At 63.2% G+C, this 114,203-nt stretch carries 101 protein-coding genes, 4 tRNA genes and 1 pseudogene (2 of these 106 cut by a window edge); 45 read left to right on the forward strand and 61 right to left on the reverse strand.

Annotated features, from left to right (window positions below; all coding sequences use genetic code 11):
- The 6 genes from JHX87_RS06190 to JHX87_RS06215 all read left to right on the forward strand — a co-directional run.
- Window positions 1–327 carry the final stretch of a hypothetical protein gene (locus JHX87_RS06190; protein ID WP_271883255.1) on the forward strand. It extends 348 nt beyond the left edge of the window, so only the last 327 of its 675 coding nucleotides appear in the window; its start codon lies beyond the left edge, outside the window; its stop codon occupies window positions 325–327.
- Window positions 324–1,190 (forward strand): glycosyltransferase family 2 protein, encoded by an 867-nt coding sequence (locus JHX87_RS06195; protein WP_271883257.1) that lies wholly within the window; start codon window positions 324–326, stop codon window positions 1,188–1,190. The genes JHX87_RS06190 and JHX87_RS06195 overlap by 4 nt, the downstream gene beginning before the upstream one ends.
- A gap of 124 nt (window positions 1,191–1,314) precedes the next feature.
- A complete protein-coding gene (gene fabA / locus JHX87_RS06200; protein ID WP_271883258.1) occupies window positions 1,315–1,824 on the forward strand; it encodes a bifunctional 3-hydroxydecanoyl-ACP dehydratase/trans-2-decenoyl-ACP isomerase in 510 nt (169 codons plus the stop codon).
- Window positions 1,825–1,846: 22 nt separating this feature from the next.
- Window positions 1,847–3,076, forward strand: a complete 1,230-nt coding sequence (fabB, locus tag JHX87_RS06205; protein ID WP_271883259.1) for a beta-ketoacyl-ACP synthase I — start codon at window positions 1,847–1,849, stop codon at window positions 3,074–3,076.
- A gap of 20 nt (window positions 3,077–3,096) precedes the next feature.
- Window positions 3,097–3,885: an enoyl-ACP reductase FabI gene (locus JHX87_RS06210; protein ID WP_271883260.1), complete on the forward strand. Its 789-nt coding sequence runs from the start codon at window positions 3,097–3,099 to the stop codon at window positions 3,883–3,885.
- A gap of 71 nt (window positions 3,886–3,956) precedes the next feature.
- The gene (locus tag JHX87_RS06215; RefSeq protein WP_271883261.1) at window positions 3,957–4,790 is read left to right on the forward strand and encodes an alpha/beta fold hydrolase; all 834 of its coding nucleotides are present in this window, start codon (window positions 3,957–3,959) and stop codon (window positions 4,788–4,790) included.
- Here the strand turns inward: JHX87_RS06215 and JHX87_RS06220 are convergent.
- Window positions 4,787–5,263, reverse strand: a complete 477-nt coding sequence (locus JHX87_RS06220) for a dihydrofolate reductase (protein ID WP_271883262.1) — start codon at window positions 5,261–5,263, stop codon at window positions 4,787–4,789. The genes JHX87_RS06215 and JHX87_RS06220 overlap by 4 nt on opposite strands.
- Window positions 5,264–5,267: 4 nt before the next feature.
- Entirely contained in the window at window positions 5,268–6,086 is an 819-nt protein-coding gene (locus tag JHX87_RS06225; protein ID WP_271883264.1) for a thymidylate synthase, read from the reverse strand.
- A 177-nt stretch (window positions 6,087–6,263) separates the two neighbouring features.
- On the opposite strand from JHX87_RS06225, the gene JHX87_RS06230 reads away from it, so the two are divergent.
- A complete protein-coding gene (locus JHX87_RS06230; protein WP_271883266.1) occupies window positions 6,264–6,692 on the forward strand; it encodes a VOC family protein in 429 nt (142 codons plus the stop codon).
- 40 nt (window positions 6,693–6,732) lie between these two features.
- Here JHX87_RS06230 and JHX87_RS06235 read toward each other — a convergent pair whose 3' ends face one another.
- The 3 genes from JHX87_RS06235 to JHX87_RS06245 form a co-directional block, all read right to left on the reverse strand.
- Window positions 6,733–7,146: a MarR family winged helix-turn-helix transcriptional regulator gene (locus tag JHX87_RS06235; RefSeq protein ID WP_271883473.1), complete on the reverse strand. Its 414-nt coding sequence runs from the start codon at window positions 7,144–7,146 to the stop codon at window positions 6,733–6,735.
- A gap of 213 nt (window positions 7,147–7,359) precedes the next feature.
- Complete coding sequence (locus tag JHX87_RS06240) at window positions 7,360–7,659, reverse strand: succinate dehydrogenase assembly factor 2 (RefSeq protein WP_271883267.1); 300 nt, start codon at window positions 7,657–7,659, stop codon at window positions 7,360–7,362.
- On the reverse strand, window positions 7,652–8,002 hold the full coding sequence (locus tag JHX87_RS06245; RefSeq protein WP_271883269.1) for a helix-turn-helix domain-containing protein: 351 nt from the start codon (window positions 8,000–8,002) through the stop codon (window positions 7,652–7,654). Before JHX87_RS06245 ends, JHX87_RS06240 begins: the two co-directional genes overlap by 8 nt.
- Window positions 8,003–8,077: 75 nt before the next feature.
- Here JHX87_RS06245 and JHX87_RS06250 point away from each other — a divergent pair, with 75 nt between their 5' ends.
- Window positions 8,078–9,280, forward strand: a complete 1,203-nt coding sequence (locus JHX87_RS06250) for a pyridoxal phosphate-dependent aminotransferase (protein ID WP_271883271.1) — start codon at window positions 8,078–8,080, stop codon at window positions 9,278–9,280.
- Window positions 9,281–9,395: 115 nt separating this feature from the next.
- Here JHX87_RS06250 and JHX87_RS06255 read toward each other — a convergent pair whose 3' ends face one another.
- Entirely contained in the window at window positions 9,396–10,178 is a 783-nt protein-coding gene (locus JHX87_RS06255) for a 3-hydroxybutyrate dehydrogenase (protein WP_271883273.1), read from the reverse strand.
- Window positions 10,179–10,527: 349 nt separating this feature from the next.
- Here JHX87_RS06255 and JHX87_RS06260 point away from each other — a divergent pair, with 349 nt between their 5' ends.
- From JHX87_RS06260 to JHX87_RS06270, 3 genes are all read left to right on the forward strand, one after another.
- Window positions 10,528–12,387: an extracellular solute-binding protein gene (locus tag JHX87_RS06260; RefSeq protein WP_377776014.1), complete on the forward strand. Its 1,860-nt coding sequence runs from the start codon at window positions 10,528–10,530 to the stop codon at window positions 12,385–12,387.
- A gap of 130 nt (window positions 12,388–12,517) precedes the next feature.
- Window positions 12,518–12,856 (forward strand): hypothetical protein, encoded by a 339-nt coding sequence (locus JHX87_RS06265; protein WP_271883275.1) that lies wholly within the window; start codon window positions 12,518–12,520, stop codon window positions 12,854–12,856.
- 333 nt (window positions 12,857–13,189) lie between these two features.
- Complete coding sequence (locus tag JHX87_RS06270; protein WP_271883277.1) at window positions 13,190–14,080, forward strand: cation diffusion facilitator family transporter; 891 nt, start codon at window positions 13,190–13,192, stop codon at window positions 14,078–14,080.
- 9 nt (window positions 14,081–14,089) lie between these two features.
- Here the strand turns inward: JHX87_RS06270 and xth are convergent, their stop codons facing one another.
- Entirely contained in the window at window positions 14,090–14,875 is a 786-nt protein-coding gene (gene xth / locus JHX87_RS06275; RefSeq protein WP_271883278.1) for an exodeoxyribonuclease III, read from the reverse strand.
- A 96-nt stretch (window positions 14,876–14,971) separates the two neighbouring features.
- Between xth and JHX87_RS06280 the strand changes: the two genes are divergently transcribed.
- Window positions 14,972–15,568, forward strand: a complete 597-nt coding sequence (locus JHX87_RS06280; protein WP_271883279.1) for a hypothetical protein — start codon at window positions 14,972–14,974, stop codon at window positions 15,566–15,568.
- A gap of 4 nt (window positions 15,569–15,572) precedes the next feature.
- Here JHX87_RS06280 and JHX87_RS06285 read toward each other — a convergent pair whose 3' ends face one another.
- A complete protein-coding gene (locus JHX87_RS06285) occupies window positions 15,573–15,896 on the reverse strand; it encodes a HesB/IscA family protein (protein ID WP_271883281.1) in 324 nt (107 codons plus the stop codon).
- 78 nt (window positions 15,897–15,974) lie between these two features.
- On the opposite strand from JHX87_RS06285, the gene JHX87_RS06290 reads away from it, so the two are divergent.
- Both JHX87_RS06290 and JHX87_RS06295 read left to right on the forward strand, forming a co-directional pair.
- Window positions 15,975–17,135 carry a deoxyguanosinetriphosphate triphosphohydrolase gene (locus tag JHX87_RS06290; RefSeq protein WP_271883282.1) on the forward strand — a complete coding sequence of 387 codons (1,161 nt, stop codon included), beginning with the start codon at window positions 15,975–15,977 and terminating at the stop codon, window positions 17,133–17,135.
- A 100-nt stretch (window positions 17,136–17,235) separates the two neighbouring features.
- Window positions 17,236–17,664, forward strand: coding sequence for an OsmC family protein (locus JHX87_RS06295; RefSeq protein WP_271883283.1), 429 nt, complete (start codon window positions 17,236–17,238; stop codon window positions 17,662–17,664).
- A gap of 162 nt (window positions 17,665–17,826) precedes the next feature.
- On the opposite strand, the gene JHX87_RS06300 is transcribed toward JHX87_RS06295, so the two are convergent.
- Together JHX87_RS06300 and JHX87_RS06305 are read right to left on the reverse strand one after the other, a co-directional pair.
- Window positions 17,827–19,422, reverse strand: coding sequence for a peptide chain release factor 3 (locus JHX87_RS06300; protein WP_271883285.1), 1,596 nt, complete (start codon window positions 19,420–19,422; stop codon window positions 17,827–17,829).
- Window positions 19,423–19,464: 42 nt separating this feature from the next.
- Window positions 19,465–20,040 (reverse strand): uracil-DNA glycosylase family protein, encoded by a 576-nt coding sequence (locus JHX87_RS06305; RefSeq protein WP_271883286.1) that lies wholly within the window; start codon window positions 20,038–20,040, stop codon window positions 19,465–19,467.
- Window positions 20,041–20,208: 168 nt separating this feature from the next.
- Here JHX87_RS06305 and JHX87_RS06310 point away from each other — a divergent pair, with 168 nt between their 5' ends.
- From JHX87_RS06310 to JHX87_RS06325, 4 genes are read left to right on the forward strand one after another with little or no spacing between them, the layout of a single operon-like run.
- Window positions 20,209–20,862: an ABC transporter ATP-binding protein gene (locus JHX87_RS06310; protein WP_271883288.1), complete on the forward strand. Its 654-nt coding sequence runs from the start codon at window positions 20,209–20,211 to the stop codon at window positions 20,860–20,862.
- Window positions 20,846–22,639 (forward strand): KpsE/RkpR family capsule polysaccharide export protein, encoded by a 1,794-nt coding sequence (locus tag JHX87_RS06315; protein WP_271883290.1) that lies wholly within the window; start codon window positions 20,846–20,848, stop codon window positions 22,637–22,639. Before JHX87_RS06310 ends, JHX87_RS06315 begins: the two co-directional genes overlap by 17 nt.
- Window positions 22,636–23,478 (forward strand): 3-deoxy-8-phosphooctulonate synthase, encoded by an 843-nt coding sequence (gene kdsA, locus JHX87_RS06320; RefSeq protein WP_271883292.1) that lies wholly within the window; start codon window positions 22,636–22,638, stop codon window positions 23,476–23,478. The genes JHX87_RS06315 and kdsA overlap by 4 nt, the downstream gene beginning before the upstream one ends.
- A complete protein-coding gene (locus JHX87_RS06325; RefSeq protein WP_271883294.1) occupies window positions 23,475–24,830 on the forward strand; it encodes a mechanosensitive ion channel domain-containing protein in 1,356 nt (451 codons plus the stop codon). Before kdsA ends, JHX87_RS06325 begins: the two co-directional genes overlap by 4 nt.
- Here the strand turns inward: JHX87_RS06325 and JHX87_RS06330 are convergent.
- A complete protein-coding gene (locus JHX87_RS06330) occupies window positions 24,827–26,002 on the reverse strand; it encodes a BaiN/RdsA family NAD(P)/FAD-dependent oxidoreductase (protein WP_271883295.1) in 1,176 nt (391 codons plus the stop codon). The two genes, JHX87_RS06325 and JHX87_RS06330, sit on opposite strands and share 4 nt — an antisense overlap.
- A gap of 94 nt (window positions 26,003–26,096) precedes the next feature.
- On the opposite strand from JHX87_RS06330, the gene JHX87_RS06335 reads away from it, so the two are divergent.
- Window positions 26,097–26,171: transfer RNA gene (locus JHX87_RS06335), tRNA-Gln, on the forward strand.
- Between the two features lie 72 nt (window positions 26,172–26,243).
- Here the strand turns inward: JHX87_RS06335 and JHX87_RS06340 are convergent.
- The 4 genes from JHX87_RS06340 to JHX87_RS06355 all read right to left on the reverse strand — a co-directional run bounded on the left by JHX87_RS06340 (window position 26,244) and on the right by JHX87_RS06355 (window position 30,558).
- Window positions 26,244–28,508: an adenosylcobalamin-dependent ribonucleoside-diphosphate reductase gene (locus JHX87_RS06340; protein ID WP_271883297.1), complete on the reverse strand. Its 2,265-nt coding sequence runs from the start codon at window positions 28,506–28,508 to the stop codon at window positions 26,244–26,246.
- 72 nt (window positions 28,509–28,580) lie between these two features.
- Window positions 28,581–29,447: a lyso-ornithine lipid O-acyltransferase gene (olsA, locus tag JHX87_RS06345; protein ID WP_271883300.1), complete on the reverse strand. Its 867-nt coding sequence runs from the start codon at window positions 29,445–29,447 to the stop codon at window positions 28,581–28,583.
- The gene (olsB, locus tag JHX87_RS06350) at window positions 29,444–30,226 is read right to left on the reverse strand and encodes an L-ornithine N(alpha)-acyltransferase (RefSeq protein WP_271883302.1); all 783 of its coding nucleotides are present in this window, start codon (window positions 30,224–30,226) and stop codon (window positions 29,444–29,446) included. The genes olsA and olsB overlap by 4 nt, the downstream gene beginning before the upstream one ends.
- Window positions 30,227–30,387: 161 nt before the next feature.
- Entirely contained in the window at window positions 30,388–30,558 is a 171-nt protein-coding gene (locus JHX87_RS06355) for a DUF3553 domain-containing protein (RefSeq protein ID WP_271883304.1), read from the reverse strand.
- A gap of 37 nt (window positions 30,559–30,595) precedes the next feature.
- On the opposite strand from JHX87_RS06355, the gene JHX87_RS06360 reads away from it, so the two are divergent.
- Window positions 30,596–31,240: a histidine phosphotransferase family protein gene (locus JHX87_RS06360; RefSeq protein ID WP_271883306.1), complete on the forward strand. Its 645-nt coding sequence runs from the start codon at window positions 30,596–30,598 to the stop codon at window positions 31,238–31,240.
- A gap of 18 nt (window positions 31,241–31,258) precedes the next feature.
- Here JHX87_RS06360 and JHX87_RS06365 read toward each other — a convergent pair whose 3' ends face one another.
- The 4 genes from JHX87_RS06365 to JHX87_RS06380 all read right to left on the reverse strand — a co-directional run bounded on the left by JHX87_RS06365 (window position 31,259) and on the right by JHX87_RS06380 (window position 38,616).
- Window positions 31,259–32,590 (reverse strand): HlyD family type I secretion periplasmic adaptor subunit, encoded by a 1,332-nt coding sequence (locus JHX87_RS06365; protein ID WP_271883308.1) that lies wholly within the window; start codon window positions 32,588–32,590, stop codon window positions 31,259–31,261.
- Window positions 32,574–34,511, reverse strand: a complete 1,938-nt coding sequence (locus JHX87_RS06370) for a type I secretion system permease/ATPase (RefSeq protein WP_271883310.1) — start codon at window positions 34,509–34,511, stop codon at window positions 32,574–32,576. Before JHX87_RS06370 ends, JHX87_RS06365 begins: the two co-directional genes overlap by 17 nt.
- Window positions 34,508–36,592 carry a hypothetical protein gene (locus JHX87_RS06375; RefSeq protein ID WP_271883312.1) on the reverse strand — a complete coding sequence of 695 codons (2,085 nt, stop codon included), beginning with the start codon at window positions 36,590–36,592 and terminating at the stop codon, window positions 34,508–34,510. The genes JHX87_RS06370 and JHX87_RS06375 overlap by 4 nt, the downstream gene beginning before the upstream one ends.
- A gap of 107 nt (window positions 36,593–36,699) precedes the next feature.
- Window positions 36,700–38,616: a hypothetical protein gene (locus JHX87_RS06380; RefSeq protein WP_271883314.1), complete on the reverse strand. Its 1,917-nt coding sequence runs from the start codon at window positions 38,614–38,616 to the stop codon at window positions 36,700–36,702.
- A gap of 768 nt (window positions 38,617–39,384) precedes the next feature.
- Here JHX87_RS06380 and JHX87_RS06385 point away from each other — a divergent pair.
- Window positions 39,385–39,897, forward strand: a complete 513-nt coding sequence (locus JHX87_RS06385) for a helix-turn-helix transcriptional regulator (protein ID WP_271883316.1) — start codon at window positions 39,385–39,387, stop codon at window positions 39,895–39,897.
- Window positions 39,894–40,415, forward strand: a complete 522-nt coding sequence (locus tag JHX87_RS06390) for a hypothetical protein (protein WP_271883318.1) — start codon at window positions 39,894–39,896, stop codon at window positions 40,413–40,415. The genes JHX87_RS06385 and JHX87_RS06390 overlap by 4 nt, the downstream gene beginning before the upstream one ends.
- 10 nt (window positions 40,416–40,425) lie before the next feature.
- Here the strand turns inward: JHX87_RS06390 and JHX87_RS06395 are convergent, their stop codons facing one another.
- The 6 genes from JHX87_RS06395 to rsmI all read right to left on the reverse strand — a co-directional run bounded on the left by JHX87_RS06395 (window position 40,426) and on the right by rsmI (window position 46,124).
- The gene (locus tag JHX87_RS06395; protein ID WP_271883319.1) at window positions 40,426–41,499 is read right to left on the reverse strand and encodes a quaternary amine ABC transporter ATP-binding protein; all 1,074 of its coding nucleotides are present in this window, start codon (window positions 41,497–41,499) and stop codon (window positions 40,426–40,428) included.
- On the reverse strand, window positions 41,492–42,376 hold the full coding sequence (locus tag JHX87_RS06400; protein ID WP_271883320.1) for an ABC transporter permease: 885 nt from the start codon (window positions 42,374–42,376) through the stop codon (window positions 41,492–41,494). The genes JHX87_RS06395 and JHX87_RS06400 overlap by 8 nt, the downstream gene beginning before the upstream one ends.
- An 80-nt stretch (window positions 42,377–42,456) precedes the next feature.
- Window positions 42,457–43,452, reverse strand: a complete 996-nt coding sequence (locus JHX87_RS06405) for an ABC transporter substrate-binding protein (RefSeq protein ID WP_271883323.1) — start codon at window positions 43,450–43,452, stop codon at window positions 42,457–42,459.
- A gap of 307 nt (window positions 43,453–43,759) precedes the next feature.
- A complete protein-coding gene (gene gshB, locus JHX87_RS06410; RefSeq protein WP_271883325.1) occupies window positions 43,760–44,707 on the reverse strand; it encodes a glutathione synthase in 948 nt (315 codons plus the stop codon).
- Window positions 44,708–44,765: 58 nt separating this feature from the next.
- Entirely contained in the window at window positions 44,766–45,116 is a 351-nt protein-coding gene (locus JHX87_RS06415) for a YraN family protein (RefSeq protein ID WP_271883474.1), read from the reverse strand.
- A gap of 111 nt (window positions 45,117–45,227) precedes the next feature.
- Window positions 45,228–46,124, reverse strand: a complete 897-nt coding sequence (gene rsmI, locus JHX87_RS06420) for a 16S rRNA (cytidine(1402)-2'-O)-methyltransferase (protein ID WP_377776024.1) — start codon at window positions 46,122–46,124, stop codon at window positions 45,228–45,230.
- Between the two features lie 116 nt (window positions 46,125–46,240).
- Here rsmI and JHX87_RS06425 point away from each other — a divergent pair, with 116 nt between their 5' ends.
- The 3 genes from JHX87_RS06425 to murJ are packed head-to-tail and all read left to right on the forward strand — an operon-like array spanning window position 46,241 to window position 51,769.
- Window positions 46,241–47,449 (forward strand): penicillin-binding protein activator, encoded by a 1,209-nt coding sequence (locus JHX87_RS06425; RefSeq protein WP_271883329.1) that lies wholly within the window; start codon window positions 46,241–46,243, stop codon window positions 47,447–47,449.
- A gap of 2 nt (window positions 47,450–47,451) precedes the next feature.
- Window positions 47,452–50,238, forward strand: coding sequence for a [protein-PII] uridylyltransferase (locus JHX87_RS06430; protein WP_271883331.1), 2,787 nt, complete (start codon window positions 47,452–47,454; stop codon window positions 50,236–50,238).
- A 1-nt stretch (window position 50,239) separates the two neighbouring features.
- Window positions 50,240–51,769, forward strand: coding sequence for a murein biosynthesis integral membrane protein MurJ (murJ, locus tag JHX87_RS06435; protein ID WP_271883334.1), 1,530 nt, complete (start codon window positions 50,240–50,242; stop codon window positions 51,767–51,769).
- Window positions 51,770–51,783: 14 nt separating this feature from the next.
- Here murJ and JHX87_RS06440 read toward each other — a convergent pair whose 3' ends face one another.
- Window positions 51,784–52,485, reverse strand: a complete 702-nt coding sequence (locus JHX87_RS06440; RefSeq protein WP_271883336.1) for a rhomboid family intramembrane serine protease — start codon at window positions 52,483–52,485, stop codon at window positions 51,784–51,786.
- Window positions 52,486–52,560: 75 nt separating this feature from the next.
- Here JHX87_RS06440 and trpS point away from each other — a divergent pair, with 75 nt between their 5' ends.
- On the forward strand, window positions 52,561–53,595 hold the full coding sequence (gene trpS / locus JHX87_RS06445) for a tryptophan--tRNA ligase (protein ID WP_271883337.1): 1,035 nt from the start codon (window positions 52,561–52,563) through the stop codon (window positions 53,593–53,595).
- Window positions 53,596–53,764: 169 nt separating this feature from the next.
- Window positions 53,765–54,286 carry a cell wall hydrolase gene (locus JHX87_RS06450; protein WP_377776015.1) on the forward strand — a complete coding sequence of 174 codons (522 nt, stop codon included), beginning with the start codon at window positions 53,765–53,767 and terminating at the stop codon, window positions 54,284–54,286.
- A gap of 106 nt (window positions 54,287–54,392) precedes the next feature.
- On the opposite strand, the gene JHX87_RS06455 is transcribed toward JHX87_RS06450, so the two are convergent.
- The 6 genes from JHX87_RS06455 to JHX87_RS06480 all read right to left on the reverse strand — a co-directional run bounded on the left by JHX87_RS06455 (window position 54,393) and on the right by JHX87_RS06480 (window position 59,703).
- Window positions 54,393–54,468, reverse strand: a tRNA-Val gene (locus JHX87_RS06455).
- A gap of 58 nt (window positions 54,469–54,526) precedes the next feature.
- Window positions 54,527–55,096 (reverse strand): histidine phosphatase family protein, encoded by a 570-nt coding sequence (locus tag JHX87_RS06460; RefSeq protein ID WP_271883338.1) that lies wholly within the window; start codon window positions 55,094–55,096, stop codon window positions 54,527–54,529.
- A 66-nt stretch (window positions 55,097–55,162) separates the two neighbouring features.
- Window positions 55,163–55,237: transfer RNA gene (locus JHX87_RS06465), tRNA-Val, on the reverse strand.
- A gap of 65 nt (window positions 55,238–55,302) precedes the next feature.
- Window positions 55,303–55,611 carry an HU family DNA-binding protein gene (locus JHX87_RS06470; RefSeq protein WP_271883339.1) on the reverse strand — a complete coding sequence of 103 codons (309 nt, stop codon included), beginning with the start codon at window positions 55,609–55,611 and terminating at the stop codon, window positions 55,303–55,305.
- Window positions 55,612–55,753: 142 nt separating this feature from the next.
- Window positions 55,754–58,168 (reverse strand): endopeptidase La, encoded by a 2,415-nt coding sequence (gene lon / locus JHX87_RS06475; RefSeq protein WP_271883340.1) that lies wholly within the window; start codon window positions 58,166–58,168, stop codon window positions 55,754–55,756.
- Window positions 58,169–58,341: 173 nt separating this feature from the next.
- On the reverse strand, window positions 58,342–59,703 hold the full coding sequence (locus tag JHX87_RS06480) for an ATP-binding protein (protein WP_271883341.1): 1,362 nt from the start codon (window positions 59,701–59,703) through the stop codon (window positions 58,342–58,344).
- 33 nt (window positions 59,704–59,736) lie between these two features.
- Between JHX87_RS06480 and JHX87_RS06485 the strand changes: the two genes are divergently transcribed.
- The 7 genes and pseudogenes from JHX87_RS06485 to JHX87_RS06515 all read left to right on the forward strand — a co-directional run bounded on the left by JHX87_RS06485 (window position 59,737) and on the right by JHX87_RS06515 (window position 68,597).
- Window positions 59,737–60,600 (forward strand): MBL fold metallo-hydrolase, encoded by an 864-nt coding sequence (locus tag JHX87_RS06485; protein WP_271883342.1) that lies wholly within the window; start codon window positions 59,737–59,739, stop codon window positions 60,598–60,600.
- Window positions 60,601–60,659: 59 nt separating this feature from the next.
- Window positions 60,660–60,734, forward strand: a tRNA-Asn gene (locus JHX87_RS06490).
- A 426-nt stretch (window positions 60,735–61,160) separates the two neighbouring features.
- Complete coding sequence (locus tag JHX87_RS06495; RefSeq protein ID WP_271883343.1) at window positions 61,161–63,245, forward strand: TonB-dependent siderophore receptor; 2,085 nt, start codon at window positions 61,161–61,163, stop codon at window positions 63,243–63,245.
- Window positions 63,239–64,150, forward strand: coding sequence for an iron-siderophore ABC transporter substrate-binding protein (locus JHX87_RS06500; RefSeq protein ID WP_271883344.1), 912 nt, complete (start codon window positions 63,239–63,241; stop codon window positions 64,148–64,150). Before JHX87_RS06495 ends, JHX87_RS06500 begins: the two co-directional genes overlap by 7 nt.
- Window positions 64,147–66,124, forward strand: a pseudogene (gene fhuB / locus JHX87_RS06505) (Fe(3+)-hydroxamate ABC transporter permease FhuB). The gene JHX87_RS06500 and the pseudogene fhuB overlap by 4 nt, the downstream one beginning before the upstream one ends.
- A complete protein-coding gene (locus tag JHX87_RS06510; protein ID WP_271883345.1) occupies window positions 66,121–66,888 on the forward strand; it encodes an ABC transporter ATP-binding protein in 768 nt (255 codons plus the stop codon). The pseudogene fhuB and the gene JHX87_RS06510 overlap by 4 nt, the downstream one beginning before the upstream one ends.
- An 8-nt stretch (window positions 66,889–66,896) precedes the next feature.
- The gene (locus JHX87_RS06515; RefSeq protein ID WP_271883346.1) at window positions 66,897–68,597 is read left to right on the forward strand and encodes an ABC transporter ATP-binding protein; all 1,701 of its coding nucleotides are present in this window, start codon (window positions 66,897–66,899) and stop codon (window positions 68,595–68,597) included.
- Between the two features lie 48 nt (window positions 68,598–68,645).
- Here JHX87_RS06515 and JHX87_RS06520 read toward each other — a convergent pair whose 3' ends face one another.
- The 3 genes from JHX87_RS06520 to JHX87_RS06530 are packed head-to-tail and all read right to left on the reverse strand — an operon-like array spanning window position 68,646 to window position 71,741.
- A complete protein-coding gene (locus JHX87_RS06520) occupies window positions 68,646–69,773 on the reverse strand; it encodes an acyl-CoA dehydrogenase family protein (protein WP_271883347.1) in 1,128 nt (375 codons plus the stop codon).
- Window positions 69,773–70,963, reverse strand: coding sequence for an acetyl-CoA C-acyltransferase (locus JHX87_RS06525; protein WP_271883348.1), 1,191 nt, complete (start codon window positions 70,961–70,963; stop codon window positions 69,773–69,775). The genes JHX87_RS06520 and JHX87_RS06525 overlap by 1 nt, the downstream gene beginning before the upstream one ends.
- A 10-nt stretch (window positions 70,964–70,973) precedes the next feature.
- Entirely contained in the window at window positions 70,974–71,741 is a 768-nt protein-coding gene (locus JHX87_RS06530; protein ID WP_271883349.1) for a 3-hydroxyacyl-CoA dehydrogenase, read from the reverse strand.
- Between the two features lie 157 nt (window positions 71,742–71,898).
- On the opposite strand from JHX87_RS06530, the gene JHX87_RS06535 reads away from it, so the two are divergent.
- Window positions 71,899–72,936: an AraC family transcriptional regulator gene (locus JHX87_RS06535; RefSeq protein WP_271883350.1), complete on the forward strand. Its 1,038-nt coding sequence runs from the start codon at window positions 71,899–71,901 to the stop codon at window positions 72,934–72,936.
- On the opposite strand, the gene JHX87_RS06540 is transcribed toward JHX87_RS06535, so the two are convergent.
- Window positions 72,889–73,350 (reverse strand): Lrp/AsnC family transcriptional regulator, encoded by a 462-nt coding sequence (locus tag JHX87_RS06540; RefSeq protein ID WP_271883351.1) that lies wholly within the window; start codon window positions 73,348–73,350, stop codon window positions 72,889–72,891. The genes JHX87_RS06535 and JHX87_RS06540 overlap by 48 nt on opposite strands.
- A 125-nt stretch (window positions 73,351–73,475) precedes the next feature.
- Between JHX87_RS06540 and JHX87_RS06545 the strand changes: the two genes are divergently transcribed.
- From JHX87_RS06545 to lpdA, 5 genes are read left to right on the forward strand one after another with little or no spacing between them, the layout of a single operon-like run.
- Entirely contained in the window at window positions 73,476–74,537 is a 1,062-nt protein-coding gene (locus JHX87_RS06545; protein WP_271883352.1) for a Leu/Phe/Val dehydrogenase, read from the forward strand.
- Complete coding sequence (locus JHX87_RS06550; RefSeq protein ID WP_271883353.1) at window positions 74,534–75,766, forward strand: 3-methyl-2-oxobutanoate dehydrogenase (2-methylpropanoyl-transferring) subunit alpha; 1,233 nt, start codon at window positions 74,534–74,536, stop codon at window positions 75,764–75,766. The genes JHX87_RS06545 and JHX87_RS06550 overlap by 4 nt, the downstream gene beginning before the upstream one ends.
- Window position 75,767: 1 nt before the next feature.
- Window positions 75,768–76,781 carry an alpha-ketoacid dehydrogenase subunit beta gene (locus tag JHX87_RS06555; RefSeq protein WP_271883354.1) on the forward strand — a complete coding sequence of 338 codons (1,014 nt, stop codon included), beginning with the start codon at window positions 75,768–75,770 and terminating at the stop codon, window positions 76,779–76,781.
- A gap of 1 nt (window position 76,782) precedes the next feature.
- Entirely contained in the window at window positions 76,783–78,063 is a 1,281-nt protein-coding gene (locus tag JHX87_RS06560; RefSeq protein ID WP_271883355.1) for a dihydrolipoamide acetyltransferase family protein, read from the forward strand.
- Between the two features lies 1 nt (window position 78,064).
- Window positions 78,065–79,420, forward strand: coding sequence for a dihydrolipoyl dehydrogenase (gene lpdA / locus JHX87_RS06565; protein ID WP_271883356.1), 1,356 nt, complete (start codon window positions 78,065–78,067; stop codon window positions 79,418–79,420).
- 56 nt (window positions 79,421–79,476) lie between these two features.
- On the opposite strand, the gene JHX87_RS06570 is transcribed toward lpdA, so the two are convergent.
- From JHX87_RS06570 to JHX87_RS06605, 8 genes are all read right to left on the reverse strand, one after another.
- The gene (locus JHX87_RS06570) at window positions 79,477–79,890 is read right to left on the reverse strand and encodes a PaaI family thioesterase (RefSeq protein ID WP_271883357.1); all 414 of its coding nucleotides are present in this window, start codon (window positions 79,888–79,890) and stop codon (window positions 79,477–79,479) included.
- Window positions 79,890–80,966: an acyl-CoA dehydrogenase family protein gene (locus JHX87_RS06575; protein ID WP_271883358.1), complete on the reverse strand. Its 1,077-nt coding sequence runs from the start codon at window positions 80,964–80,966 to the stop codon at window positions 79,890–79,892. Before JHX87_RS06575 ends, JHX87_RS06570 begins: the two co-directional genes overlap by 1 nt.
- Window positions 80,967–80,970: 4 nt before the next feature.
- A complete protein-coding gene (locus JHX87_RS06580; protein WP_271883359.1) occupies window positions 80,971–82,155 on the reverse strand; it encodes an acyl-CoA dehydrogenase family protein in 1,185 nt (394 codons plus the stop codon).
- Between the two features lie 4 nt (window positions 82,156–82,159).
- A complete protein-coding gene (locus JHX87_RS06585; RefSeq protein WP_271883360.1) occupies window positions 82,160–84,241 on the reverse strand; it encodes a 3-hydroxyacyl-CoA dehydrogenase NAD-binding domain-containing protein in 2,082 nt (693 codons plus the stop codon).
- A 9-nt stretch (window positions 84,242–84,250) separates the two neighbouring features.
- Window positions 84,251–85,441: an acetyl-CoA C-acyltransferase gene (locus JHX87_RS06590; RefSeq protein ID WP_271883361.1), complete on the reverse strand. Its 1,191-nt coding sequence runs from the start codon at window positions 85,439–85,441 to the stop codon at window positions 84,251–84,253.
- Window positions 85,441–86,973, reverse strand: a complete 1,533-nt coding sequence (locus tag JHX87_RS06595) for a class I adenylate-forming enzyme family protein (RefSeq protein ID WP_271883362.1) — start codon at window positions 86,971–86,973, stop codon at window positions 85,441–85,443. Before JHX87_RS06595 ends, JHX87_RS06590 begins: the two co-directional genes overlap by 1 nt.
- Complete coding sequence (locus tag JHX87_RS06600) at window positions 86,970–88,943, reverse strand: TRAP transporter permease (RefSeq protein WP_271883363.1); 1,974 nt, start codon at window positions 88,941–88,943, stop codon at window positions 86,970–86,972. The genes JHX87_RS06595 and JHX87_RS06600 overlap by 4 nt, the downstream gene beginning before the upstream one ends.
- A gap of 135 nt (window positions 88,944–89,078) precedes the next feature.
- Window positions 89,079–90,218 carry a TAXI family TRAP transporter solute-binding subunit gene (locus JHX87_RS06605; RefSeq protein WP_271883364.1) on the reverse strand — a complete coding sequence of 380 codons (1,140 nt, stop codon included), beginning with the start codon at window positions 90,216–90,218 and terminating at the stop codon, window positions 89,079–89,081.
- A gap of 299 nt (window positions 90,219–90,517) precedes the next feature.
- Here JHX87_RS06605 and JHX87_RS06610 point away from each other — a divergent pair, with 299 nt between their 5' ends.
- Complete coding sequence (locus JHX87_RS06610) at window positions 90,518–91,309, forward strand: IclR family transcriptional regulator (protein ID WP_271883365.1); 792 nt, start codon at window positions 90,518–90,520, stop codon at window positions 91,307–91,309.
- On the opposite strand, the gene JHX87_RS06615 is transcribed toward JHX87_RS06610, so the two are convergent.
- The 6 genes from JHX87_RS06615 to JHX87_RS06640 form a co-directional block, all read right to left on the reverse strand.
- Window positions 91,306–93,033 carry an acyl-CoA dehydrogenase family protein gene (locus JHX87_RS06615; RefSeq protein WP_271883366.1) on the reverse strand — a complete coding sequence of 576 codons (1,728 nt, stop codon included), beginning with the start codon at window positions 93,031–93,033 and terminating at the stop codon, window positions 91,306–91,308. The two genes, JHX87_RS06610 and JHX87_RS06615, sit on opposite strands and share 4 nt — an antisense overlap.
- Window positions 93,030–93,821 (reverse strand): citryl-CoA lyase, encoded by a 792-nt coding sequence (locus tag JHX87_RS06620; RefSeq protein WP_271883367.1) that lies wholly within the window; start codon window positions 93,819–93,821, stop codon window positions 93,030–93,032. The genes JHX87_RS06615 and JHX87_RS06620 overlap by 4 nt, the downstream gene beginning before the upstream one ends.
- 16 nt (window positions 93,822–93,837) lie before the next feature.
- On the reverse strand, window positions 93,838–94,473 hold the full coding sequence (locus JHX87_RS06625) for a 3-oxoacid CoA-transferase subunit B (RefSeq protein ID WP_271883368.1): 636 nt from the start codon (window positions 94,471–94,473) through the stop codon (window positions 93,838–93,840).
- Complete coding sequence (locus JHX87_RS06630) at window positions 94,470–95,135, reverse strand: CoA transferase subunit A (protein ID WP_271883369.1); 666 nt, start codon at window positions 95,133–95,135, stop codon at window positions 94,470–94,472. Before JHX87_RS06630 ends, JHX87_RS06625 begins: the two co-directional genes overlap by 4 nt.
- Window positions 95,136–95,155: 20 nt before the next feature.
- Window positions 95,156–97,102 (reverse strand): TRAP transporter permease, encoded by a 1,947-nt coding sequence (locus JHX87_RS06635; RefSeq protein WP_271883370.1) that lies wholly within the window; start codon window positions 97,100–97,102, stop codon window positions 95,156–95,158.
- 67 nt (window positions 97,103–97,169) lie between these two features.
- Window positions 97,170–98,291 (reverse strand): TAXI family TRAP transporter solute-binding subunit, encoded by a 1,122-nt coding sequence (locus JHX87_RS06640; RefSeq protein ID WP_271883371.1) that lies wholly within the window; start codon window positions 98,289–98,291, stop codon window positions 97,170–97,172.
- Window positions 98,292–98,448: 157 nt separating this feature from the next.
- Between JHX87_RS06640 and JHX87_RS06645 the strand changes: the two genes are divergently transcribed.
- Window positions 98,449–99,375, forward strand: a complete 927-nt coding sequence (locus tag JHX87_RS06645) for a LysR family transcriptional regulator (protein WP_271883372.1) — start codon at window positions 98,449–98,451, stop codon at window positions 99,373–99,375.
- A 3-nt stretch (window positions 99,376–99,378) separates the two neighbouring features.
- On the opposite strand, the gene JHX87_RS06650 is transcribed toward JHX87_RS06645, so the two are convergent.
- The 4 genes from JHX87_RS06650 to JHX87_RS06665 are packed head-to-tail and all read right to left on the reverse strand — an operon-like array spanning window position 99,379 to window position 103,639.
- The gene (locus JHX87_RS06650) at window positions 99,379–100,824 is read right to left on the reverse strand and encodes a hypothetical protein (protein WP_271883373.1); all 1,446 of its coding nucleotides are present in this window, start codon (window positions 100,822–100,824) and stop codon (window positions 99,379–99,381) included.
- Entirely contained in the window at window positions 100,818–101,579 is a 762-nt protein-coding gene (locus tag JHX87_RS06655) for an enoyl-CoA hydratase/isomerase family protein (RefSeq protein ID WP_271883374.1), read from the reverse strand. The genes JHX87_RS06650 and JHX87_RS06655 overlap by 7 nt, the downstream gene beginning before the upstream one ends.
- Window positions 101,576–102,439 (reverse strand): MaoC/PaaZ C-terminal domain-containing protein, encoded by an 864-nt coding sequence (locus JHX87_RS06660; protein WP_271883375.1) that lies wholly within the window; start codon window positions 102,437–102,439, stop codon window positions 101,576–101,578. Before JHX87_RS06660 ends, JHX87_RS06655 begins: the two co-directional genes overlap by 4 nt.
- Window positions 102,440–102,472: 33 nt before the next feature.
- Window positions 102,473–103,639, reverse strand: a complete 1,167-nt coding sequence (locus JHX87_RS06665; RefSeq protein WP_271883376.1) for an acyl-CoA dehydrogenase family protein — start codon at window positions 103,637–103,639, stop codon at window positions 102,473–102,475.
- A gap of 72 nt (window positions 103,640–103,711) precedes the next feature.
- On the opposite strand from JHX87_RS06665, the gene JHX87_RS06670 reads away from it, so the two are divergent.
- Window positions 103,712–104,488 (forward strand): IclR family transcriptional regulator, encoded by a 777-nt coding sequence (locus JHX87_RS06670; RefSeq protein ID WP_271883377.1) that lies wholly within the window; start codon window positions 103,712–103,714, stop codon window positions 104,486–104,488.
- Between the two features lie 27 nt (window positions 104,489–104,515).
- Window positions 104,516–105,436 carry an SDR family NAD(P)-dependent oxidoreductase gene (locus JHX87_RS06675; protein ID WP_271883378.1) on the forward strand — a complete coding sequence of 307 codons (921 nt, stop codon included), beginning with the start codon at window positions 104,516–104,518 and terminating at the stop codon, window positions 105,434–105,436.
- 12 nt (window positions 105,437–105,448) lie between these two features.
- Here the strand turns inward: JHX87_RS06675 and JHX87_RS06680 are convergent, their stop codons facing one another.
- The 4 genes from JHX87_RS06680 to epmA all read right to left on the reverse strand — a co-directional run bounded on the left by JHX87_RS06680 (window position 105,449) and on the right by epmA (window position 111,011).
- Entirely contained in the window at window positions 105,449–106,837 is a 1,389-nt protein-coding gene (locus JHX87_RS06680) for a S8 family serine peptidase (protein WP_271883379.1), read from the reverse strand.
- 3 nt (window positions 106,838–106,840) lie between these two features.
- Entirely contained in the window at window positions 106,841–107,707 is an 867-nt protein-coding gene (locus JHX87_RS06685; RefSeq protein WP_271883380.1) for a phosphatase PAP2 family protein, read from the reverse strand.
- A gap of 5 nt (window positions 107,708–107,712) precedes the next feature.
- Window positions 107,713–109,413, reverse strand: a complete 1,701-nt coding sequence (locus JHX87_RS06690; protein ID WP_271883381.1) for a tetratricopeptide repeat protein — start codon at window positions 109,411–109,413, stop codon at window positions 107,713–107,715.
- 536 nt (window positions 109,414–109,949) lie between these two features.
- Window positions 109,950–111,011: an EF-P lysine aminoacylase EpmA gene (gene epmA, locus JHX87_RS06695; RefSeq protein ID WP_271883382.1), complete on the reverse strand. Its 1,062-nt coding sequence runs from the start codon at window positions 111,009–111,011 to the stop codon at window positions 109,950–109,952.
- Window positions 111,012–111,126: 115 nt separating this feature from the next.
- Between epmA and efp the strand changes: the two genes are divergently transcribed.
- Window positions 111,127–111,693: an elongation factor P gene (gene efp, locus JHX87_RS06700; RefSeq protein WP_271883383.1), complete on the forward strand. Its 567-nt coding sequence runs from the start codon at window positions 111,127–111,129 to the stop codon at window positions 111,691–111,693.
- Between the two features lie 63 nt (window positions 111,694–111,756).
- Here efp and JHX87_RS06705 read toward each other — a convergent pair whose 3' ends face one another.
- The 3 genes in view from JHX87_RS06705 to JHX87_RS06715 are tightly spaced (each overlapping or abutting the next) and all read right to left on the reverse strand, a layout consistent with a single transcriptional unit that may run on beyond the window.
- On the reverse strand, window positions 111,757–112,389 hold the full coding sequence (locus tag JHX87_RS06705) for a 2-dehydro-3-deoxy-6-phosphogalactonate aldolase (RefSeq protein WP_271883384.1): 633 nt from the start codon (window positions 112,387–112,389) through the stop codon (window positions 111,757–111,759).
- On the reverse strand, window positions 112,389–113,291 hold the full coding sequence (locus JHX87_RS06710; protein WP_271883385.1) for a 2-dehydro-3-deoxygalactonokinase: 903 nt from the start codon (window positions 113,289–113,291) through the stop codon (window positions 112,389–112,391). Before JHX87_RS06710 ends, JHX87_RS06705 begins: the two co-directional genes overlap by 1 nt.
- A protein-coding gene (locus JHX87_RS06715; protein ID WP_271883386.1) for an aldose epimerase family protein crosses the window boundary here: on the reverse strand, window positions 113,288–114,203 show its 3' portion. The gene runs 65 nt beyond the window's last position; the window shows 916 of its 981 coding nt (coding positions 66–981); the start codon falls outside the window, past its right edge; the stop codon is at window positions 113,288–113,290. Before JHX87_RS06715 ends, JHX87_RS06710 begins: the two co-directional genes overlap by 4 nt.

Genomic DNA, 114,203 nt, shown 5'->3' on the forward strand with positions numbered 1-114,203 from the left:
GCGAGCCGCGCGGCCGAGGCCGCCGTCGACGCCAACAGCCCCGACGACGCCGTGCCCGCATCCGAAGCCGCCGCAGATGCCGAACAGGCCGCCGCAGAAGCCAGCCAGGCGACCGAGCAGGCCACCGATGCCGCCGCCACCGCCGCGCAGATCGAAGCGCTGCTGACACCGGAAGGCTTTGATGCGGAACGGGCGAAGGAGCTGATTGCAGGGGCCGCGATCTCTGATCAGCAAAAGGCCACGCTGACGCGCCTGATCGACACGGCAGGCAATAATCCCGAACTGCTGCGCGCCGCGCTTGATCAGGTCAAGGCCATGATGCCGTGACGCCCGTTCCCCTAGAGGAATATCTGCGCAGTCGTCCCCAAGCCCTGCGGCGCGGTCCCCTGGCGATCATTCTGGTCGAAGATCAGGCGGCGCTGCGCGAGACGCTGCGCCACCATGTCGATGCGGGCTTTCACCATGTCTTTGCCCTCTCTCCCGAGCCGATCGCGGTCGAGGAGCAGCTGTCGGACCGCGTCACCAACCTGATCTGGAACACCCGCCAGCCCGACGCCCATACCGGCGCGGTGAATGCCTTTATCCGCAGCGTTCCGGCGGGCACCTGGCTGTATTACTGTTTCAACGCGGAATTCCTGTTCTTCCCCTTCTCTGAAACCCGCACCGTGGGCGAATTGCTGGCCTTTCATGCCGAGGAACGCCGCAGCGCCATGCTGAGCTATGTGGTCGATCTTTACGCGCCCGATCTTTCGACCGCACCGGATGCGGTCAGCATCGATTCGGCCATGTTCGACAGCGCCGGCTATTTCGCGCTGGCCCGTGCGAATGGGCAGGGGCGGCATCTTGAGCGGCAGCTGAATTTCCACGGCGGTCTGCGCTGGCGCTATGAAGAGCACCTGCCAGAGGTGCGGCGCCGGATCGACAGGATCTCGCTGTTTCGCACGACGCCCGATCTGCAGCTTCTGCCCGAGCACCGCTTCAACATCGAGGAATACAACACCTATGCCTGCCCGTGGCATCACAATCTGACGGCGGCCATCGCCTCGTTCCGGGTGGCCAAGGCGCTTGTCTCGAACCCCGGCTCTCGCGATTCGATCCATGGCTTCGTCTGGCGCCACTCTCGGCCCTTCACCTGGCAGGCGCAGCAATTGATGGATCTGGGGCTGATGGAGCCCGGCCAGTGGTTCTGACGGATCCGCACTAACGGCTAGACTTGCACGCGGTTTGCCGTGAATGATAGACGAAACGTCAACTTGAGCATGATCAGACCCACTACCACCGGCCATCGAGGCCGAGACGAAAGGCAAGACCCGCATGGCGATGACGCAAACCAGCTTTGACCGCGACGACCTTCTGGCCTGTGCGCGGGGCGAGCTGTTCGGCCCCGGCAATCCGCAATTGCCCGAACCGCCCATGCTGATGATGGACCGGATTACCGATATTTCGGAAGATCGCGGCGACCATGGCAAGGGCCATGTGATCGCCGAATTCGACATCACGCCAGAGCTTTGGTTCTTCGACTGCCACTTTCCCGGCAACCCGATCATGCCCGGCTGTCTGGGCCTTGACGGCCTGTGGCAGCTGACCGGTTTCAACCTGGGCTGGCGCGGCTGGCAGGGGCGCGGCTATGCGCTTGGCGTGGGTGAGGTGAAGCTGACCGGCATGGTGCGTCCCGACCGAAAGCTGCTGCGCTATCACGTGAATTTCACGAAAGCCGTGCAGACCCGCAGATTGACGATGGGCGTGGCCGATGGTCGCGTCGAGGCGGATGGCGAGATCATCTATCAAGTCAAGGATATGAAGGTCGCCCTGTCGGCCAGCTAACAGAATATTGGAGGAGGCGCCCATGAGACGCGTCGTCATCACCGGCCTTGGTATCGTATCGCCCATCGGCAATAACGCGGACGAGGTCACCGACAGCCTGAAGTCGGGCCGTTCGGGCATCGTTTTCGCGCCGGAATATGCGGAACACGGCTTCCGCAGCCAGATCCACGGCATGCCGCAGATCGTGCTGGAAGATTACATCGACAAGCGCAATCTGCGCTTCATGGGTCCGGGGGCCGCCTATAATTTCATCGCCATGGAACAGGCCATCGCCGATAGCGGTCTGGAAGACAGCGATGTGTCGAACCCGCGCACCGGGCTGATCATGGGATCGGGCGGGCCGTCGACCTCTAACTTCTTCGACGCCCACCAGATCGTCATTGAAAAGGGCAGCCCGAAGCGAATGGGCCCGTTCATGGTGACGCGCTGCATGTCCTCGACCAATTCGGCCTGCCTGGCCACGCCCTTCAAGATCAAGGGCGTCAACTACTCGATCACCTCGGCCTGCTCGACCAGCGCGCATTGCATCGGCAATGGCGTCGAACAGATCCAGATGGGCAAGCAGGATATCGTCTTTGCCGGCGGCGGCGAAGAGCTGGACTGGACCCTGTCCTGCCTCTTCGACGCAATGGGTGCGATGTCGTCGAAATATAACGACACCCCGCAGACCGCATCCCGCCCCTATGATGCGAGCCGCGATGGCTTTGTCATCGCGGGCGGCGGCGGCGTCGTGGTGCTGGAAGAGCTGGAGCACGCGCTGGCGCGCGGGGCCAAAATCTATGCCGAAGTTACAGGCTATGGTGCGACCAGCGACGGCTATGACATGGTTGCGCCCTCTGGCGAAGGCGGCGAGCGTTCGATGCGCGTGGCGCTGGCAACCCTGCCCGAAGGCCGCAAGGTCAGCTATGTCAACGCGCACGGCACCTCGACCCCCGTGGGCGATGTCGGAGAGATCGAGGCCCTGCGCCGCGTCTTTGGCGAGGGGAATACGCCGCCGGTCAGTTCCACCAAGTCGCTGACGGGCCACAGCCTCGGCGCGACCGGCGTTCACGAGGCCATCTATTGTCTGCTGATGTTGCAAAATGACTTCATCACCGCATCCGCCAATGTGCAGGAACTGGACCCCAGACTGAAACCGTCCGAGATTGCGACCAGCCGTGTGGACAATGCCGGACTTGATTCCGTGCTGTCCAACAGCTTCGGCTTCGGGGGGACCAATGCGTCGCTTCTGATGTCGAGATATCAGGACTGATCAAGGCTGGAGAGCAGGATATGGGCGATCTTCTGAAGGGCAAACGTGGCCTTGTGATGGGGGTCGCCAACCATCACTCGATCGCCTGGGGCATCGCCAGGGCGGCCGCCGATCAAGGCGCCGAACTGGCCTTTTCCTATCAAGGCGAGGCCTTTGGAAAACGGGTCGAGCCGCTGGCCGAAACTGTCGGTTCGGATTTCCTGCTGGATGTCGATGTGACCGATGACGCATCGCTGGACCGCGCCTTCGGCGAGATCGAAAGCCGGTGGGGCAGACTGGATTTCGTGATCCACGCCATCGCCTTTTCCAACAAGGACGAGTTGACCGGCCGGTTCATGAATACCAGCCGGGCCAATTTCAAGCATAGCCTTGAAATCTCGTGCTATTCGCTGATCGAAGTCGCGCGGCGGGCGCATCCGTTGATGGCGGAGGGCGGATCGCTGATCACGCTGACCTATGGCGGATCGAACCGGGTGACGCCGTTTTATAACGTGATGGGTGTGGCCAAGGCGGCGCTGGAATCCAGCGTGCGCTATCTGGCCAATGATCTTGGTCCGGATGGCATTCGCGTGAATGCGATCAGCCCGGGGCCGATGAAGACGCTGGCCGGGGCTGCGATCGGCGGGGCGCGCAAGACTTTCCGCCATACCGAGGCCAATGCGCCGCTGCGCGCCAATGCGACGCTGGAGGCGATTGGCGGAACGGCGGTTTATCTGCTGTCGGATTGGGGTGCCTGCACCACCGGCGAGGTGATCATGGTCGATGGCGGCTATCACGTGCTGGGTATGCCTCAGAACGAAAACCTCTAGGGCATGCGTCCTGGGGACTTCGCGTCCCCAGACCCCTGCGGGATATTTTTTCACAAAAGATGGTGGCCGGGATGGGTTTCTTTACGACAAGCGACGGAGCCAGGATCGCCTATCAGGATGACGGCGCGGGACTGCCCGTGCTGTGTCTGGCCGGATTGACGCGGAATATGGCGGATTTCGATTATGTAGCGCCTTACCTGTCGGATATTCGCATGATCCGGATGGATTATCGCGGGCGCGGGCAATCGGATCATACCGGTGCCGAGAGCTATACCGTGCCGCAAGAGGGCAAGGACGCGCTGGAATTGCTGGATCATCTGGGGATCGGGCAGGCAGCGGTTCTGGGCACCTCTCGCGGGGGGCTGATCGGGTTGCTGCTGGCTGCGGTGGCGCGTGATCGCTTGCTGGGGCTGTGTCTGAACGATGTCGGGCCAGAGCTTGAGACTGCGGGGCTGGAGCGGATTTTCGACTATGTCGGGCGCAACCCCTCTGCCAGGACGTATGAAGAATTGGCCGCACGGCTGCCTGCGGCGAGTCCGGGCTTTGCCAATGTGCCCGACGGTCGCTGGCTGGCGGATGCGCGCAAGCATTACGAAGAGGTGGATGGGCGGTTGCAGATCCGCTATGACCCCGCGCTGCGGGAGGCGTTTCTGGCGGCGTTCGAGGGGGATGCGCCGGATCTGTGGCCGCTTTGGGCGGCGACGGCGGGGATGCCGGTTGCGGCGATCCGGGGGGCGAATTCGGATCTGCTGTCCCGCGCATCGTTCCTGAAGATGCAAGAGCAGCGGCCGGACGGGATCTATGCCGAAGTGCCGGATCGCGCGCATATTCCCTGGCTGGATGAGGTCGAATCGGTCGAGGTGATCCGGCTTTGGCTGGAACGGCTGCAGGCCGGATTGGCTTAGCGGCGGATCAGCTCTCGCAATGTGCAGCGCGGGTCGGTGTCGGGGATCGGGACGCGGGTGATCTCGGTCCAGTCGGATTCGTCGAAATCGGGGAAGAAGGCGTCGGCATCGGGGATCTCGATATCGACCTCAGTCAGCATGAGGCGGTCTGCCTTGGGCAAAAGCTCTTGATAGACCGCCTGCCCGCCGATTCCGTAGATCCGGTGATATCCCTGGCTGCGGCAGAAGCCGATGGCGTCACTGGCGGTCGTGAAGACGTGATCGGTCAGGTCGGCCTGTCGCGAGAGGACGATGTTCAGCCGATTTTTCAGCGGCTTGACGGGAAGGCTGTGCCAGGTCCGGCGTCCCATGATCAGTGCACCGCCCAGCGTTTCGCGCTGAAACATCTTCAGATCTGCGGGGATATGCCAGGGGATCCGGTTGGCTTTGCCGATGGCCCCGTTGCGGGCGCGGGCGACGATCAGGGTCAACATGGGCCTAGACCGCGACCGGAGCCTTGATGCCAGGCGCAGGGTCGTAATCCAGCACGCGGAAATCGTCGAATTTGAAGTCGAAGATTGAATCGACCTTGCGGGTCAGTTCCAGCCGGGGCAGCGGGCGCGGGTCGCGCTGCAATTGCGTGTGAACCTGGTCCATGTGGTTCAGATAGATATGTGCATCGCCCATCGTATGGATGAAATCGCCGGGCTCATAGCCGGTGACATGGGCCAGCATCGTCTGCAGCAATGCATAGGAGGCGATGTTGAAGGGCACGCCCAGAAACATATCGGCCGAGCGCTGATACAGCTGCAGATGCAGTTTCCGTCCGGCAATGCGGACCTGCCACAGCGTGTGACAGGGCGGCAGGGCCATGCGGTCGATATCGCCGGGATTCCAGGCCGTCACGATCAGCCGACGGCTGTCGGGCGTCTTGCGGATCGCCTCGACCAGATTGGCGATCTGGTCGATCTCGCCGATCCGGGGCGCCTCGTCCTGGACGCGCTGGATCGTCGGGAAATGGCGCCATTGATGGCCGTAGACCGGGCCCAGATCACCCGTCTCATCGGCCCATTCATCCCAGATCGAGACGCCATTCTGCTTCAGGTAGCCGATATTCGTATCGCCCGAGAGAAACCACAGAAGTTCGTGAATGATCGAGCGCAGATGCAGTTTCTTGGTCGTCACCAGCGGAAAACCATCGGCCAGAGGATAGCGGCACTGCATCCCGAAATGCGAGACGGTGCCCGTACCCGTGCGATCGGTCGATTCGACGCCCTCATCCAGCACCATGCGCAAGGCATCCAGATATTGCTTCATGCGGGAATCCCTTTCGTGACGCGTTCCGTTACTCATATAAGTCCGTCGCCGCGAAGGAAACCTGCCGCGTCAGCCTGCAACCAAAGCGCATCGCAAGCGTTTCCTTACTCGCAGCCTGGCCCCTGAACACGGCCGGAAAACACCACCCCGATACGATACCAAGATGAGGTTAATCCGATGAAGGTCCGCTATTTGCACACGATGGTCCGCGTGAAGGATCTGGACAAGACGATGGAGTTCTTTCGCCTGCTGGGCCTGGAGGAAACGCGCCGCTCGGAAAATGAGAAGGGCCGCTTCACGCTGGTCTTCATGGCCCCGCCCGGCCAGCCGGAATGTCCGGTCGAACTGACCTATAACTGGGATGGCGATGAGGGCCTGCCCTCGGATAGTCGGCATTTCGGCCATCTGGCCTATCGCGTCGGGAACATCTACGAGATGTGCCAGCGGCTGATGGATGCGGGCGTGACGATCAACCGTCCGCCCCGCGACGGCCATATGGCCTTTGTGCGCAGCCCCGACAATGTCTCGGTCGAGTTGCTGCAAGAGGGGGACCACCTTCCCCCGCAAGAGCCCTGGGCCAGCATGGAAAATACCGGCCACTGGTAACCGCGTGCCGGACGGGCTGAATCCCGTTCGGCATCCACCCTTAATAGATATAACGAATCTGTTCGCCCCAGAACCGCTCGATCCGGCGGGACTGCATATTGACCAGTTCCAGCGGAGGATCCTCCAACACGCCGGACATGGCCAGCCCCTCGGCATGACGCAGAAACAGGTCATGGATCGTCTGCCGCACCTCGATCCCCCGATCTGACAGGCGCACCCGGACGGAACGGCGGTCCTGATCGCAGCGCTCGTGATGCACATAGCCCATCGCGACCAGCTTTTTCAGGTTATAGCTGACATTCGACCCCTGATACATCCCGCGAGAGCGCAACTCACCTGCCGAGACCTCTGCCTCACCCAGATTATAAAGGATCATTGCCTGAACCGGCGTCAGATCATTGCGATTGAGGCGTTCAAATTCATCCTTGACCAGATCCAGCATCAGCCGGTGCATCCGTTCAAGCAATTGCAGGGATTCCAGATAGGCTTCGGTGGTTTCCGAAAGATCGGGAATCAGCGGTATTTCGTTGTCAGAGCGCGTTTCGCGCGGCGCAGGTGAAAGCATGGCGTCTGCGATCCTGTCTTTTTGCTACTGAGACAGGTTTGGCGGAAAGAAGCGAATCTTCAGTTAATTCGACAGAAGTTTCCGAAGCGAATGCCGAAAATTTTACCCGGCATCCCGCAGACGCTGCGCCGCATGTTCGGCAACCAGATCCAGAATCGACGAGATCCCGGCAGGACCGCGGTTCGGGCCGCCATTCACGCGGGCCGTGATCCACAGATACAGATCCTGATCGTTCTCATTCATCATCGCCTCAAAGGCGTCCAACTGGGGCGCGGACAGATCCGCCAGCGGGCCATCCGCAAAATGTCCCAGCAGCAGGTCCATTTCCTTCATCCCCCGCCGCCAGCTGCGCAGCTTCAGCCGCCGCATCCGCGTCTCATGGCTTTCCGTGGCCTTATCCATCACCCAACTTCCCTTCCAGCCGCGACAGGCGATGCAGCGCATCCTGCAGTACGCGGCGCAATTCCTGCAACTCGGCCGCAGCAGTGCTTGCATCGCTGTCCGAGGTCAAGCCCGCCCCTTCCCCGTTCAGCAGCCAGCCGACCGAGACATCCAGCATCTTCGCAACCCGGCCCAGCCCGTCATCTGTCGGGGCGGATTGATCGGCCTCCCATTCCTCGATCGTGACGCCGCCCAGGTCCAGCCGCTCTGCCAGCTGCTCCACGGTGAAACCGGCGGCCTCCCGTGCTGCGGTCAGCCGGTCGCCCAGCGTCGCCTCTGCCGGGCCGTAACCGTAATCGGACATCGTTGCCTCGCTTGTGGGTTCTGTCGCGCAAGCGTAAGCCATAGTCGTCCACAGTTCAAACCGACGAGGCCGATCATGGCGTTTCTGTCTGACCGCATGGCACGGATAAAACCGTCCCCCACCATCGCAATGACCACTCGCGCCGCCGAACTGCGCGCCGAGGGCCGCGATATCATCAGCCTCTCTGCCGGAGAGCCGGATTTCGACACCCCAGCCAATATTCGCGAGGCGGCAAAATCTGCCATCGATGCAGGCCAGACCCGCTATACCGCCGTCGATGGCACCGCCTCGCTGAAACAGGCGATCTGCGCCAAATTCCAGCGTGAAAACGGTCTTGATTACGATCCCGCCCAAATCACCGTCGGCACGGGCGGCAAACAGATCCTGTTCAATGCCCTGATGGCCACGCTGGACGAAGGCGACGAGGTGATCATCCCCGCCCCTTATTGGGTCAGCTACCCCGATATGGTCCTGCTGGCCGGCGGCACGCCGGTCATCGTCGAATGCAGCCTGGAACAGGGCTTCCGCCTGACGCCAGAGGCGCTGGAGGCGGCGATCACCCCGCGCACCAAATGGCTGATCCTGAATTCACCCTCGAACCCGTCAGGGGCGGCCTATGACCGCGATCAGATGAAGGCGCTGACCGATATCCTGATGCGGCATCCGGATATATGGATCCTGTCGGACGATATCTACGAACATCTGGTCTTCGACGATTTCCGATTCGTCACCCCGGCACAGGTCGAACCGGCGCTGAAGGACCGCGTGCTGACCATGAATGGCGTCAGCAAGGCCTATGCCATGACAGGCTGGCGCATCGGCTATGGCGCCGCGCCCACGCCGCTGATCAAGGCCATGGCAAAGCTGCAATCGCAATCGACCTCGAACCCCTGCTCGATCAGCCAATACGCGGCCGAGGCCGCGCTGACCGGTCCCCAGGACTACATCCATGACAGCCGCGCGGTCTTCCAGCGCCGCCGGGATCTGGTCGTGGCCGGGCTGAACGACTGCCGCGGTATCGACTGCCCGACACCGCAGGGCGCCTTCTATGTCTACCCCTCGATCAAAGATCTGATCGGCAAAACCTCCGCTGGCGGCACGACCATCACGGATGATGAGGCCTTCGCCAATGCCTTGCTGACAGAAACCGGCGTCGCGGTGGTCTTCGGCGCGGCCTTCGGCCTCAGCCCGCATTTCCGCATCAGTTATGCCACCAGCGATGCCCAGCTCTCCGACGCCATCGCGCGCATCCAAAGCTTCTGCAAAGGCTGCAGCTGACGGAAATCCGCCCCGAAAAATGACAAGGGCGCGGCCCCGCAAGACCACGCCCTTTCTTCTTTGCCGAAATATCCCCGCCGGAGGCACCCGCCCCCGCCAAAAGCGCCGAGGGCAGTTACAGCGCGGTCCAGCCGCCATCCACGCTGATCGAGGTGCCGGTGATCTGCGCCGCCGCATCGCTGCACAGAAACACGACCGTATCGCCCAATTGCTCGACCGTGACGAATTCCTTCGAGGGCTGGCGTTCAAGCATGACCTTCTCGATCACCTCATCGCGCTCCATCCCGTATTCCTTCATCGTGTCGGGGATCTGCGCCTCAACCAGCGGCGTCAGCACATAGCCCGGGCAGACCGCATTGCAGGTGATCGGCTCTTTCGCGGTTTCCAGACCCGTCACCTTGCTCAGCCCGACAATCCCGTGCTTGGCCGAGACATAGGCCGATTTGAACGGGCTCGCTGTCAGACCATGGGCCGAGGCGACATTGACGATCCGCCCCCAGCCTGCTGCACGCATCTTGGGCAGCGCGGCGGCCGTCGTGTGAAAGGCCGAACTCAGATTGATTGCAATGATCGCGTCCCATTTCTCGACCGGGAAATCGGGGATCGGGGCGACATGCTGGATGCCCGCGTTATTGACCAGAATATCGCATTTCCCGGCCTTATCGATCAGGGCGCGGCATTCCTCGGGCTTGGACATATCGGCCTTGATATAGCGGGCGGTGACGCCGTGTTTCCGGCCCAGCTCTTCCGCCAGATCGTGGTCTTCCTTGTTGTCGGTAAAGCTGTTCAGCACCACATCCGCACCGGCGGCGGCAAGCTGATGGGCGATGCCCAGTCCGATTCCCGAATTGGAACCCGTCACAACCGCGGTTTTGCCGCGCAGAAATGTCTCGAACATGAATCCTCCAGAAGTTCAGGCTTGGTGGCAGACTAGCCCCGCCTGACGCGGTGTGAAGCCCGAATATGTCACGGCAGGCCGCATCGCCCGCATCCCGCCTAACGCACCTGCCCCGGAAATGTTGCAACACGAATTTTTTACGCGCGACAGGCGACCAAAAAAAGCGCCCGCACAAGGCGGGCGCAAGTCATGAGGCAGGTTTCATACAGGCAAGAAACCTATCGAGCAGTGAGTTATTTATACGCGAAGCGCCGCCCGAGTCCAACATCGATTTCCCCGGCGGCATTGACGCTCGCAGAGTCTGATTGTTGATATCGGGTCGACAACAAGAATAGCTGGGCGGCGGGCAATGCGAATCTTCAAAATCCTTAACAAATGCGCGACCGGACGTGTTTTTACATATCTGGCGCTGGCGCTGGCGGGTGTTGCATCAATGCCGCTGACAACCCTTGCCGATCCCGCGCATGGCATTGCAATGTATGGAAAACCTGCTCTGGAATCGGGCTTCGAATCCCTGCCCTACGCGAATCCCGATGCCCCGAAAGGCGGCACGATTCGCCTGGCTGAACCCGGCAGCTTCGATTCCCTCAAACCATGGGTGTTAAAGGGCAACGCGGCCTGGGGCGTCGGCGTGCATGTGGCCGAGTCGCTGATGTATCGCTCTATTGATGAGCCTTTTACGCTTTACGGTCTTCTGGCCGAATCCGTCGAGACGGATGAGAATCGCCAGTGGGTTGAATTCACCCTCCGCCCCGAGGCGCGGTTTTCCGATGGCAGCCCGGTCACGGTCGAGGACGTGATGTGGTCCTATGAAACCCTGGGGACGCAGGGGCATCCGCGCTATCACGGTGTCTGGTCCAAGGTCGAGACGATGGAACAGACCGGCCCGCGCAGCCTCCGGTTCACCTTCAACACCGATGACCGCGAACTGGCCATGCTGCTGGGCATGCGCCCGATTCTGAAAAAGGCGCAATGGCAGGGCAAGGATTTCGCGCAATCGGGGCTGGAAGTGCCCATCGGCTCGGGCGCCTATGTGATCGATCAGGTCGATCCCGGCCGCTCGATCACCTTCCGGCGCAATCCCGATTACTGGGGCAAGGATCTGCCGGTGAATCGCGGGCAGCATAATTTCGACGCCATCCGCTACGACTATTACGGCGATGCCAATGCCATGTTCGAGGCCTTCAAGGCAGGCGAGGCCGATATCTGGCGCGAATTGTCCCCGCAGAAATGGGAGACGCAATATGACTTTCCCCGCGCGAAGCAGGGCGAGGTCGTCAAGACCGAGATCCCGAACCAGCGCCCCTCGGGCATCATCGGTCTGGTGATGAACACCCGCCACCCGCTTTTTGCCGACTGGCGCGTGCGCGAAGCGATGATCGAGGCGTTCAATTTCCAGTTCATCAACGCCACGCTGAATGCCGGGAAAGAACCGCGGATCACCTCTTATTTCTCGAATTCGGATCTGGCGATGCAGCCCGGCCCTGCCGAAGGCCGCGTGGCCGACCTGTTGCGCCCCTTTGCCGATGACCTGCTGCCAGGCACGATCGAAGGTTACAGCCTGCCCAGGGGTGCCGAGGGTCCGATTGACCGCAAGGGCATGCGCCGCGCCATGGAACTGCTGGAACAGGCGGGCTGGACCATTCAGGACGGCAGGCTGCGCGATGCCGCAGGCAATCCCTTCCGCTTCGAGATCCTGCTGAACCAGTCGGGCACCGCCATGCGGACCTCATCCGAGACGCAGCAGATCGCCGATCTGTTCATCGATGGCCTGCGGCGTCTGGGCATCGAGGCCCGCGTCTCGCTGCTGGATTCCGCGCAATATATCGAACGCACCCGGAATTTTCAGTTCGACATGGCCTGGTATGAACGCGCCCTGTCGCTGTCGCCCGGCAATGAACAGATGCTCTATTGGGGCAGCGCGGCCGCAGATCAGCCGGGCAGCCGCAACTGGATGGGGATGAAAAGCCACGCCGCCGAAACGATCATCACCGAGATCGTGAATTCCAAAACTCCCGAAGATTTTACTTCTGCCGTCAGGGCCCTGGATCGTGTGCTGACAGCGGGTCGGTATGTGATCCCGATCAGTTTCTCGCCGACGTCACGTCTGGCCCATTCGTCAAAGCTGCTCTATCCTGTTGGCCGCACACCCTTATACGGAGATTGGCCGGGCTTCATGCCCGAGCTGTGGTGGCAGGAGGCAGAGTGATGAAAATAGTGATCGGCGCAATCATTGCCTGCGCCCTTTTGGCCGGATGCAATACGGTCGCTGGCGTAGGTGAAGACATTACCGGGATGGCCACATGGGCCCAGACCGGATTGGGAGGGAGAACCTACTGATGAAGTGGCACCACGTCGAAGAAAACTGGCCCGCCTTTTACGAGGCGATCCAGGAAAAATGGCCTGATGTCGATGAAACCGAACTGGATGACATCGGCGGCGACCAGCGTGCCTTTATCAAGTATCTTGTTGACGTGACCGGGCAGGACAATGCCGAAGTCAAGGAAGAGCTGCGCGAATGGCTGCGCGGCGAAATCCCGTCGGATGTCGTGATGGATCCCATTCACGACAATCATTCCATCGCGCTCAGTTCGAAATATGTCGGCGAGGGCGAAGACGAATATGACGACGACGCCCGTTTCGGTCAGGATGACGACGTTCGCAATGACGGCGACTGATCCGGTGTGATACCGGCGGGACAGACCGGACCTGTCCCGCCCCCACTGCATGATCCCCGCCCTGATCAGCCAGATCGCTTTCTCAATCGTGCGCGGCCGATTGGGCCGTTTTCCCTTGCCTGCAGATGGCCATCGCATCCGGGTCTGTCAGGCCGCAATCTCGCGCCCGTGAGAATGGCTCGCAAGATCCTTGCGAACCCGTCTCAACTGGCGGAAAAACCTGCGCATTTCCGCCGAATCCTGCCCAAAACACGTCGCGCGGCGGTTGAGATTCACATCCCGATCTGCCAGATCGTGGCCTCTTGCAGCGCCACGTGCCAAAGGCCCACGCCCATGTCAGTCACGATCAGGATCGCAATCGGAAGCATCTTTGTCGGACTGATCGTGCTGGCGCTGAAGACGCTGGCATGGTGGCTGACGGGTTCTGTCGCGCTGCTGTCGGATGCGATGGAAAGCACGGTGAATGTGGCGACGGCCATTGCCGCGCTGATTGCAATCCGGGTGGCCGCCAAGCCCGCAGATCACGGCCATCCCTATGGGCATCACAAGGCCGAATTCTTCAGTGCCGTGCTGGAAGGGGTGATGATCATCATCGCCGCGCTGCTGATCCTGCGCGAATCCTATCACGGCTTCATGGAGCCGCAATTGCCCGACGCGCCCCTGCCCGGCCTGTTGATCAATGCGGCGGCGGGCGGGCTGAACGCACTGTGGTGCGGGCTGCTGCTGCGGCAGGGACGGCGGCTGAAATCCCCGGCTCTTGTCGCGGATGGGCGGCACCTGCTGGCCGATGTGATCACCTCGGGCGGGGTGCTGCTGGGCCTTGTCCTGGCGATTGCGACGGGATGGGCGATCCTTGATCCGCTGCTGGCCGCCATCGTGGCGCTGAATATCCTGTGGTCGGGATGGAAGCTGATGGTCGCATCGCTGTCGGGCCTGATGGACGAGGCCGTGCCCGAATCCAGCCTGACCGCGATCCGCGACACCATCTCCGATCACGCCACCGGCGCCATCGAGGTGCATGACCTGCGCACCCGCCACGCGGGCAGCGTCACCTTTATTGATTTCCACCTGGTCGTGGACGGACAGACGACGGTCGAGCATGCCCATCAGATCTGCGACCGGATCGAGGCGGCGCTGAAATCCCGCCTGCCCGAAGCGCAGATCACCATCCATGTCGAGCCCGAGGATATGGCCAAGCACAGCGGCGTGCTGGTACTGGACTAAGACCCGCGATCAGGCGGCCAGGCGGATCCAGACAGGCACGTGGTCGCTGGGCTTTTCCCCGGCCCTCGCGTCCTTGTCGACGCCCACATCGACCATCAGATCGGCGGCCTGTGGCGACAGCAGCAGATGGTCGATACGAATGCCGTCATCCTTGTTCCACGCGCCTGCCTGATAATCCCAGAAGGTAAAGGGTCCGCGCATAGCCCACGGATCGCGCAGGCGCACGGCATCGATCCAGCCCGCCCATTCGATCCGGCGCAGGGCCGCGCGGCTTTTGGGACGGAACAGCGCGTCATCGGTCCAGTTCTGCGGATTGGCGGCATCGCGCGGCTCGGGGATGACATTGTAATCGCCCAGCATCACCACCGGCATCTCACTGGCCCGCAGTTCTGCGGCGCGGGCGGCCAGACGCTCCATCCAGGCCAGCTTGTAGTCGTATTTCGGCCCCGGCGCGGGATTGCCATTGGGCAGATACAGCCCCGCTATCCTGACGGCCTGATCGCCGATCACCGTCGCCTCGATATAGCGGGCCTGCTCATCGCTGTCGTCGCCGGGCAGGCCGCGCATGATATCCTCGAGCGGCAGCCGGGACAGGATCGCGACGCCGTTGAAACCCTTCTGGCCATGCGTCTCGACCGTCCAGCCCAGATCCTCGAAATGCGCGCGCGGGAAATTCTCATCGACCGACTTGATTTCCTGCAGCACGACGACATCGGCATCCGATCCCGCCAGCCAGTCGGTCAGCGCCTGAATCCGGGCCTTGATGCCGTTGATATTGAATGTCGCGATTTTCATGACGGTATCTTTATCAGCGCAAGGCGGATTGGCAACCGATGCCGGGCTGACCTTTGGCGCAATTCGTCCTATTCTGACAGTGGATAGGATAGGCTGATGTATCGATTTCTTCTTGCCCTGCTATTGTCGCTGGCCGTCGCCCCGCCCGGGCTGGCGCAAGAGCGTCCGCGTGCCGGTCTGATGTGGAACCGCAGCGGCCTGCCCGCGACGCTGCCGCTGGTGGTCAAGACCTTTCCCGGCAAGGATTACCTGATCCAGATCGCCGATACGGACAGCGATCAGGCGGTGATGACGGGCTATATCCACGGCGGCAAGACCTTTCGCCTGCTGGTCCCGCCGGGCCGCTGGGCGATCCGCTTTGCCCATGGCCGCGACTGGCAGGGCGAAGACCAGCTGTTCGGGGATGCGACCGAATGGACCTATATGCCAGAGCCGCTGGAATTTGGCGCGGGCATGACCCGGCGGCGCGGCCATGTGATCACCCTGATCGAGCGGAACGGCAAGATGCGCGTGGCCCAGATCCGGCGGCAGGATCAGTGTCAGATGGCAAGCCTGAACAGGATCCTGCGCGGGTGGGAGGGCGCAAACCGGGAAATCGCCTCGTTGCTTGCGGGCAATGGTCAGGGCGAGTTCTGGGGCGAATTGCGCTATCTGGAACCCGACCGGGCGCTGCGCGAAATCGTCTGCGGCTAAGGGATCAGATCGAAAAGGAGGTCCCGCAGCCGCAGCTTGATGAGGCATTGGGATTGTCGATCACGAAACGCGCGCCGATCAGCTCATCGGAAAAATCGATCACCGCGCCCGCCAGATAGGGCAGCGAGACCGGATCGACCACCACCCGCTGACCGCCACCTTCCAGCACCAGATCGTCGGATTCGGGGTCGTCGAAACGGATATCGTATTGGAACCCCGAACAGCCACCGCCCGCGACCGCGACCCGCAGGGGGCGCGTTTCGCCGTTTTCGCTGATCTCCGCCAGCCGGGCAAAGGCTCGTTCGGTTACTTTCGGAGGCAAGTTCATGGGGCGTTCCCGTTTTCGTCTGTGGATAAGGAATATAGGTTCCACCGGCATGTCCCGCAAGGAAGGCTTTGCCCGCCCGTGTCCTCATTCGCCCCCTATGCCTGCCATCCCGATGACAGCCGCGGTCGGCTGCATGCCGAACAACTGTCGACCTTCCGCTCTCCGTGGCAGCGCGACCGGGACAGGATCATCCATTCCAGCGCCTTTCGGCGGCTGAAGCACAAGACGCAGGTCTTTGTCGAGCAAGAGGGCGACGCCTATCGCGGCGATTACTTTCGCACCCGCCTGACACATACGGTCGAGGTCGCGCAGGTCGCCCGCACCATTGCCGGGGCGCTGAACCTGAATACCGATCTGGCCGAGTCGGTGGCGCTGGCCCATGATCTGGGCCACCCTCCCTTTGGCCATACCGGCGAGGACGCCCTTGCGGCGCTGATGGCCCCCTATGGCGGCTTTGACCATAACGCCCAGGCGCTGCGCATCGTCACCCGGCTGGAACGGCATTACGCCGATTTCGACGGGCTGAACCTGACATGGGAAAGCCTTGAGGGCATCGCCAAGCATAATGGCCCGGTTCTGGGTCCCCTACCCTATGCGCTGGCCGAGGTGAATGCCGAATGGGATCTGGAGCTGCACACCAATGCCAGCGCCGAGGCGCAGGTCGCCGCCGTGGCCGATGACGTCGCCTATAACCATCACGATCTGCATGACGGGTTGCGCGCGGGCCTGTTTACCGAAGACGATCTGGCCGAGCTGCCCGTCGTCGGCCCCGCCTTTGCCGAGGTCGATGACCGCCACCCCGGGCTGGACCCCGACCGCCGCCGGCACGAGGCGCTGCGCCGCGTCTTTGGCGTCATGGTCGAGGATGTCATCGCCGTCGCCCAGAACCGCCTGCTGAGCCTGCAACCGGCCTCGGCCCAGGATATCCGCGATATGGACGGCCCGATCATCCGGTTTTCCAAGCCGCTTTATCAGAATATCAAGGCCATCAAGTCGTTCCTCTTTGCGCGCATGTACCGCGCGCCCTCGGTCGTGGATGAGCGGGTTCGCGTCACGGCGATGTTGAATGACCTGTTCCCGCTGTTCCTGAACGATCCGGCGCAGATGCCCGGTGACTGGGGCGCAGAGGCCACGGACGCCCCCGATAAAACCCGCCGGGCGCGGATCGTGCTGGACTATGTCGCGGGCATGACCGACCGCTATGCCATCGCGGAACATCAGCGCCTGCTGGGACTTTGACCGCCTGACAGCGCGATCCGATTTTTTCGCGGATGGCGAAACCGCGGCAAGCGGGCCGCGTTGTACCTGCTGACAATCTCATCTGACAGGAGGTACGATTATGGCAGGTATCACGCGCAAGGGTTCAGCCAAGTGGCATGGCAGCATCAAAGAGGGCACGGCCAGCGTGTCAACGCAGTCGGGCGCCCTGTCGGATCAACCCTACGGGTTCAATACCCGCTTTGAAGACAAGCCCGGCACCAATCCCGAAGAGCTGATCGGGGCTGCACATGCTTCGTGCTTTTCGATGGCACTGTCGCTGATGATGACCGAAGCCGGGATCGGCGGGATCGAGATCGAGACGACCTCGGCCGTCACGCTGGAACAGGATGGTGAGGGCTTCACCGTGACCAAGGTGCATCTGACCACCAAGGTGTCCGGCGATGGCGACAAGGCCAAGATCGAGGAGCTGACCCAGCAAGCCAAGGCAGGCTGCCCGATCTCGAAGCTGATGAAGGCCGAAATCACGATGGATGCCACCGTCGCCTGACCACGCCCCCCCATACCAGATCGGACCAACACCCCCAGAGGTTTCCCCGCAAGGCCCCTGTGGTCGTGAAACCCTCTGATACGGTTTCGATCTGGTGTATTAACCCGCCATGACACGCGTCGTGGCGGGTTCTTTCTTGCGCGCGGCAGGGATCGCGGCGCGTTAGACCATCATTTCCTTGGTCGCGGTCAGGGTGACGTCGGGATAGTCACGCTCGACCCGGTCGATATCCCATTGCAGACGCGTCAGGTACACCAGATCGCCGTCGTGATCATGTGCCAGATGTCCTTTATTGGCATTGGCAAAGGCATCGACCTTGTCCTTGGGGCCATTGACCCAACGGGCGCTGGTGAACTGGCTGGGTTCGAAGCGGACGGGGATGCCGTATTCCAGCTCGATCCGGCTGGCCAGAACCTCGAATTGCAGGGCGCCGACAACGCCGACGATGAAGCCGGACCCGATCGAGGGCTTGAACACCTTGGCCGCGCCCTCTTCGGCGAATTGCATCAGCGCCTTTTCCAGATGCTTGGCCTTCATCGGGTCGGTCGCGCGCACCGATTGCAGCAATTCCGGCGCGAAAGAGGGGATGCCGGTAAAGCGCAGCGCCTCGCCCTCGGTCAGCGCGTCGCCGATGCGCAGCTGCCCGTGGTTCGGGATCCCGATGATATCGCCGGCCCAGGCCTCTTCGGCCAGTTCACGGTCGGCGGCCAGAAACAGCACCGGGTTCGACACCGCCATCGGCTTTTTCGACCGCACATGCAGCAGCTTCATCCCACGCTCGAAATGGCCCGAGGCCAGACGCACGAAGGCGACCCGGTCGCGATGCTTGGGGTCCATATTCGCCTGAACCTTGAAAACGAAGCCGGTGACGTTCTTTTCCTCGGGCGCGATTTCGCGGTCGGCGCTGTTTTGCGGCTGCGGCTCGGGGCCGAATGTCGCAATGCCCTTCATCAGCTCGCGCACGCCGAAACTGTTGATGGCGCTGCCGAACCAGATCGGGGTCATATGCCCCTCAAGCACCGATTTCCGGTCAAAGGCGGGCAGCAATTCCCGCGCCATCTCGACCTCTTCACGCAGCTTTTCCAGCAGATCGGCGGGGATGTGCTGGTCAAGTTGCGGATCGTCCAGCCCCTCGATCTTGATCGACTCGGCCACCTTGTTGCGGTCGGCGCGATCCATCAGTTCCAGACGGTCGTTCAGCATGTCATAGCAGCCGATGAAGTCGCGCCCCACCCCGATCGGCCAGCTCGCCGGCGTCACGTCGATGGCAAGGTTTTCCTGAATCTCGTCGATGATCTCGAACGTATCGCGGCTTTCGCGATCCATCTTGTTACAGAAGGTCAGGATCGGCAGATCGCGCAGACGGCAGACCTCGAACAGCTTGCGGGTCTGGCTTTCCACGCCCTTGGCGCCGTCGATGACCATGACCGCGGCATCCACCGCCGTCAGCGTTCGATAGGTGTCTTCGGAAAAATCGCTGTGGCCGGGCGTATCGACAAGGTTGAAGCGGTAGCTGTCGAAGTCGAAGGACATGGCCGAGGCCGAGACCGAAATCCCGCGATCCTGTTCCATCTTCATGAAGTCCGAACGGGTCCGGCGTGCCTCGCCCTTGGCGCGGACCTGACCGGCCATCTGGATGGCACCACCGTAAAGCAGGAACTTTTCGGTCAGCGTGGTCTTACCGGCGTCGGGATGCGAGATGATCGCAAAGGTCCGGCGGCGGGCGATTTCGGGTGGCAATTCGGGGCGGTTATCCATGCCCGCGCATGTAGCGCCGAACGCGGGCTTGTGCAATCGCGCTTACAGATGTGCCGCCACCGCCGCCCGCAATTCAGGCAGCAGATCGGCCTGAAACCACGGATTGCGTTTCAGCCAGCCGGTATTGCGCCATGACGGATGCGGCAGGGGAAAAACCGCCGGGGCATGATCGCGCCAGCCTGCCACGGTCTCGGTGACATTGCGTGCACCCAGATGCCAGCGCATCGCGTGGCCGCCCACCAGCAATGTCAGATCGGGCTTCAGCAGATCCATGACCTGCCGACGCCATGTCGCGGCACAGATCGGCGGCGGCGGCAGATCCGCGCCCTTGCCATCATAGCCCGGAAAGCAGAAGGCCATTGGCACGATGGCGATGCGGTCGCGGTCATAGAAACTGGCCTCATCCACCGCCATCCACTCGCGCAGCCTGTCGCCAGATCGGTCGGTGAACGGCCTGCCGCTTTCATGCACGCGCAGGCCCGGCGCCTGCCCCACGATCAAAATCCGCGCGCCCGGGCGGAACCAGACGACGGGCCTTGGACGGTGCCGCGTGGCGGTCGCGGCAAAGCGCGTTTCACAAAGGTGACAGTCGCGGATGCGGTGCTGAAGGTCGGACATCTCTCTCATCTAGTGAAAATGCTGTGCGAAAGAAGGGTGACACACCCATCTGTCATCTGGCATCACTGGCGTAATTCTGGACAGAAGCTGGCCACATACATATGGGTAAGGCCATCACATGGCGGCTTTCTGCCTGCCCCGGGAATGAACAGGACGGTATCGGCACCCATGCTGGAGTTTGACAATGTCTCCAAGTCCTTCTGGACCGGCACGCGGCGCAAGGTGATCCTTGACCGCGCTTCCTTCCGTGTCGAACCCGGCAATTCCATCGGCATCCTTGCGCCCAATGGCACGGGCAAGACAACGCTGATGAACATGATGTGCGGGCTGGAAAAACCCGATGAGGGCAAAATCCGGCGCACCAGCCGCATTTCCTTTCCTCTGGGCTTCATGGGTGGGCTGGTCGCGCGCCTGTCGGCCAATGAAAACGCGCGCTATATCGCCCGGCTCTATGGGCTGGACCCCGATTACGTGGCCGCCTTCGCGCGCTGGCTGACCGATATTGACGAATATTTCGACCGGCCCGTGGGCACCTATTCGGCGGGGATGCGGCAGCGCTTCAACTTTTCGCTGATGCTGTCGCTGGAATTCGACATCTATCTGATCGATGAGGGCATGCCGCAGACCACCGATGTGGAATTCAACCGCAAGGCAGGCTCGGTCCTGTACGAACGGCTGAGCAAATCCACCGTGGTGATCGTCTCGCACCAGCCGACCACGATCGAAAAATTCTGCGATTCGGCCGCGATCCTGCGGGATGGGCGGCTGTATCACTTCGAATCCCTGGAAGAAGCAAAGCAATATTATGACTTCTCTGCCTAAGGCCCGCCGCTTTCACATCTCGGCTGACGAGGCCGTGCAGCCCGGCCAGCAGGCACCGGCATCAGCCCCGCCCGCGGCCGATCCGCGCATCCGGGTCGAGGTGCAGAAGAAAGCCGCAGAGCCGCCTGCCGCGCCGCCCGCAGCGGGCAAATCGCCATCAGAAGGTGCACGGGCCAACGATGAAGAGGCCCGGCGCGCGCGTTTCATGCGCACCGATCCGGTGGATGACGGTCTGGGCGGCCTGCGCGCGGCGGCGGATGCAGCGGAAAAGAAGGCATCCGATCAGGCCCCGCCCGCGCAGACCGGCCCGGATGAAGAGGATCTGGACGCGAAGCTGGCCGCGATCCGCGACGAAAAGCTGTCGCAGCGGCAATTGCGCATCGCCCGGCGCATCGCGGCGCTGAACCATATTCAGGTCGAGTCCGATGAAGAGGCCGTTCTGCGCCTGCGAGAGCGGGGCATAGACCCCTCGCATCGCGCAGCCCTGGGCCAGATCCTGTCGTCCGAGGGCAGCAAATCGCAGGCCCGCCCCTCGCAGCAGGCACCCGCGCTGCGCCCCGGGCCGGCGGCGCCCATGCCTTTGCCGACGGCTGCCAATGTCGGCCTGCCCTCTCGCGATACGCTGGACGAGGAACGCCGGGCCGCCGAGATCTACCGGATCCAGCGCGATATCGCGCGGCGCCGCCGGCGGCGGATGATGTTCCTGACGATGCGGCTTCTGCTGCTGGTGCTGCTGCCAACGATCATCGCAGGCTATTATTATTTCCGCATCGCTACGCCGCTTTACGCCACGCATTCGCAGTTCCAGATCCAGTTCGCCAGCGTCAGCGGTCTGGGCGGCGAAGGGAATGCGATTGCCGGGTTGCAGGCCAATACCGATGCCGTCAGCGTCCAGAACTACCTGTCATCGCGCGACGCCATGCTGCGGCTGGACGCCGATATGGGCTTTCGCACCGCCTTCCAGGGGCCGGAGATCGACCCGCTGAAGCGGCTTCCCATGGATGCCACGAATGAGGAGACATACCGCCTTTACCAGAAATCGGTGAAAATCGGCTATGACCCGACCGAAGGCATGATCGATATGGAGGTGATCGCGCCCACCCCGGAACTGAGCGAGGAGTTCTCGGGCGCGCTGATCCGCTATGCCGAGGCGCGGGTGGACCAGATGACCGCCCGCCTGCGCGAAGATCAGATGCAGGGCGCCGTGCAAGTCTATCAGGATGCCGAGGACAAGGTGATCGCGGCGCAGGAACGCGTGCAGGAATTGCAGCAATCGCTGGGCGTTCTGGATCCGGTCGCGGAGGGCACGGTGGTGATGAACCAGATCGCCACGCTGGAGGGTCAGCTGGCCGAAAAGCGGCTGGAACTTGGACAGCTTCAGGCCAATTCGCGACCGCTGCAAAGCCGTGTCACCGCCGTGCAGGGCGATATCACCCGGCTGGAAACCATGATCGCGAATACGCGGCAGCAACTGACGCAGGATGATGACAGCCGCAACTCTCTGGCCAAGATCAGCGGCGAATTGCGGATCGCGGAAAGCGAATTGACCACACGTCAGGAATTGCTGGCCGCCGCCGCCGCCCAGATGGAAGCCGCCCGGATCGAGGCGAATAAGCAGGTGCGCTACCTGTCGCTTTCGATTACGCCTGTCCCGCCGGATGAGGCCACCTATCCCAAGGCGTTTCAGAATACGCTGGTGGCCTTCCTTATATTTTCCGGAATTTATCTTATGTTGTCTCTGACAGCATCCATTCTTCGCGAACAGGTTTCGACATGACAGCGCAAAAACACGTGCCAATCGGCAATATCACCTGTGGCAATGACCTGCCGCTGACCGTCATCGCCGGTCCCTGCCAGTTGGAAACGCTGGATCATGCGCTGATGATCGGGGAAACCATGGCAGAAATCTGCGCCCGCGAAGGCGCCAGCTATGTGTTCAAGGCCAGCTATGACAAGGCCAACCGCACCTCGTTGGGCGGCAAGCGCGGCATCGGGATCGAAGAAGGGCTGCATATGATGGCCACTGTCCGCGAACGGCTTGGCTGTCCGGTGCTGACCGATGTGCATGATCTTGAACAGGCCACCCGCGCGGCGGAATTTGTCGATGCGATCCAGATCCCGGCTTTCCTGTCGCGTCAGACGGACCTGCTGCTGGCCGCCGGCCGCAGCGGCGCCGTGGTCAATATCAAGAAGGGCCAGTTCCTGGCCCCCTGGGACATGCCCAATGTCGCCGACAAGGTCGCCTCGACCGGCAATGACAAGATCCTGCTGACCGAACGCGGCGCCAGCTTTGGCTATAACACGCTGGTCGCGGATATGCGCTCGCTGCCGATCATGGCCCGCACCGGCTATCCGGTGATCATGGACGCCACCCACTCGGTGCAGCAGCCGGGCGGACAGGGCGGATCCTCGGGCGGACAGCGGGAATTCGCGCCGGTCATGGCCCGCGCGGCGGTGTCGATCGGCGTCGCCGGCGTCTTTATCGAAACGCATCAGGATCCGGATAACGCGCCCTCGGACGGGCCGAACATGATCTATCTGGACAAGATGCCGGGGCTTGTCGCCTCGCTGATGAAATTCGACCGGATCGCCAAAGAAAACCCCGTCATGGCATGATTGTCTGGCGGCTTCTTCGGACCACCCTGCTGATCACCCTGCTGTCGCTGGCCACAATGGCCAGCGCAGAGGCGCGCGACGATGCTGGAACCTCGGAAGCGCCCGGGTCCACGATCTCGGTCAGCAACAGTCCGGCGACGGATTTCGCCATCCGCTCTCGCATCAACGGGATCCTTAATCAGGTCCCGACCTTTTCGGCCATTGATGCGCGCGTGCGGGCTGGCGTGGTAACGCTGACCGGCGAGGTGACCGAACAATCGACCATTTCCCGGCTGGAAGACCTGATCTACCGCGTGGACGGGGTCGTCGCGGTGGAAAACAAGGTCGTGCTCTCCACCGATATCGGCGCCCGGCTGGAAAATGTGCGCGAACGCTTTGAGCAGCGTCTGAACACGATTGTCGCCGGCTTGCCCTTTGTGGCACTGGGACTTGCCGTCGGCGCGGTCATTGTGCTGCTGGGGGGCTGGATCTCGCGGCGGCGCAAGACGATCGAGCATCTGACCCCGAACCCCTTCATCGCGGATTTTCTGGCCCAGACCATCCGCCTGACCTCATGGGTGGTGGCGCTGGTCGTGGCGCTGGACCTGATGGAGGCGGGCGCGCTGCTGGGCACCCTTCTGGGTGCGGCAGGTATCTTTGGCCTCTCGCTCAGCTTCGCCTCGCGCGACACGATCGAGAATTTCGTCGCAACGCTGATCCTGTCCCTGCGTCAGCCCTTCAATCCCAACGATCTGATCGAGGTGAACACCCTGCGCGGCCGCGTCATTCGCATGACCAGCCGGGGCACCTCTTTGCTGACGCTGGACGGCAATCACATCCGCATCCCGAACCAGATCATCTACAAGGCGGTCATCATCAACTACACCCGCAACCCCGAGCGGCGGTTTCTGGTGGATCTGGCCGTGGACCCGGCCGCCGACCTGTGGCAGGCGCGCGATCTGGCCGTCAAGACGATGGCGGCCATGGATTTCGTGCTGAAACGGCCCGAACCCGTCGCCTGGCTGGAACCGGCGGGCGCCAATCACGATATGATCCTGGTCCGCGCCGGTGGCTGGGTGTCGCAAGAGGGCACCGATTTCGACCTGGCACGGGGCGAGGCGTTTCGCAGGCTGCACCGCGCGATGGAGGATGCGGGCTTTGCCGTGCCCGAGATCGTGCACCGCGTCCAGCTTGAGGGCAGCGACAGCGCAGCGGCAGATGCCGACAAGCCGCAGACGAAACCGCAGCGCCGCGAACGGGCCTTTGATCTTTCCCCGGATGAGGCCTTCGAGCAGATGGTCGACCGCGAACGCGTCGATGATGGCCGCAACCTGCTGACCCCTGCCCCGACCCGCAATCCGCAGGGCGGTTAATCCGCGCGCCCCGCCGCATCCGCCGATGCCCAGGCCCATTGGAAATTATAGCCGCCAAGCCAGCCCGTCACATCGACGCATTCGCCGATGAAATACAGCCCCGGCACCTGACGCGCCTGCATGGTTTTTGCGTCCAGATCGCGGGTGTCGATGCCGCCCAGCGTGACCTCTGCCGTGCGATAGCCTTCGGTGCCGACCGGCCGGATCTGCCAGCGGTTGATCCGCGCGCCCAGTTCGTCTAGCCGCGTGTTGGGCTGATCGGCCAGCCGCGCCTCGGTCAGCCCCTGCTCGGCCGCGATTGCCGCCGCCAGCCGGTCGGGCAGCAGATGCGACAGCGCCGTTGCCACCGCCATCCGTCCGCCCTGCCCACGCTGCTGCTTCAGCGCCTCGGCGATATTCCGGCCCGGCGCCAGATCGATGGTCAAAAACTCTCCGGCCCGCCAGAAGCTGGAGATCTGCAGGATCACCGGTCCGCTCAGCCCGCGATGCGTGAACAGCAGCGCATCACGGAACCGACCGCCCTGATGGGTGATCTGCGCCTCGACCGAGATCCCGGCCAGCGGGCGGCACAGCGCCAGATCCTGCTCGGCGAATGTCAGCGGCACCAGCCCGGCCCGCGTCTCGACCAGACGCAGGCCGAATTGCTGCGCCAGATCATAGGCCAGCCCCGTCGCCCCCATCTTGGGAATCGACTTGCCGCCCGTGGCAACGATCACGCGATCCGCCGTCATCATCTGACCATCCACGCCCAGTTCAAAGCGATCACCACTGTGGCGCAGCGCCCCGATCTGCGCGCCAAGACGCAGATCCGCGCCGCGCATGCGGTTCAGCAGCATGTCGATGATCTGCGTGGCCTTGCCGTCGCAAAACAGCTGCCCCTGCGTTTTTTCGTGCCAGGCGATCCCGGCCCGATCCACCAGATCGACGAAATCCTGCGGGCGATAGCGTGACAGCGCGCTGGCGGCAAATCGCGGGTTCTGCGACAGGAACCGATCCCGCGCGGTGGCCATATTCGTGAAGTTGCACCGCCCCCCGCCCGAGATCCTGATCTTCTCTCCGGGCCGGGTCGCGTGGTCCAGAACGACGACCCGCCGCCCCGGCCTCAGCGCCGAACCTGCGCAGAACAATCCGGCCGCTCCGGCCCCCAGAATGACGATATCAGCATGCTCCATCAGCGCCGCATATCGGGGTGGCGCAGGTCACGCAAGTTTTCGCATTTTTCGACTTGCACCCTCTGATCGTGTTGGCTAGACACCCTCCCACAGTTGGGGCGTAGCCAAGTGGTAAGGCAACGGTTTTTGGTACCGTGTACCGTAGGTTCGAATCCTACCGCCCCAGCCAAAATCATCTTCATATTTTACATATGGCAAAGTTGCGACCCTCACATGTCGCGATGTTGCCGAAGCATTTGCATCACCCGCATTTCGAATAGCCGCAGCTTGGGCAGGTCATACAGCCTTCGGCCATCTGCATGCCATATTGGCCGCAATTCGGGCAGGCCGGGCCTCGGGGGCGCTCGCCGACCGCGACGGCATCCGCAGTCGGATCGGATTTCAGGCCCATCCCCTCGCCGCTGAGGAAACCGGTCTCGATCATATGCCGCTCGATCACGCCGCCGATGGCCGCGAGGATCGAGGGGACGTAGCGCCCCTGCATCCACGCCCCGCCACGCGGATCGAAAACGGCCTTCAACTCTTCAACGACAAAGCTGACATTCCCGCCGCGCCGGAACACGGCCGAGATCATGCGCGTCAGCGCCACGGTCCAGGCGAAATGCTCCATATTCTTGGAATTGATGAAGATTTCGAAGGGGCGGCGGTGGCCCGACTGCACGATATCGTTGATGGTGATGTAGATCGCGTGCTCGCTGCCCGGCCATTTCAGCTTGTAGGTCGCGCCGTCCAGCGTGCCGGGACGGTCCAGCGGTTCCGTCAGGTAGACAACATCGGCCCCCTGATCGGCCTCGGGCGTGGCATCGGCCTGTTCGCTGACCGACAGCACGCTGCCGGTCACATCATTCGGCCGATAGGTGGTGCAGCCCTTGCAGCCCTGATCCCAGGCCGCCAGATACACATCCTTGAACTCCTCGAAGCCAATATCCTCGGGACAGTTGATGGTCTTCGAGATAGAACTGTCCACCCAGTCCTGCGCGGCAGCCTGCATCGCGACATGGTCCAGCGGCGCCAGGGTCTGGGCGTTCACGAAATAATCCGGCAAGGGCGCGTCGCCATAGAGGTCACGCCACATCTGGACGGCATAATCCACAACCTCTTCCTCGGTCCGGCTGCCGTCCTTTTGCAGCACTTTCCGGGTATAGGCGAAGGCAAAAACCGGCTCGATCCCGGACGAGACATTCCCGGCATAAAGGCTGATCGTGCCGGTGGGCGCGATGCTGGTCAGCAAGGCGTTGCGGATCCCATGTTCGCGCACGGCGTCGCGCACATCCTGATCCATGCGCTGCATGAAACCCGACGCCAGATAGGCATCGGCGTCAAACAGCGGAAAGGCGCCCTTCTCTCTCGCCAGATCGGTACTGGCCAGATAGGCGGCGCGGGCGATGGCCTTCATCCAGTCCCGCGTCTGATCGACGGCCTCCGGCGCGCCATAGCGCAGCCCCAGCATCAACAGCGCATCGGCCAGCCCCGTCACCCCCAGACCGATGCGGCGCTTGGCCTGTGCCTCGGCCAGTTGCTGCGGCAGGGGAAACTTGCTGGCATCGACGACATTATCCATCATCCGGATGGCCACGCGCACCAGATCGTCCAGCGCCGCCAGATCCAGCCGCGCCTGTGGCGTAAAGGGATCGCTGACCAGCCGCGCCAGATTGACCGAGCCCAGCAGACAGGCACCAAAGGGCGGCAAAGGCTGTTCGCCGCAGGGATTGGTGGCCGAGATCACCTCGGCATAGGACAGGTTGTTCTGCTGATTGATCCGGTCGATGAAGATCACGCCCGGCTCGGCATAGTCATAGGTCGCGCGCATGATCCGGTTCCACAGATCGCGCGCAGGCAGGGTGCGGTAGACCTTGCCGCCGAATATCAGATCCCAGCCTGTATCGTCCTTGACCGCCTGCATGAAATCATCGGTGACCAGCACCGACAGGTTGAACATCCGCAGCCGGGCACTGTCCTGTTTGGCCGCAATGAAATCCTCGATGTCGGGATGATCGCAGCGCATGGTGGCCATCATCGCGCCACGGCGGCTGCCCGCGGACATGATCGTGCGGCACATGGAATCCCAGACATCCATGAAGCTGAGCGGCCCCGAAGCATCGGCGGCAACGCCCTTCACCTCGGCCCCTTTCGGACGGATGGTGCTGAAATCATAGCCGATGCCACCGCCCTGCTGCATGGTCAGCGCAGCCTCGCGCAGCATGTCGAAGATGCCGCCCATATTGTCGGGAATGGTGCCCATGACAAAGCAGTTGAACAGCGTCACATCTCGCCCCGTCCCCGCACCGGCCAGAATGCGGCCCGCCGGCAGGAACCTGAAATCCTCCAGCGCGTGATAGAAGCGGTCTTCCCACAGCGAGGGGTCGTTTTCGACGGCAGCCAGATCGCGGGCGACGCGGCGCCAGCTGTCCTCTACCGTCGCATCCACGGGCTGCCCCTGCGCGTCCTTCATCCGGTATTTCATATCCCAGATTTGTTCGGCGATCGGGGCGGCGAAACGGCTCATCCTGCATTCCTTGGCAATGTCGGGATTTGATCATACCACATATTGTGGCGATCAGGCATCTTCAAGTCCGGCTCAGGCAGCCATGATAGCCGATTGATGCCCGTCGCGCACCGCCAATTCGCAGGCCGCCGCAAGCGTCTTGCGGCTGTGGCCGCGTACCGGAACAGGCGCCAGAAGCCGGATCACCACCTGCCCCTGTTTCGGCACCGCCAGCACCGACAAAAGATGCGGCCCAAGGTCCATATCGCCCCACCAGCCATAAAAACGCGGATCCTGCCCTTCCGGCGCAAGATAGGTGGCCGTCAGCGGCTGGATCGCCAGACCGGTCGGCAGGGCCGGGTCCAGAAACCCCTGAAACAATGTCGGCTTGAAGGGCAGAACCCGCCGACCGTCGCTGGACGTGCCTTCGGGAAAGAACAGCAGCCGGTGACCGGCGCGCACCCGTTGGGCGAATTCGTCGGCCTGCGCGCGGGCCAGTTTCGGATCGCGGACCACGAAATGCGTGTTCGTGACGCGGGTCAGGATATTGATACCGGGCCAGCTGCGGACCTCGGATTTCGAGACGAAAAACACCGGCATGGCCGCATTCATCGTCAGAATATCCAGCCAGCTGGAGTGGTTTGCCACAACCGCGCCGGGCCCGTTCATCGGCACGCCCTCGCGCCGCCAGCCGATACCCATGCAGAGCAGCGTCAGCCGACAGGTGATCTGCACATGCGGTCCGCTCCAGGGTCGGCGGGCGCCGTAGAACAGGCGCTCGATCCCGCGCAAGGGCAGGATCAGGATCACGCCGATCAGCAGAACCAGCACCGCAGGCAGGCCGCGCCGGATCACGCGCAGCCAGTCGCGCACCCCCTGCGGTCGATAGACGGGCGGGGCCGCGCCGTCGCGCCATGTTGCCTCTCCCCGACCGGGATCGATTCCGGGCCCGTCGCTCATTGCGCCTGCCAGCGGCTTTCGTAGAATTTTCGATGTTTTTCTGACATGGCCTTGGTATCCATGATCAAAAAAACATCGGTCGTATTGAATTCCCGGTCGATATAGGCGCCCTGCCCGACCAAGCCGCCAAGGCGCAGATAGGCCTTGATCAGGGCGGGCATTCCGACCATCGCCTCGCGCCGGTCCAATTGGTCGGGCGCAATCAGGTCCATGCTCTGAAACCCGTCCGGCCGCGCGACCGGGCGCAGGTCCTGCGGCGCCAGGGCATTGTGGTGCAGCCAGCTGAGCGAAGGTGCCAGCATCGCGGGATCCGTGCCGTGAAAGCTGGCCACGCCGAACAGGATCTCGATCCCGTGGTCCAGCACGTAATCGGCCAGCGCGTTCCACAAGAGGAACATCGCCGAGCCGCCACGAAACTCGGGATCGACGCAGGAGCGGCCCAGTTCCAGCACCTTGCGGTCGGTCTTGCGCAGCGGCGTCAGGTCATATTCGCTGTCGCAATAGAAGCGGCCAAAGCTGGCGGCGCGGTCGCCCGGCAGCAGGCGATAGACGCCGACCACATGATCCAGTTCCGCAGCCGAGCGGCGCGTGTCGATCAGGCAGAGGTGATCGACGATGGGATCGAATTCATCGCGTTCCAGCCGGTTTTCGTGATCGACCAGCGTGCCATTGCCGCCAAGCTCTTCGACAAAGACGCGATAACGCAGCCTCTGAGCAGCCATCAAATCCTGCTCTGACACGGCCAGACGGATTTGGAGAAAGGAATTATCAGAGCGCATTCAGTCGGTGGGTAAAGGGCGTTCGATCTGTCGCAACGTCTAATTGTAACAGCATAAAATTGCAATATGAACGATACTTACTATACGTCAACTTGTGAAAAACATGTTGAAATCCTCAACTGAAAGTTGCATCTATGTGAGCGGAAAACCGCTCAACACACTCACGACCACACGATCTCGAGGGCAACACGACGACCATCGATAACTCGCTTACCGGCATCAGCGAAGTTAACAGTAATTTTTTCTCCTATGCGCGATTGCACCTGCCCTTCGCCCCATTCGGGCGCGTCGGGATGGCGGACGATCATGCCCGGTTCCAGCAGTTCATTCATGGTCAAAACTCCTCGAATATCGGGAAAGTAGATCCGAATGGCCAAAGATACAACGAACCTGATCCCTGGTGAGCTGGCACAGCTTCTGGGGTCCAGACTGTGTCACGATCTGGTCTCTCCTCTGGGCGCCATAGGCAATGGCGTCGAACTGCTGGAGATGTCACCCGATTTTCCCGGTATCACCGAAAGCCCGGAACTGCGGCTGATCGCCGAATCTGTCGCTGCCGCGCGTAACCGGATTCAGGCCTTCCGCATCGCCTTTGGGCAGGCGCAGGGCGGCCAGCGGGTCGGACGGGCCGAGTTGGGAAACCTGGCCTCCGGTCTGGCGGCGCAATCGCGCCTGAATATCGAGATCGACGCCGAAGGCGATTTTTCGCGGGCCGAGGTGCGCATGGTGATCCTGGCGCTGATGTGTCTGGAAACCGCGCTGCCCTGGGGCGGTCGGCTGGTCGTGGTGCACAGCGCCGAAGGATGGCGGCTGGTGGCCGAGGCGGATCGCACCAAGCAGGATCCGGACCTGTGGAGCTGGCTGGGCGGACCGCATCAGCAAGATGCCACGATGCGCCCGGTTTCCCCCGCCGAAGTACATTTCGCGCTGCTGGCCGAGGCTGCGCAGCAGGAACAGCGCAGCCTTTATTGGGAAGTGGATGAGCGCGGGGCGGAAATCGCGCTGAAACAGTAGGCCCACGGGCGTCACGCCTCAGTTTTCCCGGAATGCGCGCGACAGGCTGTCCTCGATCGGCTTGACCAGATATTGCGCGAAGGTGCGGGCGTCGGTTTCGATCATCACCTCGGCCGGCATGCCCGGGGTGGGGCGGAAGCCGCGCACACGTTCGATTTCGGATACCGGCAGGTCGATCCGCGCCACATAGATATCCTGCGCGATCCCGTCGGCCTCGGTCTTCAGCGCATCTGCCGAGACATAGACCAGCCGCCCTTCCAGCACCGGCGTCGTGCGCTGGTTCAGCGAGGTCAACCGGACCGAAGCGCGCTGCCCGACCTCGACATCGTCGATATCGGTGCGGGCGACATGGGTTTCGATGACCAGCGGCGCATTGTCCGGCAGGATCTCGACAATCGCCTTGCCCGCCTCGATCACCCCGCCTGCGGTGTGGTAATACATTCGGACGATGGTGCCCGAAACCGGCGAGTCGATATCCGAACGGCGCAGCACGTCATTGGTCTTCATCGATTGTTCGCGCACGCTGTCCAGATCGGCCTTGATGCCCTGGCTCTCGTCCAGCGCGGTCTGCATATGCTGGGTGCGGGTCTGTTCGATTTCGCGCGCGACCTTTCGTACCGTCTCCTGAGCTTCCAGAATCAGCGATTGCAGCCGCTCGGCCTCGCCCTCGGCATCGGCCACGGCGCGAGAGATCGCGTTCACCTCGCTGCGACGCACCAGACCACGGGCGAACAGCTGCTCGCGCGTGGCCTGATCCTCGCGCAGCAGGTCAAGCTGCCGGTTCACCGCCGAAAGCTGACCCTCGAACCCGCCGATCCGCGATTGCGAGGCGGTCTGGTTGCTTTCCAGCAGGATGATTTCGCCCGCCAGCTTGTCCCGCGCCGCCCGGAACCCTGCCTCTTGTTCCAGAATGATCGCCGCGACACTGGGGTCATCCCGGCGGCTGTCCAGGAAATCGGGGAAATCGACCGCCTCGGCGCCCTCATATTCCGCGCGCAGACGGGCGCTGATCGCTTCCAGCCGGGCGCGCCGCAGCTCCAGTTCCCGCTCATTGGCGCGGGCAGCGGTGCGATCAAGGCGCACAAGGGTCTGGCCCGCGGTGACGTGATCGCCCTCGCCCACAAGAATTTCGCTGATGATGCCGCCTTCGAAATGCTGCACGATTTTGTTGCGCCCGGTCGCCACGAAACTGCCCGGCGCCATCACCGCCGCCGCCAGCGGCGCGCGAAAGGCCCAGGCGCCGAAACCGCCGAAGGACAGCACCAGCAGCAACAGGCCAAAGACCAGATGCTTGCGGACCGAGCGCGGGACATAGTCATACAGTCCGTCGGGATCATTCAGCCGTGCCATTGGTCATGTCTCCTTGCGTAGCTTGCGGTTGGGCTGCGGGTTGCGGGCGATTCGCCAGCCGTTCCAGCATCTGATCGCGGGATCCGAACATCGCGATCTGCCCGTCCTTCAGCAGCATGATGTTGTCGACATCCTGCAGCAGCGCGTATTTCTGGGTCACCACGATCATGGTGATGCCGTCCTGCTTGGCCAGCGCCATGGCCCGCGACAGGGCCCGGTCGCCCGCGCTGTCGAGATTCGAGTTCGGCTCGTCCAGCACCACCAGACGCGGCCCGCCAAAGAAGGCCCGCGCCAGCCCGATGCGCTGTTTCTGCCCGCCCGACAGCGGCGCACCATCGGCCTGCACGATGGTCTCATAGCCTTCGGGCAGCTTGGCGATCATGTCATGGACATCGGCCAGCACCGCCGCCTGATAAATCTCATCATCGCGGGCATCGGGGCGCATCCGGGCGATATTGTCCTTGATCGTGCCGGGGAAAAGCTGAACGTCCTGCGGCAGATAGCCGATGCACTGACCCAACTGCCGCTGATCCCAGTTGCGCAGATCCATCAGGTCCAGCCGCACACTGCCCGAGGTCGGCAGCACCGATCCGACCAGCATCTTGCCCAAGGTGGTCTTGCCCGCACCCGATTTGCCGACAATCGCCAGCGAGGCGCCCGGCTGCAGCGAAAAGGTGATCGAATTCAGCACGACACGCTTGGTGCCATTGGGCACGAACAGCAGCCGTTCCACATCCAGACGCCCTTCGGGATGGGGCAGATGCAGTCGCTGCTGGTTCAGCGGCGAGGATTTCAGCAGCGCCGAAATCCGGCCATAGGCCGCGCGCGACAGAAGCACGCTGTTCCAGCCCTCGATGGCACCTTCGATGGGCGCCAGCGCGCGCCCCGCGATGATCGAGGCCGCAATGACCATGCCGCCGGTGATCTCTCCCTGCAGGGCCAGATAGGCGCCCCAGCCCAGCAGCCCCACCTGCGTCAGCAGGCGCACGCCGCGCGACATGCCCGCGAACATGATGTTGCGGTCCTGCGCACGCACCTGCGCGCCCATCGAACTGGCAGCATCGCGTCCCCAGATCGTGACCGCTTCCGGGATCATGGCCAGCGCATTGATGATCTGCGAATTGCGCGACATCGAATCCAGATGCAGGTTCGCGCGGCTCAGATGCCTGTTCGCCAGCGCGAATGACTTGGCCGTGGCGCGCTGGTTGATCAGGGCGATGACCAGCAGCAGCAATGCCGTGGTGATCACGATCATGCCCAGATGCGGATGGACCAGAAAGATCGCCAGAATGAACAGCGGCGCGAAGGGCAGATCCAGAAAGGACAGCAAGGTGCCCGAGACCAGAAAGCTGCGCACCTGCTGCAGATCGCCAAGCGTCTGATATTCCTGCCCATTGCTTTGCAGCGAGGCGCGGGCCGCAGCCGACAGGATCGGCGCACCCAGACGGGCCGACAGATCCACCGAACTGCGCAGCAGCATGCCCCGGCGGATCGCGTCGAATGTCACCTGCAGCAGCACCGCGCCCACGATCACCACCGTCAGCATGACCAGCGTATCGGTTGACCGGCTGGTCAGCACCCTGTCCGAGATCTGGAACAGATAGACCGGGATCGCCAGCACCAGAATATTTGCCACGCCACTGAACAGCAGCACGCCCAGAATATTGGCCCAAAGCCGCCGGATCGTGCTGCGCAGCGCGCCCGAGATATCGGGCTCTGCCACGCGCTTGTGAAAGGCCGCCTTTGACCCGTTATCCGCCATCCGCAGGTTGGGTGCGGGCGGGATGCGACCGGGCTGTTGATCGATGGTCGGCCCGGTGCCCATCGGCTTCGCGCTTGGCGGGCGCCCCGGACGATCCGAGCGGTCAAAGTGAAACTCCGGCTTGTCGCCGCTGTGAAAGGTCGTTCTGTTGCCGCTCATGTCAGCACCGTTTCCATCGCATCGGGGGAAATCGCGGAATCCGCGCCGATCGGGCGGAATTCGGCATCTTCTGGCGCATCGCTCAGCATGCCATCGGCCAGAAACAACACCGCCTCGCTGGCCAGATCGGACGTGCCGGGCGGAGCCAGCGGATCGTCGGTCGCCACCAGTTCGGCCTGATACAGAAGTGCATCCGTATAGATCTCGCCCCCGGAATAGATGGTGGCGTCATATTCGGCCTCGACGATGGTCGCCTGGTTCATCAGCAGGTTCGATCCCGCGATCAGCTTGATCGCTCCGCCCTGCTCCAGCAGTTGATCGCGAAAGACCTGAACCTGATCGGAATCGCCCAGCACATTGGTCTGGCGGATCATGTTCAGCGACACCATGTCGCCCTGGATGTGCAGCACCCGCACCCCGTCCAGCCCCTGCAGGGCGGGATCGTTCAGCAGCGACTGTGGCAAGCCGATCGGGCCGTCGCCCGCCTTGGCCATCATATTGCCCATATCCGAGGTCATCTCTTTATAGACCGGCTTGCCCGCCTGCACGATGGTCGAGGAGTTCATCAGCAGATTGTCACCCGAACTGACCGACACCTCGGTCCCGCCCTTGGCCATGATGCGGTCGTCATCCACCATCACGTTCTTCTGGATCACGGCATTGAGGTTGATCACATAGCCGTCGATCAGGATCACATCGAACTGCGTTCCCAGCTCATTCAGCGAGATCTTGTCGAGGCTGTTGTTCTCGCCCATCAGCAGCAGCGTTTCCGCGGCATTCAGCGTGACTGACACCATGTCGTTATCGGTCACGAGGTTATACTGGTCGATCCAGTTGGCATTGATCAGGCTGCCTTTCAGCGTCGCCGTGACCCAGAATTGCGGCGCATCGCCATCGCCGCCACGCGGCGCAATCGGGTTCGAGAAGGTCTGATAGGTGGCGTAGTTCAGCGATGTGGTGGGCGCGGCCCCGTTTGCCTCGGCCGACAGTCCCGTGAGTGTGTCCTGATCGCTCCAGACATTGGTCTGGCTGACGATATTATAGCTATAGACCCCCAGCCCGGTCGCGATCACCGGCGCCGCGATCCAGGCGGCGCTGATGCTGACCTCATTCACCAGGGTGTTGTTGCCAAGAATCAGGTCATGCGCCGCATCTGCATTAACCGTGATAACCTCGCCGTCCAGGCCTGCCGATGTCGGGCCGTCCTTGCTGATCTTGGCGGCCTTGGCCTCTGCCTGTTCTTCCGCCTCACGCTCTGCCTCGGCTTTCTTTTCAAGCCGGTAAAGCGGCAAAAGCTCATCCAGTTTCGGCGCCTCGGTCACGGCCTCGCCATTCAGGAACCAGCCTTCGGGATCGGTCCCAAGGCAGATGAACACCGTCGCATCGGGTATCGTCTGTTCGGGCAATTCCATATCCCGGAATGCCACGGCAATGTCGCGAAAGGCCATTTCATCGGCAGGCAGATCGGGGCGCAGCGCGATGCCAAGCTGATCGGACTGCTGCGCCAGATCCATCATCTTCGCGTCCAGCCGCATCAGGCTGACCACGCCGCCCTCGATCTTCTGCGCGTCGAGGATATCATCGTCGCGCAGCCACAATTGGCTGACGACGATCAACGCGACCGAGCCGGGCGCGGGCAATGTCGGCGCGGCATCGGGCGGATCCGGGGGCTCTGGCGGATCGGGCGGATCGGGCGGCTCCACGATCAGTTCGGGCGGATCGACCGGTGGCCGAAGCCGCAGCGCCGAGACACCCCCGACCAGCCCGGCCGCCTGCGCTTCCTCCAGCGGCGCGGTGAAATAAAGCGGTCCGGAGAGATTGTCATAAAACGCCGAATAGACCAGCGGGATCTGATCCATCACCATGCCCGGCGGCGTATAGGGAATATCGGGGATGTAGTCGGGAATGGCATAGGGATGCGGCGTCACCACATCCAGAGGGATGATTTCGCTGGGCTCAATGTCGGATTTATGCGCCGAGATCCGGTCATATTCGACCCACATCCGACCGCGTTGATCCGCGATCTGGAAAATGCCGGCAAAATGCCAGATTGCCTCTTCAGCAGCTTGAATTTTAAGCATTTCAGTCTCGTCCTAACCCGCCACTTTCTGCACAGACACCCGGCACGAGCCTCTTATGGGTGATCCTGCGCGGATTGCGCCGCGCAGGATCCTGTCAGGGGTGGCGATCAGCCACCCAGGTCGTCGTCGCCAATCACGGTCGAGCTGAGGTTGCCACCAACCACGGTCATATCGACCGTGTTGTTCAGCACATTGGCGCCCATCACGATGCTCTGGTTGAAGGCAGTGGTCTCCAGCAGGGCATCGGCAGATGCGGACGAGGTCCCGGTGACGAAGCCATCATCGCCGTTATTCGACCCCCAGGAACCGGCATGGGCGTAGCCGCCATCGCCGTTCATGACCTGACCGCCGGCACCGCCATAGCCGCTGTCGGTATTGATACCGTCACCGCCATAGGCCGTGCCGCCCGTGGACGAAGCCATCCCGCTGGCGCCACCGCTGGTCATCCCGGTTGCACCACCCGTTCCGGCACCGCCCGTCGCATTGCCGGTGCCGCTGCCGGTACCATCGGCACTGCCGCCGCCGCCGGCGTTCGTGTAGGCTTGGCTGGACGCCTCGCCCATGCCGTTGCCAGCAGTTGCGTCACCGGCCATGCTGGCCGCCGCAGCAAGGGCCGCACCAAGGCCGGTCCCCATGGCACCATCGCCACCGTCACCGCCATCGGCGCCAGCACCGCCCGGACCACCTGCGCCCGACGTGCCACCATTGCCGCTATCGTTGTTCACCCCGGCGCCCAGCAGGCCGCCAAGACCAAGCGCACCGGACATGCCGCCATCGGCCGAACCCGTGCCGCCGCCGTCGCCACCGTCGCCGCCATTACCGGCACCGGCGCCGTTGCCGCCATCGCCATGACCCATGGCACCGGCCTTGCCGCCCGCATGGGCGTTGCCACCGGTGGCATCGCCACCAAGACCCGCGCCAATACCAGCAGACAGACCGGCGGCGTCACCACCGTCAGCCGAACCGCCCAGACCCGCGCCGACACCGATCCCGGCAGCAATGCCGCCTTCGCCGTCACCGGCCATGGCCTTCGTCCCGCCAGCGCTGCCGCTGTCGGCGCTGCTGCCATAGGCGCTTGCGTCACCGCCATTGGCATCGGCATGTCCGCCGCCGCCATCAGCGTTAGAGCCGCCACCGCCGCTGCCGCCCTGGCCACCGGCATCAATGCCCTTTTCGGCCGTGGCATGGCCGCCACTCACGCTGCCATTCTGGTTGAACGGCCCATCGTTCGAGACATTGGGGTTCTCCAGCGTGTCCTGATCATCCAGATTCCACGCATTCGCCTGAACGACGGCCGTGTTGTTGTTGCCGTTCAGAGAGTTGTTCAGCACGTTGTCGATATCAAGATCGCGCGTCCCGATCCCGATATCGCCGTCGCGATTGACCAGCATATCGCCCATCGTGCCATAGGCATTGTCCAGATCGATATCGGCATAGTCGTTATCGGTCGGCTGCCAGCCGTCGATGCCCAGGTCGACATTCACCGAGGTCGACACATCGGTATCGACATTGGTCGAGACGTCGGTGTCGTTGTTCGCGGTGTTGTTGGCCGTGTTATTGGCATCGTTATCGGCGTTGTTGTCGGCATTGTTGCTGGCCGCATTGTCCGCCGCATTGGACGCGCTGTTGTCAGCAGCGTTGCTGGCGGCATTGCTTGCGGCATTGGCAGCATCATTGTCAGCGCCGTTGTTCGCGTTGTTGGTCGCATCGTTTTCGTTGGACGATTTATTCTTGGCAGCATTGCCCGCCAGGTTCATCGCACCATTCGCAGCACCGTTCAGCGCACCATTGGCAGCAGCATTGGCGGCATAGGTTTCCGACGTGCTCGCGCTGTCATTGGTGTTCGAATTGGTGTTGGTGTTGCTTTGCTGCTGGTCCTGATCCTGGTCCTGTTTGCTCTTCTGACCCTGCTTCTGACCCTGATGCTGATGTTGATCCTGGTCTTGGTCCTGGTCCTGATCCTGGCTCTGATTGGTCTTGCCCATGGGCCAGGTGAAGAGGTTCATATTACGGCTACCAGCCATGTCATTTACTCCTGTTGGCAGGCGGGAACGGCCATCTGTTCGCAAGCACGCATGCCGCCTGGTTCCGGTGGGAGAAGGCAAGACGCTACCGCCGCCGAGCAAATGCTCACCGTGAAGACGGTACGACCGTCGCGGCTTACCCATTTCCGATTGGCCCGCCTCCACCATGGCAAGGCCACGCATGCCCGGCCTTGATCCGGCACTTGGGCACAGATTAACGATACGCCCTTGATAAGGCGCCCGCATAGCCGGACGAAGGGTTAGAATGGCGCTGCGCGATGGCACTAGCTGCGGTGGCAGATAGGTTAGTCAGCACAACGCAAAAGTGCATACCAAACCAGAAATTCGGTTTAACCTATTTGGCTAGGTCTGCACAAAAAGTAAACTATATGGTATTGTTTCTAAAGGACATGCCATGCCGGTTTTAAAGTTTCGGCAGAACCCCGAAATAGAGCATAAGCATCTTAATAACGAAGAAGGTTTGTGTTATATTTTAACGGGGCTTCGACAGAATTTTACATCTAAAGAACAAAGAAACGCACTGCGATTCTTTTTCGGATTAGTTGTGTGTGAGGGACAGCGGAGATGGAGGTGAATGCTATTTTGAGTAATCCAAACACTGCCCTCAAAGCGCCCGAAACCACGATGCCAGAGATCGTTTTCGTCGGCCATCAGTGTAACTTTTCCCAGTCGCTGATCACGGCTACAACACAGGAGCTTGGTTACACAGTATCAAAGGTACTGTCATCTTTCAATGATATGTACAAATTGATAAGCCAAAAAGGCGGAGATCCGACCGTTCTGGTCATGGATGAGCCGACATTGCGCGATCTTCAGGACAGGGACCGGCAGTTTCTGCTGGAGCTTGGCGACAATGTCGCGATCGGTCTGGCCTTCGGTTCGGTCGCCTTTGGCGTCGCCTGTTACAATGATCCGGCGTTGCGGACGCGCTCGATCAGCATCTTTCCGATCAATGTGCGGCTGGATGTCTGGCTGTCCATTGTCCGGCTGATCTCTCACGGTGGCAGCTATGTCTGCCCCGATGTGATCGCGGAACAGGCGTCCGACATGCGGCACGACCCGAATGAAGATATCTGCCTGACGCAGCGACAGATCGACGTGCTGCGCCTGGTTGCCGACGGCCAGCCCAACAAGCGGATCGCAGATCAGCTTGGCCTGTCGGTTCATACGGTCAAGCTTCATCTGCATAATGCCTGCCTGCGTCTGGGCGCGCGCAACAGGACCGAGGCCGCGATGCGGTTTCGGGCCAGCAGATTATGACAGAGCGATCCACGCATGGCCTTGCCGCACCCTCTGAACAGGATCTGGATGCGGTCATGCTGCGCGTGGGCCGTCTCAACTATACCTGGAGCAATACCGAAAGCCTGCTGATCCACATGCTTGCGGGTCTGACGGGAATGACCAAGGATGCGGCGGTCGTGGTGTTCCTGTCGGTCACCGCGACCCGCACCCGGATCGAGCTTGTCGAAAGGCTGGCAAAGCTGAGCCTGCCCGCAGGCGATCAGCAGACCGAGCTGCTGGACCTGACGTCACGCCTGACCCGGCTGCAATCGGTACGAAACCGCTATAACCACAGCATCTGGTCATTCGAGGAGGACGGCTCGGTCTCGACGATCCTGATGCGGATCGCGGATCGCCGGGACCGGATCCATATGGGCCGCAAGCAGAACCTGGGCGAAAAGGAACTGGCCAAGCTGGACCAGGACCTGCAGACGCTGTCCACGCTGAACCGCGATATGTGGCAGTTCCTGCAAAGCTACGGCTACCCGATCGGGTAAGCTTTCAGGATCAGGCGCTCAGCGCCTGATCGGTCTGGGACAAACTGTCGTCGCTGTCATCCGGCGCGATCATTTCGGCCACCACCTTGGCCAGCGTCACGCTGCCAATGACCTTGCCCGATGCGTCCGCGACATTGGCGCGGCCATATTCGGCATTGGTCATGGTCCGCGCGGCCTCTTCCAGAATGACATCGGCGGGCAGCGTGACCGGCGATTCCACCGTCACGCCGCGGCGGGTGATGGTGCCCACTTTCAAGACCTTACCACGGCTGACCTCTCGGACGAAATCGGCGATGTAATCATCCTTGGGACGCAGCACGATCTGTTCGCCGGTGCCTTCCTGCACGATCCTGCCCGCCCGCAGGATCGCGATACGGTCGCCCAGACGCAGCGCCTCGTCCAGATCATGGGTGATGAAGATGATCGTCTTGCGCAGTTCTTCCTGCAGATCCAGCAGCACCGATTGCATATCCATGCGGATCAGCGGGTCCAGCGCCGAGAACGCCTCATCCATCAGCAGGATCTCGGCATCGTTGGTCAATGCGCGGGCAAGGCCCACGCGCTGCTGCATACCGCCCGAAAGCTGGTTGGGATAGCTTTCCTCGAACCCTTTCAGCCCGACGCGTTCGATCCAGTAGCGGGCGCGTTCCTTGGCCTGATTGCTGCTGACGCCACGAATATTCAGCCCGTAGGTGGTGTTTTCCATCACCGTGCGATGCGGGAAAAGGGCGAATTTCTGAAACACCATCGCGGTTTTCTGACGCCGGAAATCCCGCAACTGCTGCTGCGACATCCGCACAACGTCCTGACCGTCGAACATGATTTCACCCACAGTCGGCTCGATCAGGCGATTGATATGGCGGATCAGCGTCGATTTGCCCGACCCCGAAAGCCCCATCACCACCTGAATGCGACCTGCAGGGATGGTCAGGTTGATATCATCCAGCCCCAGAACGTGATCGTATTTCTCTTTCAGCTCATCCTTGGTCATCCCGGCCTTGACGTCGGCGACATGGGCCGCGCCGTTCGGGCCGAAAATCTTGTAAAGCCCGCGAATGTCGATGTCGTGAATTGCCTCAGCCATGGACGGCCTCCAGATGCTTTTGCAGCCGCTTGCCATAGGCCTGGGTCGAGCGGTCGAAGATGATCGCGATGGCCACGATGGCCAGACCATTCATGACGCCAAGGGTGAAATACTGGTTGTTGATCGCCTGCAGAACCGGCTGGCCAAGGCCGCGCACCCCGATCATCGAGGCCACCACAACCATGGCAAGGCTCATCATGATGGTCTGGTTCACCCCCGCCATGATGGTCGGCAGGGCCAGCGGCAATTGCACATCCTTCAGCTTCTGCATGGCCGAAGAGCCAAAGGCATCGGCCGCCTCCAACACATCCTTGGGCACCTGCCTGATGCCCAGATTGGTGAGCCGGATGATCGGCGGGATCGCATAGATCACCACGGCGATCACACCCGGCACCTTGCCAAGGCCAAAGATCATCACGACCGGAATCAGATAAACGAAGCTGGGCATGGTCTGCATCATGTCCAGAATCGGCGTGATGATCGCATTTGCCCGGTCCGAGCGCGCCATCAGGATACCAATGGGAATGCCCACCACGATCGCGATCAGCGTACAGACCGCCACCATGGCAATGGTGCGCATGGTATCCTCCCACATCCCGAACAGACCGATCAGATACAGCGCGATCACGGTGCCAAGAACGATTTTCCAGCTGCGACTAAGCCCCCAGACAATCAGCGCCATCGCCGCCATGACAAGGATCCAGGGCGTGTCGATCAGAAGATCTTCAATGAATGTCAGCAGGGTCTGGATCGGATGAAACATCTTCTCCAGCGGCTCGCCATAGGCGCGGGTAAATTCGCGAAAGCCGCCGTCGATGGTGACGCGGATATCGCGAAGATCGCCACGGCTAAGCGAAGGAAAATCGATAAGGTCCATCTGTCTTCTTCATTTCTGTCCGGTGGTTGCGGGAAAGGCCACGACGCGCGCGAAACGCGCCGCAGCCATGTCAGCCGGGCTTACAGCGCGTCCTGCACCCGCTTGGCGACATCCTCGGACACCCACTCGCCCCAGACTTCGGGATGGTTTTCCAGGAAGTAATAGGCGCCATCCTCATTGGTGGCCTGATTGTCCCCCATCCAGGCCAGCATGGCGTTCACCGTCTCATTCGACCAGGCACGCTTGCCCAGGTAATCCATTGTCACCGCATTCGCTTCGGCAAATTCCTTGGTCACAGCGGTGAACACGTCCGAGCGCGGCCACTCGTTCAGCTCGGGCTCGGGGCAGTTATTGACCACGGTGCAGCTGTCCCATGCCTCGCGGTTGTGATCGACGCCCAGTTCCAGGCGGGTCATCTCGTATTTGCCCAGAATCGCGGTCGGCGCCCAGTAATAGCCCAGCCAGCCCTCGTCACGGTTGAAGGCGCGCGCGATCGAGCCATCAAGGCCCGCCGCTGAACCAGGATCGATCAATTCGAAACCTTTACCTTCAATATCCATCGCACGCGTTTGATTTTGCGTGATGATCTGGCACGCCCAACCCGAGGGGCAGCTGAAGAAAGCACCCTTGCTTTCATCCTCTGCTCCCGGGAACAGGTCGGGATGCTGCAGCGCCTCTTCCAGCGTCTTGATGTTGTTTTCTTCCGCCAGCTTCGTCGGGATCCAGAAGCCCTCGACCCCGCCATCGGACAGGATTTCCGAGGCGATGATGATCCGCCCCTCCTCGACAGCCGCATCCAGCGGGATCTTCACTGCATTCACCCACAATTCGGGCGCAACATCAGGTTCGGCCTTTTCGTTCATCGAGGTGAAGGTCGGCACCGTATCGCCGGTGATCAGTTCGACATTGCAGTCATAGCCTTCCTCAAGAATGATCTTGTCCACCCAGGCGGCCAGCCCGGCAGAGGCCCAGTTCATTTCCGCAATGGTCACATCGCCGCAGTCTTCCGCCGCGAATGCCGCAGGGGCAACAGTCATCAGACCCAAAAGGGCCAAACCGGTCTTGAGAGGTGTCATAGGGGTTCCTTCCGTATCGCAATACGATGATTCAGCCTCATCTCGGCTCGACGAACCGTCTCTGAGGACGCGCGCCAGTGCGCGGATACCTACAAACCATAGAGGTCAGGTTTTCAGTTGTCACACCTTGACGGAAAGGTAATTTTTCAAGTTATTGATATTGAATGATTATTTATTTAAACAATGTCCAGAAGTTACGCTTTATCAACTGCAGGGATAAATAAATGCATACAAGAAAAATCTATATCGGCGGCCAGGAAAGGATCTTCACCGCCGCCGATCGTCATTCTCACCTCACAAATATCAATCAGCGCGAGGCGAGTTTCCGCTCGATCGCGACCCAAATCGCCTCTGCGGCATTTATCCCGTCAAATCGTTCCAATTCCTGAATGCCGGTCGGAGAGGTCACGTTGATTTCGGTCAGCCACCCGTCAATCACGTCGATCCCGGTGAAGAGCAGCCCCTTTTCCTTCAGAACGGGGGTCAGCCGAGCGCAGATCTCATGCTCGCGCTCAGTCAGCCCGACCTTCTCGGCCCGGCCACCGACATGCATATTGGACCGGGTTTCACCCTTTTGCGGAACGCGGTTGATGGCACCGACCGGCTCGCCATCGACAAGGATGATACGCTTGTCGCCCTCGACCACTGCCGACAGATATTTCTGCGCAATCATCGGCTCGCGATTGATCCCCGCAAATGTTTCTAGCAGCGACGAGAGATTCGGATCGCCGGGCTTCAGATGGAAAACCCCTGCCCCGCCATTGCCGTAAAGCGGCTTGACGATGATCTCTCCATGCTTGGCGCGAAAGTCCCTGAAGGCCGCCGGATCGCGGGCGATCATCGTGGGCGGCGTCAGATCAGGGAAGTCCAGCACCATCAGCTTTTCCGGACTGTTGCGCACCCAGAACGGGTCATTCACCACCAGCGTATCGGGATGCACGCGATCCAGAAGATGGGTCGAGGTGACATAGGCCATGTCGAACGGCGGATCCTGCCGCAGCCAGATCACATCGAATTCCGAGAGATCGACCTCGGCCCAGTCGCCGAAGCTGACATGATTGCCCTCTTCACGCCGCAGCGTGATCGGCCGTCCTTTCGCAATGACCCGCCCTTCATCATAGCGCAAATTATCCGGCGTATATTGGAACAGACGGTGCCCCCTCGCCTCGGCCTCAAGTCCGATCCGAAAGGTGCTGTCCCCGGTGATCGACACGTTTTCGATCGGGTCCATTTGCAAAGCAACATACAGGCTCATCAGTCTCTCCTGAACGGAATCACCTGCTTGTCACCCGCTGCTTGACCGGATGCAAGCGTCAGGCGAAACAATCGCCGAAGGCGTTTTCCAAAAGCTCGACACGCCCAAGCGCATCCACCAGAGCCACATCGAAGCGCATTTCGCAGGTCATGCCGCCCGGCTGGGACGCGCAAAATTCCAAGGCAGCATTGCAGATCCGGGCCTGCTGCGACCGATTAAGGCGCTGCGCAGCCTCTGCATGTGACCGGGATTTCTTGACTTCGATAAAGACGAAACACTCACCCTGCCGACAGATCAAGTCGATCTCTCCTGATGTGGCGCGCCAGCGTCGATGCAAAACCCGCAACCCGCGTCTTTCCATAAGAAGCGCGACATTTTCTTCGGCAAAACGCCCCGAAAGATCCGCCATGCGGCCGCGCGACTGCCTGCTTCTGGGTGCCTTGCCGAAACCAGCCCTGCCCGGCAACACCGGGTTATAATCAAAAGCCAGGGCAGTTGCGTTCATGTCTTTCTTTCTCCGTTACGCGCCCATGGTCAGGGCGATCTGATAAACATCGCGACGCGGAAGACCCAGTTCCTCTGCCACCTGACGCGCGGCGTCCTTGACCTTCATTTGCGACAGGGCGCCCTGCAGCGCCGCACGCACCGCTGCCTCATCAGCCTGTCGCGGTGGCGCGCGATCCAGCAGGATCACGACCTCACCTTTCATCCGGGCGATCCGCGGATCATCCAACAATTCCTGCGCTGTTCCCCGAATCACCTCTTCGAATTTCTTCGTCAGTTCGCGCGCCACGACTGTACCCCTGTCCGGGTCAATTTCGCACAATTCTTCCAATGTTTGATTAACGCGCCTTGGGCTTTCGAAAAGGATCACGGTCGCATCCACCGCCATCCATTTGCGCAGCCAGCTTTGCCGTTGCCCCTTGCCAGTCGGCGGGAAGCCCGCAAACAGAAAACGGTCACTGGGAAGCCCCGATACGGTCAGCGCGGCCAGGGGCGCCGACGGCCCCGGGATCGCATGGATCCGTACACCCGCCTCGGCCGCCTCTCGTGCCAGGCGAAAGCCGGGGTCTGAGACCAGCGGCGTTCCGGCATCCGAGGCAAAGGCCACGCTGGCCCCCTGCTGCAGCGCCGCCATCAGCGCCGGTTGGGACCGGTCCGCGTTATGATCGTGATGCGACAGGATGCGGCGCCCGCGCAGCGGCACGCCATGGATGTCCAGAAGGTGCCGCATGACCCGCGTATCTTCGGCGGCCAGCAGATCGGCGGAATTCAGCACATCCAGTGCCCGCAGCGTGATATCGCGCGCCGTCCCGATCGGCGTGGCGACCAGATAGAGGCCGGATTCAAGCTGTTGCGCCTCGATATGGGCGGCGATGCGGCGTGGCGGCTCTTCGGGCGGCCGACCCGATTTCATGGCGTCTTCTGGCCGTTTATCGGACATCTACCCTCCCCTTCTGCGTCGTGGTGTGATTGCGAATCCGGTCTCTTGCCCATAGGCTGACAGCAAAGTGTATAGCAGGGAAGTTTCATATGTTTGCATCTGCCACAACCCGGCCGACCTCGGGTCTGCGCCGCGTCATGGGCCGCGCCGCCGCAGTCCTGTCGGCCTTTGTCCTCGCGGCCTGTCAGCCGATGGACGGCGATCAAAGCGTCATCAAGACAAATTACGGCCAGCTGATCGAGCCCGGCCAGCCGGTTCAGGTCGCGCTTCTGGCCCCGGCGGGCAGCGGTTCGGCCGATCTTGAGCGTCTGGCGCGCAGCCTGAAGAATGCCGCCCGCATGGCCGCCGCCGATGCCCAGGGCGCCAATATCGATCTGCGCATCTATGACAGCGGCACCAGCACCGCCACCGCCGTGCAACAGGCCAATGCCGCCGCGGATGCGGGCGCCAAGATCATCATCGGCCCGCTTTTCGCCGAGGGCGCGAACGCGGTGGGCAATGCCATGCGCGACCGCAATATCAACGTCCTCTCCTTCTCGAACAATGCCGAGATCGCGGGCGGCAACGTCTTTATCCTGGGCACCAGCTTTGCCGATATCGCCGACCGGCTGGTCGGCTATGGCGTGCGGCAGGGCAAGCGCAATGTCTATGTCGTGGCCGAGGATGATATCGCGGGCCAGATCGGCGGGCGCGCCATCGAACGGGCCATCGCGCGCAATGGCGCACGCCTTGCGGGCCGCACCAATCACCCCGTATCGGTCAGCGGCATCAATGCCGCCGCGCCGCAGATCGTGGCAGCGGCGCAGTCGGGCGGTGTCGATGCCGTCTTCATGACCGCGAATAATCAGGCCGTCCTGCCCTATCTGACCGAAAAGCTGACCGCTGCCGGTGTCTCGTCGCCGGTGACGCAGTTCATGGGCCTGACCCGGTGGGACCAGCCCGGCGACCGTCTGGGCATGCCGCAGCTGCAAAACGGCTGGTTCGCGATTCCCGACCAATCGCTGAAATCGCGCTTTGACGCCCGCTATCGCGCGGCTTATGGCGAACAGCCGCATGAACTGGCGGGCCTTGCCTATGATGGCGTCGCCGCCATTGCCGCGCAGGTCCGCGCGGGCAAGCGGAATGCGCTGACCACCGTCGGGCTGACGCAGCGCTCTGGCTTTGCCGGGGTGAATGGCATCTTCCGGCTGCGTCCTGACGGCACCTCGCAGCGCGCCATGGCCGTGGCCACGATCCGCGGCAATCAGCTGGTCATTCTTGATCCCGCACCGCGCGGATTTGGTCGGGCTGGTTTCTGATCTTGCCCGATCCGTCGAATGACAATTCGGTTCAAAGCGCCCCGGCCTTGCCCGGGGCGCATGCCGTATTTGATCCGCAGACCTTCCTGCCAAGCATGGATGAGGCGCTGGCCGGGCTGACAGAGCCCCGCGACATTCGCGCCAAGACCGTGGCCCTGCTGTCCGCCGCCAGGCAGACGGCGATGGCCGATATCGAGGCAGGCTTTTCCGGCCATCCACGCGCCGCCCGCGAAACCGTCCGCGCAATCGCCACCCTGACCGACAGCATCGTGACCGCCATCCATCATGTCGCGATCACCTATCTGCATCCGCTGCAAATCCAGTCCGACAATGACCGACTGGCGGTTCTGGCCGTCGGGGGCTATGGCCGGGCCGAGATGGCCCCCGCCTCGGATGTCGATCTGCTGTTTCTCACCCCCTGGAAGATCACGCCCTGGGCGGAAAGCGTGGTCGAATCCATGCTGTATATGCTGTGGGATCTGAAGCTGAAGATCGGTCATTCCATCCGCAGCGTCGATGATTGCCTGCGTCTGGGCGAAGCCGATATGACGATCCGCACCTCGCTGGTCGAACATCGCCTTGTCACCGGGCATGCCCCGCTGGCCGAGGAATTGCGCGAAAGGCTGTGGGCCGAGCTTTTTTCGAAAACCGTGCCCGAATTCATCGAGGCCAAGCTGGAAGAGCGTTCCGCCCGCCATCAGCGTCAGGGCGGCCAGCGCTACGTGCTGGAGCCGAATGTCAAAGAGGGCAAGGGCGGTCTGCGCGACCTGCAAACGCTGTACTGGATCGCCAAATATATCCACCGCGTTGATCGCGCCGTCGAACTGGTCGATCTGGGCGTCTTTACCCGCGAGGAACATCGCGCCTTCTGGCAGGCCGAGGATTTCCTCTGGGCGGTGCGCTGTCACCTGCATCTGATCGCGGGCCGGCCGCTGGAAGTGCTGTCCTTTGACATGCAGGTCGAGGTCGCCCGCCGCATGGGCTATCGCGATGCCGCAGGCCGGCGCGGGGTCGAGCATTTCATGCAGACCTATTTCCGTCATGCCACCCGGGTGGGAGAGCTGACGCGGGTCTTTCTGACACAGCTGGAAGCAAGCCATGTGCGCAGCGCGCCCTTTCTGGGTCGCCTCTTCCGCCGTCGCCGCAAGATGAAGCCGGGTTTTTACGATCTGCATGGCCGTCTGGCCATCGTGAATGAAAACGAATTCCTCAAGGATCCGCTGAACATCCTGCGCCTCTTCGAAGAGGCGCTGCGCACCGGCATCCTGATCCATCCCGATGCCATGCGGCTGGTCGCCTCGAATCTGGATCTGATCGACGATCAACTGCGCGCAGATCCCGAAGCCATCCGGATCTTCATGGATCTGCTGCTGAAACACGGCAATCCCGAACGCGGCCTGCGGCGGATGAACGAATTGGACGTACTGGGCGCCTTCATCCCCGAATTCGAACCCGTCGTGGCGATGATGCAGTTCAACGTCTATCACCACTACACCGTGGACGAACATTCCATCCAATGCGTCGCCGCGCTGGCGGAAATCGAACGTGGCGAACATCCCGACGATCTGCCGATCTCGCATGAGATCATGAAGGCCGGGGTCAACCGGCGTGTGCTGTATCTGGCCACGCTGCTGCATGATATCGGCAAGGGGCGCCCCGAAGACCACTCGATCCTTGGGGCACGTCTGGCGCGGCGCGTGGCCACGCGCTTTGGCTTTCCGCAAGACGATATCGACACCGTCGAATGGCTGGTGCGCAATCACCTTGTCATGTCCGACATGGCGCAGAAACGCGATATCTCGGACCCGCGCACGCTGAAGGAATTCGCCAAGGTGGTGAAAACCCGCAGGCGTCTGGACATGCTGCTGGTGCTGACGGTCTGCGACATTCGCGGCGTCGGGCCGGGAACATGGAACAACTGGAAGGCCGACCTGCTGCGTCGCCTGCATAAACAGACAGCCGAGGTGCTGGAAAACGGTCTGGAAGAGCTGAACCGCGACAAGCGGCAGAACGAGGCCAAGCGGGGCCTGCGTCACATGTTGGTGGCGAAGGGATGGGAAGCCAAGGAACTGCGCGCGGAAATCGCCCGCCATTACGACAGCTACTGGCCCGGTCTGCCGACCGAGACACAGGCCGTCTTTGCCGAAATGCTGCGCAAGATCGGCCCCGATGAAATCCGCATCGACCTGCGCGCGGATGTGGACCGCGACGCTACCCGTGCGGCCTTTGTGCTGGCCGATCATCCGGGCATCTTCTCGCGCCTCGCGGGGGCGCTGTCGCTGATGGGGGCGAATATCGTCGATGCGCGCACCTATACCACGCGCGATGGCTATGCGACGGCCGTGTTCTGGATGCAGGATGCCGAGGGCCACCCTTTCGACGATGACCGCCTGCCCCGTCTGCGCCAGACCATCCATAAGACGCTGGCCGGTGAAATCGTCGCGCATGAGGCCTTTGCCCGTCGCGACAAGCCCAAGAAGCGCAATCGCGAATTCCGCTTTCCCACCCATGTCACCTTCGACAATGAGGGCAGCGAGATCTATACGATCATCGAGGTGGACACCCGCGACCGTCCGGGGCTGCTTTACGATCTGACCCGCACGCTGGCCTCGAACCATATCCAGATTGTCAGCGCGGTGATCGCGACCTATGGGGCGCAGGTTGTGGACAGCTTCTATGTGAAGGATATGTTCGGGCTGAAATTACACAGCGAAGCCAAGCGCGACGCATTGGAAAAGAAGCTGCGCAAGGCCATTGCCGACGGCGCGAAAAGGGCAGAGGCGGAATAAGATGAAATCCGGTTTGGTCCGGGGTTTCCTGTCGGTGGGAATCTGGACATTGATCTCTCGCGTGTCGGGCTTTGTGCGCGACATCCTGATGGCGGCATGGCTGGGCACCGGTGCCGTGGCCGAGGCGTTTCTGATTGCGCTGTCGCTGCCCAACATGTTCCGCCGCTTCTTTGCCGAGGGCGCCTTTAACACCGCCTTCGTGCCGATGTTTTCCAAAAGGCTGGAAAACCCCGAAGATGCAAAGCGTTTCGCATCCGAGGCGTTTTCAGGGCTTTTCATGGTGGTGCTGATCCTGTCGGCGCTGGCCATGATCTTCATGCCGGTTCTGGTCTGGCTGATGGCGTCGGGATTCGTGGGCGATGAGCGCTTCGATCTGGCGGTCGAATATGGGCGCATCACCTTTCCCTATATCCTTCTGATCTCGATGGCCTCGATGGTCTCGGGCGTGCTGAACGCGAATGGCCGCTTTACGGCGGCGGCGGCGGCTCCGGTGCTGTTGAACCTGCTGTTCATCGTCGCCATGTTTCTGGGCCACCGGCTGGGATGGGATCTGGGGCTGACGCTGGCATGGGCCACGCCGATCACCGGGATCGCCCAGCTTGGCATGGTCTGGTGGGACGCGCATCGCACCGGCTGGACCTTCGTGCCGCGCCGCCCCCGCCTGTCGCCGGACATGAAACGGCTGCTGGCCGTCGCCCTGCCCGCCGCCTTTGCCGGTGGTGTGGTCCAGCTGAACCTGCTGATCGGGCGTCAGGTCGGATCGCGTTTCGAAGGCGCGATCGGCTGGCTGGCCTATTCCGACCGGCTGTACCAGTTGCCCCTTGGCGTGGTCGGCGCCGCCGTCGCGGTGGTGCTGCTGCCCGAACTGGCCCGAAGGCTGCGGGCCGAGGATCACGCGGGCGGTCAGTCGGCCTATAACCGCGCCACGGAATTCGGCCTGTTCCTGACCCTGCCCGCCGCCTTTGCCATTGCGGTCATTGCGCAGCCCATGGTCTCGACCCTGTTCGAGCGCGGCCAGTTCACGCCGCATGACACGATCATGACCTCTCGGGCGCTGGTGGTCTATGCGCTTGGGCTGCCGGCCTTCGTGCTGCAAAAGATCCTGCAACCGCTTTACTTCGCGCGCGAGGATACCAGGACCCCCTTCCGTTTCGCGGTCATGTCCATGGTGGTCAATGCGGTTGCGGCCTTCGGGCTGATGCCCTTCATCGGTTTTCTGGCAGCGGCGCTTGGCACCACCATCGCCGCCTGGGTCATGGTGCTGCAGCTGTGGTGGGGCACCCGCAAGATGGGTCAGGCAGCGCAGGCCGATGCCCGCCTGCGCCGCGCCATCCCCCGGATCATCCTGTCATCCGCGCTGATGGCCGCAGCGCTTTGGGCCATGAAAACCTGGCTGGCCTCCAGCGGCATCGGCCGCATTCCCGGCCTTGCCATTCTGGTCTTTGGCGGGGCGGCGATCTATTTCTCGCTATGCTTTGTCACCGGCGCCGCCCGCCTGTCAGAGCTGAAATCAGCGGTCAAGCGGGGCTGAACGCGCCCCGCCTGTCAGCGCTGACGAATATGGCGCAGCGCGCGCTGAATCCCGCCATCGACCAGCAGAAAGCTAAGCCCGAAGCCGCAAAAGAACCCGGCGACTTCCGCGATCCAGCTAAGACCGGCGCCGCCAAAAACCAGCCCGAAGACCAGTTGGAACAGCAGCAGCATCCCGATCAGGGTAAAGGCGCGCCTCCGGTTGGCATTGGCCGCAGCCAACCGCGCCCACAGAAGAAAGGTAAACGCCCCCACAAGCCCGTAGACCGCCGGATAGCCGCCGATCAGCGGTTCCGTCCGCAGCCCAAGGGCCGAGATGATGACCGTATAGATGATCGCCCCGCCAATCGCCGAGCCGAAGAACAGCGCGATCACCGCCCAGGGCCGGAATTCACGCGCCACCATATTGCCAAGGGCCAGCGTAAAGGCCACGACAAAGGCCGCATGGGTAAAGCTGACATGGATGAAGCTGAAGCTCAGCAGCCGGTAAAGCTGCGACCAGTCCACCACGCCCACCTGCCACATGCGCTGGATCATCTCGGGCGCGAAGGCGGTGAATTGCAGCGCGGTCAGCCGCAGGCCCACCCCTTGCGCGCCTCCGATCACCCCCGCCTTGCCAAGCGCAAAGACGATCTCGCTGGCGATGATCGGCAGGGCCAGCATCCAGACCGTCATCGGCAGCGGATTGATCGGAGACTCATTCACCTGATGACGCATCTGGTTTCCTTCACGGTTGCGGTCGTTGCAGGCAGCAGCTAAGCCAAGCCCAGGGAAAATCCAAGCAGGCCTGACATGAGCGAGACGACAAATAGCCGCTTTACCCCGCGTATCTTTTCGGGAATCCAGCCCTCGGGCGGATTGACGCTGGGCAATTACCTGGGCGCGCTGAAGCGTTTCGCCGCCCTGCAGGGGGGCGAGGCCGAGACGATCTATTGCATCGTCGACCTGCATGCGATCACCGTCTGGCAGGATCCGCAGGTCCTGCCGCAGCGCACGCGCGAGGCGGCGGCGGCCTTTCTGGCGGCGGGCGTCGATCCGGCACGCTCGATCCTGTTCAACCAAAGCCAGGTCAGCGCCCATGCCGAAATGGCGTGGCTGTTCAACACCGTGGCCCGCGTCGGCTGGATGTACCGGATGACGCAGTTCAAGGACAAGGCCGGCAAGAACAGCGAAAATGCCAGCCTCGGCCTGCTGGCCTATCCGGCGCTGATGGCCGCCGACATCCTGACCTATCAGGCGACGGCCGTCCCGGTGGGCGAGGATCAGAAACAGCATCTGGAACTGACCCGCGACATCGCGGCCAAGTTCAACCATGATTACGGCGTTCAGCATTTCCCGATCACCGAACCGCTGATCGAAGGCGTCGCCACCCGCGTCATGTCGCTGCGGGACGGGTCGAAGAAAATGTCGAAATCCGACCCTTCGGATGCCAGCCGCATCAACCTGACCGACGATGCCGACGCCATCGCCCAGAAGATCCGCAAGGCCCGCACCGATGCCGACCCGCTTCCGGGCAGCATGGAGGGCCTGAAGGACCGCCCCGAGGCCCGCAATCTGGTGAATATCTATGCCGCCCTGTCGGATGAGAGCCCGGATCAGGTTCTGACCCGCTTCGAGGGTCAAGGCTTTGGCGCTTTCAAGCCTGCGCTGGCAGAGGTCGCCGTGACCACGCTGGAACCCATCACCCGCCGGATGAGCGAATTCATGTCCGACCCGGCAGAGATCGACCGCATTCTGGCCGACGGCTCGGACCGCGCGGCGGCCGTGGCGACCCCGATCCTTGAAAAGACCAAAGAGATCATGGGCCTGCTGCAAACGCGGCGCTGACATCCGGTCAAAGATCAAGGCCGCCGCAAGGCGGTCTTTCTCCTTTTCGGCCCGCGCCCGTGATCGGCGCAACGGCGCCGCGTCACCAGAGGCGTATCGAAAAGCTTGAAGAGAATGCCCTTTCGCGCCAAGATCGCGCCAACGGGCAGTGACAACAAAAAACAAGCTGATGAAAATCCTGAAAACGAAGACGCGGCATGCCGCGGTGATTTCCGTGGCACTTCTGGCGCTGGCAGGCTGCGGCGGAGGCGGCGGTGCGCCTGAAAGCCGGGGCACCTCGCGCGATGACATGAACTGCATGATGCGCGCCATCTATTTCGAGGCGAACCGGTCCAGCCGCGATGGCATGGTCGCCGTTGGCAGCGTGGTGATGAACCGCGTCGAATCCGAGAAATATCCCAATACTGTCTGCGGCGTCGTCAGCCAGAAGAACCAGTTCGCGCCCGGCGTGATGACCCGCAAGATGAACTCTCCCGCGCTGCCCGATGTGCAAGAGGCCGCAAGCGCCGTGCTGCGCGGCGAGCGTCATCCGCTGGTGCAGAACGCGAAATTCTTCCACACCTATGGCTACACCTTCCCCTACAAGAACATGCATTACGTTCTGGTCGCAGGCGGGAATGCCTTCTACGAAAAGCGCAAGAAATATCTGGTGACGCAGCCGGTGCCGCCGGCGCCCTCGGACCGCCGCTGAAACGCGGATGGCGGGTCGGCGGCCATATTTCCTGGGAAAGGCGCGGTGATGCCCGGCCTTCGGTAAAGTGCGTGCGCGTCGAAAATCGGGCAAAGATGGGGGATCATGGTGGGCGGTGAGGGACTCGAACCCCCGACATCTTCGGTGTAAACGAAGCGCTCTACCAACTGAGCTAACCGCCCGCCCGCGCCTCTCTTATCGCCAGTTTCCGGGCAGCGCCAGAGGGTCGCGCGATTTTATTCAGGGGCGCCAGATCTCGTGCTGCCCCTTGCGGATGACATGGACGGCGCCCTGCTCACTGGGAAGCTCTTCGAAACGCGACGAGGGGCGCGACATGGCCAGAAGACGCAGCATGCGCAAGGTAATGCCGTGGGTGACGACGATGGCCGGCCCCTGCAGACTGGCCAGAAATGGCGCGACACGCCGTTCCAGACCCGCCAGATGCTCTCCGCCCGGGGCGCGGTCATACCAGCCCAGCCGGTCATCAGCAAATATATCGGGATGGACGGCGCGCAGATCGGCGATCAGGTGGCCGGTGAACTGGCCGATGTCAATTTCCGCCAGACGCGGATCGGTGATGAAATCGTCATCGCCAAAGACGATGCGCGCGGTTTCCACGGCCCGCCCCTGCGGGCTGCAGAACCTTTGCCCCGGCATATCGCGGATCAGTTCCGCCATCCGCATGGCCTGCGCCCGCCCCTTTTCGGTCAGAGGCGAATCCAGCCGACCCTGCATTCTGCCCGCCGCGTTCCATTCGGTTTCACCATGTCGCAGCAGGTAAAGATCGGGAATATCGGTGGTCCTCGGCATGGCGCTGATCCAAATGAAAAGGGTCGCCGATGGGCGACCCGGACGGGCTTCTGACCCGCAGAATGATGGTGGGTGATAACGGATTTGAACCGCTGACATCTTCGATGTGAACGAAGCGCTCTACCACTGAGCTAATCACCCGTGGGCGAAGCATGTAGCAGCAAGATTTACCGTCTGCAATAGGCTTGGTGCTGTGAAATCCTTGTTCAGTCGCGCGGAGGCTTGCGACGAAGCCGCAAGGTGATGACTTCCCCCCCGCGCGAATCCTTTTCCAGTGTCACGCGCGCACGCCCCAGGGGCGGGACGGCAAGCGTCTCTCCCTCTGCCAGCGCACGTCCCAATTGATCAAGGGTCGCCTCGATCACCGGGCGAGCCTCTGCCTTTTTCGCGCCACTCGCTGACAGAACACGATCGACGAAATCCCGTTTCTGAACGACTTTCGCCGGTTGTGGAGCGTGCCTGTCAGGGGGTTTCGCGTCTGATCGTCCACCATCGAGATCGGAACGCTTTATCATAACGATCTATCTCCAAAATATGAAAAAAAGTCCTTTCGTGTCTGATAGCTTACGTTACGTCAATTAAAATGCAAAGACGGAAGAACGAAAAAGGCCGGATCGAGGGGACGATCCGACCTTAGTATTTATTTATTCGTGCAGGTTAGTGGGCGACGGCGCTTCCGCCAGAGCCGCCTTTGCGGGCGTCCAGACGGGCGGCTTCGGCGGCCTCTTCGGCCGCCTCATCCCACTCGACAGGCTCGGGCATGCGGACCAGCGCGTGCTTCAGCACCTCGCGGACATTGCTGACCGGGATGATCGTCAGACCGGTTTTCACATTATCCGGGATCTCGGCCAGATCCTTTTCATTATCGGCCGGGATCAGCACGGTCTTAATGCCGCCACGCAGCGCCGCCAGCAGCTTTTCCTTCAAGCCGCCGATGGCCAGCGCGTTGCCACGCAAGGTCACCTCGCCGGTCATCGCGACATCCTTGCGAACCGGGATGCCCGTCATGACCGACACGACCGAGGTCACCATCGCCAGACCGGCCGAGGGGCCGTCCTTGGGCGTCGCGCCTTCGGGCACGTGGACGTGGATGTCGCGCCGCTCGAATTCCGGCGGCTTCACCCCGATTTCCGGCGCGACCGAGCGGACGAAGCTGGCCGCCGCGTCGATCGATTCCTTCATCACATCGCCCAGCTTGCCGGTCGTTTTCATGCGACCCTTGCCCGGCAGTTTCAACGCCTCGATCTGCAGCAGGTCGCCCCCGACCGAGGTCCAGGCCAGACCGGTGACGACACCGACCTGATCCTCTTTCTCGGCCAGACCATAGCGGTGACGGCGCACGCCAAGATATTCCTCGGCCTTTGCGGCATCCACCGTCACCGATTTGACCTGACCTTTCAGGATCTCGGTCACGGCTTTCCGGGCCAGTTTCGCGATTTCACGCTCCAGCGACCGCACGCCCGCCTCGCGGGTATAGTAGCGGATCACATGGGTCAGCGCGTCATCGGTCACCTCGAATTCGCCCTTGCGCAGGCCATTGGCCTTGATCTGCTTGGACAGCAGGTGCTGACGGGCAATCTCGCGCTTTTCATCTTCGGTATAGCCAGAAAGCGGGATGATCTCCATCCGGTCAAGAAGCGGGCCGGGCATGTTATAGCTGTTGGCCGTGGTCACGAACATGACATTCGACAGATCGTATTCCACCTCAAGATAGTGGTCCACGAAGGTCGAGTTCTGTTCGGGGTCCAGCACCTCCAGCATCGCGCTGGCAGGATCGCCGCGGAAATCCTGACCCATCTTGTCGATCTCATCCAGCATGATCAGCGGGTTGGTCGTCTTGGCCTTTTTCAGCGCCTGAATGATCTTGCCGGGCATCGAACCGATATAGGTCCGGCGGTGACCGCGGATTTCCGATTCGTCACGAACGCCGCCCAGGCTGATGCGGATGAATTCGCGGCCCGTCGCCTTCGCAATCGACCGGCCAAGCGAGGTTTTTCCCACACCCGGAGGCCCGACCAGCGTCAGGATCGGACCTTTCAGCTTCTGACTGCGCGACTGCACGGCCAGATATTCGACGATCCGTTCCTTGACCTTCTCAAGGCCATAGTGATCGGCATTCAGAACCTCTTCCGCGCGGCCAAGATCCTTGCGGGTGCGCGACTTCACGCCCCATGGCAGCGCCAGAAGCCAATCCAGATAGTTGCGGCTGACCGTCGCTTCGGCCGACATCGGCGACATCGACTTCAGCTTTTTCAGCTCGGATTCCGCCTTGTCGCGCGCTTCCTTGCTGAATTTGGTCTTGGCGATCTTTTCCTCAAGCTCGGCGATCTCGTTCTGACCGTCCTCACCATCGCCCAATTCCTTCTGAATGGCCTTCATCTGCTCATTCAGATAGTATTCGCGCTGCGTCTTCTCCATCTGGGTCTTGACGCGGGATTTGATCTTCTTCTCGACCTGCAGAACCGACATTTCGCCCTGCATATGCGAATAGACCTTCTCAAGCCGCTCCGCCACGTCCAGCGTGTCCAGCAGATCCTGCTTGTGATCCAGCTCGATCCCCATATGGCCCGAGACCAGATCGGCCAGCTTGCCGGGCACCTTGGCTTCGGCTACGGCGGTCACGACCTCTTCGGGGATGTTCTTGCGGACCTTGACGTAACGCTCGAACTCATCGGCGACGGTGCGCACAAGGGCGGTGACGGTCGCGTCATCGCCATCGGTTTCCGCCAGCACGATGGCGGCAGCTTCGAAATGGTCTTCGTTCGGCACAAATTCGGTGATCTGCACCCGCTCGCGCCCCTCGACCAGCACCTTTACGGTGCCATCGGGAAGTTTCAGCAATTGCAGCACATTGGCCAGAACACCGGTGCGGTAGATCCCGTCTTCGGTCGGCTCATCGACGGATGCGTCCTTCTGTGCGGCCAGAAGGATCGGGCTGTCGGACTCCATCACGCTTTCCAGTGCGCGGACCGATTTGTCCCGGCCCACGAACAGCGGCACGATCATGTGGGGAAACACCACGATGTCGCGCAGCGGCAGCACCGGATAGGTCTGTGAAGCAAATTCGTTCATTCTTTGTATCCTTTCCTGCCCGAAGCCGCAGCCCCATGATGGCGGCTTGCAGCCCCTGCTTCTGGCCAATTTAGGGCGGCTGTCCCCTTCGTTCAATATGACAGCGAGAATACGATATATTTCCCGGGAAAGAAATTTCGCCTCAATCTATTGTGGTGGACAGGCGGCATTGCCTAGCGGGGAATCACGATCTCAGCCCGCAACCCGCCAAGGCGGCTTCCCCGGCCAAGACGCAGCTGACCGCCATGCCCGCGCGCCACATCGGCAGCAATGGCAAGACCAAGCCCGGCACCGGCCCCCTGCCCGCCATTCCGGCTGCGCGCGGTATCCAGCCGGGTAAAGGGCCGCATGACCATCTCGTGACTTTCCTGCGCGATGCCGGGCCCGTCATCCTCGATCCCGATGCGCAGGCTGCGCGGTCCAAGGGCGGCATCGACCTGAACCTTGGTGCCATAGCGCGCGGCATTGCCGATCAGGTTGTCGATCGCCCGGCGCAGCATGTCGGGCCTGAACGTCGCCAGCCCCTCGGCATCGCCTTCGACCCGCAGCAATTCGACATCGCGACCCGCACGCGCGGCATCCGCGACGATGCAGGACAGGAACTCTTTCACGTGGGTCGGCTCTGCCGCGTCCTCCAGCGCCTCATCGCGGGTATAATCCAGAAACGCGTCCACCATCCGGTTCATCTCTGCGATATCGCTTTCCATGGCGGCGATATCCTCGTCATCGGGCGGCGCATCCTGCGACATCATCGACACCGCCAGCCGCATCCGCGTCAGCGGCGTGCGCAGATCATGGCTGATCCCCGAAATCATCAGCTTGCGCTGGTCATTCTGCCGCTCCAGCCGGTTGCGCATGTCCAGAAAAGCCGTGCCCGCGCTGCGCACCTCGGTCGCGCCCGAGGGGCGATAGGGGACCATCCGGCCCTTGCCATATTCCTCGGCCGCCTGCGCCAGACGCCGGATCGGACGCAGCTGGTTGCGCAGGAAGATGGTCGCGATCCCGGTCATCAGCAGCGAGGTGAACATCATCAGCACCAGAAGCTGATGCGGGTTCGAGGCGCTGACCCGGCGGCGGTCGAAGGCAATCGTATAGGCCCCGTTGCGGCCCTTCATCCGCACCGCAACGCGCTTGTCATTCGTGGCCAGGTCGATGCCCTGAATATTCGGCACCGTATCGCGCAATTCCTGAATGACCGCACGACCCGAGAAGTCATAGAACATGCGCCGGTCATGCCGGGGGCTGATCGCCGGAACATAGACCGACAGCCCCAGGGGCGCGCCGATGGATTGCCCGGTCAGCAGCGATGCGGGCGAATTCGCCGCCATGTTCATCTGCTGCGATACATAGGTCAGTTCGCGGGCCATGCTGGCGGTCATCTGCCGCGTCACGCCGTCGAAATGGCGCTGCAGGAACATGACGCTGACCACCAGCGTCACCACCACCACCGGCAGAAACAGGATCAGCGCGGCCCGGCCATAGATGCCGCGCGGCACAAATCGTTTCAGCCAGCCTGTTTCGCTCTGGTTCGCCATGGACACCCGCCTGTTCTGCGCTAGGCTATCGCCATGATTGCCGATGTGAAAGAGCCGCGCCTTATCCTGGCGCCGAACCCCTCGCCCCTCACCGGGTCGGGCACCAATACCTTCCTGATCGGGGAAGATCAGGTCGCGGTCATCGACCCCGGCCCTGACGATCCGGGCCATCTGATGGCGATAGAGGAGGCGGCCAAAGGGCGGATCAGCCATATCCTCATTACTCATGCCCATCGCGATCACAGCGCGGGTGCCGCCACGCTTGCCCGTATGACAGGCGCGCCGATCCTGGCCTTTGGCGATGCCCTGTCAGGCCGCTCACCCAGCATGCAGCGCCTGGCGCAAAGCGGCGAGGTCGGCGGCGGCGAGGGGCTGGACCTGACCTTTACCCCCGACCGGCTTCTGCGCGACGGGGAGGTGGTATCGACGGAGGAATGGCAGCTTCGCGCCCTGCATACGCCCGGCCATTCCGGCGGGCATCTCTGCTTTCAATGGAATGACGCGGTGTTTTGCGGCGATATCGTGATGGGCTGGTCCTCGACGATCATCTCGCCTCCGGATGGCGATCTGGCCGACTACCTGCGCTCGCTGGAGCGTCTGGACCAGCTTGGCGCCAACCGCTTCTATCCCGCCCACGGCGATGCCATCGACACCCCTGCCGTCCGAATCGCGGAACTGGCCGCCCATCGCCGCCAGCGCACCGCACAGATCCTTGCCGCCCTGCGCGACCGCCCCGCCACGGCCAGCGATCTTGCCCAACGCATCTATGAGGTGCCCCCGCCGATGATGCCCGCAGCAACCCGCAACGTGCTGGCCCATCTGATCGCCCTGACCGATATCGGCGCGCTGTCGCATGAGGGCGATCTGACGGCCGGGACAAAGTTCACCTTTCTGTAAAAAATCCTCGCGGACCCTCTGGACGGCCCTGAAACACGTTGCTATATCCCGCCTCGTGTTCCGGCGTAGCTCAGCGGTAGAGCAGTTGACTGTTAATCAATTGGTCGTAGGTTCGATCCCTACCGCCGGAGCCAACCTCACCTGAAGTGGTTGGAGGCAAACGAAAAAGCGCTCCCTCCGGGGCGCTTTTCGCGTTTCTGACACCGGTTTTGACACTCCAGACACAACGGAGTCGCAAGGAGTCAGACCCGGTGCGCCAGGCCCGTTCCAAACACGCCCTTATGGGATTTTGCTTTCGTATGTGATGAACGGCCATCCAAAAGGACTGGCGCGCGAGGATGGCCGTTCAGATAAGCCGAACCGCGTAGCGCAACGCTGGACAGACACCACCGGGCGCTCATGGCACTTCTGACACCCGCCTTGACCTCACCCTACCCAAGCCCATCAGTTTGCGCTAACGACATATCCGCCACAGCATTCCAAAGAGTTTCAGTCAACAATTGACAATCCTGAGCGTTTTAATCAGATGGCCGCGAATTCCGTAGCTCATAAGGGTTGTCATGTCTCTCAGTGTCCGCGCCGCCGCCCTCGCCAGTGCGAGCCTTCTCTCCATCGCTTCGGCCAATGCGCAAGAGGCGGATGACCCCTATCTTCTGGACCCGATCACCCTGACGGCCACGACTGATGTCAGCGTCCAGCCTGACGGCTATGTCGGCGATTACAGTCAGTCCGCGACGAAATCGGACACGCCGGTGGCCGAGATGCAGCAATCCGTGTCCGTCGTGACCACCCAGCAGATCGAGGATCAGGGCGCCCAGACCCTGGGTCAGGCGCTGTCCTATACCTCTGGCGTTCTGGGTGAGCCCTTTGGCACCGATCCGCGGTTCGACAGCCCGACCATTCGCGGCTTTGCCGCCGACGATGCGCAATATGTGAACGGGTTGCGGCAATTGCGCTATCTGGGCTCTCCGGCGTTTGAAACTTACGGGCTGCAGCAGATCGAGGTGCTGAAAGGACCGAATTCATCGCTTTACGGTGCGGGCAGCCCGGCGGGCATCATCAATCAGGTTCAGAAACGCGCGCAGGATTACGACTTTGGCGAGGTCGGCCTGGGCTATGACAGCAATGGCGCGGGGCAATTGTTCTTCGACATGAACAAGGCGCAGTCCGAGAGTTTCGCCTGGCGCCTGACCGGGATCGCGCGCGACGACGAAACCCAGATCGAAGAGCTGACCAATGAACGCGGCTATCTGGCGGGTGCATTGCGCTGGCAGCCGGGCGATTTCACCACTTTCGATGTCATCGCCTCTTACCTCAAGGACAGCCCGATTTCGCCGACCGGCGTGCCCTATGAGCTGACCCGGATCGGCGAGGGCGAGCGGCTGCGCGACCTGTATACCGGCAATCCGAACTGGGATGACAGCGACCGAAAGATGGCGAATTTCGGCGTCGAGGTCAGCCACGAGCTTGAGAATGGCTGGACCCTCAGCCAGGGTTTTCGGTACGAGAAGCTCGACTGGACCTATACCAACACCTATGTCAGCGGCCTGATCGGCGATGAGATCGCCCAAGGCTATACCCGCCAGTCCGAGGATACCTCGGGCATCAATCTGGACACCCGGCTGTCGGGTGAGGTGACGACCGGCAGCGTGACCCATCAGTTGCTGTTCGGTCTGGATATCCGCAAATATGACGCTGATAACGAAACGAATTTCCTGTCCGGTCCCGGCCTGAACTGGCGCAATCCGGTCTATAGTAGTCAATTACCGACGACGCCCTGGTATGTCGCCACGAATGACCTGACGCTGGAGCAGATCGGCATCTATGCGCAGGATGAGATCACGGCGGGTAACTGGCGCGGCTCGCTGGCGCTGCGCCATGACCGGGCCGAACAAAGCGGGACCTCTTACAACAGCGTCGCGGGCGTCACCAATGCCGATCAGGTGGACCGGGCCACGACCGGTCGCGCGGGTCTCAGCTACGTCTTTGCCAATGGGGTGATGCCCTATGCCAGCTATGCGACCTCTTTCGATCCGCAGATCGGGACGGATGGCGATGGCAACAAGCTGAAGCCGACCAAGGCGCGGCAATGGGAACTGGGCGTGAAATACCAGCCGCAGGGCTTTAACGGTCTGTTCACCGCCGCGATCTATGATCTGCGCGAAACCAATGCGACCCGTCGCGTGGTCGAGGATGGCGTGCCCTTCGACCGCCAGATAGGTGAGGTCAAATCGCGCGGGCTGGAGCTTGAGGCCACGGCCGAGATCGGCACCGGTTGGGATCTGCGCGCGGGCTATGCCTATAACGATACCGAGATCGTGGCCGGTGAGAATAACGGCAATGAGATGCCGAACGCGCCCAGGCAATTGGCCAGCCTGTGGCTGAACCGCGATTTCGGCAATGGGATCACGGCGGGCGGCGGCATCCGCCATCTGGGCAAGCGTTTCGGGGACGAGGCCAATCTTTACGATCTGGACGCCGTCACGCTGGTCGATCTGGGTGCATCCTATAGCTATGACAACGTCGAAGCCTCGCTGAACCTGACGAACCTGACCGACAAGACCTATGTGGCCACCTGCGGCGCCTTTGGCTGTTTTTATGGCGAAGGGCGGACGCTGACCGCCAAAGTCACCTACAAATGGTAGAAAGAAGGGCCGTTTTCCGGCCCGACCGCCGTGCCTTTCTGACCGCCGCCAGCGCCCTGCTGGCGGCGGGTTTTCCGCTGCAAGCCCGTGCCGCGCGGGCGAAACCGCGTCTGGCGGCGATTGACTGGGCGATGCTGGAAACGGCGGTGGCCATCGGCCACATGCCCGTGGCCGCCTGCGAATTGATCCGCTTTCGCGAAGATGCGATCAGCCCGGCCATTCCCGATGATGTCGTCGATCTGGGGCTGCGCGGTGCGCCGAATTTCGAATTGCTGCAACTGACCCGCCCGGACCTGATCCTGACCTCGCCTTATTACATCCGCTATCAGACCCGGCTGCAGACGCTGGCCCCGGTGGTCAACCTGCCCTTCTATACGCCGCAAGAGCCGCCCTTGCCCAAGGCCGTCGCGGCCCTTCACACGCTGGCCGAGGCCGTCGAGGACGACCCCGCAGGCGATCGCGCCGCAGACCGGGCGCAGACGGAACTGGACCAGTTGGCGCGGCGCCTGCGTCCCTTCTCCGACCGGCCCGTCGCGCTGGTGCATATCGGCGATGCGCGGCATGTGCAGGCGTTCGGCCATGACAGCCTGTTTGGCAGCACGCTGACACGGCTTGCCCTGCAAAATGCCTGGAACGAGGCCACGGCATTCAGCTTCATGGCCCCTGTCCCGCTCGAACGGCTGGCCTCCATGCACGAGGCGCGGCTGGTCATCGTCGGACAGATCCCGCCACCCGCCTTGCACGGGCTGCGCCGCAGCGTGTTGTGGCGGGCGCTGCCGCCGGTGGCCGGGGGACGGCTTTACCTGCTGCCCGATGTCAACGCCTTTGGCGCGGTGCCCGCCGCGCTGCGTTTCGCCCGGCTGCTGACAGAGGCATTCGAGGCAGGGCCGATGGCATGGACATGACGCGCGCCCTGCGCCTCTGGCTGCCGCTTGTCGCGGCGACGGCGCTGCTGCTGTGGTTCGCCGCCGCAGGGCAGATGCTGCCCGTCGCGAATTGGCCCACCCTGCCCTTCGATCCGCAGGGCATGAGCCTGCCGCAAATCCTGATCGCCTTTGGCATGATGCCGCGCGGGATGGTGGCGCTGCTGGCGGGGGCGGCGCTTGGCCTGTCGGGCGCGATCCTGCAGGCGGTGCTGCGCAACCCGATTGCCGATCCGACGACGCTTGGCATCTCGGCCGGGGCGCAGCTGGCGCTGGTGCTGGCGACCATCCTTGCGCCCGGCCTGCTGACCCTTGGCCGCTGGCCCGTGGCCATGTCCGGGGCGGGTCTGGCCGCGCTGCTGGTGCTGGCCATCGGGGCGCGGCGGGGCTTTGCGCCGGTGACGATGGTGATTGCGGGGATGCTGGTCGGCATGACGGCCAGCGCGATTGCCACCGCCGTCACCCTGTCGCAGGGCCAATATCTGCTGTCGCTGGTGATCTGGAATGGCGGATCGCTGGTGCAGCAGGACTGGTCAGGCGCGCGGATGCTGACGCTGGTTCTGCTGCTGGGCGGCGCCGGTTCCGCGCTGCTGGCGCGCCCCTTGCGCGTCCTGTCGCTGGGCGGTGACGGGGCTGCGGGCCTGGGGCTGAACGTCTCGGCCGTGCGGATCGCGGCGGTGGCACTGGCGGTCTGCATCTCGGCCAGCGTCTCGGCTGAGCTGGGCCTGATCGCCTTTGTCGGTCTGGCCGCCCCGGCCCTGGCGCGGACGATGGGCGCGCGCGGCATCGGGCCGTTGCTGGCGCTGTCGCCGCTGATCGGGGCGCTGATCCTGTCGCTATGCGACGGGCTGGTCCTGCTGATCGCCGGACAGGGGGGCGAGATGTTTCCAACCGGCGCCATCACCGGCCTGATCGGTGGCCCGCTGCTGATCTGGCTGCTGCCACGGCTGCGCGGCTCGACCCCGCCGGGGAGCGAGAGGTCCGAGGGGCCTGCCCCGCGCCGCACCCATCCCCGCCGCCTGCTGATGGCGATGGCCACGGGCCTGATCCTGTCGGCACTGGTGCTGATCTGGATCGGGCGCGTGCCGGGCGGCTGGGCCGTGCTGGACTGGGACAGCTTCCGCGCCTTTCTGCCGATGCGCGCGCCACGCCTGATTGCCGCCGTCTCGGCCGGGGCGGCGCTGGCACTTGCGGGCGCAATCCTGCAACGGCTGACCGCCAATCCGCTGGCCTCGCCCGAGGTTCTGGGCGTTTCGGGCGGCGCCTCGCTGGGCTATGCGGCGGTGATCTTTCTGGTGGCGGCGCCCAGCGGCGCGATGCTGGGACTGGGCGCCATGGCGGGCGGCGCGGTCGCGCTGGCGCTGGTCCTGTCCTTTGTCAGCCGCCGCGACATGCCGGAAGAGCGGATCCTGCTGGCCGGGATCGCGGTTTCGGCGCTGGCATCGTCGGTGCTGGCGGCCCTGATGGCGGTCGGCGATGCGCGATCCTGGGCGGTTCTGGGCTGGCTCAGCGGGTCGTCCTCTGCCGTGACCCTGCCCGGTCGCACTGGCGCTGGCGGGGCTTGCCGTGACGCTTCTGGCCTTTGCGCTGGCGGCGCGTCGCTGGCTGGGCGTGCTGCCTTTGGGCGCAGGTATCGCGGGCGGGCTTGGCCTGCCGCTGCGCCGGGCGCGACCGCTGCTGATCCTGCTTGCGGGGCTGGCCACGGGCGCCGCGACGGTGCTTGTCGGGCCGCTGTCCTTCGTGGGGCTGATGGCGCCCCATCTGGCCCGCCGCCTTGGCCTTGCCCGGCCCGAAGATCACATCGTCGGCGCGGCCCTGATCGGCGCTGCCCTGATGCTGGCCGCCGATTTCGGCGCCCGCATGGCCGGCTTTCCCTATGAATTGCCGCTTGGCCTTTTCGCGTCGCTGATCGGCGCGCCCTGGCTGATCTGGCTGCTGATGAGGTCCGGCAGATGAGCCTGTTTCACATCAACGATCTGACTGTGGATGTCCCGGGCCGCCGCCTTCTGGACGGGATCGGACTGGACCTGCCAGCAGGTCGTGCCATCGCGCTGATCGGCCATAACGGATCGGGCAAATCGACGCTGCTGAAGGCGCTTGCACGGCAGATCGCGGCCCGTGGGCAAGTCACGTTCGAGGGCCGCCCGCTGGCCGACTGGCACCCCCGCGACTATGCTCGCCGTCTGGCCTTCCTGCCACAGACGCCCCCGCCGGCCGAAGGGATGCTGGTCCGCGAGCTTGTCGCCCTTGGCCGCTATCCCTGGCACGGCGCGCTTGGCCGCTTCGGGCCGCGCGATCATCGGGCCGTGGCCGATGCCATGGCCGAATGCGGGATCGAGGCCTTTGCCGATCGTCTGGTCGACACGCTGTCGGGCGGCGAAAGACAACGCGTCTGGCTGGCCATGATGGTCGCGCAAGAGGCCGGAACCCTGCTTCTGGACGAACCGATCAGCGCGCTGGACATCGCCCATCAGGTCGAGGTGCTGGCACTGGTGCGCAGCATGTGCCACGCCCAGAACCGCAGCGCGGTCATCGTCCTGCACGAGGTGAATATGGCGGCGCGTTTCTGCGATCATATCGTCGCACTGAAGGGCGGGCGCGTGGTGCTGCAGGGCAGCCCCCTGGACCTGATGCGGCCCGCGACATTGCGCGATATATATGGTTTACCGATGCAGGTGCTGACCCGCGATGACGGCAGCCCGATTGCCATTCCTGCCTGAGACGAGACATGCTGCGCGATTTCTTTTCCTATTATCGCCCCTTCATGGGTCTGTTCTGGCTGGATTTCGGCTGTGCGGTGCTGTCGGGCCTGCTGGAGCTGGCCTTTCCCGTCGCCATTACCGGCTTTATCGACCACCTTCTGCCACAGGGCGACTGGTCGCTGACCATCGCGGCGGCGGTGGGCCTTCTGGCGCTCTACGCCGTCAATGCGGGGCTGCTGACCGTGGTGATCTATTGGGGTCACAAGCTAGGCATCAATATCGAGACCGAGATGCGCGCCCGCGCCTTCGATCACCTGACCCGGCTGTCATGGCGCTGGTATGACCGCGCCCGCACCGGCAAGCTGGTCGCCCGCGTGACCCGCGATCTGGAAGAGATCGGAGAGGTCGCCCATCACGGCCCCGAGGACGCCTTTATCGCCATCATGACCTTTGTCGGGGCCTTTGCCCTGATGTTCTGGATCAATCCGCAACTGGCCGTCATCGTGGCGCTGATCGTGCCCGCAATGCTGGCCCTGGTGGTGTTTTACGGCGGCCGGATGACGCGCACATGGCAGGCCATCTATGCCCGCGTCGGCGATTTCAACGTGCGCCTGGAAGAGGCCCTTGGCGGCGTCCGCGTCGTGCAGGCCTTTGGCAATGAAAGCCATGAAACGCATCTGTTCGCGGGCGATAATGCCCGCTATCGGCAGGCGAAACTGGATGCCTATCGCGTCATGGCGGCCTCATCCGCGCTGCATTATATGGGGCTGCGGCTGGTGCAGGTGATCGTCATGGTCGTCGGCGCGGGCTTTGTGCTGTCGGGCGATCTGACGACGGGGGGCTTTGTCGGTTTCCTGCTGCTGGTCGGGGTGTTCTATCGCCCGCTGGAAAAGATCGCCGCCGTGATCGAGACCTATCCGCGCGGCATTGCGGGCTTTCGCCGCTATCAGGAATTGCTGGCCACCGATCCCGAGATCGCGGATGCCCCGGATGCGATCGACGCGCCCGCCCTGCGCGGCGATATCAGCTTTCGGGACGTGGGCTTCGCCTATGATCCCGACCGGCCGATCCTGCGCGGGATAGATCTGGAGATCCGCGCGGGCGAAACCGTGGCCTTTGTCGGTCATTCCGGCGCGGGCAAGACGACGCTGCTGGCCTTGCTGCCACGGTTCTACGAGGCGACGCAGGGACAGATCACCGTGGACGGGCTGCCGCTGTCCCAGATGCGGCTGAACAGCCTGCGTCGGCAGATCGGGCTGGTCAGTCAGGATGTCTTCCTGTTCGGCGGCACGCTGCGCGAGAATATCGCCTATGGCCGCCTTGGCGCCAGCGATGAGGAAATTCGTCAGGCCGCCGCGCAGGCGCAGCTGTCATCGCTGATCGCGACGCTGCCCGACGGGCTGGAGACCGTAGTGGGGGAACGTGGGGTGATGCTGTCGGGCGGCCAGAAACAGCGCGTGGCCATCGCCCGCGCCTTCCTGAAAAATCCGCCGATCCTGATCTTGGACGAGGCGACCAGCGCCCTGGACAGCCAGACCGAACGCGAGATCCAGACCGCGCTGGATGCGCTGGCCGTGGGGCGCACGACGCTGGTGATCGCGCATCGGCTTGGCACGATCCGGAATGCCGACCGGATCGTGGTCATGCAGGATGGCCAGATCGCCGAAATCGGCAGCCACGCGCAATTGCTGGCCCGCAAGGGCATCTATGCCGCGCTCGCGGCCTGACCCGCAAGCAACAGCCGCAGCCCGACCGGCTGCGGCCATCTCTGCGCCTTACAGGCTGCGCGCGATGACCAGCCGCTGCACCTCGCTGGTGCCCTCATAGATCTGCGCCACGCGCACATCGCGATAGATCCGCTCGACCGGGTAATCGCGCAGATAGCCATAGCCGCCATGGATCTGGATCGCATCAGAGCAGACCTTCTCGGCCATTTCCGACGCAACCAACTTCGCCATCGAAGCCTCGGTCAGGCAGGGCAGACCCGCCTCGCGCAGGGCGGCGGCATGCAGGACCATCTGCCGCGCGGTCTCGATCCGCGTCGCCATATCGGCCAGCAAGAAGGACACCGCCTGATGCTGTATGATCGGCTTGCCAAAGGTGATCCGCTCACGCGCATAGTCGCGGGCGTGGTCAAAGGCCGCCCGCGCCATGCCGACCGATTGCGCGGCAATGCCGATGCGCCCGCCTTCCAGATTGGCCAATGCGATCTTCAGCCCCTCGCCCTCGGCGCCCAGCAGGTTCTCGGCCGGGATGCGCATATCGGTAAAGGACAGCGCACAGGTATCGCTGCTGTTCAGCCCCAGCTTCTTTTCGACCGTCATGACCTCGTAACCGGGCGTGTCGGTGGGCACGATGAAGGCGCTGATGCCCTTCTTGCCGGCCTCGGGATCGGTCACGGCGAAGGTGATGACCAGCTTGCCATTCTTGCCCGAGGTGATGAACTGCTTCGACCCGTTCAGCACGTAATGATCGCCGTCGCGTACCGCCCGCGTCTTGATCGCCGCGGCATCCGACCCGGTCGAAGGCTCGGTCAGGGCGAAACCGCCGATCCATTCGCCCGAGGCCAGTTTCGGCAGGTATTTCTGCTTCTGCTCTTCGGTGCCGTATTTCACAATCGGCATGCAGCCGACCGAGCTGTGGACCGAAACGATGGTCGAACAGGGGCCATCGCCCGCCGCGATTTCCTCCAGCGCCAGCGCATAGGCGACCGTGCCCAGATCCGATCCGCCATATTCTTCGGGCACCAGCATGCCCAGAAAGCCCAGCTCGCCCATCTCGGTCAGTTCTTCGCGCGGAAAGCGGGCTTCGGCGTCACGTTCCGCCGCGCCGGGCGCCAGACGCTCTTGCGCGAAATCGCGCGCGGCGTCGCGGATCTGTTCCTGTATGTCGGTCAATATCATCAGTTGATCCTTTCGATTGCGACGGCGGTCGCCTCTCCGCCACCGATACAAAGCGAGGCGATGCCGCGATTCATGCCGTGGGTTTCCAGCGCGTTCAGCAGCGTGACCATGACCCGCGCGCCCGAAGCGCCGATGGGATGGCCAAGCGCGCAGGCGCCGCCGTGGATATTCACCTTGTCATGGGGCAGATCCAGATCGCGCATGGCGGCCATCGCCACGACGGCGAAGGCCTCATTGACCTCGAACAGATCCACATTCTTCAGATCCCAGCCGGTCTTTTCGGCCAGCTTGCGCATGGCACCGATGGGGGCGGTGGGGAACAGGTTCGGCTTGTCGGCATGGGTGGAATGACCGGTAATGACCGCGCGCGGGGTCAGGCCGCGACGCTCGGCCTCTGACAGGCGCATCATCACCAGCGCGGCCGCACCATCCGAAATCGACGAGGAGTTCGCCGCCGTCACCGTGCCGCCCTCACGAAAGGCGGGGCGCAGGGACGGGATCTTGTCCAGACGTGCCTTGCACGGCTGCTCGTCAATGCTGACCACGGCTTCGGACCGACCGGCCTTCACCGTGATCGGCGTCACCTCGGCCGCGAACAGCCCGTCTTCGATCGCCCGCTGCGCGCGTGTCAGCGAGGTGATGGCAAATTCGTCCTGCGCCTCGCGCGTGAACTTATAGGACTGGGCGCAGTCCTCGGCAAAGGTGCCCATCAGGCGGCCCTTGTCATAGGCATCCTCAAGCCCGTCCAGGAACATGTGGTCGATGACCTGCCCATGCCCCATGCGAAAGCCGCCCCGCGCCTTGGGCAGCAGATAGGGCGCGTTGGTCATGCTTTCCATCCCGCCCGCGACCATGACATCGGCCGTTTCGGCGCGCAGCAGGTCATGGGCCAGCATGGCGGCCTTCATGCCCGATCCGCACATCTTGTTGATGGTCGTGGCACCCGCGCCCAGCGGCAGGCCCGCCTTGATTGCGGCCTGACGGGCGGGTGCCTGCCCCTGCCCCGCAGGCAGGACGCAGCCCATGATGATTTCCTCGACCGCTTCGGGCACGATATTGGCGCCGTCCACGGCGGCGCGGATCGCGGCGGCGCCCAGATCGGCGGCCGTGGCGCCGGACAGATCGCCCTGAAACCCGCCCATGGGGGTGCGGGCGGCGCCGACGATGACGATGGGATCAGCAGATGACATGATATCCTCCTTATTTCGCGGCCATGCGCAGGGCGCCGTCCAGACGGATCACCTCGCCATTCAGCATCTGGTTTTCGGCAATATGGCGCACCAGCGCAGCATATTCCGCCGGATCGCCCAGACGCGAGGGGAAGGGCACGGCAGCGCCCAGCGAATCCTGCACCTCTTGCGGCAGGCCCTTCATCATCGGGGTGGCAAAAATGCCCGGCGCGATGGTCACGACACGGATCCCGTGCCGCGCCAGTTCGCGCGCGGCGGGCAAAGTCAGCGAGGCCACCGCCCCCTTGGACGAGGCATAGGCCGCCTGCCCGATCTGCCCGTCATAGGCCGCGATCGAGGCCGTGTTGACGATCACCCCACGCTCGCCCGAGGCACCGGGCTCATTCTTCTGCATCGCCTCGGCCGCAAGGCGCAGCATGTTGAACGTGCCGATCAGGTTGATCGACACGGCACGGGCAAAGCTGTCCAGCCGGTGCGGCCCGTCGCGGCCCAGGATCTTTTCGCCCGGCGCCACGCCCGCGCAATTGACCAGCACATCGATGCGGCCAAAGGCGTCCAGCGCCGCCGCAATCGCCGCCTGCCCTTGTTCGTCGCTGGTCACATCGGTCCGCTGAAAGATCGCCGCCGGGCCAAGTTCCGCCACCGCAGCCTGACCGGCCTCATCGTTCACATCCAGCAGCACGGCCTTGCCGCCGCCCTGAACCACCATCTGCGCCACCGCATGCCCAAGGCCAGAGCCTCCGCCGGTGATCAGGAAAACACGATCTTCGATCTGCATGGCTTTATCCTTTGACTGCTGCGCGGATGTGCGTCGGGCGCGGCGCTGCCCACGCCGGGCCTGACGTCATGATGCGCCGATTTTACCGCCTGAGATATTGCAAACAATGACATTGGATGCAGATATTGATGATCGGTTTTGCAATATTCGGATCAGCATGGAACGCGCCAATATCACGCCGGGATTTGTCCGCGACGCGCTGCGGATCGCCGCCGGTCAGGGCGTGGACACCGCTGCGCTGCTGGATACGGTCGGACTGCCGCAGCATATCGACCGGCCGGTGACCAATCGCGAATACGGGCGGCTGTGGTGGCAGATCGCCCGAGAGCTGCGCTGCGAATTCTTCGGTCTGGGGGAACGGGCGATGCGGCCGGGCAGCTTCGATCTGATGTGCCAGGCGATCCTGCCCTGCAGCAATCTGGAGCGCGCATTGCGCCGCGCGCTGCAATTTCTGAACGTGATCCTGGATCAGCCGCATGGCCGGTTGACGGTCGCGGATGGTCTGGCCGTGATCAGCCTGCGCGACACGGCGCAGCGCCCGGCCTTTGCCTATCGCGCCTATTGGCTGATCCTGATGGGCGTCGCCTGCTGGCTGATTGGCCGCAGGATCCCGCTGCAACGTCTGGACTTTGCCTGCCCCGCGCCCAAGGACCGGCAGGATTATCGCAGCTTTTTCGGCGCGCCGGTGCTGTTTGGTCAGGCGCAGACCGATCTGGTCTTCGATTCCTCTTACCTGTCGCTGCCGATTGTCCGCAGCGAAACGGCGCTGGACAGTTTCCTGCGCGGCGCGCCGGCCAATCTGCTGATCCGCTATCGCCATGATGACGACATCTCGGCCCGGATCCGGGCAAGGCTGGGCGCGGTTCCGCCCGCCGACTGGCCGGGCTTCGAAGATACCGCCGCGATGCTGCAACTTTCGCCCGCCACGCTGCGGCGGCGGCTGCGACGCGACGGGCAAAGCTTTGGCGCGATCAAGGACGAGTTACGCTCGGTTCTGGCGCAGCGGCTGTTGCAGCAGGACATGACCGTGGCCGAAGTCGCCACCGAGCTGGGCTATAGCGAACCCAGTGCCTTTCACCGTGCCTATGTCAAATGGACAGGGCAAAGCCCGGGCGCGTTCAAGCGCAGCAGCCAGGGTGGGGAACGGTCAGGGAATGCGCGATCTGTCGATGAATTTCCGCAGCGCAAAGCGTGAGCGGACGGCCCGGATCCCCTCCAGCTTCAGCAGCCGGGTCTGCAGGAAACGCTCGTAATCCTCAAGGCTTTCCACCGCGACCTCCAGCAGGAAATCCTGACTGCCGGTCATCAGCACCCCGGTCACCACCTCATTGAACCCGGCCACGGCGCGCTGGAACCGGCTCAGCTGATCGACCTGCTGACGCTCCAGCTCGACCGAGACGAAGACGGTGATGCCAAAGCCGCTGGCCACCGGATCGACGCGTGCGTGATAACCGGCGATGATCCCGCTTTCCTCCAGCCGGGCCAGCCGCCTTTTGCAGGGCGTGGCCGACAGACCCACCTGTTCCGCAAGGTCAGTCAGGCTGATCCGCCCGTCTTTCTGCACCGCCGCAAGAATCTTGCGGTCAACGGCATCTATAGTGATTTTCATATGACCTCCGCCATAAGCTGAGTGAATATCACCAAACTATCTGCCAAATCCAGCCCTCATCCCCCTGTTTCCACCACGGTCAAAGATATACGCTTAAGGAAACCCAGACATGTGGAATTTGCAGGATGACCTTGACCCTCACCGAAGAAACCCCGCCCGAAGGTTTTGAACGACTGGTGCGCGCCGAAGATGCCGATTCCGGCCTGCGCGCGCTGATCTGCATTCACTCGACAGCGCTTGGACCGGCGGCGGGTGGCTGCCGGATGTGGGACTATCCGGATTGGGACGCGGCGCGCCGCGACGTGCAGCGCCTGGCCGAGGGCATGACCTACAAGAACGCAATGGCCGATCTGGGCCTTGGCGGCGGCAAATCCGTCATTCTGGGCGATGCCCGCCGCGACAAGAACCCCGCCCTGTTCCGCGCCTTCGGGCAGGCGGTTCAGGCGCTGGAAGGACGCTATTACACCGCCGAGGATGTCGGCATCTCGCCCGCAGACATGGCGCAGGTCGCGGCCGAGACGCCCTATGCCGTCGGGCTTGAGGGCGGCCAATATGGCAGCGGCGATCCCTCGCCCTTCACCGCCGAGGGCGTGTTCCAATGCATGCGCGTCGGCGCGAAACATGTCTTTGGCAGCGACGATCTGACCGGGCGGCGGGTGCTGGTGCAGGGTCTGGGCCATGTCGGCATGTCGCTGGCCGAAAAACTGCACGCGGCGGGCGCGACCCTGATCGTCACCGATATCAACAAGGAGTCGACCGATCGCGCCGCCCGCGATCTGGACGCCACGGTCATCGCGCCCGATCAGGTCTTTGCGACGCAGATGGATATCTTTGCGCCCTGTGCCATGGGTGCCGTGCTGAATGATGACACCGTGCCCCTGCTCAGCGCCAAGCTGGTCTGCGGCGCGGCCAATAATCAGTTGGCCCATCCCGGCATCGCGGGGCTGCTGCGCGATCGCGGCATCCGCTATCTGCCCGACTACGTGGTCAATGCCGGCGGCATCATCAGCGTCGCGGGCGAGATCCACAAGGCCGGTCCCGGCTATCGCCGCGGCCGCCTGTCCGGCATTGCCGAGCGGATCGGCGCGATGCTGACCCGCGCCGAAGCCGAAAACCGCACCACGACCGAGATTGCCTCTGACATGGTCAAGGACATTCTGGCCACCGCCAAAAGGAGCGTCGCATGACGGATATTCCCCCGCTATCGCTGCATGTGCCCGAACCGGGCTGTCGTCCCGGCGACACCCCGGATTTTTCGGATTTCGTCATCCCGCGTGCGGGGGCCGTCACCCGGCCTCCGGTCGATGTCGATCCCGACAATATCCGCGATATGGCCTTTTCCATCATCCGCGTCCTGAACAAGGATGGCCAGGCCGTCGGTCCCTGGGCCGAGGGCCTGTCGCGGGAGGAATTGCTGCAGGGGTTGCGCCACATGATGCTGCTGCGCGCCTTTGACGCGCGGATGCTGACTGCGCAGCGTCAGGGCAAGACCAGCTTCTATATGCAGCATCTGGGGGAAGAGGCCGTCAGCTGCGCCTTTGCCATGGCGCTGGATCCGGGCGACATGAATTTCCCGACCTATCGTCAGGCCGGCCTGCTGATCGCGCGGGATTACCCGATGCAGACGATGATGAACCAGATCTATTCGAATGAGAAGGATCCCCTGCACGGGCGGCAATTGCCGATCATGTATTCCTCGAAAGAGCATGGGTTCTTCAGCATCTCGGGCAATCTGGGCACGCAATTCGTGCAGGCGGTTGGCTGGGCCATGGGGTCGGCCATCGCGGGCGATACGCGGATCGCGGCGGGCTGGATCGGCGATGGTTCGACCGCCGAAAGCGATTTCCACGCCGCGATGGTGTTTGCCTCGACCTACAAGGCGCCGGTGATCCTGAATATCGTCAACAATCAATGGGCCATCTCGACCTTTCAGGGCATCGCACGCGGCGGCGTCGGCACCTTTGCGGCGCGCGGCCATGGCTTTGGCATCGCCTCGGTCCGGGTGGATGGCAATGATTATCTGGCCGTGCATGCGGTGGCCAAATGGGCGGCAGAGCGCGCGCGGCGCGGTCATGGCCCGACCCTGATCGAATATGTCACCTATCGCGCGGGCGGCCATTCGACCAGCGACGACCCCTCGGCCTATCGCGCCGTCGATGAAAGCGCGGCCTGGCCCCTTGGCGATCCCATCGAGCGGCTGAAGCAGCATCTGATCAATATCGGCGCCTGGTCCGAGGAACGCCACGTTCAGGCCGAAGCCCAGATCAAGGATGAGGTCGTCGCCGCCCAGAAGGCGGCCGAGGCGAATGGCACCCTGGGTCAGGGCACCGCGCCCTCGGCCCGCGACATGTTCGAAGGCGTGTTTGAAACCATGCCCCCGCATCTGGTGCGGCAGCGGCAAGAGGCGGGGTACTGAGATGGCGCATATGACCATGATCGAGGCCCTGCGCGACGCCCATGACGTCGCCATGGCCAATGACGACCGCGTCGTCGTCTATGGCGAGGATGTCGGCTATTTCGGCGGCGTTTTTCGCGTCACCGCCGGGCTGCAGAAGAAATACGGCAAATCGCGCTGCTTTGACGCGCCGATCAACGAGGCCGGGATCGTCGGCACCGCCATCGGCATGGCCGCCTATGGCCTGCGCCCGGTGATCGAGATCCAGTTCGCCGATTACGTCTATCCCGGCATGGACCAGATCGTGTCCGAAGCCGCGCGCCTGCGCCACCGCTCGGCCGGGGATTTCACCTGCCCCATCGTGATCCGAATGCCAACGGGCGGCGGCATTTTCGGCGGCCAGACGCACAGCCAGTCGCCCGAAGCGTTTTTCACCCATTCCTCGGGGTTGAAAACGGTGGTGCCCTCGAACCCGCGCGACGCCAAGGGCCTGCTTCTGGCGGCCATCGCCGACCCGGATCCGGTGATCTTTCTGGAACCCAAGCGGCTTTATAACGGCCCCTTCGACGGCCATCACGACCGTCCCGTCACCAGTTGGAAGAAGCACCCACTGGGCGACGTGCCGGAAGGCAATGAGATCGTTCCGCTGGGCAAGGCGCGGGTGACGCGCGAAGGCAAGGATGTCACGGTGCTGGCCTATGGCACCATGGTATATGTGGCCGAAGCCGCCGCCGAGGAAACCGGCATCGACGCTGAAATCATCGATCTGCGCACCCTGCTGCCCATTGATCTGGACGCGATCACGACCTCGGTCGAGAAAACCGGCCGCTGCGTGATCGTGCATGAGGCGACCAAGACCTCGGGCTTCGGGGCGGAACTGTCGGCGCTGGTGCAGGAAAACTGCTTTTACAGTCTGGAAGCGCCGATCATCCGCGTGGCGGGATGGGATACCCCCTATCCGCACGCGCAGGAATGGGATTACTTCCCCGGCCCGGTCCGCGTCGGCGCCGCATTGAAAACTGTGATGGAGGGCTGAGATGGGTGTCTATTCGATCCGCCTGCCGGATATCGGCGAAGGCGTGGCCGAGGCCGAACTGACGGAATGGCATGTCAAACCCGGCGATGTGGTGCAGGAAGATGACGTGCTGGCCGCCGTGATGACGGATAAAGCCGCCATCGAGGTGCCCAGCTCTGTCAGCGGCACGGTTCTGGAACTGGGCGGCGAGATCGGCGACATGATCGCGGTCGGCGGCACCCTGATCAAGCTGGAGGTCGAGGGCGAGGGCAATGAAAGCGCCACTGCCGCGCCGCCGAAACCGGCCGAGGAGAAAGCTGCACCGGACGACAAGCTCGCAGCGGCGGAGAAACCCGCAGCAAAGCCAGCGCCGAAGCCGGCCGAGAAGCCCGCAGCCCGCGCCAAATCCGCACCGGTCGAACGCGCCAAGGGCACCCGCCCGCTGGCCGCCCCATCGGTGCGCGCCCGCGCCCGGGAAGAAGGCATCGACCTGCGCCATGTTCCGGGCACAGGCCCCTCGGGCCGGATCAGCCATGAAGATCTGGACAGCTTCATCGCCTCGGGCGGGATCCAGCAGGGCGGCGTGACGCGCGGCAAGAATACCGGGATCGAAGAAATCCGCGTCGTCGGCATGCGCCGCAAGATCGCCGAGAAGATGGCACTGTCGAAATCGCATATCCCGCATATCACCATCGTGGAAGAGGTCGATGTCTCTTCGCTTGAGGAATTGCGGGCGGCACTGAACAAGAAATACAAGGATCAGCGCCCCAAGCTGACGATCCTGCCCTTCCTGATGCGCGCCATTGTCGAGGCTGTGCGCGAACAGCCCGATCTGAATGCGCGCTATGACGATGAGGCCGGGGTGATCCAGCGTTACGGCGGCGTCCATATCGGCATCGCGACCCAGACCCCGGCGGGGCTGAACGTGCCGGTGGTCCATCACGCGGAATCGGGCAGCCTGTGGGACAATGCCGAACAGGTCGCGGCCCTGGCCGAGGCGGCGCGCGAAGGCTCGATCTCGCGCGATGCGCTGGCGGGCGGGACGATCACCATCACCTCGCTTGGTCCCCTGGGCGCCATCGCCACGACACCGATCATCAACTACCCCGAGGTGGCGATTGTCGGCGTCAACAAGATGGCGGTGCGGCCGGTCTGGGACGGCCAGCAATTCCAGCCGCGCAAGATGATGAACCTGTCCTGTTCCTTTGATCATCGCGTGATCGACGGCTGGGATGCGGCGGTGTTCGTGCAGAAACTGAAAACCCTGCTGGAAACTCCGGCAATGCTGTTCGTCGAGGGCTGACATGACTGATCTAAGCTGCAAGCTACTGGTGATCGGGGCGGGTCCGGGCGGCTATGTCTGCGGCATCCGCGCGGGCCAGCTGGGCGTCGATACCGTGGTCGTCGATGCGCAACCGCCCGGCGGCACCTGTCTGAACGTGGGCTGCATCCCGTCCAAGGCGCTGATCCACGCCGCCGATGAATTCCACAAGATCGCCCATGCGCCGGAAGGTCCGCTGGGCATCACGGTCGCGCGGCCCAGCATCGACCTGGCCCAGACCGTCGCCTGGAAGGATGGCATTGTCGGCCGGCTGAACAGCGGTGTCACCGGGCTGCTGAAAAAGGCGGGCAGCCGCTTCGTCAGGGGCCATGCCGAATTCATCGACGGCAAGACCGTGAAGGTCACCGATGGCGATGAGGTGCGGCGCATCCGGGCGGAACACATCGTCATCGCCTCGGGCTCTGCCCCGGTGGAACTGCCCTTCCTGCCCTTTGGCGGCGCGATCATCTCCTCGACCGAGGCGCTGTCGCTGACCCAGGTGCCAGAGCGGCTGGCCGTGGTCGGTGGCGGCTATATCGGGCTGGAAATCGGCACCGCCTTTGCCAAGCTGGGCAGCCAGGTCACCGTGGTCGAGGCCGAAAGCCGCATCCTGCCACAATATGACGCGGCGCTGACCAAACCGGTCATGGCGCGGCTGAAAGCGCTGGGGATCGAGGTCAAGACGGGCGTCAAGGCACAGGGTTATGCCGATGGCGCCCTGCAGACCGATGCGGGCGAAATTCCCGCCGACAAGGTGCTGGTCACCGTCGGTCGCCGTCCGCGCACTGCGGGGATCCGGCTTGAGGAATTGGCCCTGACCATGAACGGCCCCTTCATCAAGATCAACGGCACCTGCCAGACCTCGATGCGCGGCGTCTATGCGATTGGCGATGTGACGGGCGAGCCGATGCTGGCCCACCGCGCCATGGCCCAGGGCGAGATGGTGGCCGAACATATCGCGGGCCGCAATGTCAGCTGGGACAAGATCGCCATTCCTGCGGTCTGCTTCACCGATCCCGAAATCGTCACCTGCGGCGCGGCACCCGGTGGCGATGGTACCAAAAGCTCGGAATTTCCGTTCCAGGCCAATGGCCGCGCCATGACGACCGAGCGTGAGGACGGCTTTGTCCGCGTGGTCTGGCGCGAAGCGGATCATGCCGTGCTGGGCATTCAGGCGGTCGGCGCGGGCGTCTCGGAACTGTCGGCGGCCTTTTCGCTGGCAGTCGAAATGGGCGCGACGCTGGAAGATATCGCCGCCACGATCCATGCGCATCCGACCCAGTCGGAAGGTCTGCAAGAGGCCGCGCTGCGCGGGCTGGGCCACGCGCTGCATATCTGACAAAGGCCCCCGGCTTTCCGCATGAAAGCCGGGGCGATTGCCCCGACCTTTGGGCGTCAGCGTTTCTGGATGATCCGGAATGTCGCGCTGCCGGTCGCCAGCAGGCGGCCGGTCTCGTCACGCAATTCGGCCTCGGCGAATTTCAGGCTTTTGCCGCCGCCGGTGACGCGGCCTGTCGCGGTGACGCGCCCCGATCCGGCCCCGGCAATGAAATTCACCGACAGCGAGACCGTCACCGCCCCCGCATCGGTATTGCCGATGGCATTGCGGATCGCGACCCCGCAGCCATTGTCCAGCAGCATCGAGACAAAGCCGCCATGCAGCAGGCCCAGCCGGTTCAGATGCTGGGGCCCGATCTCCAGCGAACAGGAACCGCCGCCGTCCAGCGAGGACCGATAGCCCACCAATTCGCGCGCGCCGGACATATCGATGGGCAGCAAGGCCTCGCCACGGCCTTCGGGCCGGTCCATTACGCCGCCACCCGTTTCGCAGCGATCATGCGCAACACATGATCGTTGCGGTCGCCAAGCTGGTGGTCGATCATCACCAGCCGCTTGGCATAATGCGATCCGGGATATTCCCAGGTCATGCCGATGCCGCCATGCATCTGCACCGCCTCTTCGGCGACATGGGTTGCCGCGCGCCCAATCAGGTTCTTGGCCATCGAGGTGCTGCGCGCCTGATCCGCCGACCCGAAATCGGCCACCGCGCGGATGGTGATCGAGCGGGCCTGCTCCAGCTCGACCAGCATATCGACGATGCGATGTTGCAGGGCCTGAAAACTGGCCAGAGGGCGACCGAACTGCATGCGCTGTTTCAGGTAGTCGACCGTCATGTCGATGATCCGGGCCATGGCGCCGACCGCTTCGGCGCAAAGTGCGATCCGGCCCAGATCCAGCGCGTCCTCGATCTGCGCGGCGCAATCGGGCGACAGGCATTCGGCGGGCAGATCGTCCATGACCAGATCGGCGATCCCGCCGCCATCGACCATCGATGCGGCGATCAGATCGGGCGTTTCGACCAGAAACAGACCCAGACCCTGATCCGTGCGCGCCACAACCAGCAAATGATCGGCACCCGGCCCGCCATAGATCGCGGATTTGCGCCCCGACAGCCGCCAGCCGTCACCATCGCGCCGGGCCTTGGCCTCGATATGGGTCAGATCGCAGGCGACATTGGGTTCGTAGACGGCCAGCGCCACGCGTTTTTCGCCGCCGATCACCGCCGCGACCAGATCCTCGCGCCCATTATCTGCCAACAGCCGCAGGCCCAGCAATGCGCCCAGAACCGGCTCGGCGCACAGCCCCCGTCCCAGTTCCTCGAAGATGACCGAGACATCCTCGGCGCCGCCGCCAAAGCCGCCCTGCTCTTCCGGCAGAAAGGCCCCGATGACCCCCAGTTCGGCCAGCCCGGCCCAGGTCTTTTCTGAATGGTAGGGCGCGGCGTAGGCATCGCTGTTGCGGGTCTCGATCAGGTAATTGTCGGACAGATAGCGGCGCAATGTATCGGCCAGCATCTGATGGTCTTCGGACAGGTTGAAATCCATGGCCTCACCCCCGGAACAGTTCTTTGGCAACGATGTTGCGCTGAATTTCGTTCGAGCCGCCATAGATCGACAGCTTGCGATTGTTGAAATAGACCGGCGCGGCGCGCGCGGCATCGGCCGGGACGGCCAGTTCGTTTTCCGACAGATCATCGGCCATCGGCGCCGCCAGCGGACCAAGAGCCGAGCGATAAAGGTCCTGAATCGCCTGCCGCACCTGCGTGCCCTTCAGCTTCAGCATCGAGCTTTCGACGCCGCTGGCCGCGCCGTCCCGCGCATTGGCCAGCATGCGCAGATTGGTGATGCTCATGGCTTCCAGATCGGCCTCGATCTCGGCCGCGCGGGCGGCATAGACCGGGTTTTCGGCAATCGGACGCCCGTCGCGCGTCACCTGTTCGGACAGCTTGCGATAGCGGGCCAGATCGCGGGCGGAAAAGCCCACGCCCGCGATATTCGTGCGCTCATGCGTCAGCAGATATTTGGCGATGGTCCAGCCCTGATTTTCCTGCCCCACCAGATTTTCCACCGGGACGCGGGCATCGGTGAAAAACACCTCATTCACCTCATGCCTGCCTTCGATCAGGCGGATCGGGCGCATCTCGACCCCGGGCGTGTCCAGATCGATCAGCAGAAAGCTGATCCCCTCTTGCGGCTTGCCCTCGGTCGAGGTTCTGACCAGACAGAAGATCTTGTCGGCATGCTGGCCCAGCGTGGTCCAGGTCTTCTGACCATTCACCACATAGGCATCGCCATCACGCACCGCGCGCGTCTTGAGACTGGCCAGATCCGATCCGGCACCGGGTTCGGAATAGCCCTGACACCACCAGTCGCTGCCATCCAGAATGCGCGGCAGATAGGTCCGCTTCTGTTCCTCACTGCCGAATTTCAGCAGCACCGGACCCAGCATATGCAGACCAAAGGGAAGCAGGCGCGGCGCGCTGGCCATGGCGCATTCTTCCGAAAAGATGTGGCGTTGCACGGCGGTCCAGCCGGGGCCGCCATATTCTTCGGGCCAGGATGCAGCCAGCCAGCCCCGCTTGTGCAGGATCGCCTGCCAGTGCAGGATTTCGTCCTTGGTCAGTTCCCTGCCCGCGCTGACTTTCTCGGCCAGTTCGCGGGGCAGGTTATCGCGAATGAAGCTGCGCACCTCGTCGCGGAAGGCGCGTTCCTCATCGGTGAATTCCAGATCCATCGGCTTACTCCTTGTTCAAATCGGCGAAGCTGCGGCCGCTTTCGGCCAGTTCGCGCAGCAGGGTCGGCACCTGCCAGTAATGCGGGTCTTCGGTGGAATAGTTTTCAATGCGCCGGATCAGATCGCGGGCACCGATCCGGTCGGCGTAATTCAGCGGCCCGCCCAGATGACGCGGGAAGCCGTAACCGAACAGGAACACCGCATCGACATCGATGGGGCGCAGGGCGATGCCCTCTTCCACCACCCGCGCGGCTTCGGAAATCATCGCGGTCATATAGCGCGCCACGATCTCTTCATCGCTGAAATCGCGCGGAGTGACGCCTGCGCGCTGGCGCTCGGCCTCGACGATCTGCTGAGCCCCGGGATTGGGTGTACGGGCCTTGGGATCGTCATAGAGGTAATAGCCCTGCCCGGTCTTGCGCCCGAACCAGCCCCGCTCGCAAATCCGATCCGCGATTTCGACATAGCGTTCCGTCGCAGGGCGCGTCGGCGCCTTGCGCTTGCGCGTGGCCCAGCCGATATCCAGCCCGGCCAGATCGCCGACGGCAAAGGGACCCATGGCAAAGCCGAAATCCTCCAGCGCGCGGTCGATCTGCTGATAGGATACGCCGTCTTCCAGCATGTAATCCGCGACCTTGCGGTAATGGGCCAGGATGCGATTGCCGATGAAGCCGTCGCAGACCCCGGACCGCACCGCGACCTTTTTCATCCGCCCCGCCAGATCAAAGGCCGTGGCCACCACATCGGCTGCGGTCTGATCGGCCACGACCACCTCCAGCAGCCGCATCACATGGGCGGGCGAGAAGAAATGCAGCCCGATCACGTCCTGCGGCCGCGATGTCGCCGCCGCAATCCTGTTCACGTCGAGATAAGAGGTATTGGTGGCAAGGATCGCGCCGGATTTGCAGATCCCGTCCAGCTTGCCAAAGATCTGTGTCTTGACCTCCAGATCCTCGAAGACCGCTTCTATGACCAGATCCACATCCGACAGGCTGGCCAGATCGGTTGCGACAGTCAGCCCGCGGGCCAGATCGTCGCGTTTCGCCGCATCCATCTTGCCGCGCTTGACCGCGCCGTCGAGGTTCTTCATCACGCCGACCCGCGCCTTGTCAGCCTGTTCGGCGGACATTTCGATCAGCGTCACCGGGATGCCTGCCGTGATCAGCGCGGTGGCGATGCCCACGCCCATCGTGCCACCACCGATCACGCCCGCGCTGTCGATCCGGCGCGGCGTGGCATCGGATTCGGGGATGTGGCGGACGGCGCGCTCGGCGGTGAAGGCATGGATCAGGCCCTGTCGGTCGGGGCTGTCCATCAGGTCCATGAAAGCCGCCCTCTCGCCCGGCAAGCCCTCGGAGATCGGCTTTTCGGCCAGCGCGATCGCCTCAACCGCCTTGATGGGCGCTTGCAAGGCAGGGCGGCGGTTCTGCAACCGGCTGATGGCCTGATCCAGCACATCCCGGTCCAGCGTCACCGAAATTCCGCCCGTCGGTCGCGTCGGCAGGCTGCCATCCAGTACCGCCTGCGCGGCGGCCCGTGCGGCCTCTTGCGGGGTTCCCTGTCCCATGTCATCGGCAAGGCCCAGTTCCAGCGCCTCATCCGCCGGAACCTGTCGCCCGGTGCTGATGATCTCGATCGCCTTTTCCAGCGGCACCAGACGAGGCAGCCGCTGCGTGCCGCCCGCGCCGGGCAAAAGGCCCAGCGTCACCTCGGGCAGGCCCAGCCGCGCGCCGGGCAGAACCACCCGCGCATGGGCCGCCAGCGCCAGTTCCAGCCCGCCGCCCAGCGTGGTGCCATGCATCACCGCCACAACCGGGGTGTCGCTGCCCTCGATCTGGTCCAGCACATCGGGCAGGCGCGGCGGAACCGGCGGCTTGCCGAATTCGCGGATATCGGCGCCTGCCGACAGCGCCCGGCCCTCGCCATAAAGGGCGATCACCTTGACCGAGGGGTCGGCGTCCAGATCGCGGATCGCGTCGGACAGGCCCTGCCGCAGCGCCGCGCCAAGCGCGTTGACCGGGGGGTTGTTCAGCCCGATCAGGGCCACCGGCCCTTCCTGCGTGATGTTCAGTACATCATCCGTCATGCTCCGCCCTCACTCTACCCGTTCGATGACCATGGCGATGCCCTGCCCCACGCCCACGCACATGGACAGGCAGGCATAGCGACCGCCCGTCCGCTCCAACTGGCGCATGGCGGTCAGCAGGATCCGCGCGCCCGACGCGCCCAGAGGGTGACCCACGGCGATGGCGCCGCCATTCGGGTTCAGGCGGCTGTCAGCGGGATCAAGCTGCAATTGCTTGCAGCAGGCCAGAACCTGACTGGCAAAGGCCTCGTTGATTTCGATCACATCCATATCGGCCATCGTCAGGCCCGCGCGCTCCAGCGCCTTGGGCACGGCAAAGCCCGGACCGATACCCATGATGCGCGGTGGCACCCCCGCAATCGCGCCCGAAACGATCCGCGCGCGGGGCTTGGGCCCCAGATCGCGCGATCCGATCAGCAACGCGCCCGCCCCGTCATTGACGCCCGAGGCATTGGCGGCGGTGACGACACCGCCTTCGAACAGCGGCTTCAGCGAGGCCATCTTGTCCAGCGAGGTGCCGGGGCGCGGATGTTCGTCGGCATCCACCACCGTCACCGCGCCCTTGCGCCCCGCGATCTCGATGGGCAGGATTTCGTCGGTGAAAAAGCCCTCGGCCCGGGCGGCCTCGTATTTCTGCTGGCTGGCATAGGCATATTCGTCGCATTCCTGCCGACCGATCTCGTAATCGGCGGCCAGATTGTCGGCGGTCTGCGGCATGGTGTAATCGCCGAATTCCTTGGCGAAACGCTTGTTGGGGAAGCGTGTGCCGATGGTGGAATCATACATTTCCGGCTGCCGCGCCCAGGCGCTTGCGGATTTCGCGACGACAAAGGGCGCGCGGGTCATGCTTTCGGTGCCGCCCGCCAGATACAGATCGGCCTCGCCCACCGTGACCGAGCGTGCGGCATCCAGTGCCGCCGCCATGCCCGAACCGCACAGCCGGTTGACCGTCAGCCCACCTGCGGCTTCGTGGACACCGCCCAGAAGCCCCGAAAACCGCGCGACATTGCGACTGTCCTCGCCCGACTGGCAGACATTGCCCAGGATCACATCCTCGATCCGGTCGACCGGCAGATCGGAACGCTGGATCAGGGCGGCGATGACCCGCGCGGCCAGATCGTCGGGCCGGATGCTGGCCAGCGCACCTGCGTGGCGACCAAAGGGGCTGCGCAAACCGTCATAGATATAGCCTTGAAGCATCAGTTCCGTTCCTTCTGTTCCAACTGCGCGGCGAAATGGGCCAGCAGTTTGCTTTTCAATATTTTTCCGGTCGCGGCCTGCGGCAGCGCATCGGCAATGATGATCCGCGCGGGCAGCTTGTAGGGGCCCACGCGCGCGCGCATCCAGTCGCGCAACTCATCCCCGGTCACGGGGCCATGGGTGGTCACGAAGGCGATGACGTCCTCATCGCCGTCACGGGCCATGCCGACCACCGCGCTCATGGTGACGGCGGGATGGGTCGACAGCACCGCCTCGATCTCGGGCGGATAGACGTTGAAGCCGGAATGCACGATCAGCTCTTTCAAGCGGCCGACGATATGCAGGGCGCCATCGGGATCCTGCCGCGCCAGATCGCCGGTGCGCAGAAAGCCGTCCTCTGTCAGTGCGGCGCGCGTGGCGTCGGGATTGCCGTAATACCCCTTCATCACATTCGGCCCGCGCGCCCATAATTCGCCGACGCCATGCTGATCGGGATTGTGGATCAGAACCTCCATCCCTGGCACTGCCACCCCGACCGAGGCATCCTGACGCGGGCTTTCCATCCGCGTGGTCGCGATCCCGGGCGAGGCCTCGGTCTGGCCATAGCCGTTATGCAGCGTCAGGCCAAAGGCCCTCTCGACCCGTTGTTTCAGGCCCAGATCCAGCGGCGCGCCGCCGGCATAGATATAGCGCAGTTTGTGCTCGGGCCGATGGATCCCGCGTTCCCCCATGCGTTTCAGCAGGGCGGCAAAGATCTGTGGCACGGCCGGCAGGATGGTCACATCATTGGCTAGATGCTCCAGCACCTCATCGGCGTCGAAACGTGGCATCACGATCAGTCGCGATCCCCGCGCCAGCGCCGCCAGAAAGACCGAGGTCAGGCCAAAGATATGCGTGCCGGGCAGGACGGCCAGCGTCGTATCATCGGGCGAGATCCGCCGCAGCCCCGAGGATGTCCTGCACATGTAAAGAAGATTGCCATGGGTCAGCATCACGCCTTTCGGCTCGCCCACCGTGCCGCTGGTATAGATCAGCGCCGCGACCTGATCCGGCCCCTGCTCGACCGGCTCGGCCCTGGCCTCGCGCAAGGGCGAGACCAGCAATTCGCCGCAAGCCAGGCGCCCCAGCGACACCGCCTCCATCCGATCGGCATGGGCGCGCGAGGCTGCCGAGGCCTCGGGCGTGAACACGACGCAGCGGATATCGGCAACCTCGGTCAGGCGGGCAACTTCGGCTTCCGTCAGGCGGGCATTGACCAGCAGAACCCAGGCGTCAAGCTGGCTCAGCGCCAGCACGGCGGCCAGATAGGTGGCGCTGTTTTCCGACAGCAGCATGACCCGGTCGCCCGGGCGCACGCCATGGCTGCGCAGCCGATCCGCCATCCGCGCCACCAGCGAGGTCAGATCGCCATAGCAATAGGCCGTGCCGTCATGGTCCCACAGCGCGATGCGCGACGGCTCTGCCTGCAGCAGCAGATCGTGGATCCGGCGCAGATCGGCGGTCGTGGCTTCGATGGTCGGATCGGTGCTCATATCCGCGCCCCCTGTGTCCGCCGGTCGCCGCGCCGATAGGCCAGAAACAGGGGCGGCGCGGCCAGAAGGATGCCAAGCGCGGCAGTGGTGCCAAAGCCCACCCCGGCAAAGGGCATGGCGGGCATGGCGATAAAGAACCCGCCCACTGTCAGCATGACGCGCAGCAGATATTCGCCCCGCCCGGTCAGCGGGCCCAGAAAGCTGACAAAGCCCTGCAGCCCCATGCTGATCAACCCGACCCCCATGAAGGCGCATGTCACCGCCAGCATTACCTCACCCGCCGAGGAATTGCCGATCAGCGACGGGTTCAGCACGAACAGGAACGGCACCAGATAGATGATGCTTCCCAGCCGCATCGCCTCGAACCCCGCGCGCATCGGGCTGGTCCCGGCCAGCGAGGCCGCCGCATAGGCGCCCAATGCAACCGGCGGCGTGATATAGCTAACCATGCCCCAATACAGGATGAACAGATGCACCGCCATCCGGTCCAGCCCCCCGGCCTCTAACGCCGGGGCCAGCACGATGGCCAGAAAGATATAGCAGGCCGTCGCCGTCATCCCCATGCCGAAGACAAAGGCGGTCAGCGCCCCCATGATCAGCAGCACGAAGACATTGTCGCCCGCGATGAACAGCAATTCATTGACCAGCGTTCCGGCCAGCCCCGTGGCCGAGAAAGCCCCGACGATCAGGCCGATGCCCAGGATCACCGCCGTCAGTTCGGCCAGTCCGGTGCCGATGCCCAGGATCACGTCCAGGAATTTGCGCGCCGTCATGCGATGGCTTGGCATGAACTGGTTGATGATCAGCAACAGCACCACCGAATAAAAGGGCGCGGCGGTTTCCTGACGCAGCACGACCATCATGAAAATCAGCAGGCCAAAGACCAGCACATAGGGCCATCCCTTGCGCATCGTCTCGGCCAGCCGGGGAACCTCGGACCGTTCCAGCCCTCTTAGCCCGCGCCGCGCCGCATAGGCGTCGATCTGGGCGAACAGCGCAAAATAGAACAGCGCCGAGGGGATGGCCGCCGCCAGCACGATATCGGCATAGGGCACCGACAGGAATGAGGCCATGACAAAGGCCGTTGCCCCCATGATCGGCGGCATCAGCACCCCCCCGGTCGAGGCGCAGGCCTCGGTCGCGGCGGCGGTCTTGGCGGAAAATCCGGTGCGGCGCATGGCCGGGATCGAGACGACGCCCGTGGTCAGCACGTTGGAAATCACGCTGCCCGACATCGAGCCCATGAAACCGCTGGCAAAGATCGACACCTTGGCCGCCCCGCCGCGATAGCGCCCGACCAGCCCAAGCGCCAGATCGTTGAAGAACACCCCGCCGCCCGTCTGCTGTAGAACCGCGCCAAAGATGATGAAGCCGATCACCACCCCGCCAAAGGCCTTCATCGGGATCCCGAAGATGCTTTCAGACGAATAGACGTGATAGGAAAAGGTCTCGCTCAGCGTGCTTTGAAAGCCCGAGAACGGGGCCGGGACATAGCCTGCGAATGACGGGTAAAAGGCCAGAAGCGTCACGATGATCGCCAGAACCAGACCGCCTGCGCGGCGCGTCCCTTCCAGCACCAGCGCCGCAAAGGCAAAGGCCATCCATTGCGCAAAGGGCGGCGCGGCGAATTCCCACCCCTCGCTGAGGTTCTGCATCGCGGTCGCGGCGACATAGCTGCCCGTGACCAGCGTCAGGCCCGCCAGAAGCCAGTCAAGCGGCGCGGCGCGCGTGGTCCGCTGACCGCGACTGTCGAAGGTCAGAAAGGCGCAGGCCAGAAACAGCGAGGCCAGAATATTCAGATATCGGTTATCCAGCAGCGTCAGCCCGAACAGGCGCAGGTTGAACAACTGGTTCACCACCAGCACCAGACCCGCGACTGTCAGCACGGCCAGCGCATAGTCGCGCGGCGTCAGGGGCAGCCTTTCGGCAACGGGCTGATCGTCTTGAGAAGTCGTTTCGGCTGTCTGCATCCTGGTCTCCTCTCCAAGCGCAAGGGGATGCGGGACCGTGACCCCGCCTCTGGAAATGACGCGACCGGCAGGCCGCATCATCAGCCGTATGCAAAGGGTTCCGCGTCACCGCTGTGGCGGCGCGGAGCCCCGATATCAGAAGACGACCTGCAGCCCCGCATCGGCCAGCGCCTTGCGCCGCGCCTCGCCCCAGGCGGCTTCCCAGTCCTCGGGGTTTTCCGCGACCAGCTTGTCCCAGGCCGCTTTCAGCGTCTGCTGGCGACCGACCAAAGCATCGTTGTGGGCCTGCGCCGCATCGCTCCAGACGCCGGCCTCCTTGAAATAGCGGATGGCCCCGTCGTGATAGGGGACGACCCATTCGAAATTCTGCCGGTCCAGCGCCCAGCCGCTGATGCCGGGAACCTTGCCGTCATAGGTCGGGAACAGCTCGATCATGGCCTTGGTCATGTTATAGACCAGATCCTCTTCCGTCTCTGCCATCGCGATCAGCACCGGATAGGGATAGGCAGCGCCGTCAACGCCCTCGGTTCCGTCCAGATTGGCGCCGACCGTCATCCGCGTCTTGGAAAAGAAGGGCGCGATTGTCGTCAGCCTTTCGAAGGCTTCGTCATCATTGGGGTCCATGCTGGGCCAGCTGATGCCGCGCGGGCTGGAGGCCGCCTCATAGGCCGGGCCGCTATTGGTCGAGGTAAAGACCGCGTCCACCTGCCCGTCCATCAGCGCCTGCCAGGACGCGCTGTAGCCGCCGAAATCGACGCGGGTCACATCGTCCCAGGTCAGCCCGGCATAGGCCAGATAGGCGTCCATATTGACGTTCAGGCCCGGCGCACCGGTGATCCAGGCAATCCGCTTGCCCTTCAGATCGGCATAGCTCTCGATCCCCAGATCCCCGGCAACGGCCACGGACAGGCCGATATCGCCGCTGTTATTGGCCAGCAGCAGGCGGATCGGTTGCGGGCCCCATTTCTGCTCACCGAATTCAAAGGCGCCCTCCTGCGCCATGAAGCTGCCGCCGACGCCGGTTGCCGAAAACTGCACCCGGCCCTGCCGCAAGGGTTCGGTCCGCGAGACGTCGTTCTTGCCCGGCAGCACCCGCAGGCTGGTTCCCGTCGCCTTCTGGATTTCACCGCCGATGGCGACGGCCTGATTGAACCCGCCAGAGCCGGTATCATAGGCTGTCCAGGACAGCTGGCGCGGCAGATCGATCTCTTGTGCCTGCGCGCCGGTTCCCAGCAGAACGGCCAGCCCCAGGGCGGCATCTCTTACTCGCTTCATGGTTCCTCCTCCCATGCGCGCCTTGATCGGCGCTAATTTTTGCGAACAGATGGTTCGCATAGCGAACGAAGGATGCCACAAACTGATGCTATGTCAAGCGACCCCAGACGCGTAATTTGCTAAATTGCCTGCTCATAACGGCATTTTCAGGCTGCAAGACCGCCGGATGATGCCTGCCCGCGCGCTCGCAACCGTCAAGCTGTCAAACTGTCTGTTCGCATAGCGGAATTGCGTCTATACTCACGCGACAGTCGGCAGTGGCCCGCTTTACGGGTCGCGCAACAGAAGGAAGATCACCCATGGACGAGATTGCATCGCTTCGGGATGAGGGTGACGAAAATGACCGCCAATTCGTGACGGCGCTGGCACGGGGGCTGGATATTCTGGGCTGCTATGGTCCCGATGACCGGTATCTGACCAATCACGAAATCGCCGCCCGCACCGGCCTTGCCCGGCCGACCGTGTCGCGGCTGACCCATACGCTGATGAAAACCGGACATCTGCACCGAGATGAGGGCAATGGCGCCTATCGGCTGGCGGCCAAGGTGCTGCATCTGGGCTTTGGCGCGCTTGCCGGGATCAACCTGGCCGAGCGCGCGGGCGAGGTCATGTCGGCATTATCCGGCGGCCCGAACCCCTATCTGACCATCGCACTGGCCGAACGCAGCGGTGTCCGCGCGATCTATCTGGCGGCGCGGCGCCAGCGTCAGGCGGTGTCGCTGTCGATTGATGTCGGGGCCAGGCTGCCGCTGTTCTATTCGGCCATCGGGCGCGGGATTCTGGCCGGCATGACCGAGGATGAGCGGCAAGAGGTGCTGCGCATGGGCATTGCCGAATTTCCCGGCCAGCGCGAGCGTATGGAGAAAAGTCTGGACGACATTGCCCGCGATTATGAAACCTATGGCTATTGCACCAGTTTCGGCGCCTGGAAGCCCGAGATCAACGCCATCGCCGCCCCTGTCCGGTCGCTGGACGGGACTTCGGTCTACGGGCTGAACATCGGCGGCCCGTCCTTCCTCGTTTCGCCCGAGGAATTGCACGAAGACTATGGCTATCGCCTGTTGCAGGCGGTGAAGGAACTGGGCGGCTAAGCGGCGTCCAGCCCGGCGCGCTGCAGCAGGCCCGGCAGCCAGTCGGGCTCTGTCCCGGCGGGTGTCAGCGGATCGCGTGGCGACAGTTTGTGGTCAAGAACCAGTCGTGCCAGGGACACCCGATCCGTGGCAACCTGCGCCTCCTGCGCCGACAATTGCGCCGCTTCCCAGGCCATGAAAACCGCCGCCGTCACGTGATAAAGGGCCGAGGCCGCACGCCGGGTTTCCTCGGTTGCGCCGCCGCCATCACTGGCCTGCGCCATCAGCGCGCTGCTGCGCTGCAACGCGTCGGCCAGCGGTTCGGCCAGATCGGGGGGCACATCGTCCAGAAGATCGCGCAGATAGGCCGCCAGCGCCGACAGCGCCCCTTCGCGACGGGCGGCGCGGGCCACATCCAGCGCCACGATATTGCTGGTTCCTTCCCAGATCGAACCCAGATGCGCGTCGCGCAGGATCCGGGCATCCGACCATTCCTCGATATAGCCGCAGCCACCGCGCACCTCCATCGCGTCGCCTGCGACCTTGCGTGCGTCGCGGCAGGTGCGGAACTTGATCAGCGGGGTCAGGATGCGCAGCACCGGCGCCATCGCCGCATCGCCCGCATCGGCGGCGGCCAGCACCCGCGCGGTGTGAAAGACCATGCTGCGCCCCTCTTCAGCGGCCAGCAGCATCTTGGCCAGTTGTCGGCGCATCAGCGGCATCTCGATCAGGCTGCTGCCGAACGCGGTGCGGTGCCGGGCGATGAACAGCGCCTCGGCCACGGATCGACGCATCATCCCGGCGCTGCGCACGCCATTGGCCAGCCGCGACATGTTGATCATATCCGTCATCTGCCGGAAGCCCTGCCCGGGATCGCCGACCAGATAGGCGGTCGCCCCCTCCAGCGCGATCTCGCCCGAGGCCATCGAGCGGGTGCCCAGCTTGTCCTTCAGCCGCAGGATCCGATAGGCATTGCGCCGACCGTCCGGCAGATGCCGGGGCAGCAGGAACAGCGACAGCCCGCGCGTCCCCGCGCCACCCCCTTCGGGCCGGGCCAGCACCATGGCCAGTTCCGCATCAGGATTGGAACAGAACCACTTATCGCCATAAAGCCGCCAGTCGCCATCCTCCAGTCGTGCCACCGTGTCGATGGCGCCCACATCCGATCCCGCCGCCTGTTCGGTCATGAACATCGCGCCCTGGAACAGCGTATCCATATCCTGCGATGTCAGCCGGTCCAGAAAACGGTCCTGCAAGGCGTTGGATCCGAATTTGCGCAGCGTGCGGGTCAGCGAATCCGTCATGCTGAGCGGGCAGCACAACCCGAATTCCGCCTGCACGAACAGAAAGACCAGGGCATATTTCGCCATCGGATGCAGCCGGTCGGGCAGATCGAAGACACCGCCCCGATGCGACATCGCCGCCAGACCGAAATCGCCAAAGGCGATCTGCTCCATCTGCTGATAGGCGGGATGTTTCTCGATCCGCTCGACGGGCGCGCCGGTGCGGTCGCGGATCGACAGGCTGGGCGGGTTCTGATCCGCCGCCAGCGCCAGCGTTTCCAGCCTGTCGCCAACCAGCGCGCCCATGCGGTCCAGTTGCCCGAGGATGACCGGCGCGATCTTTTCGGGCAGATAGATCGACAGCAGGGACCGGAAGGCCGGATCGGCGCGGAAGGCATTCGTGCCACGGCTGTCATGGATGTTGCGATAGCTGGCCGGACCCGTGGCGCGGTGATCCTTCATGCCTCCGGTCCGTTATTCTTCAAGATCTCTTCTTCCGTCCGCTGCCACATTTCGAAGGCAATCGGGTCGCTGCGTTCCTCCAGCAGGTGCCCCACCAGACCGATCGAGCGCGCCATGACGCCAAAGCCGCGCACGATCTGCCAGGGAAAGCCGAATTCGCAGCAGATCGCGCCGATCGCGCCGGTCGCGTTGATCGGCAGGGATTTGCCGCGCGCGGCCTCGGCCTTTTGCTGGATGCGCTGCATCAGATCGACATAATCGCCCGACAGGCCATTCTCGGCCGCGATCTGGAACAGGCGCGGTGTGCGCGGATCGACCGGCTTGTGCAGCGGATGGCCAAGGCCCGGAATGATCGCCTTGCGCGCCGCGAAATCATCGACGACCTGCTGGGCAAGGGCGTCCAGATCCGCGCCCTGCCCGGCCTGATCCGGCGGAAGCGCGTCATAGAGCATGCGCGCCGCCCCCTCCATCGTGCCGACAAAGACCGTGCCCAGCCCGTTCAGCCCGGCGGCAACCGCGCCCTGCAGCGATTCCGGCGCGCCAAGATAGGTCAGCCGCGCCACCATGGCCGAAGGGGTGATGCCATGTTCCACAAGGGTGATGACAATGGCATTGAACACGCGCGACTCTTCGGGCGTGGGCTTGCGATGGGCGGTCAGCAGAAAGGCCAGATCGCCCAGATTCATCTGGCCCAGGATCTCGCTGGGCAGATCAAGCCCGCGCACGGTGATGCGGTCGGCGGTGCTCCAGCCGATTTCAGAGGTCAGCTTATCCCTGCGTTTCGGCACGGGCGTCTCCTTTTCGTCAGATGTGAATGCGCGCGTCGGTGACGGCCTGAACCTCTTCCAGCGAATTGCCGGGGGTCAGATCGACCAGACGAAAGCCCTCGGGCGTGATGTCCAGCACCGCCAGATCGGTAAAGACGCGGGTGACGACCCCCAGACCGGTCAGCGGATAGGTGCAGCGTTTCAACAGCTTGGGGCTGCCGTCGCGATCAACGTGGCGCATCATCACGAAGATGCGCGGGACGCCGACGACCAGATCCATGGCCCCCCCCACGGCCGGGGGAAATTTCTCGTCCAACGTCGCCCAGTTCGCCAGATCGCCATTCTCGGCCACCTGATAGGCGCCCAGCACCGCGATATCGATATGCCCGCCCCGCATCATCGCGAAGCTGTCGGCATGTTCGAAATAAGCGGCGCCACGGGCTGCGGTGATATAGCGCTTGCTGGCGTCGATCAGTTCGACATCCTCGGTGCCCGGTTCCGGCGTGGGGCCGACGCCCAATATGCCGTTTTCGGAGTGATAGATGACCTCTCGGCCATCGGGGACGTGGCTTGAGACATGGGTAGGCTTGCCGATCCCCAGATTGACGTAAGAGCCGTCGGGAATGTCGCGGGCAACCCGCGCGGCCAGTTCGCTGTCACTCATGGATTTCATGGACGCACCCCATATTCTACAACACCTTGAACAAAGATCCCCGGCGTCACGACGCGTTCGGGGTCAAGCGGCTGATCGGACAGATGGCGCACCTCGGCGATGGAGTGGCGCGCCGCAGACGCCATGATCGGGTTAAAGTTCCGCGCCGTGCCGTGATAGCTGAGATTGCCCCAGGGATCGCCCTGCTCGGCCCGCAGCAGGGCAAAATCGGCGGGCAATGGCGCCTCCAGCACATAGCCGCGCCCGTCGATCATCCGGGTTTCCTTGCCCTCGGCCAGCAGCGTCCCAAAGCCCGTGGGCGTCAGGAACCCGCCAAGCCCCGCACCTGCCGCGCGGATGCGTTCGGCCAGGGTGCCCTGCGGTACAACCTCCAGCGCGATCTCTCCGGCTTCGTAGCGGCGTTCAAACCAGACCGATCCAGGCGAACGCGGGTAAGAGCAGATCACCTTGGCGATGCGGTTCGCCTTCAGCAGCTTGGCGATGCCGGTTTCGCCCGCCCCCGCATTATTGGCGATCACCGTCAGATCGGTCGCGCCCTGTTCCAGCAGCGCATCGATCAGCCCGAAGGGAATCCCGGAAGAGCCGAAGCCCCCGATCATCACCGTCGCCCCATCCGTGATCGGGGCAACGGCGGTTGCAAGGTCGGTCAGTCGTTTGTCCATATATGTCGTCCCTCAGACAATCACGCGCGTGACGGCGTGCTGCGATGTCCAGTTGCCAGATTGATGGCAATCACTGCGATCAGAATGCCTGCGCCGATCAGGCTGGTGAAAAGCTCGGGGAAGATGATCAGCACGCCGCCTGCGGCAAAGGCCACCCGGCTGACAATGCCGATCCTGCCCACCTTGTAGATCCAGCTTTCGAAAGAGGCGGTAATCGCCCAGATCGCGATCAGCGTCAGGCCGACACGCTCTACGATGCGGATAAAGCTGCCCTCCATGATCAGCGCCGGATCATAGACGAAGATAAAGGGCAGCACGAACAGCGGCATGCCCAGACGCATGGCCCGAAAGCCGGTTTCCATCGGCTTCGACCCGGCCACATTGGCCGCCGTGATCGCGGCAAGCGCCACCGGCGGCGTGATATAGGACAGCATGCCCCAATACAGAATGAACAGATGGCTGGCGATCGGATGCAGCCCGGCCTGAACCAATGCCGGCGCCAGCAGGATCGACAGGAAGATATAGCAGGCCGTGACCGTCATCCCCATGCCAAGCACGAAGCTGGTCACCGCACCCGCAATCAGCATCAGCGCCACATTGCCATCGGCATAAAGCAGCAATTCGCGCGAAAACGCCCCCGCCACGCCGGTATAGGACAGACCGCCCACCACCAGCCCGATCCCCGCCAGCACCGCCACCAGACCGGCGACATTGGTGGCGATATCCAGCAGCAGATCCTTGGCCCGGGACAGCGTCAGCCGGGTCTCTGCCCGGAATGCCGTCGCAACCAGCATCACGACCGAGGCGTAATAGGGCGCGCGCGCCTCCATCCGCAGGACCATCAGCACGAAGATCAGTACCGCAAGGCTCAGCAGATAGGGCCAGCCCGACAGCAGGACCGGCAGGACCGGCGGAATCTCGGCCCGCGGCAGCCCCTTCAGCCCGCGACGCGCGGCATACATGTCCACCTGCAACAGCAGCGCGATGTAGAACAGCACCGCCGGAATGATCGCCGCAATCACGATGCTGGAATATTGCACGCCCAGAAACGAGGCCATGACAAAGGCCACCGTGCCCATAACGGGCGGCATCAGCGTCGCCCCGGTCGAGGCGCAGGCCTCGATCGCGGCGGCATAGCTGGCCGGATAGCCGACCTTGCGCATGGTCGGGATCGAGAACGGGCCCGAGGTCAGGATGTTCGAGATCACGCTGCCCGACAGAGAGCCGAGGATACCCGAGCCCAGCACCGCGACCTTGGCCGGCCCGCCCCGGCTGTGGCCCAACAGGGCCGAGGCCAGTTCCATAAAGAAATCGCTGCCCTTGGTGATGACCAGCACCGATCCGAAGATGACGAATCCGATCACCAGCTCCGCCACGACCTGCATCGGGATGCCGATGATGGATTCGACACCCAGAACATGTGCGCGGATCGCCCCGATGGGGGAATATTGCGTGCCCCACAGAAAGCCGGGCATGTAATCGGCGTAAAGCGGATAGGTCCCGAAAAGCAGCGCGGTGCACAGCAACACCATGCCCCCCGCGCGCCGCACGCCCTCCAGCACCAGCAGGATCAGGATCGTCGCCATGACATCCGCCATCAGGGGCGCGTCATATTCCCAACCCTTGTTGATGATATCCAGCCCGTGAAAGCCCAGCCAGCCCGCGCTGATCAGCGCCAGCGCGGCCAGGATCAGGTTCAGCCAAAGCAGCCCCGGCCGGTCATTGGACGTGGCGGGCAGCACCAGAAAGGCAATCGCCAGAAAGATCCCGATCAGATAATAGAGGTAAGCGTTCCCAAGCGGCTGAAAGCCAAAGAGATTCAGCAAAAACTGCTGATTGACTGCCAGAACGATACCGATGGCGCCCAGCAGCATGACCAGCCAGCGCAATCGCTGTCGCCGGGGCTGATGCACCACCTCGGTCGCGTCGGCTGCGTCGGGCTGTTCGGGGCTGTCTTGGGACACCATCACATATCCTTACAGGGAAAAGGCGACCCCCTCGGCGCGCCCGGCCGAAGAGGTCAGATCACAGGGCCTAGTTCAGCCCGGCCACGACCTCGGCCCGCCGCGCCATCCAGGCTTCGGCAAAAGCCTCGCCCTCAAGATCGGGATTGGCCGCTTTGAACTCGTCCCAGGCGGCGACCATCGCATCCAGTCGCGCAATGCGCTTCTGGTTCCAGGCGTCGTCCTCTTCGGTCCAGATGCCCTTCTCTTTCAGATAGCGGATGGCGCCTTCATGGAAGGGAACGTCGATCGGCGGCCTGCCCGCAACATCCAGCGACCAGCGCACCATGGTGGCGGTCCCGTCCTTGTAAAGGTCATAGGTCTCGTCCAGCGCCTTAGTGAAGGCATAGACCTCGTCGGCGGATTTATCGGGCGTCGTGGTGATCACCGGATAGCGATAGGCGGCCATCTTCGCGATCTCACCCTCGGCCAGCCCGGCGGCGATATCCTCATCCGACGGCCCCATGATCGGCAGCACCTTCAGAAGCTGGTCCCAGCCTTGCTGATTATCGGCCTCCAGCGGCGCGTAATGGATGCCGCGCGGGCTTTCGGCCAGTTCGTAAAGCTGGCTGGTCGTGGGCGTGGTGCAGGTCGCATCGCTTTCGTTGCGCGTCATCGAGGACATGGCGGCGGCATAGGTCGGGAAGGTGACGATCTCGACATCGTCCAGCGTCAGCCCGCCAAAGGCCAGGATCGCCTCGCATTTCACATTGACCGAGGGGTTGCCCGCGACAAAGGCGATGCGCTTGCCCTTGGCATCGGCCACGGTGTCGATGCCCGCATCGGCGGCAGTGATCAGCGTGATCCCTGCGGGACGCCCGGCAACGGTGCGCAGCTGATGCGGCCCCCATTCGGGCACGGCAAAATCGAAGGCACCTTCGCTCATGAAAAAGGCTTCGGTCGCCAGAAAGGCGTAATCGGCACGCCCCTGCAGCAGCGGTTGCAGACGGCCAATGCCGCTGCCCGACGGCTGGATGCGAACGCGGGTGCCGAACTGCTTGCCGAAGGCATCGGCGATTGCCGAAGCCTCGGCATAGCCGGCCGAGCCGACATCATAGGCGGTCCAGACCATCGTATCCGGCATCTCCTGCGACATGGCAGGCAGGGCCGTCAGCGCAGTGAAAGCGGCGGCCGTCATCAGTTTGATTGTCATCTTATCCTCCCTCTTTCAGGCAAAAGACCCCGCGGCACGCGACCCTGTCGGTCGTTTCTGAAGCCTGTCACCGGTCCTGCTTGGCGTTCAGGGTGGAAGAGTGTTATCCATGTTTCAAATTCATTATAGCTATATCAGCGATACCCATGAGGCATGAATGGATCTGCGCCAGCTTCGCAACTTCATCCAGATCGTCGAGCTTAGCAGCATCACCGCAGCGGCGCAGAATCTGAACATCGCCCAGCCCGCTTTAAGCAGGCAGGTCAAGGCGCTGGAGGCAGAACTGAAAGTGCCGCTATTACGCCGTCACGGGCGGGGGGTGATGCCCACGGAAGAGGGGATCCGGCTGGCACGGCGCGCGCGCGCGATTCTGGAGGATGTCGAGGATCTGGCGCGCGATGTGTCCGGCGACCGAAAGACGCTGTCAGGCGCGCTGACGCTGGGCCTGCCCCCGACCGTCGCCGAAATTCTGGCCACCCATCTGATCGAGCGCACGCTGAGCACCTATCCGGATGTCAATCTGCGGATCGTCTCGGGCTTCAGCGGCCATGTGCAGGATTGGCTGCTGCGCGGCAAGATCGACCTGGGCGTGGCCTATGACGGGCAGAAGTTTCAGGCGATCTCGACCCGGCCCATCATTCAGGAACAGCTTTTCCTGATCCAGCGACCCGCGAACCGGCAAGCGCAAGATGGGGTCCCCATCGATGCCGGCGATGCGCTGCGCCAGCCGCTGATCCTGCCAAACCCGGAACACGGTCTGCGCAGCCGGATCGAAACCATCGCGCAGGAACGCAAGATCGACCTGAACGTGGTGCTGGAGATCGACATTCTGCCGACCATGCTGGCCTTTGTCGAACGCGGGCTGGGCCATACGATTCTGCCGCTGGTCAGCGTCATCGACCATGTTCGCGCGGGCCGCCTGATCGCGCGCCCCATCGTGCGCCGCTCTATCGACCGGCGGCTGGTGCTGATGACGCCGCTGAACCGGCCCAGCTCTCGGCTGACCACCGGTTTCGCGGAATTTCTGACGGTCGAGGTGCATAAGCTGGTCACCTCGGGGCAATGGCCGGGGACGACGCTGTAGCCGCTAGCCGATCATGCCTGTCAGCATCAACCCGGACAAAAGCAACAGCCAGATGCACAGGATCGTCAGCGAATAGGCGCCGTTCCAGACCGGCCCGATCACCCATGTCGGCCGCCCTACGACCGAGGCGGCGATGATCAGCGTTGTCAGAAAGGGCGACAGGCCGATGACGGCGCTCCAGCCACCGGTGATCGCCAGCGCGATCACGGTCACCCCAAGCCCCGGAATGGCCAGTTGCACCGCGATCGCCCCCAAGATCGAGGAAGAGACAATCGGGTTGATCCCCACGAAGGCCAGGAACACGATCGCAACCACCAGCCCAAGCGCCATCGGCAGCGCCCCCAGACCAAGGGCCGCAATCGCGTCCTGCAAAGCGCCCACCGGGATCATCGCCAGCAGCATCACCGGCAGAAAGCCGGCCGCCGCGAAGACAGAGACTTCGGGCCCCATCTCTGCCAGCCTGTGCCATGTCGCATCCGCCGCCCTGCGGATGCCCTGCGCGGGGCGTCTGGCCTCTTGCCACCCGGTCAGCGCCGCCCACAGAAGCGAATAGGCGGGCACGACCAGGATCAGCGATTGCTGAAAGCTGATCGGCGCGATGGCCTGCAGCACCGCGACCAGCGCACCCAGCAGCAGCACATGGCCCACCAGCATTGCCGCACCGATCCACGCCCCCTCGGGCGGCTGCGCCGGTCGCAGCCCCTGCTGGCGAAAGCGGCGCCCCTGCCAGCGGTCAAACGCCCAGCCAACGCCCAGAAACAGAAAGGACATGGCAAAGCCAAGAGGTCCGAATTGCCAGTAGGAAATCCCCGGCAGGGTGATCAGGATCGCGTTGGTCGCAAAGCCGAAGGGCGACCAGAGAGAGATCAGGCCAAAGCCCCGGATCGTCGCGATGGTCATGCGGCGACGCCTGGCCTCTTGCACATCGGGCGGCAGGTCTCTGGTCGCCTGAGAGGACATCGAGCGGGCCGCCAGATCAAGCAGCAGCGCCAGCCCGCCGAAATTGATCAGCACGCCGAACAGATGCCCGCCCGAGGCAAGGGCCAGATAGCGCCGCGAGGCGGGTTGATTTGTCAGAAAGATCCCGGCGCGTGCGACCTCGGGCGCGAAAACGGCTGCGGACCGCAGGGTGCCCAGCATGGAGATCAGCGCGGCCAGAAAGACCATCCGGTCGGCGGCGCGCAAGATGACCTCGGACGGGATATCGCGGCGCAGGGCCAGGATCAGCGCCACCACCGACAGCACGACCGGCACCCAGCTGCCAAAGCTGAACTGCCGCCAGCTCAGCACCAGATAAACGGTCAGCGCCAGAGCCCCCGCCATGGTCAGGATGGGGCTGTCCACAGCGATCAGCAGGATCGACACCAGCATGACAAAGGCCAGCAAGGCACGCCGCAGGCCCGGCAGCGAGCTGCCCCCCGCCATGACCGCGCGGAGGGCCGTCAGCATCCCTGGAAGTTCGGCTGACGTTTGTCGCGAAACGCGGCGCGGCCCTCGGCAGCGTCCTCGCTATTCAGCAAGCCGGGCTGCAACGATTGTTCATAATCCAGCGCCTGCGCGATATCGCGGGCAAACCAGTCTGTGATGAAATGGCGCGGCAGGGGCGCGGCTGCGGCCTCTTCTGCGGCGGTCGACACAGCCATTTCCAGCGCCTGCCCGGGATCCGCCAGCAGGTCGACCATCCCCATATCCAGCGCCTCGGGTGCCTCGATCACCTGATTTGTCAGCATGACGCGACGGGCACGGGCCGGTCCGATCCGCGCGGGCAGCGTCGCCAGCAATCCCATATCGGGGATCAGCCCGATCCGGGTGAAGCCCGCCACGAACCGCGCCTGTCGCGAGGCGACCACGGTGGGACAGGCAAGCGCCAGCGAAAACCCACCACCGGCGGCCCAGCCTTCGACCGCCGCGACCAATGGCTTTGAATAGCGCACCATGCGCAGCACCAGATCCCTGATCACCGCCATTCGGTCGCGATGCTGGGCGATGCTGCGGCTTTGCTGATCGCGGATATCACCGCCTGCAGAGAACTGACCCTCGGCGCCGGTCAGGACGACGGCGCGCACGGCCTGATCCGCCTCGGCCTCGGACAGGGCCGCCAGCAACTCTTGCCGCACGGCATGTCCGACCGGATTGCGCCGCGCCGGATCGCTGATCGTGACGACCAGCACGCCATGATCGCGCAATTCGCGTTCAATGCTCATGATGCCTCTCTGAACGTAAAGATTCCGTTGCCAATCGCGATCTTGTCGCGTTCCAGAACCCGCGTCTGGAATGAGCCGTCCGACCAGATCTCGGTCCGCAGCGTCTCGCCGGGGAAGACATGGGCGGTGAAACGGCCATCCATCGCCCCAAAGCGCCCCGCGTCATAGTCACACAGCACCGCCAGAAGCGCATGGGCCGCGGCACCAAAGCTGCACAGGCCATGCAGGATGGGCCGATCGAACCCCGCCTGTTGTGCCACGCGCGGGTCCAGATGCAGCGGATTGTTGTCGCCGTTCCACCGATAGTGCAGCGCCTGTTCCGGGCGTGTCGGGCAGTCAAACACATGGTCTGGCGCGTCCACGGGTATCTGATGCGGTGCCTTGACCGGACCTTGCGGCCCCCCGAAACCGCCATCGCCACGCAGGAAGGTGGTGCCTCGGCAGGTGGCCAGATGCTGTCCGGTTCGGGCATCGGTTATGTCTTTTTCCGTGTAAAGCAGCGCGCCCCGGCCCGGTCCCTTGTCGATCAGGCCGGTGACGCGCGTTCTGGCCAGAATGCTGCCCTCGACCGGGATCGGCTGGTGAATGGTCAGCCCCTGCTCGCCGTGAACCAGCCGCAGCGCATCCACCCCGGTCGCGGGATCACCCAGCCAGAAGCCGGGATGGCCCAGCACCGTGACGATCGAGGGCATGGCACGCTGATCGTCGGCCAAGGCGCCCAGATAGGCCAGTTGCCGCATATCCATCGCATCCTGCCCAAGCCCGACCGACAGCCCGTATCGCGCCAGTTCGGGCAGGCCGTAATCCTGCCGGATCTCGGGAATGGGGAAACTCATCAACCGGTCATAATCAATCGCCATCGGTCGCACCTTTCTGAACAGGGCGCGGGCCGGTCATGCCTGCGCCCGCTGGGCCAGCGTGCGGCGCGCGATCACAAGCTGCTGGATCTGGCTGGTGCCTTCATAGATCCGCAGCAGGCGGATATCGCGATAGAGCCGCTCGATATCATATTCGGCCATGTAGCCGGCACCGCCGTGGATCTGCAGGGCGCGGTCCGCGATGCGCCCGGCCGCCTCGGTGCAGAAATATTTGGTGCAGGAGGCCTGAAGGATCGCCTGCCCGTCCCGATCAAAGCTGCGGGCGCTTTCGTAAAGCAGCGCGCGGGCGGCGTGCAGATCCGCCTGACTATCGGCCAGCAGGCCCTGAACCAGCTGATGGCTGGCGATCGGCGCGCCGAACTGATGGCGCTGCAAGGCATAATCGGTTGCCAGATCCAGCATCCGTTGTCCCTGCCCCACGGCCATGGCCCCGACATGGATGCGCCCGCGATCCAGCACCTTCATCGCCGTCCGGAACCCCTGATGCAGGCGATCCGGGCCGCCGATAATGGCGCTGGCGGGCAGGCGCACATCCTCCAGAATCACGTCAGAGGTCTTGGTCCCGCGCTGACCCATCTTGCGGTCGGGGCGGGCGACGGTGATGCCCGGCGTATCGGCGGGCAGGATAAAGGCCGACACCCCATCCGCGCCGTGCCGGTCGGGATCGGTGCGCGCAAACAGCGTAAAGACACCGGCCCGCACGGCATTGGTGATATAGCGCTTGGTCCCGTTCAGGATGAAGTCATCACCGTCACGCCGCGCCGTCGTCCGGATACCGCCCGCATCCGAGCCGTTATCGGGTTCGGTCAGCGCGAAAGAGGCGATGATATCTCCGCTGGCAATCCCCGGCAGCCAGGTCTGTTTCTGCGCCTCGGTGCCATCCATCACGATGCCCTGCGACCCGATGCCCACATTCGTCCCGATCAGCGACCGGAAGGATAGCGAGGCATAGCACAGGGCCTCGATCAGGCGTGCCTCCTGGCTGACAGTGACGCCGATGCCGCCATATTCGGCGGGCGTGGACAGGCCGAACAGCCCCATCCGCTTCATCTCGGCGATGATATCGGCAGGAATGTCGTCGATCTCCTCGACCCGCTTTTCGGCCGGGATCAGGCGCTCTTTCGTAAAGCGGGTCACGCTGTCCAGCAACTGCCCGAAAACATCCTCGTCTGGCTGTGACACGGCACCCCCTCCTGTCCCTTGTCGGATCGAATCTATTCTGTATATTGAACGACATTCTGCAAGGAAAATAATATGTCGGATGATTCAGCCCAGAAACTGGTGCCCGCAGTGCAGAATGCGACGGCGATCCTGCGCCTGCTGGCAGCCGGATCAACACCGATGGGCGCGACCCAGATCGCCCGCGACGCGGGGCTGAATGTTTCCACGGCTTTCAATATCTTACGGACGCTGGCGCATGAGGGGATCGTCAGCTTTGATCCGGCGGACAAGACTTATCGGATCGGCATGGGATTGCTGGAATTCGCCACGCCGCTGCTGGGCGCGAACCCGGCGGATCTGATCCGGCCGCTGCTGAACGCCATCGCGCAGGAACATCAGGTGATGATCGCCCTGTGGCAGGTCACGGCGGGCAAAAGAATCGTGCTGATCGACCGCTTTGCCGCGCCGAATATCGTGCAGGCCGTGATCGCGCGCCACAGCCGTCTGCCCGTCTTTGCAGGCGCCATCGGACGCTGCTATGCCGCGCAGATGAAGCTGTCGCGCAGCCGGGCGCGACGGGGTTATGACGGGGTGCGCTGGCAATCCGCGCCCGGCTTTGACAGCTATTGGCAAGATGTCCAGACCGCCGCCCAAACCGGTATCGGCCAGGATCGCGGGCAGCTTTTCCGGGGGCTGGACATTATCGCGGCGCTGGCCTGCGACAAGGATGATACCCCGCGCCTTGGCCTCAGCAGCATCACCATTGCGGGGCAACATGACGATGACAGCCTGTCCCGCATCGGCCCTGCCCTGCTGTCGGCGGCGACGCAGATCGAGCGTACGATCTTTGGCCGGGCGGCGGGCATATGACAGAGATCACAGCAGAGAGGAGGTCACATGTCTGACGAAAAACCCCCGACGGGAAAGGTCATTCTGATTACGGGCGCGGGCGGCGGCATCGGTCGCGGCATCGCGGTCGAGGCCGCAAAGGCCGGCGCGCAGGTGGTGGTGAACGACCTTGGCGCGACCCTTGACGGACAGCGGGAATCCAGCGCCGCCGCCCAGACTGTCGTGGCCGAGATCGAAGGATCGGGCGGTCAGGCCGTGGCCAATGGCGACGATGTTTCGGACCCGGAGGGCGCGCAGGCCATGGTCCGGCAGGCGGTCGACACCTTCGGGCGGCTGGATGCCGTGGTCAATAATGCGGGCATCCTCCGCGATGGCTTTTTCCACAAGATGAGCTATGAGAATTTCGATGCGGTGGTGAAGGTCCATCTGTACGGCGCCTTCAATGTCAGCCGCGCTGCCGCCGATGTCATGCGTCAGCAGAATTCCGGCAGCCTGATCCACATGACCTCGACCTCGGGTCTGATCGGTAATCTGGCGCAGGCCAATTATTCCGCCGCCAAGCTGGGCATCGCGGCCCTGTCGAAATCCATCGCGCTGGACCTGCGGCGCTGGAATATCCGTTCGAATTGCATCGCCCCCTTCGCCTGGAGCCGGATGACATCCTCGATCAAGGTCGACGGCCCCGAACAGCAAGAGCGTGTCGACCGCATGAAGGAAATGTCGCCCGACAAGATCGCCCCGCTGGCGCTGTACCTGGCCTCGGATGACAGTGCCGAGACGACGGGGCAGATCTTTGCCGTCCGCAATAACGAGATCTTCCTGATGTCGCAGCCCCGGCCCAGCCGTTCGGTCCATCGTGGCGAGGGCTGGACGATGGCCAGCGTCCGGGATCAGGCCATCCCGGCCCTGAAATCCAGCTATCTGCCGCTGGATGTGTCGGCGGATGTCTTTAGCTGGGATCCTGTCTGAGGCGCGCGCGGACTAGCTGTCGGGAAAGCTGACCTTGCCGGTCCAGCTTGGCATTCTCAGCTTGCTGTCATCGGTGCCGATGACCTGGGAATTCGACAAGAGCCAGCTTTTGGCGGCCGGTCCGTCGCGATCCTTTAACCGGCCCATGCTCATGCCAAGCGACAGGAAGCCGCAGACCAGCGCCGAGGCGGCCGAGGTGCCGCCGAAGCGGCAGAAATAGGATCCGAATTCGCGCATGCGGCGGTCGGGATATTCGCGATCAAACGGGCTGGTGGAATAGCCGCCGCGCCCGGGCACATCCGTCGCGATGACGTCATAGCTGGAATACTTGTAGTTCGAATTCCCGTCGGGCACGCCGACGCCGTCATAATCGGCCCGCATCTCATCAAGGCGGACCTCGTTCCGGTCGAAGATCTCGGCATCGTTGCCCGGCGCGAACACCATGGCGCTGGCCAGGCTGGAATAGCTGCTGCGATAGCCCTTGGCATTCAGCGCCCCGACCGAGATGATGCCGTTATGTTCGGTCGCCAGATTGGCCGGGTAGATGCCGTTTTCCTCATTCGCATTGCCCGCCGCGCAGATCACGGGGCAATGCATCGACACTTCGACGATCAGCTGCGCCAGTTCGGTCCACATCTCCTTGTCTTCAGGCCGCAGGGCGACGCGCTGCGTGGCGGTTTGCAGATCCTCATTCCCGATCTGCTGATCGTTCAGTTCCGGCACGATCCGCGAGGGGTCCGGAATCGACCGTGGCAGCAGGATCAGATCGGCCCCGACCAGCTGCGTATAAAGAAAGGCCAGCAGCAGCGATTCCGGATGCGGATCGAAATTGGTCGAGATCTGCACGATCTCGCAGGTCGGATCGACACCCATATAGGGCAAGGGAAGATCCCAGACGTGACCGTCGATGCCCAATTGCTGCGCCACCGCCGGGCGCGCGCCCACAAGCCCCGCCACACAGGTACCATGGGCCGAAAAGGTGGGGGACACGCAGGGCTTTATCCCGCGATAATGCGCGGTGGATTCCTTGGACAGGCGATCCACGAATTCCTTCAGCAATTCACGTGTCAGGGGCAGCGAATTGGCGACCGGCGTGGACCAGTTCAGTTGCAGATCCCCGATCGCGGCATTGCCGTCTTCGGCAAAGGAAAAAGAGCCCAGACGCGCCGAAAACAGATCCAGCGACAATGTGCGGTCGACGGCGGACAGAAGGTTGGGATGTTCCGCCGCGACCGAGGTGTCGATGATCGCGACCCGCGTGGGACGGGTGACCGCATCGGCGGACCAGTCATTCGGGCGCCCCGCATCCGAGATCACGCCCAGGGTCTTCAGATGCCACAGCGCATCATAGCTGGGATAGGTTTCGCTGGCGGGGATCGGGGTTGGGGTTTCAACATTCATGGCTCAAATCCATTCGGCAAGTGCGGCCAGCATTTCCTCTTCGCAGACGCGTTCCAGACAGGGCGTGATCATCCGCGCCAGCTGATAGCCCGCATCCGTGTCCGAGCGGTAATGAACCCCCGCCCATTCGCGGTTTTCGGCAATGCGGCGCGCGCTGTTCATCAGTTCGGAACTGGCCGGATGTTCGGGCAGGATCCGCGAAAACAGGAAGGCCAGCGAGAAGGACTGGAAAGAGTGGTTCGACGGGTAGGACTGATGCGGCGGATCGGGCAGCAACGGGCAAAGCCGCGGCTCGATCTGGCTGGGCCGGGTGACGTTATAGCGATCCTTGTAGCGCAGCCCGATCTCATCGGTCAGCGCAAGGATGACATAGAACAGATGTTCGGTCGCGCCATAGCCACCGACCCCCTCGATACCCAGAGGGCGCAGATAGCCGGACAGTTCCAGATTGGCCTCGCGCATGATTTCATCGACGCGGCCGCGTTCGCGCTCGGTCTTGCGCAGGGCTTGCTTGATCAGCAATTCCTTGGCCTCGGCACGCAGCATTTCGGGCGATGGCGGACGCGGGATCGGCAGCGCGATCCAGTCCTCTTTCATCGCATACAGCTTTTCCCGCGCCTTCCACGGCTCCAGGATCCCGCCCTCGGATTCAGTTGTGCGATTGCGGTTGCGGTTCCGGTTGCGATTTCGGTTTCTGTTGCGATTGCGGTTTCGGTTGCGATTGCGGTTCAGCGACAGGACCGACAGCACGGCACCCGATTGCGCCGCCGTCGCCGGGTTTGGCATCGACTGAACGATGCCCCCGTTCAGAACAAGCCCGCTGGAGGTGACCGTGAAATGGTTGTCTGCAATGATTTCAAGGTCGCTCATCAAGGCTACTCCGTGTATTTCCTGATCGCGTCGATCAGGATGTTTTCCTTTTCCCTCTGGGTGATGCGGAACCGCTCTTTCTGCACCTCGCTATCGGCGAATTGCGGATCGGTCTGCAAAAGGGACTGATAGATTTCGCGGGCTTCCGCGTCCCGGCCCGCAAAGCTGAGACTGGCCAGAAGATAGCGCTTGGCGGCGTTGAAGCGGGGCTGTTTGCGCAAGGCGCTTCGGCCCGCGACAATCGCCTGCGCGGTGTCGCCGATCATCACAGAGGTCATCGCCAATGTGGTGTCATAGCCATAGCTGATCGGGCTGAATCCGCCCAGGCAAACCGCCTTTTTCGCGGCATCATAGGCGGTCTTGTAATCGCCGGTATAGAATTTGTGCAGCGCATAGTGATCCCAGACGAAGGCCTGATTTGGGTTCAGGCTCAGCGCCCGTTCCAGCAATTCGCCCGCACGGTCGTGATCGCGGAAGACATAGCCCATCGTATGGCCCAGACAAGCCAGCGAAATCGAGTTGAAGGGATTGTCGTCCAGCGCCTCTCGGGCAAGGCGGTCGGTTTCGCCCACGGCCATCGCATCCAGCGATCCAAGATTCTCGCCGATCCGGAACGAGGCCGCATAGGCGCGCAGCGAGGTATAAAGCGTGTCCGGGTAACGCTCGATCATCTGGCCCAGCATCGCCTCGGTATTGGTCAGGGCATTGCGGTCCAGGCGGAACATCATGTTCAGCGCCGTATAGCCGACCATCAGCGACCTGCTTTCCGGCGGCGCTTCCGTCTGCCGCGAGCGCAGGATGAACTTCGACAGCCGGTCGACATTCTGGCTGACAAAGCCGGAAATGATCATCGTGTCGGGTTCCTGCAACTCATCGACCGAAACCTGGATGGACTGGCTCCATTCCAGCGTCATGGTCGCGGCGCTGTACAGAAAGAAGGTCAGGGTCAGGCTTTTATGGACCTGCAACGTCCTGACGCGGATATAAAATTCAGTCTCATAGGCGCCCAGAAACCGTTCCGAAGGGGTATCGACCTCTCTTAGGTCATAGATATCGACGGGCTGCAATTCGCCCAGGTTTCGGGCGATGCCTTCCAGCAGCTGATCGGCCAGATGCATGGTCGTGGCATCGCAGCCCTGCTGGATATTGGGCAGAATGCCCAGCGAGGCGCGCGGTTCGATATTGCAGGGCGCAAAGGACACATCGGTCACCGGCGCGGTTGCGCCAAAGGCAGGCATCTCCTTCAAACGCTCGAACAGCTGGGCCGATTTGTTCTGCCAGGTCTGGCGTTCGAACAGCAGCCATTCCTCGAATTCCTCATCGCGGATATCCAGACCTTCCAGCAGTTCGGTTTCCGCATCGATGCCCAACACGGAAAGCTGCGCCGGATCGTCCTGAACCGCCCAGTAATCGACCCACAGCGCATCCGCCTGCAGGCCGATGGAATTGCGGTCCACCCGCAGCACGCTGTCGGCCAGATTGCCCAGATCCTTGCGCAATTCGAAGATCAGCTGGCGCAGGCTGGTCGAGGATTTGTTCTCGTCGCTCTGGCTCCACAGCTTGTCGCGCAGCCAGACGCGGGTGCGTTCGCGGCGCGGCGCCAGCGCCAGCAGGGCCAGCAGCGCCTGCGCCTTCTTGATCCGGGGCGCGCAGCTTTCATCCTGCCCGCGCAAAAGACCGAAAGGGCCAAGAAGATACAACCGCACCAGCGGCCTGCTGACCGTCACGACCTCGGTTGTCTCGGAAAGGGAAGTGACATTTGGAAGAGCAGCGGGAGGGGAGGAAACAGCATACTCATCATAAACCCGAGCCGGTATTCTTGCCGGGCTGACCGGCGCGGGCGCTTGCGGCTGACCAGAACATTCGTATGTGGCTTCGACAGAATGGTCCATCAACTTAGATGCCCGTGCTCTTCCAAATGCAGAATCACCTTCACACGTCATCCGTTAGCTACCCGTTATCTATTGGCGCGAGGGGGCGAAAAAACAGGAAAAGGCTGAAAACAAAGCTACGGCAACAGGGCCAGAAACCAGAAAAACACTCAGCAACCGGGATCGGGATGCCCCCCATCCCGCCGGTCAGTTCCCGATCTCATGATAGCACTGATTGGCCCGAAAACCAAAAGCTTAACCGTGTTGCGGGCAGGCAGGACAGGCGGCGGCGCCCGTCGCGCCGACACCCGGCGCATCCGCGATCCGGGCATATGTCGCGATCTTCGACGCGAAAAAACCGCCGGCAGCCGTTATTCCGCCACAGGCGTCCAGATCACGTCCGAGATTCGCGGCGCGCTGGTGGCCAGCATCACCAGACGGTCAAAGCCAAGCGCGCAACCCGCAGCCTCGGGCATGAAGGACAGCGCGGCCAGAAAATCCTCATCCAGCGGATAACGCTCGCCATAGATGCGCTGCTTTTCATCCATCTCAAGCTGAAAGCGGCGGCGCTGTTCGGCGGGATCGGTCAATTCGCCAAAGCCATTGGCCAGTTCCACCCCGCAGGCATAAAGTTCGAACCGCTCGGCCTCGCGCGGGTCATCGGCGGCGGGGCGGGCCAGCGCGGCCTCGGCCGCGGGATAGCGGTCCAGGATCAGCGGGCGGTCCCGGCCCAGATGCGGCTCGACCTTTTCGACCAGCACCCGCGACAGCATATCAGACCAGCCGTCATCATCCGAAAGCCGTATCCCCTGTGCCAGAACCTGCGCGCGCAGGGCCGCCGCATCGGTCTGCGCGCCGTCACAGGTCGCCAGCAGGTCGACACCCGCGAATTCGGCAAAGGCCTCGGCCACGGTGACGATCTGCGGCGCGGCAAAGGGGTCGCAGGTCATATCGCCATGTCGCAGCAGATCGGCACCCGCAGCCTCGGCCGTCAGGGCCAGAAAACGGGCACAATCCTGAAACAGCACGCGGTAATCCTGCCCCGCGCGATACCATTCCAGCATGGTGAATTCCGGGCTGTGCCGCGTGGTGCATTCGCGATTGCGCCAGACATGGGCGAAGGAAAAGATCCGTGGCTCACCCGCCGCCAGCAGCTTTTTCATCGCGAATTCGGGGCTGGTATGCAGATACATTTGCCGCGCAAGGCCGTCATTGCCGATCTGCTGCGTGGCGAAAGCGTGCAGATGCGCCTCATTTCCCGGGCTTGTGACCAAAGCTGCGGGATCGACCTCGATGAAATCCCCGGCCTCCAGCCAGTCGCGGATCGCGCGCTGCGCGCGGTTGCGCGCCAGCAGCAGCGGACGGCGGTCGGCATGGCGGCTGCGGCCCCACCACGGGGTCGCGTCAGGGGGCGTTGGGCGGGACGACGTCATGGCGGGGCTTTCTTCTGGCTGGCGATAGCGGGAAAAATGCGCTAAACGACCGCATCTTCATCGGCATCCCACCTAGCCGAGCATCGGTTTCTTGAAAAGCAGGCAAGGACATACCTTGAAAGTCATCGCTTCCAGTCTTCGCAAAGGCAATGTCGTGGACATTGACGGCACGCTTTATGTCGTGCTGACCGCCCAGAACTTCCACCCCGGCAAGGGCACCCCGGTCACCCAGGTCGATATGCGCCGCATCTCGGACGGGACCAAGGTTTCGGAACGCTGGAAGACCACCCAACAGGTCGAGCGCGCCCATGTGGACGAGCGGGAATACGACTACCTTTACGACGATGACGAAGGTTTCCACTTCATGGAACCGGAAAGCTATGAACAGCTGGTTGCCTCGGCCGATGTCGTGGGTGATGACAATGTTTTCCTGGGCGAAGGCGTTCGGGTGTTCCTGCGGGTGCATAACGGCGTGCCGATTGCCATGGAACTGCCGCAGAAAGTCGTCGTCGAGATCGCCGAGACAGAGCCTGTGGTCAAGGGCCAGACCGCCTCTTCCAGCTACAAGCCCGCGATGGCCACGAATGGCGTGCGGGTCATGGTGCCGCCCCATATCGACGTGGGCACCCGTGTGGTGATCAACACCGCCGACCGCTCTTATGTGGAGCGTGCGAAAAGCTGATTTTCCCCGATGGGGAACCGGAAGCGGGCCGCATTTCGCGGCCCTTTTTCATGTCCGGCGGTCTTATCCCTGCCCGGCCACTGCGCGCCATGTCGCGATGAAATCGGCGGCGCGGGTGGCGGTTTCCTCGGCCGTCTGGCCGGGCCGGTACAGCGATTGCCCCATGCCAAACCCGTTCGCGCCAGCCTGCCAATAGCGGGGCATCGTGTCGGCATTCACGCCGCCCACGGGCAGCAGTTTCGCGTCGGCAGGCAGCACGCTGCGCATCGCCTTGACGGCGGCGGGCGGGATCATTTCCGCCGGGAACAGCTTCAGCCCTGCGGCGCCCGCCTTCAATGCGGCAAAAGCCTCGGACAGGGTGCCGATGCCGGGCAGGTAGATCATCTGATGCCGTGCCGCCTCGGCCGCGACCTCGGGGTCGAAATTCGGCGCCACGATCAGTCGGCCCCCGGCATCTTTCACCGCCGTCACGTCCTGCGCGCTCAGCACCGTGCCCGCGCCGACCACCGCCTGCGGCAGGTCCTGCACCAGCCGCGAGATGCTGTTCAGCGGATCGGGCGAATTCAGCGGCACCTCGATCAGGGTAAAGCCCGCCCCGGTCAGCGCCTTGCCGATGGCCAGCACCTCAACGGGCCGCACGCCGCGCAGAATGGCCACCAATGGGCAGGCGTCAAAGGCCTCTTGCCAGTTCGTCATCAGATAATCCCCGCATGTTGTGCAATTGTCCAAAGCCCCTGCCGCGCCATTCCGGGCGCAGCGATCCGGGCCTTCTGTTCCAGCAAGTCAAAGGCGATGCGATAGCGTTCCGCCAGATCGCCCCGCCCGATGATCGTGACCGGACCGGCCCGGCCGCCCTGCCGCGATTGCGCGACCTCATCCCCGATCAGCAGGCCTGACAGGTAATCGGCCACCTCATTCCCCGCCAGCCTGTCCAGCAAGGCCAGACTGCGGGCCGAGAAGATCCGCCCCAGCAATGGCCCCGGTTCCGCACCTGCCAGCACGCCGCGCCGGAAAGCCTCGGGGCTGGCGGGGCCGGGCTGGATCAGCCGCCCCAGGATCGAATGGGCGCAAAGCATCTGAAACACCTCACCCGTCATCACGGTGCGAAAACCCGTCAACCTGCCGTCCTGCACCTGCGCCCATTTGTTATGGGTGCCGGGCAGGATGAACTGCCCCTCGGCCGCGCCGCTGGCGGCGATATGGCCGATGATCTCTGTCTCTTCGCCGCGCATCACATCGGGCGCCGGGCCGTCGGGATCGCTGATCGCGCCGCTGACGAACCAGATGTGGCGGTCGCCGAAGCCGTGGGACAGCAGCGAACCGGCCAGCGCATCCACGCCCAGCGGCAGGCGCTGATAGGGCGTCTCGACCCAGCCATTGCGGCTGGTGATCATGCCCGACGCGATGATCGGCACGCGCTGCGCCAGCCAGGGCCCGACCGCATTCTGCAGTGCCTCGGGAAAGCCGCCCGGCAGGCTTGCGGCGGCCAGGATGCCGGGACCCTCTGCGACCTCGTCCAGAACCATGCCGTCGGCGCCCATCAGCCAGGCGCGGAAAGACGTTGTGCCCCAGTCGAGGCCGATCAGAGTGGCAGTCATAGCGAAAACCCGTAGCGGATATGGTGGCGATAGGTTTGACCCGGACGCAGGATGGAGTGCGGGAAATCGGGCCGGTTGGGGGCATCGGGCCAGATCTGCGTTTCCAGCGCAACCCCGGAACGGGGGCCATAGCGGCGTCCCTGCAGCCCCGGCAGGTCCGCGAAGTGCCGCCCATCGTAAAGCTGCAATCCCGGGGCATCCGTGATCACCGACATGGACAGGCCGGAACGACCGGTCAGCTGCGCGACCCTGCGAGGCCGGGTCGCATCGCGCGAGAGGCAGAAATTATGATCATAGCCGCTATCGCCAATCTCGCGCAGCTGCCGGAAATCGAAGGCGGTTCCGGCAAGCTCGGCAATTCCGGGCAAGGGGATCATATCCTGATCGACCGGCAGATATTGCGCCGCGTCGATCCACAGGCGATGCCCGACGATATCGGCCCCGCCGTCCAGATTGAAATAGCCGTGATGGGCCAGGCTGCAGGGCGTGGGCGCGTCGGTTTCGGCCTGCAGATCAAAGACCAGCGCCTGATCTTCCAACGCAATCCGCGCCCGGATCTGCAGATTGCCCGGGAACCCCATATGGCCGTCCGGCAGCGTCACCGACAGCAGAGCATGATCTTTTGCAAGCTCATCAATCCGCCAGATCTGCAGATCCAGCCCCTCAGATCCGCCATGCAGCGTGTGGCGGCCCAGAAAATTCGGATCGGTTTGGCAGATCGCGCCGTCCAGCGGAAAGCGCGCCCGGGCGATGCGATTGGCAAAGCGCCCGACAATCGCCCCCATATAACGCGCCTGCCCCAGATAATCCGCGATATCGTCGCAGCCCAGAACCAGCGGGTGATCCACGCCCTCGATCCGCAGATCCTGCACGATGGCGCCAAGGGTCAGAAGCTGCGCCGTCATGGACCCC

It is taken from the genome of Paracoccus fistulariae (assembly GCF_028553785.1).
Taxonomy (GTDB): Bacteria; Pseudomonadota; Alphaproteobacteria; order Rhodobacterales; family Rhodobacteraceae; genus Paracoccus; species Paracoccus fistulariae.

Excerpts from the sequence above, each read along its gene's own strand:
- fabA (WP_271883258.1), top strand. The coding sequence starts at position 1,315 with ATGGCGATGACGCAAACCAGCTTTGACCGCGACGACCTTCTGGCCTGT.
- fabB (WP_271883259.1), top strand. The coding sequence starts at position 1,847 with ATGAGACGCGTCGTCATCACCGGCCTTGGTATCGTATCGCCCATCGGC.
- JHX87_RS06210 (WP_271883260.1), top strand. The coding sequence starts at position 3,097 with ATGGGCGATCTTCTGAAGGGCAAACGTGGCCTTGTGATGGGGGTCGCC.
- JHX87_RS06215 (WP_271883261.1), top strand. The coding sequence starts at position 3,957 with ATGGGTTTCTTTACGACAAGCGACGGAGCCAGGATCGCCTATCAGGAT.
- JHX87_RS06220 (WP_271883262.1), bottom strand. The coding sequence starts at position 5,263 with ATGTTGACCCTGATCGTCGCCCGCGCCCGCAACGGGGCCATCGGCAAA.
- JHX87_RS06225 (WP_271883264.1), bottom strand. The coding sequence starts at position 6,086 with ATGAAGCAATATCTGGATGCCTTGCGCATGGTGCTGGATGAGGGCGTC.
- JHX87_RS06230 (WP_271883266.1), top strand. The coding sequence starts at position 6,264 with ATGAAGGTCCGCTATTTGCACACGATGGTCCGCGTGAAGGATCTGGAC.
- JHX87_RS06235 (WP_271883473.1), bottom strand. The coding sequence starts at position 7,146 with ATGCACCGGCTGATGCTGGATCTGGTCAAGGATGAATTTGAACGCCTC.
- JHX87_RS06240 (WP_271883267.1), bottom strand. The coding sequence starts at position 7,659 with ATGGATAAGGCCACGGAAAGCCATGAGACGCGGATGCGGCGGCTGAAG.
- JHX87_RS06245 (WP_271883269.1), bottom strand. The coding sequence starts at position 8,002 with ATGTCCGATTACGGTTACGGCCCGGCAGAGGCGACGCTGGGCGACCGG.
- JHX87_RS06250 (WP_271883271.1), top strand. The coding sequence starts at position 8,078 with ATGGCGTTTCTGTCTGACCGCATGGCACGGATAAAACCGTCCCCCACC.
- JHX87_RS06255 (WP_271883273.1), bottom strand. The coding sequence starts at position 10,178 with ATGTTCGAGACATTTCTGCGCGGCAAAACCGCGGTTGTGACGGGTTCC.
- JHX87_RS06260 (WP_377776014.1), top strand. The coding sequence starts at position 10,528 with ATGCGAATCTTCAAAATCCTTAACAAATGCGCGACCGGACGTGTTTTT.
- JHX87_RS06265 (WP_271883275.1), top strand. The coding sequence starts at position 12,518 with ATGAAGTGGCACCACGTCGAAGAAAACTGGCCCGCCTTTTACGAGGCG.
- JHX87_RS06270 (WP_271883277.1), top strand. The coding sequence starts at position 13,190 with ATGTCAGTCACGATCAGGATCGCAATCGGAAGCATCTTTGTCGGACTG.
- xth (WP_271883278.1), bottom strand. The coding sequence starts at position 14,875 with ATGAAAATCGCGACATTCAATATCAACGGCATCAAGGCCCGGATTCAG.
- JHX87_RS06280 (WP_271883279.1), top strand. The coding sequence starts at position 14,972 with ATGTATCGATTTCTTCTTGCCCTGCTATTGTCGCTGGCCGTCGCCCCG.
- JHX87_RS06285 (WP_271883281.1), bottom strand. The coding sequence starts at position 15,896 with ATGAACTTGCCTCCGAAAGTAACCGAACGAGCCTTTGCCCGGCTGGCG.
- JHX87_RS06295 (WP_271883283.1), top strand. The coding sequence starts at position 17,236 with ATGGCAGGTATCACGCGCAAGGGTTCAGCCAAGTGGCATGGCAGCATC.
- JHX87_RS06300 (WP_271883285.1), bottom strand. The coding sequence starts at position 19,422 with ATGGATAACCGCCCCGAATTGCCACCCGAAATCGCCCGCCGCCGGACC.
- JHX87_RS06305 (WP_271883286.1), bottom strand. The coding sequence starts at position 20,040 with ATGTCCGACCTTCAGCACCGCATCCGCGACTGTCACCTTTGTGAAACG.
- JHX87_RS06310 (WP_271883288.1), top strand. The coding sequence starts at position 20,209 with ATGCTGGAGTTTGACAATGTCTCCAAGTCCTTCTGGACCGGCACGCGG.
- JHX87_RS06315 (WP_271883290.1), top strand. The coding sequence starts at position 20,846 with ATGACTTCTCTGCCTAAGGCCCGCCGCTTTCACATCTCGGCTGACGAG.
- kdsA (WP_271883292.1), top strand. The coding sequence starts at position 22,636 with ATGACAGCGCAAAAACACGTGCCAATCGGCAATATCACCTGTGGCAAT.
- JHX87_RS06325 (WP_271883294.1), top strand. The coding sequence starts at position 23,475 with ATGATTGTCTGGCGGCTTCTTCGGACCACCCTGCTGATCACCCTGCTG.
- JHX87_RS06330 (WP_271883295.1), bottom strand. The coding sequence starts at position 26,002 with ATGGAGCATGCTGATATCGTCATTCTGGGGGCCGGAGCGGCCGGATTG.
- JHX87_RS06340 (WP_271883297.1), bottom strand. The coding sequence starts at position 28,508 with ATGAGCCGTTTCGCCGCCCCGATCGCCGAACAAATCTGGGATATGAAA.
- olsA (WP_271883300.1), bottom strand. The coding sequence starts at position 29,447 with ATGAGCGACGGGCCCGGAATCGATCCCGGTCGGGGAGAGGCAACATGG.
- olsB (WP_271883302.1), bottom strand. The coding sequence starts at position 30,226 with ATGCGCTCTGATAATTCCTTTCTCCAAATCCGTCTGGCCGTGTCAGAG.
- JHX87_RS06355 (WP_271883304.1), bottom strand. The coding sequence starts at position 30,558 with ATGAATGAACTGCTGGAACCGGGCATGATCGTCCGCCATCCCGACGCG.
- JHX87_RS06360 (WP_271883306.1), top strand. The coding sequence starts at position 30,596 with ATGGCCAAAGATACAACGAACCTGATCCCTGGTGAGCTGGCACAGCTT.
- JHX87_RS06365 (WP_271883308.1), bottom strand. The coding sequence starts at position 32,590 with ATGGCACGGCTGAATGATCCCGACGGACTGTATGACTATGTCCCGCGC.
- JHX87_RS06370 (WP_271883310.1), bottom strand. The coding sequence starts at position 34,511 with ATGAGCGGCAACAGAACGACCTTTCACAGCGGCGACAAGCCGGAGTTT.
- JHX87_RS06375 (WP_271883312.1), bottom strand. The coding sequence starts at position 36,592 with ATGCTTAAAATTCAAGCTGCTGAAGAGGCAATCTGGCATTTTGCCGGC.
- JHX87_RS06380 (WP_271883314.1), bottom strand. The coding sequence starts at position 38,616 with ATGGCTGGTAGCCGTAATATGAACCTCTTCACCTGGCCCATGGGCAAG.
- JHX87_RS06390 (WP_271883318.1), top strand. The coding sequence starts at position 39,894 with ATGACAGAGCGATCCACGCATGGCCTTGCCGCACCCTCTGAACAGGAT.
- JHX87_RS06395 (WP_271883319.1), bottom strand. The coding sequence starts at position 41,499 with ATGGCTGAGGCAATTCACGACATCGACATTCGCGGGCTTTACAAGATT.
- JHX87_RS06400 (WP_271883320.1), bottom strand. The coding sequence starts at position 42,376 with ATGGACCTTATCGATTTTCCTTCGCTTAGCCGTGGCGATCTTCGCGAT.
- JHX87_RS06405 (WP_271883323.1), bottom strand. The coding sequence starts at position 43,452 with ATGACACCTCTCAAGACCGGTTTGGCCCTTTTGGGTCTGATGACTGTT.
- gshB (WP_271883325.1), bottom strand. The coding sequence starts at position 44,707 with ATGAGCCTGTATGTTGCTTTGCAAATGGACCCGATCGAAAACGTGTCG.
- JHX87_RS06415 (WP_271883474.1), bottom strand. The coding sequence starts at position 45,116 with ATGGCGGATCTTTCGGGGCGTTTTGCCGAAGAAAATGTCGCGCTTCTT.
- rsmI (WP_377776024.1), bottom strand. The coding sequence starts at position 46,124 with ATGAAATCGGGTCGGCCGCCCGAAGAGCCGCCACGCCGCATCGCCGCC.
- JHX87_RS06425 (WP_271883329.1), top strand. The coding sequence starts at position 46,241 with ATGTTTGCATCTGCCACAACCCGGCCGACCTCGGGTCTGCGCCGCGTC.
- murJ (WP_271883334.1), top strand. The coding sequence starts at position 50,240 with ATGAAATCCGGTTTGGTCCGGGGTTTCCTGTCGGTGGGAATCTGGACA.
- JHX87_RS06440 (WP_271883336.1), bottom strand. The coding sequence starts at position 52,485 with ATGCGTCATCAGGTGAATGAGTCTCCGATCAATCCGCTGCCGATGACG.
- trpS (WP_271883337.1), top strand. The coding sequence starts at position 52,561 with ATGAGCGAGACGACAAATAGCCGCTTTACCCCGCGTATCTTTTCGGGA.
- JHX87_RS06450 (WP_377776015.1), top strand. The coding sequence starts at position 53,765 with ATGAAAATCCTGAAAACGAAGACGCGGCATGCCGCGGTGATTTCCGTG.
- JHX87_RS06460 (WP_271883338.1), bottom strand. The coding sequence starts at position 55,096 with ATGCCGAGGACCACCGATATTCCCGATCTTTACCTGCTGCGACATGGT.
- JHX87_RS06470 (WP_271883339.1), bottom strand. The coding sequence starts at position 55,611 with ATGATAAAGCGTTCCGATCTCGATGGTGGACGATCAGACGCGAAACCC.
- lon (WP_271883340.1), bottom strand. The coding sequence starts at position 58,168 with ATGAACGAATTTGCTTCACAGACCTATCCGGTGCTGCCGCTGCGCGAC.
- JHX87_RS06480 (WP_271883341.1), bottom strand. The coding sequence starts at position 59,703 with ATGGCGAACCAGAGCGAAACAGGCTGGCTGAAACGATTTGTGCCGCGC.
- JHX87_RS06485 (WP_271883342.1), top strand. The coding sequence starts at position 59,737 with ATGATTGCCGATGTGAAAGAGCCGCGCCTTATCCTGGCGCCGAACCCC.
- JHX87_RS06495 (WP_271883343.1), top strand. The coding sequence starts at position 61,161 with ATGTCTCTCAGTGTCCGCGCCGCCGCCCTCGCCAGTGCGAGCCTTCTC.
- JHX87_RS06500 (WP_271883344.1), top strand. The coding sequence starts at position 63,239 with ATGGTAGAAAGAAGGGCCGTTTTCCGGCCCGACCGCCGTGCCTTTCTG.
- JHX87_RS06510 (WP_271883345.1), top strand. The coding sequence starts at position 66,121 with ATGAGCCTGTTTCACATCAACGATCTGACTGTGGATGTCCCGGGCCGC.
- JHX87_RS06515 (WP_271883346.1), top strand. The coding sequence starts at position 66,897 with ATGCTGCGCGATTTCTTTTCCTATTATCGCCCCTTCATGGGTCTGTTC.
- JHX87_RS06520 (WP_271883347.1), bottom strand. The coding sequence starts at position 69,773 with ATGATATTGACCGACATACAGGAACAGATCCGCGACGCCGCGCGCGAT.
- JHX87_RS06525 (WP_271883348.1), bottom strand. The coding sequence starts at position 70,963 with ATGTCATCTGCTGATCCCATCGTCATCGTCGGCGCCGCCCGCACCCCC.
- JHX87_RS06530 (WP_271883349.1), bottom strand. The coding sequence starts at position 71,741 with ATGCAGATCGAAGATCGTGTTTTCCTGATCACCGGCGGAGGCTCTGGC.
- JHX87_RS06535 (WP_271883350.1), top strand. The coding sequence starts at position 71,899 with ATGGAACGCGCCAATATCACGCCGGGATTTGTCCGCGACGCGCTGCGG.
- JHX87_RS06540 (WP_271883351.1), bottom strand. The coding sequence starts at position 73,350 with ATGAAAATCACTATAGATGCCGTTGACCGCAAGATTCTTGCGGCGGTG.
- JHX87_RS06545 (WP_271883352.1), top strand. The coding sequence starts at position 73,476 with ATGACCTTGACCCTCACCGAAGAAACCCCGCCCGAAGGTTTTGAACGA.
- JHX87_RS06550 (WP_271883353.1), top strand. The coding sequence starts at position 74,534 with ATGACGGATATTCCCCCGCTATCGCTGCATGTGCCCGAACCGGGCTGT.
- JHX87_RS06555 (WP_271883354.1), top strand. The coding sequence starts at position 75,768 with ATGGCGCATATGACCATGATCGAGGCCCTGCGCGACGCCCATGACGTC.
- JHX87_RS06560 (WP_271883355.1), top strand. The coding sequence starts at position 76,783 with ATGGGTGTCTATTCGATCCGCCTGCCGGATATCGGCGAAGGCGTGGCC.
- lpdA (WP_271883356.1), top strand. The coding sequence starts at position 78,065 with ATGACTGATCTAAGCTGCAAGCTACTGGTGATCGGGGCGGGTCCGGGC.
- JHX87_RS06570 (WP_271883357.1), bottom strand. The coding sequence starts at position 79,890 with ATGGACCGGCCCGAAGGCCGTGGCGAGGCCTTGCTGCCCATCGATATG.
- JHX87_RS06575 (WP_271883358.1), bottom strand. The coding sequence starts at position 80,966 with ATGGATTTCAACCTGTCCGAAGACCATCAGATGCTGGCCGATACATTG.
- JHX87_RS06580 (WP_271883359.1), bottom strand. The coding sequence starts at position 82,155 with ATGGATCTGGAATTCACCGATGAGGAACGCGCCTTCCGCGACGAGGTG.
- JHX87_RS06585 (WP_271883360.1), bottom strand. The coding sequence starts at position 84,241 with ATGACGGATGATGTACTGAACATCACGCAGGAAGGGCCGGTGGCCCTG.
- JHX87_RS06590 (WP_271883361.1), bottom strand. The coding sequence starts at position 85,441 with ATGCTTCAAGGCTATATCTATGACGGTTTGCGCAGCCCCTTTGGTCGC.
- JHX87_RS06595 (WP_271883362.1), bottom strand. The coding sequence starts at position 86,973 with ATGAGCACCGATCCGACCATCGAAGCCACGACCGCCGATCTGCGCCGG.
- JHX87_RS06600 (WP_271883363.1), bottom strand. The coding sequence starts at position 88,943 with ATGCAGACAGCCGAAACGACTTCTCAAGACGATCAGCCCGTTGCCGAA.
- JHX87_RS06605 (WP_271883364.1), bottom strand. The coding sequence starts at position 90,218 with ATGAAGCGAGTAAGAGATGCCGCCCTGGGGCTGGCCGTTCTGCTGGGA.
- JHX87_RS06610 (WP_271883365.1), top strand. The coding sequence starts at position 90,518 with ATGGACGAGATTGCATCGCTTCGGGATGAGGGTGACGAAAATGACCGC.
- JHX87_RS06615 (WP_271883366.1), bottom strand. The coding sequence starts at position 93,033 with ATGAAGGATCACCGCGCCACGGGTCCGGCCAGCTATCGCAACATCCAT.
- JHX87_RS06625 (WP_271883368.1), bottom strand. The coding sequence starts at position 94,473 with ATGAAATCCATGAGTGACAGCGAACTGGCCGCGCGGGTTGCCCGCGAC.
- JHX87_RS06630 (WP_271883369.1), bottom strand. The coding sequence starts at position 95,135 with ATGGACAAACGACTGACCGACCTTGCAACCGCCGTTGCCCCGATCACG.
- JHX87_RS06635 (WP_271883370.1), bottom strand. The coding sequence starts at position 97,102 with ATGGTGTCCCAAGACAGCCCCGAACAGCCCGACGCAGCCGACGCGACC.
- JHX87_RS06640 (WP_271883371.1), bottom strand. The coding sequence starts at position 98,291 with ATGACAATCAAACTGATGACGGCCGCCGCTTTCACTGCGCTGACGGCC.
- JHX87_RS06645 (WP_271883372.1), top strand. The coding sequence starts at position 98,449 with ATGGATCTGCGCCAGCTTCGCAACTTCATCCAGATCGTCGAGCTTAGC.
- JHX87_RS06650 (WP_271883373.1), bottom strand. The coding sequence starts at position 100,824 with ATGCTGACGGCCCTCCGCGCGGTCATGGCGGGGGGCAGCTCGCTGCCG.
- JHX87_RS06655 (WP_271883374.1), bottom strand. The coding sequence starts at position 101,579 with ATGAGCATTGAACGCGAATTGCGCGATCATGGCGTGCTGGTCGTCACG.
- JHX87_RS06660 (WP_271883375.1), bottom strand. The coding sequence starts at position 102,439 with ATGGCGATTGATTATGACCGGTTGATGAGTTTCCCCATTCCCGAGATC.
- JHX87_RS06670 (WP_271883377.1), top strand. The coding sequence starts at position 103,712 with ATGTCGGATGATTCAGCCCAGAAACTGGTGCCCGCAGTGCAGAATGCG.
- JHX87_RS06675 (WP_271883378.1), top strand. The coding sequence starts at position 104,516 with ATGTCTGACGAAAAACCCCCGACGGGAAAGGTCATTCTGATTACGGGC.
- JHX87_RS06680 (WP_271883379.1), bottom strand. The coding sequence starts at position 106,837 with ATGAATGTTGAAACCCCAACCCCGATCCCCGCCAGCGAAACCTATCCC.
- JHX87_RS06685 (WP_271883380.1), bottom strand. The coding sequence starts at position 107,707 with ATGAGCGACCTTGAAATCATTGCAGACAACCATTTCACGGTCACCTCC.
- epmA (WP_271883382.1), bottom strand. The coding sequence starts at position 111,011 with ATGACGTCGTCCCGCCCAACGCCCCCTGACGCGACCCCGTGGTGGGGC.
- JHX87_RS06705 (WP_271883384.1), bottom strand. The coding sequence starts at position 112,389 with ATGACGAACTGGCAAGAGGCCTTTGACGCCTGCCCATTGGTGGCCATT.
- JHX87_RS06710 (WP_271883385.1), bottom strand. The coding sequence starts at position 113,291 with ATGACTGCCACTCTGATCGGCCTCGACTGGGGCACAACGTCTTTCCGC.